This is a genomic window from Pseudomonas sp. IT-P100 (assembly GCF_949767185.1).
In the GTDB taxonomy this organism is placed as follows: Bacteria; Pseudomonadota; Gammaproteobacteria; order Pseudomonadales; family Pseudomonadaceae; genus Aquipseudomonas; species Aquipseudomonas fluorescens_B.
Map to the genome: position 1 here is coordinate 114,926 of NZ_CATKQK010000003.1, position 96,492 is coordinate 211,417.

A 96,492-nucleotide genomic window follows, 5' to 3' on the forward strand; every position below is an offset into this window, starting at 1 on the left:
AGGGTGCTCGCGGATTGGATCATGACTGTACTGACTCAACTCATAAAGCCATTCTATTGCATAAAGGCGTTTGAGCAGATATGAATTCGAAAGCGGCTTAGTATTACACCCGCTCACCGTTAGGGCTTTGCAGAACTCTACATATGCAGCGCAGACAGCTGGAGTGATCCCGCTGAAGCTATGGATTTTGAAGGCCGTTAAATATTCGAGAAACGGCAAGGTAACTTTAAAATAGCCGCGGATCGTACTACCCTTTGGTCGTTTCTGTCCCTTTAGCCCTCTTCGCAAGTAGCGGTACATCAATTCCTTCATTACTGGACGCAACTCAAGAGGCACACGACGAAAATCGACGCACTCTTCGCTATCCGGCGTATTGCTGGTAAAACCGTCCAAGTTCCAGAGGTCATCACTATACCGACTTAAGATGAGCCAATGGCCATCGACCTTTAGGGCCTTCACGATCAGCGCGTCACGCTCGCGACACTCCAAATCGCGCACATCGGCCGGTTGCGCTGCGATACGTGCCGGCGACACAGTTGTCGCGATATACTCGTTCATGAAAATACCTCGAGCGTCTCTATGACATCGTAGGACCAAAACGGATGCGGCTCTTGCCGCGCACGTGTGCGAGCAGCATCGACGTCTCTTGCTTTGAAAACTCCACGGCGCAACCCCTCGGCAACGATATAGTCATCAATTAATCGAGGAATATGTGCATACTCCCGCGCCCAACGCGCCTTGCTCATGTGCGTACGCTCCGCAAATACGCGGTAGTAAAAGCTGAATAGTTTGTATAGGTCTTCCCCCGTCACGGCGTAATGTTTGCAACGTAGGCAGTTGAGAAATGACGTGCACACAGCCCCTTTCTGCTTCGGGGCAAACTCGCCATTTTCTGGATCGCCGCAGTGCCCCATTGGGCTGGAATGATATGTTGCGCCGATAGTGTGAGTTAGCAACTCCTGAACCAGGATTTCGCCCATGAACTGCCAGTTACGCATCGCCGTCTCGCCGGGAGCTAGATAGTTCCGACCAGCCACCTGTGGCGTATTACCCAGGGCAATGGCTGTACTAACTAGGTCCCCGCCCAACAACTCATAAATGCGATTAGCAAATGTTTTTCGCAAACGCGAGACGTTGACGCGCAACGGCATACCAACGCTATCCATGAGATTGTATTTTTTGACCAGCTTTTTGATCGCATTCCTTAGACTCCCATCCGTGAGCACCGTAACATCGCCAGTAGTTCGGCTAGCGCGCGAAATATATAACCACACACGCTCTTTTAGATCCTCCGGCGCAATGGCGCGCAAGGGTTCGCTAAGCTCCAGTACGCGCTTCATTATTCGCTCGACATTACCCCTGACAGTCGGCGTGGATTCCACCCCACGCACGCTGCCCTTCCGTAAGGCCACCTTGCTGGAGGTGTGCCCTCGGCGTTTCCACAAAACCAAGAACGAAGTACTGTCCTTGGGATGAGAAACTAAACAATTGCGCCCGAGTTCCAACAGCGGTGTGGTATTGCGACCGGTGTACAGTGCGACTATCAGCATTGCGCAGGCTAACAGGTCGGCAGTTAACTGCGCGTCTTCCCGCCAGATCGGCTGGACATCCTGTTTGAGGGCTTTGGAAAGGGCCTGTCTTTGCAACCGCGGTAACGACGTTTCCCCCTTGCTCTTACGATTGCTGTTCGGAAATGGGTTGGTGGGAAAAGTTGCGTCATCTCCCGTTCTCACTAAAATAATCAGCCCGCGTCGGCCCAACGCAGTCAGTACCGACTTCACCTCGGTGTAATACGCCTTCTGACTGACAGTAGTAATATCCTGTGCAGCAAGAAATCCAAGAAATCCGTCGATCAGTGCCCGATCAATGTCATTCAACGTCAGCTCACGCCCAAGCGCCGTCGCGCAAAGCACAAGGTAATCGAGCAAACGCTGTATGCCTCCATTGCAGTAGCCCACGATGGTACTCTGAGCAAGCTGACCGTCTTGGCCGGCCAGATAACGCTCGATCTGACGCTGACAGGCGTAGGTGATTGGATCAATGTCCAAACCGTACCATCGCGCGAAGTCGAAACTGCGAACACTTGAGGCATTGCGGCTAAAAGCAACGAGCGTGTTAGCTGGGGGGATTGCCTCCGGGAGAATAACGACACACCCTGCTGCGTCATGGCGATATTCGACTTGTGGGATAGAAAGGTCTGTTTTGTGGAAGAGCTTGCGCTTGCCCATCAGGCGGCTTCCAACTCATCGTTCAATTCATCCTCGTAGGCCAGTACTGCGTCGTCGGCCAACTCGTTAATCAAGTGCAGGTACACCATGGTCGTCTGGATCGAGCTATGACCCAACTGCCGCTGTATAAACACCAACGCCTTAATGCTTGCGCCACTCCGTTGAAGAGTCGAGAGAGTGTGTGTAGCGTATGTGTGGCGTAGCATGTGCGGATGAACTTTGATTGCCGCGCGCTTGCCGATTTTTCTAACGATGCGTTCGATACCTTTGCCGCTATCCGCAAAAGGCTCACCGAACTGGTTCAGAAACAGCGGCTTGTGCCTGTTGTCTGTTAACCAGGCTCGCTCACCGCGAACCTGCTCCACATAGCGGGACAACTCCGAAAAAAAGCGTGGACTGACGTGGATGGTGCGTCGCTTACTGCCCTTCGTGCGCATGCCACTGCCATCATAGGGATTGAGATGTATTTCAATGTTGCCCTCCCTTCGACTAGCCTTTTCCGAGTCGATGACGTAGGCAAGCGGAAACGTCGCAATTTCCTCTCGGCGCAAGCCGGTGTGCAGCCCGAATCGGATCATCATCCGGTGATGCGGGTTTTTTGCCGAGGCCAATAACACCCTGATCTGATCCATGCTGAGGAACTTCGGTAAAGTCCGGTGCGCGCGCGGCATGACGTCTTTAGTCTCAATCCCGCCACCGCGGGCAGCAATGTGAGCCAGAAACCCTGGCGCACGCTGGCCTACTCGCTCCTCATACTCGAATGGCAGCCGGGACACCCACCCCTGCAACAGTGCATAATCATAAAAACTGCAGACATAACTCAACCGTTGCCGCGTCGTCGATGGCGCCAACGCGCATTCCTCCTGGCAATAACCTCTGTAGCCCGCCACGAGAGTCTTGGCCTCGCCACGGTCTACATCGCGCCAGTCAAGGTCGTGCGCCTGGAGAAAACTGAAAAAGTCATACATTGCGCGCCCCGTGCTTGCCCACGATTTCCTGGATTCAATTTTTCCGTGCAACAGGTAGTGACGTATAAAGTCATTGACTGGGACGCAACTCTCCATCGTGTCCCATAGCAAGATCGGAAAGCCGGGATAGGGACGCCCGGCCATTAGCAAGTCTTCGGTAGCCCACACCAACTCCATTGGACTTCTCCAACTCTGAAGCAACTATTGGAACGGGCCAAGATGAACCGGGAAATGGATATTCCCAGAGTGCCGCCATTGCCAACATGGTTGAGTTTGGTTAGCGGTCTGCTCCGGGACTTAGCCCAGCAATTTCAGGTTGACACACGCGATTTGCGGCAGCCATGTATTCAGCAGCCGATGTGGGGCGGCTGCAAGCAATCGAGGTTAGCTTTATCGAAACGGTACATGAAAGTTGGATGCGCAAACAAGGCAGATCCGATGAATTGCATACATGCACTCGAACTGACTGTCGAAAATGTGCGATTGAATGTTACGCAAAACAAACAAACAAACAAACAAACAAACAAACAAACAAAAGACTGCTCGCAGCGCTGGTCTATCTCTAGCTTGGGTGCAGCCGCCACCCGGAAGTCATCCCTACAGGCTTATTCATTTTCGGCCTTAGCACGTACCGCAAAATGAAAGCAGTAATGTTTTGATATGCTTGGCCACTCGGACTGTTCGAAATGCGTGCTACCTCATCGATACGACGGTAGCCTCCGATCTATGCTTGCCAACCTGCCCTTTTGATTATTTTTAGGTTGCTCATCATACGTTCCCTTCAAAACATCAAGATGCCGTGTATAGGTAAGATGACACATGGCATATGCACACTTGGCTGTTACGAAGATGTATGGGGAATCATTAATCTTCAAAGACTGCCTAAGCACATTGACTTATCAAAAATAACTTCGCGAAATGTCCCATTGAACGGTTGCAAGCTGGCATCACCGACGAAGTAAGTCGTGCCATTTTCAACCTCGTACAAAAATCCTTCGAGGCCGTGCTGGGATAGCAATTCAATCTTACACAATGGTTCCATCCGTTGGCGACCAGACCGATTAATCTCTCCAGGGCTCACGAATTGGACGCTCCGAACCACCATCGCTTTAGTTTGCTGCGCGAGTAACGCACACAACGCACGTTCACCGACGACCATGAGCATGATTGGGAAACGTCGCCTTCCAGTTCGTTCCTCAATTAACACATTGAACCAGCGGAGATTCGCGTCGTACTCGACGCACATCCAGGTGCGAAAGGTCTCTCCCAGCAAAGGGACTAACGGTACTTCCGCCCACTCAAAGGTTCGAAACATCGATCGCCCTCCATAAATATCGCTATTGAGTATAGTTAATTTCTAGCGTGACGGGCTTCATCATTCCTTTTGCGAGTCGGGCAAATGGAACTGAAGGAAGCATTTGGAAAAGCCCTGCGCCAGACGCGTCTCACAAAGGGTTTGGCACAGGAAGCCCTTGCCCCGAGTCAGGCTTACGTCAGCGAGGTCGAAAATGGCCGTAAGAGCCCATCTATAGAGAAAGTTGATGAGTTAGCGACCGTTTTAGGAATCCACCCGGTCACGCTTTTCGCGCGCAGCTATCTTATTGACGACGGTGACCTTTCTAATTTATTAGAACGCGTAACTCGCGAGCTTCATGAACTCGAATGAACGAGTGTAAACGCCCTGTCGTCTTCATCACCAAGTCTCACCATACATCACCAGGTTATCCAATCCAGTTTCAATTCAGGAAAGGTTTGTAGAGCAAACCACTCAAATTATCAAAACGCCACGCACGGCCGTGATTCCTATGTCTGTCCGAGACAGTTGCACTCCGAAGCGTACATCCAGTTTGGCAATCTTCTCGGTCACGCGATTGGTAACACCCATACATTTAGCGCCGTTTGCAAAAATGGCGTCCCGTACCTGGACTACCTGCCGGGATGCCTGCTTATTCGGACTGTTTGGCAAGCACCAGTGCGGAGAGCGGGAGTCTGGCGCAGGCTTGACGATCATTGTGCAACCGGCTGCCAGTACCGCGTCTGCCTTGCGGGTATTCATCGCGCTTGGGAAGTTCCATGGCGTGATCGCAACCATCACCCTATAGACTGCAATTTCCTCAGCAACTGAGTGCCGGATAGACTGCCAGAAATGGTTACGCCGTAGCTGCGCCCGACGTCAGACGCGGATCATTTAAGAAATGCCAAGCCGGACGAAATCACACTCAATGACTCCGCCAGTGGCTTGCCCTGCTCCGCCATCATGATGACAGCCATGTTTTGAGCATGCACATGCATGAGCACAGGCCATTTACGCAAAATCAATCCACACTGAAGAGGCAGCAGTTGCCCCCAACCGGAAAGTGCCGCATGGCGGCGTCAACAACGCGATCGGCCCAGACAGGACCGCAATGGTAACGTGCGGAGCTCCAATAGATCTTGTCGGTTATGGCGGTCGTCTAGCGTTATGTCTATGGACAGAAGCTTAGGGCCGCGAACCTATTCGAAAACGTCAAAAAGTTAATCTTGTATACACACTTACTGCGTTACGCCAAGAAATACGCTCTTTTTATGCAATCGCTCTTCATTCATAAAATATGGGCAGCTCTCATGTTTTTCGATGCGCAGACAGAAGGGCAAGTAGCGAAGCTGCAGCCTCCGATAGAAGCTTCCGCACAACACATCACTACAATAAATATATTTATTTAAATGATATACTTTATCTGAGCTAATTCTCATATATATCAAGCTCGGCAAATTTATTCAACGACATTAAATTGATAATTGAAATTGTCAACAATGATGCATATTTATTAGTAATTTCGATTATTATCAACCGCGATGAAGAGTGCAGACTCCAGCAAATGTCCCATGCGAACATTCGTTGTGGTGAGCTCCACTTCATCATCCTTTGGTTTTGCCGCCTGTTTTCAGGCGGCTTTTTTTTGCACGAAGGAATTTGCTAATAAGTGGAGTAATAGCCTGGGCGACAGAAAATATGAATTGCACGCTCGGTCAAATTTCTGTTTCTTCAGGCTGGAGAAGTTGTGGTTGATCAGAGGTGTTCTGATAAAGAAGAGCACCAAGAAATGCGAAACACTTCAGTCACTACGCCCACTTACCAGCGTTACAGCTTTCTGGGTGGCGATACTGCTGAGCGTGGCAAGTTTACGTACTTCGTCGGCGACGACCGCAAATCCACGTCCAGCCTCTCCGGCGCGGGCAGCTTCAATTGCAGCGTTGAGTGCCAGCAGATTGGTTTGATTGGCGATGCTTCGGATTGTAGATACAACGCCCGTCAGCTCTGTCAGTTTGTCCTCCAGCTCCCGGCGCTGAACTTCTTGAGCCGCGCGCAGATGCTGCTGCTCATGTTGGATATGGACATCTTCCAACGACCCGACAATTCTCAGGGGGCTGCCATCAGGAGTCCTACGGGTCTCCCCCCGAGCCCGGAACCAACGGTACTGACCCGTTTTCATACGTAGACGATAGGTGGCATCCAGCCGGATTTTACCCGTTCGATCATTGAGGTGCGCCAAAAGCAAATCGACGTTACTGGCGATTTCCTCCGGATGCATCAGACTGGTCATGCTCTCCTGGCGGGAAGGAAAGTCTTCCTCGCCTTCGAAACCGAGAAGCGTACGAAACTGCTGCGACCACCACACTTTGTTGTTCGGATTGAATGGATCCCCCCCAACGATCTCCATGTCCCATATACCATCACTGAGCAGTTCGCGGGACAGCTCGAAGCGCGTCAATACTTTCGACAACTCCTCCTCTCGCTTGCGTTCGACCCGGATGTCACGCAACAGTCCAAACAAACGAGATTTGCTACCAGACTTCACAACACTGGCTACACAACTGAACCAAGCGTCACCACCATCAGCCTTGGTCATTCGTATGTCGCGCTGGCCGCTACCTTGTTGGCGCAACAACATGGACAGCCAGCCTAAGAAATCCGGACGACTATCAGCTTCAATTCGGGCGAACCAGTCACTTGCGATTGCTTGTTGATCCAGACCAAGCAACTCTCCGAAACGAGTGGAACACCAAAAGGTGTTGTTGTCGTCGGTCAACTCGCGCTTTTCAGTCTCGATCTCCCACAACCCTTCCTGGCTGAGGCTATTGAAATGCACGAGTCGCGAGCTATCACGCGAACCCTGTTGTTGGACAGTAGCAACCATATGCGTAAGATCATTGCAGCGTGCAGTTTGAAGATCTAACTGCTCAATATAACTTTGCTCGCGACGATGCAAATTCAGCAACGCTCTGGAGGCACGGCTTGCGAGTGGATGCTCAAATTTAGCGAGCAAATCCTCATCCAACACTTGTCTTTCCAGAATACTTACCAGCTGCTCCAATATTTTATTAATTAACGCAACCTTACTCCAACCAAACATATACTACGCCCCCGTTAATTCCGTCTTTTCAAACATCGGTTAGATGTGTAGCAACATTTGCGCTTTCCGGAGGCGAAGCGCTGACCCAAGACACACGTAGATGCCTCAAGCACGCTATATCGCCGTATCAAATATTCTATTGAACTCTTGAAATTACAAACACGTGAGAGGTTATTCTATATATCCAGAACAAGTCTCGCACTCTTGGCACGAGAACAGCATGGAGTAAACTGGTCGTTTCGTAAGTGTTCCTCTTGAGTCATAAACATGTCTCTATGATCAGGCGTTCCCTCAAGCACTTTAGTGACACAAGTGCCACAAACCCCCTGCTCGCAAGAAACAGGTATCTCAACCCCATTTTCAGCCAGAACTTCTACGACGCTTTTGTCCGCGGCAATAACATACGTTTCCCCCGTGCTAGCGAGCATCACCTCGAATGCATCAGTGTCGCCAATCACTTGAGGGGCGGAAAAATACTCTTTATGTAAACTGCCTGCAGGCCAACCTTTTCCTTCAGCAGTTCCAAGGATGAAATCCATGAAACCTGTAGGCCCACAGACATAGAGATCAGTTCCAGGAGGAGGTACGGCCAACACTTTATCAGCGTTTAGCTTTTGCTCTTGTTCACCGTCATCGAAGTGAAAAAATACTCGATCAGAAAAGCTGGATTGACGCAGCTCATCAACAAACGCTGCTCGATCAGAGGCGCGCGCACAGTAATGCAGTTCGAAGGCGGCACTGGTTTTCGCCAGCCTTTGCGCCATACACAGGATCGGCGTAATGCCTATACCGCCTGCAAAAAGCATGGTGTATCGTGACTCATGGGCAAGCGGGAACAGGTTTCTTGGAGAGCTGATAAATAGTGTGTCACCTACGTCAAGCTCGTGCATGGACTGCGAACCGCCACGAGAGGACGGATCCTTTAGCACGCCAATTCGATATTGATGCCTTTCATCGGGTGCGTTACACAGTGAATATTGACGCGTCAACCCAACTTTGGTGTGCACGTCAATATGCGATCCTGCGCTGAAGGGCGGGAGTTCTTTGCCATCGACGCTGACAAGCTCGAAGCTATCGATATCAACAGCTTCACTTCTGCGAGATACAACACGAACATTGATCATCCCTGCGCCCCCGAGACGCTTACCTTGCTATCCAGGTTCTGTTCATCTGCAATCATTTGGTCGAGTATTCGGCGTGCGCGAATTGCGCCAGCATCCCCGATGAGCAGGATTGGCTTCAGATCCCAGAACTCCTCATCCCCCATGCTTTTTTGTTGTGCTTCAAGCATCGGCAGATCTTCAGTTTCGAAAGGAACACGAAGACCCTGGATATACATTTTCGCCTTCAGCTCTCCCACATCCTCCAAGTATTTCGGGAAGCAAATCGAGAACCAGTAGTGCGTTGTCGTCTCTGTCTCCGGGGTAAAGAGGTGAACGGTTGGAACGGGACTTCCCTCTTCACGGCTTTTACCCGTAGGCGTCGCGCCGGTATTCAACAGAAGTGTCGCAGGTGCATCCCAACGCACTTCCAGCCACCGATCCATAACTGTACCAGCGGGAAAATCAAAAACGTCATAGAGAAAATCCGGCATGATTTCTCCTTCTATAAACCGTTTGGACCATACAGTATTACCGTCCTGCTCAACCGTTGTGGTTGCACGCTTCACCGAGTCACTGCCCAGGGTGCTGGGGTGTAAATATTCGATGTGACTCAAGTCCATGATGTTATCGGTTTCCAGAACATAGTTCGCTCTGGCGTGCAGGTAATCGCGGCCAATATAATAATCGTCGGTATTCAACTCTTCGAAAATAGGAATATCGTCTGGGTTAGCCCGTTCTTCTGCCCCCATCCATATCCAGACAATACCGTAACGTTCAACAAGCTTATAACCTTTTATTTTGGCTGCTTTCGGTATCTTTCCATCGCCATGTGGATTGTGTACACACTCGCCCTTACCATTAAATTCAAGACCGTGGTAAGCACACCGCACGGAATCTCCAACGAGATGCCCCATATGTAATGGCGCAAAACGATGCGGACAACGATCACTGACACCTTGGGCGATACCTTCTAAGTTGCGAAAAAACAAGATATTTTGATTCAAAAGTTTACGCGGAAAGAGCTTCTCTTTCTCAATTTCGTAATCCCAGGCTGCTGGATACCAGGCGTTAAGCAGAAAAGTCATGTGGCGGCTCCCAAATTTTATATAAGTTGACAATAAGCTTGCTGCTTTAATGTTATGGATAATAACGCCTGCAAAGACGTCACTTCGCCAAACACACTCAGATATAGATCAATGCCTTAATTTTGGGATGACAATACACGATGATGGGAGTGGCCAAACGACAAGTAATGAGTTGCATAAAACACCGCCTATTATTGTTTTTTCTAGCTTTGCTTCGCGACAACAGGTGAACACGTAACAACCTTATCAAACTGGAAAATACAAGCGATTATTGTATTGATCAAACAGCTTGTATGAATACTTCACATTGACAAGGTGAATACCTGAAAGCTCGCCAATGCCAGCATATTTGGAAAAAAGCCGAAAGGAGGACGACTTCCCACTCCTCCCCCCCAGTGCAATCCGGCGTGAGATCCTTATGTGTACTCACGCATTATCGAATTTTCCTGACTGTGTGATCTGACCTCGTCGACCTCCCTATCATAAGGGCCCGACACGGGCTCTGATTGTCGTTGAGTATCCGGGAGCAAAAAATGGGCCAGGGCCGGTAACAGTATCAACGCACCGAGCATATTCCATAAAAACATAAAGGCGAGCAGGACACCCATGTCTGCCTGAAATTTGATCGGCGAAAATACCCAAAGAAATACTGCACATGCCAAGGTAACCCCAGTCAGCATCACCACCTTACCGGTGAATAACAGAGCCTGAAAATAGGACTGCGACAGAGTATATCCTTCACGTCGATGGGCAATCATCACGCTCATCACATATAGCGCATAGTCGATCCCGATCCCAACACCCAAGGCAATTACCGGAAGGGTTGCGACTTTGATGCCCATACCTAGCGCAACCATTAGCGCTTCACATAAAACCGATGTGAGCATTAACGGCAGGATTGCACAAAGAGTAGCTCTCCAAGACCTGAATGTGATGAGGCAGAGGATCGTAACAGCAGCATAAACCCACAACAGCATTTCATGATTGGCGCGCTCCACAACCTGATTGGTAGCAGCCTCAAAGCCGGCACTTCCAGCCGCGAGCAGCGTTGTAGTTTGCGAATCGTTGGCAGAGTCCGCAAATGCCTCAACAACCCGCGTTACCGCCTTAAGAGTGCTAGCTTTATGATCACTTAGGTAAACAAAGATCGATAAAAGATTGCAATCCTGGTTGAAAACATCTCTGGGCATGTTGGTAGCGATTGCGTTCAACATACCCTGGTTATGACTTAGTTCGTACCATTTCGGATTGCCTTCGTTCATTCCAACGAGCGCAGTACGGCTTAAGCTTGCAAGGGAGCTCGTCGACTCAACACCAGGTATTTTATTCAGGCGCCATTCGAGCTCATCGACTTTTTTGAGTGCCTCATAACGAGTGCATTGGTTATTCGGCGTTTTGACCATAATCACCATGACATCGCTTGTAGCAGCATAGTGCTTGGTAATAAAGTCATTATCCAAATTGTAACGGGAATCGGGTCGCAATTCCGGCGCGCCGCGATCAAGATCTCCGATCTTTACATCCAGGCTAACCCAATAACCGGCACCCGCCAAAATAACCGAACAAATCAGCGTCGCACTGGCCCAGCGACGTTCTGTAAATCGATCAAGAAATACCCAAAGTGGATTTCGTGAAGCCGCAGTACCTTCGTCTTGCTGACAGCTGCGCAAAGCCGAGGATGAACTGACCCCGATGTAAGACAACAACACCGGAAGCAAAATTAGATTTGTGAAAATCAGCGTAGCGACACCGATACTCGCAACCATTGCAAGTTCACGGATGATCTGAATCTGAATGATGGTAAGCACACCGAAACCTACGGCATCACACAGCAATGCAGTGAGTCCGGTCAGAAACAATCTACGAAAGGTAAACCGTGCAGCAACCAGCCGATGAGTGCCACGGCCGATGTCCTGCATGATGCCATTCATTTTCTGGGCACCGTGACTGATACCAATCGCGAAGACCAAAAAGGGCACCAGCACTGAATACGGATCCAGTTGTAGCCCAATCAGCGGAAGAATTCCAAGTTGCCAAATGATTGCGACCATTGAGCAACCCAGGACCAACAGCGTGCTGCGTACGCAACGCGTATAGAGGAATAGCACGCCCCCTGTGATAACGATTGCCAGGATAAAGAAGAGTAAAATCTTCTGGAGCCCGTCGATCAGATCGCCGACGACTTTCGCAAAGCCGATAATGCGAATCTTTATATTATCGGTTTGATATTTACCACGTATCTGTTCAAGGCGACTGGATAGATGACGGTAATCGATTGCTTGTCCAGTTTGAGTATCCACCGCCAACAACGGAACATAGATAATGCTGGATTTTCCGTCCAGTCCGACCAGGCGTCCGATCTCACCCGAGTTATTGACGTTCGTATGCAGCTTGTTCAGGGAAGCGTTGGACCCATCATAGTCGTCAGGCATGACCGGTCCGCCGTCCAAGCCTTCTTCCGTGATGGCCATCCAGCGTGTAGAGGGCGTCCAGAGCGATTTCATGAATGGACGGTCAACCCCGGGAATCAGAAACACTTCATCACTGATCTGTTTCAACACTTCCAGATATTTCGCGTCATACACCGAACCGGAAGGATTCTCCACGGAAATGCGCAGTGAATTTCCTTGCCCGGCGAGCTCAGCCTTATTTTGCAGATAGTTGACAATATAAGGGTGGCCGCTGGGAATCATTTTCTCGAAGCTGGCATTAAGCCCAAGGTTTTTAAACTGGAAACCCAATATCACTGTCAGCAATACGCAAATCAGTATGACCACTGCACGGTTGTTGAAAATGGCCCGTTCTACGAAAGATCCTGATTTCGGATCAAATTGCTCGAGGGTGACCGGGTCATTCTCGATCTCTCCGGCAGCTGCATTATGTTGTTTCATTGGTTTACTTCCGTACTAGCACTGCCAGATAAGTTGAGAGACTTGGTCGAGATGCCACGAGGGCCCGCAGTAATAACGGTTCCGTTCGACAGGGTTTTGAAGCCACACAGTCCGTCATCCTGTGAAACCGATAGCGTTGAGAATTTATGCCCCGTAACGGACCGGAAAAAACCGCCGTTAGCGTTCGCTAAAATAACCGACCCATCTGGCATCGCTTCGCTAGCGACCCAACTTTGCTTCGTAGCCACTTCCACGGCGGCCCAAGTACTGCCGTTGTCGGTCGATCGGATGACCACGCCTTCAAGTCCGGCAACGTAGAGACTCTTGTCAGCAGCGGCGGCGATAGTAAAAAAGCTCCCTGAAAAATCGGTTTCCAGGCGGGAAAAATGATCGCCATCGTTGGTCGAACGAGCGATAAATCCTTGTTCCCCTACCAGGTAGATCCCGCCCTGCGCCTGCGCAATGGCATAGATGTGCAATTTTTGAGGGTTGTCCACGTGCCCCAACCAGGCCTTCCAGGTATGCCCTCCGTCATCGGTACGCAATACCACCCCATAAGCCCCTACGGCGTACCCGTGTAACTCATCTGTAAATAGCAGCGAAAACAACGGTTCACTTGATCCACTTTCGATCATTCGCTGAGCATTCGCTTGCAAATTCGCGGCGAGTTGGTGCTGTTCGTCGCTGACAGCTGTGTCTTTGATCCGCTGTGCCTCCGCCAGCGCGAGTTCGGAAACTTTCGAACCTTGAAGCACCGTCTTCCACGATCCACCAGCGTCCACACTGCTCAATAAGGTGCCCGCATGCCCAACAACCCAAACTTTATCAGCGTCGGTGAACACCACGTCAGTGAGCGTATCCTGCCCTGCATTCTCAGCAATGTGCCAGGTTGAACCACCGTCCTCGGATAGTGTGATAATCCCTCTTTCACCAACCCCGATAAGCTTCTTGCCATCAGAGCTTGCAACCGCCGTTAAATAATAACTTGGGGAGGCATTACTAATTGACGCAGCCTCTACAAGTCCGGCAACCGGAAATGTCCCGGCGAACGATAAAAAAAACGCAATAATACTGAAAAGTCTGCAGGTCACGATCAGCACCTAACGCGATCAGCACCACCGGCGCTGATCGCAAAATAATTAACGAACGCCTTCACTCGACAGCGAGTCAGCTGTAAAAAACGAGTTAGGCCAAGGAGCACGAAGTGTGATTTGATCCTGATGCCCACTCATGATGTTGTTCGCAAACCAACTGCCGCTTTGCAAATCGTAAACACCAAAGCTGCCGTTAATTGTCCCAGGAAGATCAGGGATGACTAAACTATGCATGTAGCCAGTCTTCCAGATTTTTCCATTCGCATCCCAGCTATCAGACAACACAGCCTGCCAGGTGTCTTCGTCGAGATAGAATCGACGCTTGGGCATGACGTGCCTCATACCAGGAGCGAGATCCGCTTCTACCACCCATACGCGGTGCAACTCCCACCGAACGTAATCCGGATTCAGGAAATTGGCGCCTAAAACATCAGCATCTTTGGTAGGCGACAGCCCCTTGTTGTTGTTATAAGGGACGAGCATTTCTTTCTTACCTACCAAATTCCACTTATAACGGGTCATCGGTCCTTCAAACATATAAACTTCGTCGAAATTCATCTGCCCGGAAGTAACAAACGATGGCGTATCGAACGCTGCGTTAGGTAACTTCCGTGTGCGGCGTTGCCCAGTCAGGTACTGCCATGTAGGACGGCCTTGAGCAACTTGATCGAGAGGATCCAGAGCCAGGATCGACTGCCCTGCTTGCAACGGTGGTGCAGTTGGTACGAGCTTCAGTTGGCGATAGATGCCATTAAAACTGTCTCGCCCGTCCTTCAGATAATAAGGAAACTGATAATAGCTACTGTTCGTGGAAGTCAACACGGTGCGGCCAGATGAAGTGCCGTTGTAAGCACTGAATTCAAAAGTCAAACTTTGGCCCTGCCACCGAAGCATGTGATTCCACATCGCCTCATTTCCGTTTTTCGGAATAGGAAACGGTATGCCACCATAAGCGCCTTCGACAGCGAAACCATCTTTAATCAGCTTCGCTTCAATGGCATTGCGCGCCGTATTGTCGTACACCCATTGAGGTGCTGCAGCTGTACGGTGAGTTGGATAAACATCGATTCGATAATCAGGATATTTAACAAACATCGCCTGCTGACCCTCGGTCAAGGTCGCCTTGTAATCCTGGTAGTTTTTCGCAGTTATGCTATATACAGGTTTTTCGTTCGCAAATGGATCGCTCCGTTTCCCACCTGATTTGTAATTGGCGTCTGGGGTTGTATAACCTCCAGTCCAGGCTGGAATTTTACCGTCCGGGCTCGCCGCACGTTCGCCGCCGAAGGGAGTTAACGTTGTATTCAGTTGAGCCGCTTCTTGTGGCGCAACGGCGGCATGTGCCGTGCCAATGAATGAGAAAATTAAACCGATAGCACCTACTGAACAGAGCTTCATTGAATATTCCTCAACTATTATTTTTGTGATTAATACTAGAATGCACGCTGTATAGAGAATGAAATGAAATCGCGATCCCGATAGGCATTATCGGAACTGTTGCCACTGCCGTAAAAGTGAGTGTAATTAAGCAAACCATTCCACGTATTGTCGTAAACGGCTCGCAGACCAATACTCATGTCGCCGCCACCGTCGGCATTATAATTGTTGAACGCAGGGTCGATTGGAGACTTACCGTGTGTGTAACCAACACCCATGGGTACAAACAAATCCAATCCAGGCGCAGCTTGGTAATAATTTGGCTCAAGAACAAACCTTGCACCCACAGCACTGTCGGTGAAATCCTTGGAGTCGAACTGTTCTTTATTATCTGTAACAGACAACAATCGGTGCCAAGCCAACTCGCCAACGAAGCTCGCCGACTCCCACAATGGGGTTCGAGGCACCAGGTAAATACTGGACAACTGTGCATGAACAGTACGGCCAAGCGCATGTGCATCACGGCTGTTGTCATCAACATCAACGAATACCGGCCCCAGCTTACGCAGAGGCATGTCGTAGCGAGTGGAAACTTCCCCGCCGAAGCTGGCGTCACCGACGCTGGTACTGAAGCTGGCGCCCAGCATTTTTACGCCTTCGGAGTAAACCTCGGAGAATTCGCCCACCTGCCCTGGCTGACCAAGGAAATTCTTTCCTTGATAGGCATAGATTTGAGGAAGTCGATTGTTGAAACGGATCGCATATAGCCCGTACTCGGTATTACCTTCAGCCGGGTTGAAGTTTAACGCTAAGCCGAACTGACCCGATTTACTGGCATCTTTCGACTTACCTCGATAGAGCGAAATGTTTCCATCAGCATCGCCAATGACCGGATTTTGGCCAACAATGATCCGTTTATTACCTTCCCCGACTACATCAGAGGTACTAAAAAATCCACCTGAAGGGGCTAAACGGGTTTTATCCCAATCCAGTTGATAAAACGCGGCCATGCTCACCGTATCGGAAAACTGAAATTGCATCGACAGTTGGTTGATCGGTTTGAACAGTTCAGCCGCTCTGGTGTTTGGAACCGAAAGCGCTTTCGCTGCGTCAATCGGCGCTTGTCCGTAAGCAATACCATTGGTTGGGAAAAACAGGCTTTGTCCCCACAAAAGTGTGTGCTTACCCAAGCGGAAAGATGTGTTATGACCGGCAATTTCTGAGCTGCCATATACGAAAGCGTCGAGCAATTCAGCTTTACGGCCAGCCAGCTCTTCTGTCTCATTGTCGAAATGGTCGCTCTGACCAAGATGATTGACCGTGGTGGAACTGTTGTCATTACTTTTGTTATAGACGCTGTCATACCAGGCAGCCCCGGTAACCCGGAAGCCGAACTGTTGATAGCTCATTCCTAACTCCGAGAAGAGGTCGAATCGATTGGACGCCAACCCTTTATTAAAATTTCTGTCCCCGTCATCCGCATTCACATCAGACGTCAATGAACTATCTTGCCCATGCAACCTGTAGGCACTGCTGTACTTTACGGTATTATCCCAATAACCTTTAACATCAGGGTTGTCGGTCGTAAATTGAAATGCCGATGCAACGGGAGCCATCAATGGCACAGAAATTAGCAATGATGAAAATTGGGCAGCACGAGCCAGGCTTTTATTATCAATACGCATGAGAAAATACCATTTTTATTTTATTTATTAGTACTGCATTACAGAGTGTTAGACGTAGGTCCTACATCTGCGATGTTGGCCTTCTAACTTCCTGTTAAACCTCTCCCCTCGCTACGACCCTTACGCTACAGTCATGCCATCCATTCGTTAAACGGTTTACATCAATGGAACGCATGGATGGCATGAATGCATCAGCCGCTGAATTCGCTGCCGCATTCAAGCCACAAGGAAGCGAAAACCTGGCTAGAAACCCACTTGATCCGCGCCTTTCAGGGCGAGCAGTGCCCGGGCTTCGTCAGGGGTTGCTACGTCTAGCGCCAGGCCTTCGATGATCTTCCTGACTCTGCGAACCTGATCTGCGTTTTCTCGAGCCAGTACGCCTTGTTGATCCCACAAGGAATCCTCCAGGCCAACCCTGACATTGCCTCCGTTAGCCGCAGCAATGGCCGCCGTAGGCATCTGCGCGCGCCCGGCACCCAGAACGGACCAAACGAAATCATCGCCAAACAAACGATCGGCGGTTCGTTTCATGTGAGCAACATCATCGGGATGCGGGCCGATGCCACCAAGAATGCCAAATACCGTCTGTACAAATAGCGGCGGAGTTACAAGCTTGCGGTCGAGAAAGTGCGCGAGATTATAGAGATGAGCAGTGTCATAGCACTCGAACTCAAAACGAGTGCCATTATCCGTACAGGATTGCAGGATATTTTCGATGTCTTTGAAAGTGTTCCGAAACACGGTATCGCGAGTGCTCTCCAAGTACTTCGCTTCCCAATCATGCTTGAACTCTTTGTAGCGTCCCAGCATTGGGAAAAGCCCAAAATTCATCGATCCCATATTCAAGGACGCCAATTCTGGTTTGAGTTGAAGCGCCGGCTGCAGTCGCTCATCGACGCCCATCGTCGGCGCGCCACCTGTAGTGATGTTGATAATGCCGTTGCACTGTTCTTTAATAGTGCCTACAAACTCGCGAAACAATGAAGTGTCTTGACTAGGTCGGCCGCTTAAAGGATCACGGGCATGAAGATGTACGATTGATGCGCCAGCCTGCACGGCGCCGATGGCAGCATTGGAGATTTGCCGCGCAGTGACAGGCAGGTGCTCGGACATGCTGGGTGTATGAACACCACCTGTAATAGCGCAGGTGATGATTACCTTACCCTTAATATTTTTCATAAGTTTTCCTATAGTGAAAGAGAACAGAAAAAAAAGACTTAATCATCCGTCTATTAACTTATATCTTTAGGAAACGTATTCTTTGAAAACATCACTAATCCAATCGACAATGTAATCTCGAGCGTTCGACATATTGTCGGCGCTACAATGTTCGACGCCACCTTCGCGCTCTGTGAAAATTTTCAGCTCACGCAAAGGGCTGTTTACAGCTTGTTCGTAAGATTGGTGGGCGTACTTGATATTTATTTGACGATCGTTACTGCCGTGTAGAACCAGGAATGGCACCGTAATCTTGTCCACGACGCCTTCCAACGTCACACGAGGCGCCATAGCCATGAAACTCTCCGTGCTCTCCTCTCCCCAGACCCACTTCACGTGCTCCCAATAGTGCGGTACAGGATTGGCGCCCTCGCGAGCCTGACGCTGTTTCTGTACTTCGCCCCAATTGTGGTTAGCCCCCCATGCAACACAAAGCTTGAAGCGCTTCTCAAAGGCAGCTGCACGGGGCGCGTAGTAACCGCCTAAAGACCATGCAGTAACGCCGATCTTTCCAGAGTCAACCTCGGGGCGGGTTTCCAAATAATCGACCACGGCACCGGCCCAATGCTCGCTTTCAACCACTGCAGTCAGCCCTTTGAGGCGAATAGCACCGCCCGCTCCAGGTTGATCAACAATAATGCTCGAAATGCCACGCTTTGCCAGTTGTTGGGCGATACCTGAGCCATAGATCATTTCCTTGAAGCTATCCAGCCCATTGAATAGCGCAACAACAGGGGCCTTACGCCCATCTACGCCTTCGGCCTTGACGAACAGTGCGGGCAAACTGGTCCCACGATAAGGAACCTCTACTGTTTCGCAGTTCTCATTGCCCAAGCTGATCTGCTTGACGAAATAATCGATACCACGCTTATAGGCTTCCTCACGCTGCGAGAAGTGTTGTGAGAGCATGCGTTCGGCGGTTAAATAGTAATTGGATGCACGCCCGTATTTCGCAGCGGCGCTTAATGTATGACCGGCGGCGAGGTCTTCAAGAGCGAGTTCAATCAAAGTGTTAGCCTGCTCACTCCAGGCTTCGTAGAAAGCGACACTGCTTTCATCATCACCCTGCTTCGAAACTTCAATGAGCCTGTGGCATATATTATGAACCTCGCCAAAATGGCCACCTGTGTTCAACGAAATATTCGTTGCCAAATTCCAGACATAATTGGTTGGGAAGTACTCTAACATCCTATCTCTCCAGAAATATTTGCGAGCAAACTGTCCGACGCTATGATCAAACTGCACACAAACCAACTCGCGCCACGGATCTGCTTGATAGGTGGCAGGAGCAGTTTGTGGTTTGGCATATGAATAAGAATGGCTAGCACCGGTTTAATCGACGCGCCATGGATTTCGATAACAATTGTGAATCATCACTTTTGTTCGAAAATTAATAAGGCCTCGCCAGATCTTGCAGGGCCCCAGCAAAAACCTGGCCAGGCTCGTGGCTAAGCGGCTCTCCAGCCCACTCTTGAAGTTCAGTCTTCACAAGTTTTGCGCAGGCATCCGAGACATTACGACACCGGGGCTGACGTCGCTCGTCGTAAACTTTTAGAGCCTCTTGGAGATCTTCGCTTTCATCCACCAGTTGCGCCAACAGAACCGCATCCTCAAGTGCCATCGACGCGCCTGCAGCAAGATGTGGGCTGGACGCATGGGCAGCATCCCCAATCAACACGACGCGTTCCCGGCACCAGGAACCTTCAACAAACAACTCTTCAATTGGCTTGTAAACGACCTGTGACGCGTCCTTCAACTCTTCAGCGAGTCGACCGACCAGGCCCGTATAATCGCTGAGTTGCTCACGCAATAATGTGTGTAATTGATCATTGGGTTTTCGTGGATTACCTGGTTCTGACGTCACCAGGAACAAATACATCAATTCTTCACTGAGCGGGACCAGTCCGACTTTATTATTTTTGCCGTAGTAGATGCCGCCCCAACGCATTTCCTTCGGACGAGCGGTGATAAACCGCCAAACCGCCTGGCCAACGAATTTAAGCTCAGTGTGTCCAAATACCAGATCGCGCACCTTGGAGTAAACCCCATCTGCGCCAACCACCAGATCGTAGGAGGCCTGTCGACCGTCGGCAAAAGTAACTAACGCAGATTCAACCGACTGATCAATGGACTCAACCGACGCTCCCAGCTGAATGGACACACCGAGATCAATGGCAGCCTCGGATAGCAAACTGTGGAGAATAGGTCGTGTAATCCCATTATTAGGAGGGCAATCAGAATTCTCAGCCTTCGGCGTTGGAACCTCGCCAAGAAGAACCCCATTGTTATCGAACAATTGCCAACCTTCAAAGGGCCATCCATTTTCGATGCATTGCTGCGCCAGGCCAATGTGAGAAAGGGCACGCAAAGCGTTGGAAGGCTGAATGATACCCACCCCTACAACGGTCCACTCTTTCTTGATTTCCACGAGGTCGACCTCGACCCCTTTTTGACGCATTGCAACTGCAGCCGCCAGACCACCGATGCCGCCACCGACGATAAGAGCTTTTTTGATACATCCCATGAGCCTGAACCCCTACATCAGGATGAGCCGAAGCGTGCCGGACCCATCGATTTTTGTATTTGTTCAGCCAAGTTATCGATGGCGATGGATCCTGATAAGTGGCTTTTATAAATGGCTCCGATGGATCTCATGAATACCTCGTGCGCAAGCCGGCGCACCTGCGGGGAGCGAGGAATGATGGGTAGCGAGTCAGGCATCCATCTCATCAATCCGATGTATTTATCAAACCCACTCCAACAACGTGACTTACCACGGTAATGTCTGGTGCTAACTGCATTTAGTTCAGAGTGATCGAGACGAACAAGACGTCAACACGACCACTCGCACCCGCCAAGTGCGATGCAAATGCAAAAAAACTGACAAAAACAACAATCATATGGATGATTATAATGCCAATTATTGGAATTGAGTCACTAGTGTATGGCGTAGAAAACTTAAAAGAGTCAACGCGTTTTTTTGACGATTTCGGTTTGCCGCTATACTCCCAGGATGAACACTCCTCTGTATTCAAGTTGGAGGAAGGCTCTCGGATAATTCTGCGTCATATTGAGGATCCGCGGCTTCCACAATCCAAACTTGTTGGGTGCGGGGTACAGGAAACTGTTTGGGGGGTAGACACTCAGGATTCGCTGAGTGTCCTTACCAAGGGACTAGCAAGGGATCGAGATCTAACCATCGATGTAGATGGAACAGTTCACTTTTTGACCGACTGTGGACTGGCGATGGCTTTACGGCTATACCAGAAGAAGACGGTATTGACTGCGCCTGATGCCTTGAACTCTCCAGGACGAATTAATCGTCTGAACCAACATCGCAAATGGCGCTTGCGAGCACGTCCAAAGGTCCTCCAGCATGTCGTATTCGCTGTGGCCGATTTCGAAAAAACTTTCGAATTCATGCGCGAGCGCCTTGGCTTCAGACTATCCGACTATCAACGTACATTCGGTATCTACGCACGCGCTGATGGTTGCAATAATCATCACAACATTTTCTTCTTGAATGCCAGTTTGCCATTCGCGGGTAACGACGGTGCCGTTAGTTTCCACCATGCCAACTTTGGCGTAGAAGATATTGATGAAATGATGATCGGTGCGAATTATATGGAGCGCAAGGGGTGGGAAAAATCCCATTTTGGCCTAGGTCGCCATCGTATTGATTCGGGCTTATTTTATTACCTGCCATGTCCTGCCGGTGGTGAAGCTGAATATGGTGCAGATGCTGATTACGTAGATGACAACTGGATTCCACGAGACTGGGAAGAACCTATTTTTGGCTTCGCACATTATGTCCACAACCTGCCTCCATTTTTACAAGAAGAACCAGGCTGGGTCGTGAAATTCTTGGAAGATAGCGTGCCAAAAGTAAAACCAAAAGGCTGATCCCCCAGTTCGCTCATTCTGCTAATGAGGCAAGAGAATGCAAGTAACTGACAAAGTAATCATTATCACTGGCGGTTGCCAGGGTTTAGGCCGTTCCATGGCCGAGTATTTCGCCGGTAAAGGCGCGAAGCTGGCGCTGGTGGACCTGAACCAGGAAAAGCTCGACGACACCGTCGCCGCTTGCAAGGCAAAGGGAATCGAAGCCCGCGCCTACCTGTGCAACGTCGCCAATGAAGAGCAAGTGACCCACATGGTCGCCCAGGTTGCCGAGGACTTCGGGGCGATCCATGGCCTGATCAACAACGCCGGGATTCTGCGCGACGGTCTGCTGATCAAGGTCAAGGATGGCGAGATGACTAAGATGAGCCTGGCCCAGTGGCAGTCGGTCATCGACGTCAACCTGACCGGCGTATTCCTGTGCACCCGTGAAGTCGCGGCCAAAATGATTGAGCTGAACAACAGCGGCGCGATCATTAATATCTCGTCGATCTCCCGTGCCGGCAACGCCGGCCAGACCAACTACTCCGCCGCCAAGGCCGGTGTCGCCGCTGCTACTGTGACCTGGGCCAAGGAATTGGCACGCTACGGTATTCGTGTGGCTGGCATTGCCCCGGGGTTCATCGAAACCGAGATGACCCTGGGTATGAAGCCCGAAGCGCTGGAGAAAATGACCGTGGGGATTCCGCTCAAGCGCATGGGTAAACCGGAAGAGATCGCCCATTCAGCGGCGTACATCTTCGGGAACGATTACTACACCGGGCGGATTCTGGAAATGGATGGCGGGTTGCGGATCTGACCCTCAACAACCCGCCTTTGTATCGAGGGAACTTGCTCCCGTTTGGTGACGAAGCCACCCAAACCAGCCGACGCGTTTTACTGCTGAAAACGCGTCATTCGGGCATTCGATTGCTGCGCTGTGAACGGGAGCAAGCTCCATCGCTACAAAAACAGCCTCCCGACATTTGCGATCAACCGTCGATGATGGTGATGTTCGGAAAAGTCGATATCGCCGCCAAATTAAATGCTCATTACCTTTCAGTTATAGTACTCGCGACTCTACGCAACAGGTCCCGAAACCATACCGAAACCTGATCACTCTCAAAAGACTTATGATACTGGATCAACTCTCGAAAAACGGGGGTTTCTACAGGAAGGTCATAAATCGCGATTGGGAATGTCGTTCGATATAGATGTGCCAACTGATAGTGCACGGTCGCAATACGATTCGTTCCGACAACCAAGCTTGGCAAAAGACTAAAATACGGGCAAACAATTTCTATTCTGCGTACATCTCCATGCTTTTCTAAAAACCAGTCCTCAAACAACGTAGTGCGCCCATCACCGATTTGCGTCACAACATGCCCAAGCTTCTGATAATCCTCAAAGGTGACTTTACCTTGCAGCTCTGTATTTTCGTTCCAAGCGACGCAGCAAAACCTGTCTTCAAAAAGCGGTTCAGTCGGGTGGGATTTATGGGAAAAGTGGTCAGGGACGATTAAAAAATCAACCTCTCCCCTGTCCAGTTTTTCAAGATAGGTGCCATTTAGTAGTGTCATTCTAATCTTAACGTGGGGCGCTTCGAGTGCAACAGCCTTAACCACAGCAGGCATAAATGTACTACAAATATAATCAGAGACGATGAGCGAGATTTCGATAGTTGAAGTATAAATATCGAAATTTTCGCGTAGCTGGGTAACCGCCTGAATCCTGATAAGGATTGATTGCACTTCCGGAGCGAGACGTTCTCCAAGAGATGTAATCACCATTTTTCTTCCAGCGGGAACCAAAAGCTCATCCTGGAAATACTCTCTAAGGCGCGTCAGTGAGTTACTCATAGCGGACTGACTTAAAAAAACATGCTCTGCCGCTTTAGAAACACTTTTTTCACGCAGCAATGCATCGAGCGCTACAAGTTGGTTCAAATCAAGTCGGTTAAATCGCATGCCTGTGCCTCTTTTTATATTTTTCGCATGAATTGCTGGTATTCACAGAATCCATTTATATCGATTCAGGTTGAAGGGTACGCTTGATCTTGCCAATTTTCAATTTCTTAAGCCCGCGGATCAGCAATTATTGATAGAAAGATAGCGACGAAAACTCAGCGTCAAATTATTGCTATAAATCCTAGTGATGAAATACCAAATCGACCTGTTGAATTGCGCTAAACCTCATAACAACCAAATAGGAGTTGCTCATGCGCCCATTAAACCCACTGGAAGGATTTAAAGTAGATCCATCTGCCATCAAATATATCGGTCACAACCTCCATAGACCTGAATGTATTTTGGCAGAGCGCGACGGATCATTATGGACTGCTGATGCTCGCGGCGGCGTCGTTCACATTCAACCTGACGGTAGGCAAGCGCTGATTTTGCCTAGCGAAGCAGCTACACAATCAATAGTGTCATCTGACGATGAAGAGTCCAGGTTAACCACGGGTAGTCTGCCAAACGGCTTGGCTTTCGCTCGTAACGGCGACATCATTATTTCGAATTTTGGGACTGATCGACTGGAACTAATGAGTCGCTCCGGAGCGTTCAGTTTACTCGCAGACTCGATAGACAGCCTACCGATAGGAAAGGTAAATTTCGTTCTAAGAGATAGTAAAGACCGGATCTGGATGACCATCTCCACACGCACAAAAAACTGGATGGAGGCGATGAGTCCCAATGTCTGCGACGGCTATATTGCCTTATACGAAAATGGAAAATTGAGAGTCGTTGCAGATGGATTTCATTTTACAAATGAGATCAGACTAGATGCAAATGAAGAGTGGTTATACGTTGCCGAGACCTGCGCAATGCGAGTTTCAAGGTTGCGTGTACTCGACGATGGCTCTCTGACCGATCGCCAAGTCTTTGGCCCTGATAACCATCGTGGTTTTATCGATGGAATAGCTTTCGATTCTTTCGGCAATCTGTGGGGCACTCACATTATGCTCGATAGAATTTTCGCAATTACTCCTGATGGCGAACTTAAAATAATTCTGGATGATGACAAAGGAAGCGAGGCAGGTAAAAAGCTGCTCGCAGCGTTTGATGAAGACAAGGCTAATGCTGAGTTGATGCTCGCGTGTGGCGGAAAAATTTCTCCTTGGTTCACGAGTATCACATTCGGTGGAGTTGACCTTTCTACAGTATATGTTGGCAGCCTGAGGCACGACCGCATAGCTTACTTTAAGTCGCCCGTCGCCGGACTTCCGATGGTACATTGGTAATCGCACTAATCGAATTAATGTCGTCTAAAAAGCAAAAGGAGGGTCTCCCCCTCCTTTCTTCGCATCAAACCTCTTAGTCCACTCTTCAAAACACTCATCACACCACCACATTATTCAATTTGGTGAATTGTGAATTCGCCCAGTCGCTATATATCAATCTTCCAAGCCTCGATAGTATTTCGACGTCAACTTTCTTCAAGTCGCTTTATGATATTGCATACAGCGTTTTAAACATTCTGAATGTCTCCGACCTAAGGAGTAATCGATGTCAGACAATTCTCATGAGAACCAGCCAGCAGGTTATATGCCAGCTAAGGTCTGGAGTCCGAAGTCCACCTACGGCGGCCAATTTGCCAGCATCAATCGTCCGGTATCAGGTTCCCGGTTCGTACAAGAGCTGCCGGTAGGTAAGCACCCCCTACAGCTTTACTCGCAGGGAACGCCCAATGGTCAGAAGATCACGATCATGCTGGAGGAACTACTTGCGGCAGGGCATTCAGGCGCTGAATACGATGCATGGCTGATAGATATTTTCGAGGGAGACCAGTTCGGCAGCGGCTTCGTCAATATCAACCCCAACTCCAAGATTCCAGCGCTTGTGGACCATACAACGGATCCCGTTACTCGGGTTTTCGAGAGCGGCTCGATCCTGGTCTACCTTGCGGAGCAGTTCGGCGCGTTCCTGCCCACTAACCCCAGAGCGCGAGCCGAGACTTTCAACTGGCTGATGTGGCAAATGGGATCCGCTCCCTTCGTTGGCGGCGGCCTGGGCCATTTCTATGCTTACGCGCCGATCAAGATCGAATACGCGATCGATCGTTATGCCATGGAAACCAAGCGACAGTTACATGTTCTGGATACCCACCTGGCATCGAATGAATTCCTAGCGGGGGACGAATATACGATCGCAGATATGGCTGTTTGGCCGTGGTACCCCGGCAGTCTTTACGGTGTTTACGCCACACACGAGTTCCTTGCTGTAGAGGAATACAAGCATCTGCTGCGCTGGTATCACGCGATTGCCGCTCGACCCGCAGTTGCGCGCGGCAAAGTCGTTAACCGCACCTCTGGAGCTCCGGGCGAGTTCTTGCGAGAGCGTCATGATGCACGTGATTTTGAATCGTTGATAAAATAGAAGGAAGGTACTGTGAAACTGTATTTTGCGCCTGGCTCTTGCGGTCTTGCTTCACAAATCGCATTGCGCGAGTCCGAGCAGAAGTTTGAACTTATCAAAGTCGACTTCGCCACCAAAACAACTGTTGAAGGTAATTACTACGAGGTAACGCCAAAAGGCTACGTGCCTGCCTTAAAATTGAAGAACGGTGACGTCCTCACTGAAGGGACGGTGATTTTGCAATGGATTGCAGATGGCAACCCTGAGCGTAGACTTTTACCTGAATTTGGTACCCGGGAGCGCTATAAGGCCCTGGAATGGTTAAACTTTGTGGCTTCTGATTTGCATAAAGGCATGGGCGTGATGTTTTCGTCGTTTGTGGATGGAGCGTCGAAGAGTCGCTTTGCGGAAGGCTATATGGGTCCTCATTTTGACTATATTGAAAAGCACCTGACTAACAACGATTATGTTTTAGGCGACACATTTTCAATCGCGGATGCCTACTTGTATAATGTTTTGACTTGGGCACCAAGAGTGAATATTGACCTATCCAAATACACCTCCATTCAGAAATTCATGGCACGAATGGGGACGCGGCCAAGTGTTCGCGATGCTTTGGCAGCCGAACAGCTTTAATTAGATAAGCGCCCCTGCAAAGCTCCATGGCAATTTGTAATGTGGAGTTTTGCAGGTCTTTATTCGCGCATCGTCGGATGATTGGAAAACAAATCTGCGATCCACTCTACAAACACGCGAACCTTGGCCGAAAGGTGACGGTTCTGTGGATATACGACATGAATCGGCAGGGGCTCATTGGTCCAGTCTTCCAGTATTGGAATTAATCGTCCGTCCTCGATAAAGGGTGTCATCAGAAAATTGGCCATTTGCACAATGCCCAGCCCTGACAGGCCCGCGGAGGTATAAGCATAACTGTCGCTAAGCGCAATGTGACTGGATAGCGCGACCTGAACACTTTCGTCGCCTCGCGTGAAATACCAATCAAATGGTTTACCCCCACGGGAGGAGAAGTAGTTCACACAACGATGATGCACAAGATCGTCGGGGTGCGTTGGTCGCCCGTGTTGCTCCAGATATGCGGGTGAGGCGCAAGTGACGTAATTCATTGTTCCAACCCGTCGCGCAATCAACCGTGAGTCAGCCAAACGGCGACCACCACGTATGGCACAATCCACGCCCTCTTCCACCAGGTCAACCGGACGATCGCTGCAACCCAGTTCCAATCGGATATCCGGGTACAACGCGAAGAAGTCAGGAAGAGCAGGAATGATCACGTCGCTGGCCAGGCCGGTAGGAGCATCGACGCGCAGACGCCCCGATGGATTCCGGCGGCTTTGTATTAAAGAATCCTCCGCATCGCGAACGTCTGAAAGTATCTGTAAGCACCGCTCATAGTAGACAGCACCATCGGAAGTCACACTGACGTGGCGCGTGGTCCGGTTCAACAACTTCACCGATAGAGAAGTTTCCAACGACTGTATCAGGGTGGTGACGGTTGCCTTGGGAAGCTTCAGGTTTTCAGCCGCACGATTGAATCCGCCGGTATCCACCACCTGGACGAACACCTCCATTGCTTGGAATTTGTTCATATTGTTCCTTGAGTGCGCGGAGCCAATAGCTTTTTACAGTTTGAATTTCGAAACCATCATATTGAATGAGGCCGCAAGGTGGGACAGTTCTCGACTGGATCCTGCCGTCTGGTTCGCTCCGGCAGTGGTTTGTTCAGACAGCTGTTGGATGTTGTGTAGATTTTTGTCGACTTCGCGAGCGACTTGCGCCTGTTGTTCGGAGGCGGAGGCAATCACCAGGTTACGTTCGTTGATCTGATAAACGTTGCGTGCGATTTGCTCGAGCGCGGTGCCTGCCTGGCGCGCTTTATTCTGGGTAGCCGTTGCCACCGCAAGACTCTTGCCCATCGCGGCGACCGCGCTGTCGGCATCGGTCTTCACCGCGCCAATCATGGTTTCAATCTCGACTGTTGACGCTTGCGTTCGATGAGCCAGCGCACGAACTTCATCGGCGACCACTGCAAATCCTCGCCCCTGCTCGCCAGCGCGCGCTGCCTCAATCGCGGCGTTCAACGCCAGTAAATTGGTCTGTTCAGAGATGCTGCGGATAACATCCAGAACCCCACTGATGTTGTGCACACGAGAAGCCAAATCAGTAACTGTCTCGGATGACCTCTGAATATCACTTAGCACGATATGAATGCCGTCGACTGTCCGCTCAACCTGGTTGCGCCCATCCTCCGCCTCGTCTGTAGCGTGTCGTGAGGCATCCGATGTGGAGACCGCATTTGTAGCCACGTGTTCTATAGCATTGGTCATCTCAGTGACAGCAGTCGCGGCTTGTTGAATCTCATCATTTTGCCGGATCAGGCTACGTGTACTCTCATCGGTGACCGCACTCAGTTCTTCTGAGGATGTAGCCAGTTGATCCGCTGCGCTCGCAATTTCCAGCAATGTATTCTTGAGACTGATCTGCATGTCGCTCAACGCGGCCAGGAGTCGGCCTGCCTCATCAGAGCGCTCAGTGCAGATCGGATGCGTGAGATCGCCACTGGCAATACGCTCGGCACTTGCCACAGCTTCGGCCAGAGGGCGGGTGATCATGCGCGTAATGATGACGCCAGTGCCCAAGGCAAATAAAAAGGCGGCAACGATGCCGATGATTAACTGAGAGAAAACAGTCTGACGCAGCTCCATGGCCCGTTTGGCGCCGTCCTGAATCCCTTTGTCATTGTGAGTCACCATTTCTCGCAAAGACTGTCGCAGCTCTCGAAATACTTGAAGGTTCCCGTTATCAAGCTGCTTCTGTGCAATCTCGATTTCACCATTATTGATATGCTCGAGTGCTTTGCGAGAGGTTGCGATATAGCTCGACCAGCGCTCGTCAATATTCTTGAAAACATCTTTATCTTTGCCCTGGAGAAGGTCGCGCGAAGCGCTCAACGTCCGTTCTACAGTGTCAAGGCTGTTCGTTATTTCGCTATGCAGTCTTTGGATATCGGCCTCGGGAGCATTCAGTGCCTTGGCGCTTATTAAGCGATAAACCCCCCGATTGTGTGCCGTCACCCCGCTCAAAATATTTCCCACGCTGGAGACCGCTATCAGATCCTCAGAATAGGTCTTCGACAGCGCATCTGCTAACCGTCCAACTCCCGTAATTCCAATTGATCCAACGAGCAGCGTGATACAGGCACATAAAAAAAAAGCACTCTGCAATTTCGTTGAGAATTTATACTTGGCAAACATGTTTATTTATTTTCCTGTCAGGCTGAAATTTCCAGCTTTCATCTGTTGTGTAGTCGGGCATACAGCTACTTTGTCTATCGCATCCTGAGTGATGAGCGCTTGCACGATGATCATCGCGGGTCCCAGCACTTCAGCGATCAGATCTGCCTTATGGGTCGGTCGCACCACTCGGCCACAAGGGATGAAGAGCGGATCGTTAAATCTTGCCCGTAGTTTGCTCAGCACATTGCTGACTGCAGGTTGCGTCACTTTCAGCGTTTTGGCCGCTTTGGATACACCTCTCTCCTGATAAACCACCAGAAACGTGACTAACGAATTGAGGTCAAACTTGTGGAAGATCGTTTGATCAATTGGCATCATGCTTCTCCGCCAGTGTGCGGAAAGTAGCTGGCAAATCGAACGCCCAGTGAACGCCTGCCAATCATCCAAATCAATGCGTTGAACTCTGAAGCGATAAAATGAGCTCGCATCGCTTCCTTGTTTTCCCAATAGCCACTAAGTAACCAAAGGTTAGGATACAACGCACTATTAGTTAACCCGTATGCTAAGCAGCCGGGCAACTTTTCAAATCTAGATATATAGTTGACAACGCAGCATCTGAACGCGCTTACATTGCCCTCCGTGATTTCGATTTCAAGAGTGCTGACAGCGTTGATTAACATGGCAGTGCCCCTATTTAATTACTTCAATCTGCGTCTCAGGACAAAACTGTAACGCCGAATATAAGTATGGAAGGTTTCACACTTCAAAAATCCATCAAATCTTGAATTGCTTGACCTGCATCCTTAGTCGCTCGCCGAGTTCCGTAAGTTTTTGTGCTGTGTTCGCACCGACCAACGCATCATCTGCTACAGAATCCACTGCGTGGGCAATAGCGGTCATGCTGCGATTGATTTCCTCGGCAACCGACGTCTGTTCTTCTGAAGCGCTGGCAATTTGCGCATTCATGTCATTGATGGTTTCGATCAATAGCGCAATCGAGTCCAATGACTCTCCGGCCTGATTGGCCAGCTTCCCAGTGATCTTGCCGGACTCACTGGAACGCTCCATGGCAACCACCGCTTCTTCGGCGCCGCGCTGCAATGAACTGATCATCTCGTTGATCTCTACGGTGCTTTGTTGGGTACGACTGGCAAGCGCTCGTACTTCATCTGCCACTACAGCAAATCCACGGCCAGCATCTCCGGCTCTCGCTGCCTCAATTGCAGCATTGAGCGCCAGTAGGTTCGTCTGTTCAGCAATTGATCGGATAACGTCCACAACGCTCGCGATCGAATGAACATCTGAACGGAGGTTATCGAGCGAAGCACTCGTTTGGTTAACATCCGAAATCAGTTCATGAATGCTGGCGATGCTCTTGTTCACTACAGACTTGGCTTCGCTGCTCACATCGGAGCCTTCGCGGGCAGCCTGCGAGGCACTTTGCGCGCTGGCAGAAACCTGATGAGCTGCCGCGGACATTTCGTGAATGGCAGTGGCAACCTGATCGGTCTCAAGTCGCTGCCCAGTCATTGCTTTTTCGGAACGAGAGGCCTGCACAGATACATTGTCGACCAACAGTGCCAATTGATCTGTCATCTCGGAGATCTGTCGGACCAGTCCACGAATTTTTTCGACAAATCGATTAAACGACTTCGACAGTGCTCCTAGTTCATCGTCGTTTCCGTCGGGTAGACGGCGTGTGAGATCTCCGTCTCCGGCCGCTATATCATCGAGATTCTGCTTGATTGCTAGGATAGGTTTAACCAGACCATTACCCAGGACAGCAGCTACGACTGCAACGATGAGCAGCAGCAACGCCACCACAGTTACGATCATTGCGGCAGAAGCACCCAATCGTGTCTGCATCGATGTCGCAATGACCTGTACACGTTCTTCTACGTCATCCAGATTGACTTGAGTGCCAAACGACAGGTCCCATTTAGGAAGGTAGTGGTAATAACCGATCTTTGGAACTGGCTTGTCACTGCCCGGCGTTGGCCAGTCGTAGCTAAAAAATGCTGGCCCTGATTTACTGGCTGCGACCAGGCCGCGAATCACATAGATCCCGTTGGCATCCTTGACGTCCGAAAAATCCTTCCCTATATCCTGGTCCTTATCAGACCAAAAAACACGCACGCTGCCGGACGTATACCCAGCGAAGTAGCTCGCTTTGTCGAATTGAAGAGTCTTGAGAATGGCAATGGCTTGTTTGCGAGCCTCCATATCCCCCTGCTCAGAGGCATCGTAAATTGGCTTGATAGCCGCCTCTGCGATTTGCTGATAATTCTTGAGGGCAAGTTTGCGCTCTTCCAGAAGCAATTCCCTAGCCTGCTCGACCTCTTCTGCAGCCAGACTTTGCAATACAAACCAAATTATTCCGCTGATGACCAGTGCCAAAGAAAGGCTTGGAATAACGGCAAGCAATATGACTTTACTGCGAAATTTTAGAAACACAGCGCCCTCCCCTTAATAGGATAAAAACCATCGTTTTTTTCTTATGTTAATATTTTTAGATGATAAAAACTGAATTACTCAACCAACCCTTAAAAGCGCTTATTGATCAATAGAGTGGACACCAGACATTTATCCAGTGCCCGTCGTTTAATTCCGAGCAACGTTGCTTACGCCCTGGATCTCACAAACTTCCACGTTGAACAAAGCTCTGCCATCCGCGCATATGATTGATGAATCGCTCGCTCAACCCACCCTTGCGCAAATAGTCAGCCGTCACTGGAAGTTTTGGACTGTCGTAGAAGGGGTCTGCCTCTACTTGAAGAGGGAAGTCGCGCTGAAGAATGCCGGCCCGACCAATCAACACAAAGTCGCATCCTTCATCCATTAATTGCCCGGCGCGTTGGGCGCTCATGATCTTGCCTGCTGTTCCTATCCTTACACCTCTGCGTGGAAGCTCTGTGAAAACACTCAGCATGCTCTGTCCTTTGAACGTACCGTCTTGCACGATCTGAGCGGAGTCCCAAAGGGCCAGGTCCAGATAGTCGATCAACTCTCGATCAAGTATGTCTGCAGTAATATCGCGCAATTCCTCCAGACGCAGCCCGTAGCGCTCGACCGACAAACGCCAGCCGATTTGAAATTCAGGGCCACATTCGCGCCGAATACCCTCGATGACCTCGAGCGTGAGGCGGGCGCGATTCTCGATACTACCGCCGTATTTATCGGTCCGGTCGTTGAATTGCGGGGACATGAACTCCGACAGGATCCACCCGAAAGCACCATGCACTGCAACACCATCAAACCCTGCCAGTTCTGCTCTTTTGGCGCCGGTAATAAAGCTATCGCGAATGCGTTCTACTTCTTCAGTCGGCAGCGCTCTGACACCCGGCACGGTGTAATCGGAAGCAGGCGCTGGAACGCCTCCCAACAACGGATTTGCACGATGTCCCGCATGGTGCAATTGCACCGCAGAGAGACCACCACCTTCGCGGATCGAAGTGGCCATCTGCGTCAAACCTGGCAAATGAGCGTCGCTGAAGATGCCCAACTGTCGGTCAAATCCAATACCCGTTTCCTCGACGTGCGTGGCGCAGGTTTGCATCAATGCGTAACCCCCTTGCGCAACCTGTCTGATCCATTCCTGATCGAATTCAGACGCGAAACCGTCACGCCCACTCTGTTGATTGGTAAGCGGGGCCAGCATGAAACGGTTTCGCATTGCTGGACCATGCAAGAGAGTGAGCGGTTTGAATAAATCTGAGACGGACATGTAAAAATCTCCAACTGCCAAGTGTGTCTTACCAAGATCGACCGGTAGGGTTGGGTAAAGGCCAGACAAGTTCGAATGGCCCTTCGCCCCCTTCCCTATCAGCCTTTCGTCCCGGACTTCTCAGCGTCGCCGACTTGCCAGCCGCCGCCGAGTGCGCGCACCAGATCTACGGTCGCTCGAGCACGCTCGCCTTCTGACTGGATAAGCGATTGCTGACTGCGCAGTAGGGTGCGCTGCGCATCAACCACCACGAGATAGTCGACATCGCCCTCATCGAATCTTTGCTGCGCAGACCGTGCGACACGCGACGATGCTTCTTCTCCACCGCGTTGATGGCCGATTCGCTCGTCGAGTGTCCTGATGGACACCAATGAGTCCTCAACCTCGCGGAAGGCTTGGAGTACCGTTTTGCGATATTCACCGACCCGCTCGTCATAAAGGGCGCGGGCGCGATCAATGTCGGCCTCGCGTCTTCCGCCATCAAAGATAGGTAGGCTCAAGGCCGTTCCTACCAAAGGACCTAGGAGGAATGTTCGCTGCGACCAATTGGTCAGGTTTCCCAGATCCGTCGACTCATAGCCCACAGCCCCGGTCAGCGAGAGCGAAGGAAAAAAGGCAGCCTTCGCCACGCCGATCCTGGCGTTCTCGGCGGCCATGGCTCGCTCTGCGGCTGCGATGTCCGGCCGACGCTCAAGCAACGTCGATGGGATACCTGGCGGAATCTGAACGGTGACGTATTCCAGGGGTTTTGGCTCAAGCGTAAACGACGCCGGAGGCTTGCCCAGCAACGTCGCCAACGCGTGCGCCGTCAGTGCGTACTGGCGTTCGACTGCTAATTGTTCAGCCCGGGCAGAGAACAGTTCTGTTTTTGCCTGATCGACAACATAGCTGGCCACGTCGCCGTCATTCAGCCTTCGCTGCAGCAGTGTCTCGGTGTCTTCGCGAAGCTTCACGGTTTCCCGTAGCAGGCGATGTTCGCCCTCCAGTTGACGGAGGCTGAAGTAGGTTCTGGCGACGTCGGCCTGAACAAGCAGCAACATCTGGTGGGCCAATGCTTGCTGCTGATCCGCATCAGCCTGAGCGGCTGCGACCCCAGCCGAGACACGACCAAAAAGGTCTACTTCGTAGGCAACGGTTGCCTGCGCCCGCCATAGTGTTTGAGTGGTTCCGGGTGCGCCATCCCCGTACCCGTCAGCTGCACCTGAAGTGCGCTGACGAGTTGGGCCGAAACCGAGGTCAACGTCCGGGAAACGGGCCGCCTGGCTTCGAGCAGTGAGGGCCCGGGATTGCTTGAGCCGCGCCATTGCGATGGTGACATCGGGATTGGCTACAAGGGCCTCCTCTTCCAGTTGCTCCAGCGTCGAGTCGCCCAGTACCTTCCACCACGGAGAAGGTTTTTGCTGGTCCGCAGGTTCAGCTGGCTGCCAGCGCCCAGGTTCTTCGGTGGACTTCAATGCTACAAATGCCCGGTGATCGTACTCCGCATAATTCGCTGGCACATCGATGTCCGGTCTGTTCTCGACGGGCGTCATCGAGCACGCCGACAGAAGCGACACACCGACTGCGAGTGCAATTGCACTTCTGTTTACCCGTGCCCCTGGCAGGCGTGCGTGGTTTCGGTTGCTCATACCAGACTCTCCGGCTGCTTCTGTTCAAGATGATGAGGGACGAGGGCCGGGGCTTCGTGATGCGCTGCAGAGCGCAAGGGTTTGCTGCCGCCAAGCGCCCGCACGACCACGTAAAACAGCGGTGTGAGGAACAGACCGAACAGCGTGACGCCAATCATTCCGAAGAACACCGAAATACCCATCGCCTGGCGCATCTCTGCACCTGCCCCTGTGGACAGAACGAGAGGAATGACGCCCATGATGAAGGCCATTGAAGTCATCAGGATCGGCCGCAGACGCAGACGACAGGCTTCGATCACTGCCTTCACCGTGGACATCCCGGCCATCTCCAGCTCACGGGCAAACTCGACAATCAGGATGGCGTTTTTCGACGCCAGACCCACCAGCACGATGAGACCGATTTGCGTGAAGATGTTGTTGTCGCCCTTTGTGAGCCACACCCCGAGCAATGCGGAGAAGATGCTCATCGGGATGATCAGGATGATGGCCAGCGGCAACGTCAGGCTTTCGTACTGGGCGGCCAAAACGAAGAACACAAGGAGCACGCAGAGCGGAAGAATCCAGATCGCGGTGTTACCTGCAATAATTTGTTGATACGTCAGGTCGGTCCATTCATAGGTCATGCCCGCTGGCAACGTTTCAGTGGCGATCCTTTGGATCGCGGCCATGGCCTGGTCCGATGAGTAGCCTGGAGCCGGACTTCCGCCAATGTCAGCAGCGGTAAAACCGTTGTATCGAACGACTTGATCCGGACCATAGGTCTGAGACACCTTCGCCACCGAGGCAAGCGGAATCATTTGCCCTGACTCGCTGCGTACGTGCAGTTGCCCAATGTCATCCGGTTTGGAGCGGAATTGATTGTCGGCCTGCATGCGTACTTGATAGACACGCCCCAGGAAGTTGAAGTCATTGACGTAGTACGAGCCAAGGAAGGCTTGCAACGTGTCGAATATCGCCGGCGTGTCCACGCCGAGCTGCAGCGCTTTCGCACGGTCGATGTCAATCTTCAGCTGAGGAACGTTTACCGTGTAGGTTGAAAACAGCGGACCGAGTTCTGGCGCTTCGGATGCTTTTTTTATGAAAGCCTGAGTCGCTTTGTAGAGCTCTTCATAGCCGAGGTCCGATCGATCTTCGATCTGTAGTTTGAAGCCCCCAAGTGTTCCCAGACCATAAACCGGCGGAGGTGGAAAAATGCCGGTGAAAGCGTTACCGATGGTGCTGAATTCACGGGCAAGATCGGCCGCCACCTGATTTGCGCTGATACCTTGGCGATCTTTGAACGGCTTGAGCAGGACGAAGCTCAGCGCAGTGCTGGAGCTTTTCGTCACGGCGTTGATCGAAAGGCCGCTGTAGGCCGACGTCCCCATGACCGCAGGATGCTTGAGCGCGATCTCGTTCATCAGGTTCATGGTTGCTTCGGTGCGATCCAGTGTCGATCCCTCCGGCAACTGAGCGAGGCTAACCAGGTATTCTTTGTCCTGTGCAGGCACAAAACCACCTGGAACATGACCGGTGAGCCACCAGGTAGCGCATAGCAGTCCCGCGTACACCACGAGCATTGCGCCCTTATGCTTGACCAGACCACCAATGCTGCCTCCGTATCCAACGGATGCACGATCAAACGTCCGATTGAAGCGTCCGAAGAAGCGGCCAAACAGCTTTTGCGTCACACGGGTCACGGCATCAGGAGCCTCGCCATGTCCCTTCAACAGCAAAGCCGAGAGTGCTGGAGACAATGTCAGCGAGTTGACGGCAGAGATCAGTGTGGAAATGGCGATGGTGACCGCGAACTGTTTGTAGAACTCCCCGGTCAAGCCACTGAGGAAGGCCAGCGGCAGGAAGACAGCGGACAGCGTAAGAGCGATGGCAATGATAGGGCCACTAACCTCCCGCATCGCCTGATACGTCGCCTCACGGGGATTCAGCCCGCGCGCGATGTTTCGCTCCACGTTCTCGACTACCACGATGGCATCGTCGACCACAATGCCGATCGCTACCACCAGGCCGAATAGCGAAAGCGTGTTGATGGAGTACCCTGCCAGCAGTAGGAAGGTAAACGTGCCGATGATCGAGATCGGTACCGCCAGCAAAGGGATAATCGACGCGCGCCATGTCTGCAGGAACAGAAATACGACCAGCACCACCAGCGCCACGGACTCCAAGAGCGTTTCGATAACAGCATCGATACCACTCTGAACCGCACGGCTCGGCTCATAGACAACTCGGTAGATGAGGTCTTGTGGAAAGTCCTTTTCGAGCTCCTTCATGACCCGATGCACTTCGCGAGAAATTTCTAGCGAGTTGGCTCCGGGAGCTTCTTGCACGGTCACCGCGACCGCAGGTGCGTTGTCCAGTGTTGCGCGGATGCCGTAATCCTCGGCGCCGAGCTCTACGCGGGCAACATCTCCCAGTCGAGTAATTGCCCCTCGAGCATCGGACTTGATGACAATGCTTTTGAACTCTTCAGGGGTTTTGAGTCGCCCATCGGCGTTGACGTTAAGCTGGAATGCAGTGTCCGAAGGCGTAGGTGCGCTGCCGATGGTACCGACTGCAGCCTGAATGTTTTGACGACGAATAGCGTCGGCAACATCGTTGGCGCTAAGACCACGCTCAGCCAGCGCGGCCGGGTTCAGCCACACACGCATGGCATAACCACCAGGCCCCCAGATCGACACTTCACCAACGCCTGCAATTCTTGCCAAACGATCCTTCACGTGGAGGATGGCGTAGTTGCTCACGTAGTTATTGTCGTAGGTGCCATTCGGCGAAACCATGTGTACGGCAATGGTGATGATGGGCGAGTTCTTAATAGCTGTAACGCCCAGCCGTTGAACATCCTCTGGAAGTCGCGCTTGAGCCTGGGAGACACGCGTCTGCACGAACTGTTGAGCTTTATCGGGATCGGTTCCAAGCTTGAAAGTCACCGTCAGATACAGGTGCCCGTCACCGCTGGCTTTCGAATCCATGTACAGCATGTCTTGCACGCCGTTAATGGACTGCTCCAGTGGTGCCGCAACTGTTTCCGCGATGGTCTTGGCGTTCGCGCCCGGGTATTGAGCATGCACCACAACAGAGGGAGGAATGACCTGCGGGTATTCCGACACCGGCATATTGAACGCCGAGACGATCCCCGCAAGCAGGATAAGCGCCGATAGCACACACGCAAAGATCGGGCGATCGATGAAGAATTTGGAGATGTTCACGACCGGCCTCCGTTGGAGGCACTGGCAGGCTCCTTCTGAACGTCGGCGGCGACCGCAGACACCTCGGAACCCGGTGGAGCTCGGAATGCACCGTCCACAATGATTCTGGCACCCGCTTCAACTCCGCTGCGCAGAACCCGTTCTTTTCCCTGGAGAACGCCGAGCTCGACGAAACGCCGTTCGACCTTGTTCTGAGCGTTCACGATCAGCACGTACTTGCGGTCCTGGTCGGTGCCCACGACGGCATCGTCGACCATCACGGCGTTGTACGGCTTCCCACCCTGAAGACGAACTCTTGCCTGGAGACCCGGGAGCATTTCGGGGCTCACACGGTCAATCCTGGCGCGAACTCGCACTGTTCCCGAGCGAGTATCCATCTGGTTATCGATCGCCTCGATGATGGCCGCATAGGGGAAGGCGTTATCGTTAGCAAGACCAACTTTGATCACCGGTTGCGCACCGGCCTGCAGCGAGGGTGCGATGATTCGCAGGTAGCTCTGCTCGTCCACGTTGAAAGACGCGTAGAGCTTGTCGTCAGAAACAATTCGGGTGAGTGGTGTCGCATCCCCACCTGCCCGCACTACGTTGCCCGCCGTGATTTCCGCGCGCGAGATACGCCCTGCAATCGGCGCCTTCACTTGCGTGTAGCTGAGCTGTAACTGAGCCTCAGCCAATGCAGCCTGCGCGCCTTTCAAAGATGCCGCTGCCTCTCGGGCCGCATTGTCAAGCACGTCAAACTCTCTGCGCGCGATTGAGTTCGACTCCATCAGCCTTTTCCCACGAGCCTGCTCGAGTTCAGTAAGCCGTTTGCGCTCTTCAGTAACGGATAGGTTCGCCTGCGCCTGACGCACCTGGGTCTCAAGCGGCGCCGGGTCAATGGTGAAAAGAAGCTCGCCCTGACGAACATGCTGACCGGCCTTGAAATGCACGGTCAGCAAAGTTCCCGGCACTTTCGGTCGTACGTCTACGACGTCCACCGCTTCGAGGCGACCGGTGTAATCCTGCGAGTCCGACACCGCGCGTTGCAGTGCTGGTTGGTACTTCACGGTCGGCAGTGCCGCAGCTGCTTCTGCGCGTACCTGCGAACCATTATTCAAGAGGACACTCCCACCGCCAATCACTGCGATGGCAACCGTCAGGACCGCTAGATGATGTTTCTTAAAGGGATTCATGTGATGTGCCTAGCCAAGTTGGATAGCTTGGAGTCTGAGCACGCTTCGCATGGACATCTAGATCAAAACCTGGGTAAATTTATTGCCTTGTTTGGAATAATCACCCCCTTTCGCCAGCACCAAAATGGCGTAAGTAGGTAGAATTCAACAGTAATAAGTCATACTTATTGCTTGAATGAGAACAAATTCTGGTAAGGAGTGATGAAGTGAACCGCCTCCAATCAATGCAAATTTTCACTCGCGTCGTCGAAATGCACAGTTTCAGCCGGGCCGCCGATAGCCTTTCCCTACCGCCTTCGCGGGTAACGCGCGCGGTGAAGGATCTGGAGGCATTTCTCGGCGTATGCCTGTTACGACGGACCACTCGCCATATCAGCCTGACCCCGGATGGCACGTTCTATTACGACCACTGCAGGCGATTACTGGCCGACGTTGAAGCTGTCGAGTCAAGCTTCCCGGGATCTGCCGGAAAGCCTCGTGGCCGCTTGCGAGTAGACATGACACTGTCCCTAGCGCGCCTTGTTGTGCTGCCCTCGATCAAGGACTTCCAGTCTCGTTTTCCAGACGTCGAACTGACTTTGACAATGGCTGACCGAACCGTCGAATTGGTTCAGGAGGGTATTGATTGCGTCATCCGCACGGGAACCCCTGAAGACTCTTCGACGCTGGTTGCAAAGCGCATTGGCGGCTTTGACTGGATAACATGCGCCTCACCGGAGTACCTCGCCCTTCACGGAACGCCGAAATCCCTTGAGGATCTGGCCGGACATCAAGCCGTGGGCTACTTATCGAGTCGAACGGCACGTTCGATGGAATGGCACTACGTTGTGGATGGCGAGGACCGCTGTATCAGAATGCCGGAGCGCCTCATCGTCAACGATACGGATGCGTACGTAGCGTGCGCCCTCGAAGGCTTGGGGATCATTCGTGCAGGAAGCTATATGGTGATTCAGCACCTCATGAGTGGACGCCTTCAGCCCATACTGACCGACTACTCCGCTCCTTCAGTTCCACTATCTGTCATCTACCCAAAAAACCGTCACCTTTCACCTACCGTGCGAGCGTTCGTGGACTGGGTAGCCGATGTTGTTCGTGAGGCGGAACCTAGTTGGCGATTGGCATGAACAGCACATGTCGCTGCCCACCAACACGTTTTTTTCACACAGTGGAATTGTTTATTGCAAATCCGAGGGTTGTAACCAAGGAACAAACCATCAAGTATCCCGCCCATTAATCCGGTAGACAGGCTGATGCCTGCCGTTAGATGGAGAACGAGTGTGAAAAAGGTCTTGATGCTGCTCGCAAATGGCGTTGAGCCAATGGAAATGGCTGCGTTTACCGACATTCTTGGTTGGGCTGATTTACTGGGAGATGAAAAAATTGAACTGGTAATGGCGGGACTCAGGCCAGAAATCGTTTCTACTTTCGATATCACTATTCGGCCAAACCGAATGCTGGCAGATTTGGACCTCAATGATTTTGATGCACTGGCGCTACCCGGGGGGTTCGAACCCAGCGGATTCTACGAGGAAGCGTTGAGCGAACCGTATCTAGCCGCTATCAAGCACTTTATGAATGCCCAAAAAATTGTCGCTAGCGTTTGTGTTTCATCGCTGAGTCTGGGACGTGCCGGAGCGCTGCAAGACAGGAAGGCTACGATTTATCATCAAGTCGGTGGACGCAGGAAGCAGCAGCTTGTTGATACAGGGGCAGTGTTCATTGATCAGCCAATCGTCCGCGATAAAAATATCATTACCTCCAGCGGTCCCGGTACCGCATCGGAAGTTGCCTTTTTGTTAATTGAAATGCTGACGAACAAATCCAACGCCGACACTATTCGCAAAATCATGCGATTTCCTACACCAGATCGAAAATGGTACGAAACTGCCCAAGTTTAATTAAGTACAGCATTAAAAGCCTTCATTGTACGCGACCAATTTTTAACCGTCAGACGGAATTCGCCAACAATAAAGTTGAACAAGGCCGTGCTCGAGTTTTGCTTATTCGCACTGACAGAGCTTTCGCATGCGACAGCTTTGTAGTTTTGATTTCATCCACAATTCAAACAGGATTTAGATATGAGCAACTTCCTCAACGGTATCAATGTCCCTGCCCTGCAAGATTTTGCGCAAAGCATCAAGCAAGATGAATCCAAACGTCATGCGCGCTTCAACGTAAAGACTAAGTGGCAGCATCAAACCCGCAGCGTGGCGACTGTGAGCCGCTATCACCTGAGTGGTCAGGATCACCCTCGTCACTTTGAAATTGCGGCCGATGAACCACTGGAACTGTTGGGGGAAAACACAGCGCCAAACCCACAAGAACTACTGATGGCAGCGTTGAACGCCTGCCTATCCGTTGGTTATGCAGTGAACGCTTCGGTGATGGGAATCACTATTCACAGCCTCGAAATTGAAACCGATGGTGAACTGGATCTGCGTGGATTTCTGGGATTGGATGAGAACGTCAATCCAGGCTATGACGAGGTAAGCTTCGTCGTCCGCATTCATACCGATGCACCAACCGAGAAAGTGGAAGAGTTGCATCGCGTCGCCACTAAAACCTCGGTTAATCTGGCCAACTTCTCAAAGGCCATTCGTATGGTTCCCAAACTGGAAGTCATTTCCGGCTAATGGCTTTTAGTTGAGTCAGTGACTGCTATCGTTTTTAACCTCTGATTAATCCTCCTCAATTTGGAGCCGACCTTCGCTGTGTCGGCTCTGCTCTGTGCGCAAAACAATAATAGTAAATGGAGTGCTAAACATGTATCGATCCACCTTGTCCTTAGCGGTCGCCTCGGTCGTGCTCGCCCAGAACGCAAACGCCGCCGGTTTTATAGAAGACAGTAAGGCTACATTGGGGCTGCGTAACTTCTACATCAACCAAGACCTCCGTGATGGTACCGGGCCGAGTAAATATGAGGAGTGGGGGCAAGGCTTCGACCTGCGCTTTACCTCCGGTTATACCCAAGGCACGGTCGGTTTCGGTGTAGACGCAATAGGCCTGCTGGGCGTACGACTTGATTCGGGTGGAGGTACGAACGGTGCGAGCAACAACGCTTATGGCGGTATAGTTTTCCCAAGCAAGTCCAACGGCGAAGCGGTTGATAACTTTTCCAGCCTAGGCCTAACCGCCAAAGCCAAGATCTCGCAGACTGAATTGAGGCTAGGCACCCTGCAGCCGAAGCTGCCAGTCATCGTTACCAACGACGGTCGCCTGTTGCCGCAAACCTTCCAGGGCGGTCAGATCACTTCGAATGACATCAAAGACTTGACACTGGTCGGCGGTCAGATCGAGCACGTCAAGGGTCGTAACTCGAGCAACAACGAAGAATTGTCGATCGCGGGCGCTAATGGCCGCACAGCATCGGGGCGTGACAGCAACAAGTTTATTTACGGCGGCGGTGACTACAAAATCACAAAGGATCTGACTGCCCAGTACTATTACGGAAACCTGGACAATTTTTACAAGCAGCATTTCCTAGGGTTGATTCACAACTGGGAAATCGGTACGGGTGTTCTGAAATCCGACCTGCGTTACTTCAACAGCTCCGATGACGGCGCCAATGGTCACGACTCGACTTACTACACCACTGGCAACTACAACGCGCCCAGCGGAAAGGGGAAGGTCGATAACAATCTTTACAGTGGCCTGTTCCTGTACTCGGTAGCCGGTCATACCTTCGGTGGAGGCTACCAAGTCAGTAACGGCAGCAGTGACTTCCCTTGGCTTAACCAGGGCGACGGTTCTTCGGCATACATCATCAGTGACATGCAAATCCAGAAATTTGCCCGAGCCGGCGAGCGCTCCTGGCAAGCACGCTACTCCTATGATTTCGCTAAAGTTGGCGTGCCTGGTTTGACTGCTGGCGTAGTCTACGTACGCGGGAACAATATCGATACCGTGAATGCGGCAGGTCGTAAAGCGGCTGATGACGCCTCAGAGTGGGAACGGGATTTGACCGTTGGTTATGTTGTTCAGTCTGGCGCCTTGAAGAACTTGGGCCTGATGTGGAAAAACGCCACTTGGCGTACTGAGCTGCCGAATACCCGCTCCCAGGATGAAAACCGCCTGATCGTCAGTTACTCCATCCCGCTGCTATAACCTCAAAACACTCTGCCTTTCGAGATAGCTGGCAGCGCATTCATACCCTGAATGCGCTGTTTTTTTTCGCCGGCATCTGCTTGGACCTTCGCACCGATCAAAGAACGGTGCGAAGGTTTGCGCCGCAGCCATTTCCACAACATCTCCAAGTTACACAGCGCCCGGAATGCAATGGCTGAACGGCGCAATCGATTAAAGCAAGTCCAGCGGGTATTCGATAAAGGCCCGGACTTCATTCAGGTTGGGACCGACATCGCGGTCTGCCCGGTAGATCGAATTGCGCAACTTGAATGACATATCCTTCAACGTGCCGTCCTGCACCACGTATTTGACCTGATTGAAGAACTCACGCTCGGTGCCGTCCTGCTCGCCGCCCGCATCGATGTTGCTACCGCGAACATAAGCAGTCTTGTAGGTGAGTCCCGGTAGCCCGAACTCCGCGAAGTCCAACTCGTAGCTTAATTGCCAGGACCGCTCGTCCTTTAGGTTGAAGTCGGAGTAGTACGAGTTCGCCACATAAATAGTGCTGCCGCCGTCGCCATAGTCATAGGCATAACCCGCATCGCCGCTGTTACGCTGATGAGCGACGATGAAGGAATGCGCGCCGACGCTGTACTTGGCCGCCAAGCTCCAGATGGTATTGCTGTCGTTGACGCCATCGCCGCCAAAATCCAGCGCGGCTTGAGAGCCGTTGTCGTAGTCGGTGCGATAGATGTTGAAGTCCAGATTCAACGCCTGGGATTCGGAAAACGGCACCGTATAGTTCACGTTGCCATAGTACTTCTTGTAGGTGTCCTCCACGTCGGAGTGATAAGCCGCGACACTCAAAGCGTCGGTGACGCTGTAAGTGCCACCGATCACGTTGATGCTCTTGAGACGGTTCGGATCCCGCGCCGGATCGCCCATCGGGCTATCGGCGGTGAATCGACCTGCATTCAGTTCCAGGCCTTCGATTTCCTTGCTGGTGACCAGCGTACCGGTAAACGCCTCGGGTAATAGACGAGAGTCGTCATACGCCAGCACCGGCATCGATGGAAACTGGTTACCGTAGCGCAGCACAGTGTTGGAAATACGCAGTTTGAGAACAGCGCCAGCTTCCGACAGATCGTCCACCGGGCGCCCATTACTATCGGTATCAAAAAAAGCTTTGTAGTTTCGACCCCGACCACTGTCGAGTTTGACGCCAAGCAGACCGAAAGCGTCCACCCCCACCCCTACAGTGCCTTGGGTGAAGCCCGACTGAAACGTACTGATGAAGCCTTGACCCCATACTTTCGCGTCATTGGCGTGATTTTTATAATCGCGATTGAAGTAGGCGTTACGCAACAGCAATTTCAGGTCACTGTCCTCGACAAATCCTTTGGACTCGGACTGCTCACTGGCGAATGCAGTTGGTGTGTTGATCGAGAACAACGCACACGCCACCGCGATAGTTTTGCGATTAATCATAGATGCTCCAAGAAAACGTACTGGATTTATTATTGGCAGGACGCTTAAGTGATCGTTAACCAACAAATGGCGACTGGTTACGAATTCAGATCTTATTGGTATTAGAAAGCCAGCATATGCCGCGAGGCGATAAATACAACTAATGACAACTCAGGTACAGCAACCAATGTCGATTATTAATATTGATATAAATAATGGAAAAAAGCCTGACCTTGAGGTAATTTGATAAATGTGGCAACGAGATATTTCGCCAGCAAAGATATCGGTGAAGTTTTTAAGCGCCACCCTTTGGTTTACCGCCTGTTTCCAGGCGGTTTTTTTTGCGACTCATTATGCATATCACTTTAGATGATAGTTTATTCAACACTCCCTTATCTTCGGCAACAATGTCAAGCTTCAATCCCCGCTTGATCATTTATCACCAAACTTGATAATCAGAATTAAAATTCTACAGAAGTAACTAACGAAGCTTTTCCGGGGCTGAAACGATACGTTCCTGCCGAGGAGAAGCCAAAGACAGCGCAACTCCCCCTAGAACCGCTGTCGTAGCAATCACCAAGCGCAGAGAAATGGGCTCGCTCAAAAAGATGACGGCCCCCAGAGAAGCAATGATCGGAACACTCAACTGAAGTATGGCTGCATGCTGGGTTGAAATGCGTTTGACCACCCCATACCAGATTGTATATCCAGAACCGGATGCCAATACGCCCGATGCCACGGCGTACGTCGATCCGGCCGCACTTACATGCAGCCCATCTCCCAACAGTGCCACCCAAACCAGACACGTTATAAATGGAAGGCTTCTGAGGAAATTCCCAGAGGTGTCGGCAGTCGGATTGGCAGACCCGCGCCCAATTAGCGAATAGGCGCCCCATGCGATCCCGGAAATCATCATCAACATCGAGCTACCGAGTTCAGGCGCAGTCGCGCCCGGGAGAAGTAGAACGATCAGACCACCGAACGCCATCAGCATTCCCGCCAATACCCTGGTGCGGACCCGCTCACCCTTAAGCCAGGAATACGTGAACATGGTGATTTGCACAGCGCCAAACAGTATTAGTGCGCCTATGCCAGCACCGAGTTCGACGTAGGCGATCGAGAAGAACCAGGCGTATATAAACAAAGACGCGCCGCCCTTCCAGCTGCCGCCCGTTGCCTTGCCCGGCATCCTTATACTGACTAGCAGCAGGAGAAATGTTGCACCGCTTAGCAGTCGAATTGCAGTGAAGGACTCTGGGTCGATATCCCTGTCAATTAGCGCTAAGCGGCAGAACAGCGAGTTAGCGGCGAACGCGAACAGACTCAGTAACGCCGGTAGAATCCAGGACCTTTTTCTATCACCCACCATCGCGCCTTTTTTTTGTCGTCATTCATTCGTAAGCCGCTTCGAGTTGTTTAGGCTAGCGTTGCCTGGCTCTCTGTAAGCGTCGGGTAGTCGGTATAACCTTCTGCACCCTGGCTGTAGTAGGTCTCCATATCATCCTCGTTCAGCGGCGCGCCTTTGTGCAGGCGATCGACCAAATCGGGGTTGGCCAGGAAGGGACGCCCAAAGCTGATGGCATCGGCAAGACCGCTCAGGAGGTCAGCCTGGGCTCGAGTCACGTCATAGTCGCTGTTGAGGATGATCGGCCCCTTGAAATGCTTGCGGATCAGTGGAGAAAGCCGCGGTACGTCGGTTGCACCGAACGTGCCGTTAGGTGGCGGTTCTCGCAATTCCAGAAAGGCAATACCGATGTCATCCAGCATCTGAGCGGCTGCCGTAAACAGGGGGGCAGGATTGCTGTCGTCCACACCATAGCTTTCGCCATTGGGGGATAGCCTAACCGCCGTACGATTCGCACCAATGGCATCCGCCACCGCTCGCGTAACCTGTTCTAACAGGCGCACACGATTTTCAATACTGCCGCCATATTCATCGGCGCGCATATTGCTGTTGTCGCGCAAGAACTGATCCATCAATTGACCGTTCGCCGCGTGGATTTGAACGCCGTCAAAACCCGCAGCCATGGCATTCTTGGCAGCACGGACATAATCAGCGATGAGATCTGGAATCTCATCCACGGCCAGGGGGCGAGCCACCTCGAAAGGCTTCTTGCCGTCATAGGTGTGAGCGTCTCCCGGCATAGCGGTCGCGCTCGACGATATCGGTTGCTGACCAGTTACGGCAGAATGAGCCATACGCCCCATATGCCAAAGTTGCGCGATGATCAACCCACCTTTGTCATGCACCGCCCGTGTCACCAGCTTCCATGCCTTAACTTGCTCTTCGGACCAGATCCCTGGTGCGTAAGGCCATCCAACACCTTGACGGGAAATGCCGGTAGCTTCGCCGATAATGAGACCGGCCGAGGCGCGCTGCGCGTAATACTGGGCCATGATTTCGGTCGGGACATGGTCGCGAGTGGCGCGAGCACGAGTCAGAGGCGCCATGATGATTCGATTGGAGGCCTTCAACGCTCCAAGCACGATGTGTTCGAAAAGCGGCTTCATGCAATTTCCTTGATAGCGGTTACAAGTAGCTGTGAGCGACCAGTCACTTCGCAGGGGCTTCCAATTCATGTATCCGAAAACGGCGTTATCGCCTGGCAGACAGCTCATGGAAATACGCTGAGAAAGGTGCGCAACACTGGAAATATTTTCGTCAGCCCATTCACTGTGTCTGGGTGACTTGTGTGCAATATGAAGTCGATTCAAACGAACATACAGGTATGAACTTGGTTAACGGAATTGCCAAATCTGGAAGAGTGATCTGATGGGTCTTGGAGGTAAATAGCCGCCAATAACCCTTTCGCTTCGTCGGCTTCCCATTGAAACGCGCCCTGCTCTCTTCAACTCGCGACCACAAAATAACGGCTCGGCAGTCCGCATTTCGATCATCCAATGCCCTTGGTAGCCAAAGTACTGTGAAGCCTCATCTCGACATCAATTGGACTTGGCGACGGGCGATATCTGCTCGAGTAAACTCATGTCCTCAGAGGCAACACGCAATGTTGTCCCAGGGCTGAGCTCCGATAACGACTCGCTTGAAAAGCCTTGCCTGATTCCCCGAATGCACAGGCCGTAGATGCCCTCCCCCTTGGTTTTCAACTCTCTTGAAAGCCATGCTCCCAAACCGGGGCCCGAGGAGTCGACAGGGGTTACCAGGTGGAGCTCAGTGCCACCGAATCTGAATGTTCGTACGACTACGCCTTCCGATTCGAGCAATGAAAGCTCATCAGGGCCCTGCTCAGCCTTCGTTCCCAGCAGCCCACAATAAAATCGCGTGCTGGACTCCAGTTTGGCCACGCGAAACGCGATGGATTGAATGCCCAACGCAAGATTTGGATGATGACGGACGTGACCTTCCGTGACTCGCAGGGAGCGAGGCGTCACATCACTGCATAAAAAGGGTAATGCGTGGATGTCTGGCCAGCTCAAATGCCACTGCACTTGCTCGTCCGAGTACTTGATGCTCGCACCCGCAACAGGCCCGCTACAATGTATGCCGGCAAGCGCTGCTTGACTGATTGCACGGGTGATGTCTGATGGCAGAAGGGCAAAGCCAACATAGCCCTCTCCATACTGAGTCAGGCGGTCGTACCATTTCTCGCCAGGCGCCGGCGCCGTCCACTCAATGAGTTCGAGGTAAGACCCGTCGAAGAAAAACACCCGCGCATTTTTCGTGGGAGCATGCTCAGAACGGCCGCCAGACACCACGTTGAATCCCATTTGCCTATAGTTTTCAATTGCGCGCGGTAGGTCCTTCACGGCGATGACTAGGTGATCCAGTTGAAAATTTACGATCAAACTATTGTTCATCGAATTTTTCCGACCTGCCGTCGCTGCTTCTGGAAAACTAGGGGCCCTGGGTCTCGAATCGACACGCTGATCGCTGTTGCATTCAGGTCGCCGGCGGCCCCCACCTACTCTGTGAGTTGCCACCAGCTCCACCGCGGTTCACCCCTTCAGAATCAGCACCATGCGTCCCGTAATTGCCGACTTGGGCTCAAGGGAGATAGTCGAAGAGCTCATTGGTTGTCATCACATTGCAGTAGATCATGTTGAGGATCTCCAACTCTTTGTTGTGAAGCTCTATGCTGCCGGCCGCGCTGGCATCGTCGATCACAATGACATCGAAGCTCTCGTCGGCGAGGCTACGCACTGTGGATGAAACGCATTGGTCGGTAAACAGCCCCGCGCACACCACGTGGGTGATGCCCAAGTTGCGCAAGATCAGTCGCAGGTTGGTGCCAGTCAACGCGCTGTCTGTCGTCTTTAGAACGACGATCTCGTCCGAAGCAGGTGCGAGACGGTCGATCACCTGAGAGGCGTGCTCGTTCGCAGGTAGCAGCAGGTTGTTCCAGCCGGGCTTTTTCTGGCTCAGCGAACGATCGCTGCCATCCTCTTTCTGACAGGCGATGCGCGCGAATAGGACTTCGAGATCCGCTCGGCGGAAAGCACCAATCAATCGTTCCAGGTTCGGAATTACGGTTCCATGCATTCGCTGATGGAACGGTGTCCATGCGTCGAATCGGGCCCGCTCCATTTCGTCGAGCAATGCGGGGTCCGGGCGTTCCAGGTAGGTGTTTTGCACATCGATGACCAGTAGCGCCACCTTGCCTTTCTCAAGCACAGGATCATCAGGTTCTGGCGCCCCCGCGTAATACATCGATCGACGTGCAGTTTTCCAGTCTTTGGACATGAGTATTTCCTCGGATTGCGCAGAGTTGCCGTGGCCCGCTCCAAGCGGACCCGCGGCGGTTTCTTCGGTTTATGCCTTGGCTGTCAAAGCCGCTGACAGCTTCGCGGAAGCCACTGCGAAAGCTGTTCCTATAGACATCGAAACAATGACCACTATCAGCACGTTGTGAAACCCGGCGGACAGCAACGCTGGATAAGCGAAAGCGCCAGGTGTCTGGCTGATGTAAGCAAAGGTTGTGGCATAGCCCAAGGTCGCTGCCGGGACCGAGGAGAAGATGTATATGCGCGAGGCCATGATGTAGAGGAAGACGCTGAGAGCGACGAGCAAACCTACCCACACCGGTGCTGGGAGCGCGGGAAAGGGCTTGGCCAGTGCGAGCAACGCAACAATCCATGCGACCACGACGCCAAAGGCGTTTGACGTGAGGTTGAGTGAGATGGCGGGCCGATCACCGCCCAAGGCGAAATAGCACGCCCAGGCAACAAAAGCGGCCCATAGAAGCAGAGTTTCTATGCTTAGGAACATGAAGGTGGCTATGCCACCCATGACGCCGACGCCGATTGCGGTTGCGAGAACAGAGTTCATACGTTTTACCCTCTTATTATTTTCGTAAAGGAGAAAAACAGGACGCATAAGAAACATATCAGTAAAATTTTTCTCGCGCAAAAGAAAAATAGCTGTATGCTGGAACTGTCCCCCCCACATTCGAAGGGACGAAAACCGTAAAGCGCATTCGTCATAGCCAAGCTGCATCACAACAAAAATGAGGCCAGATATGTCTACCGAAAGAGCTCACTTCATCAAGCGTCACAACCTCTGGACTGAGGACATGGAACGCGCCGCGGCCGGTGTCCTCCAGCGTATCGAGGAAGAAGGATTACGCTTTATTCGTCTGGGATGGGGTGACCAACACGGTATCGTTCGCGGGAAAACGATAACCGTCGAAGAATTCAAGACCGCCCTGCACAGCGGTAAGGACTTCCAGCTCGTTACAGCGATCTTCGACACGACCAACCATCCGATCGTCCCTCCTTTCGGCGCTGAGAACGCGCTTGGCGTACCTGAGATGATCGGTCTGCCGGACGGCATCCTGGTACCGGATCCGACCACATTCCGTGTGCTCCCTTGGGTAAAAGACACTGGCTGGTGCCTGAGCGATGCGTACCTCTCGAACGGTGCGCCCTGCCCGTTCTCGACGCGGCAGATCCTGCGTGACCAGATCGCGAAATTGAAAGCCGACGGCTTGAACATGGTCGTGGGTCTGGAGTTCGAGTTCTACGTCTTCAAACTGCTGGATCCGAAGCTTTCGCCAGAATCTTGCGCCAACCCGGCAGCACCGCCTGAAGTCATGATGATCCAGCACGGCTATCAGTACCTGACGGAAAACCGGGGCGACGAAGTGGAAGGCTTGCTTTCGTTCATTCATGAGAATGTCCAGAAGCTCGGCTTGCCACTAGCAACCCTCGAAGACGAGTGGGGTCCTGGTCAATGCGAAGTTACTTTCCTGCCAATGGACGCCATGCAAGCGGCCGACGCTGCACTGCTGTTCCGCTCGGCGGTCAAACAGCTGTGCCGCCGCAATGGCCTGCACGCCAGCTTCATGGCAATTCCGAAGGTACAGAACGTGTTCCCGAGTGGCTGGCACATGCACCAGTCCGTCGTGGACAACAATGGCAACAACGTGTTCATGGCAGGAGAAGATCACGAAGGTCCATTGTCGCCACTGGGCATGCACTACATGGGCGGTCTGCTGAAAAACGCCGCGGGTACCGCACTGCTCACCACCCCGACCGTCAACGGCTACAAACGCCACCGGCCAGACGGTTTTGCCCCGAACAAGGCTTCCTGGGCCCACGAAAACCGCGGCTCCATGTTGCGTTCGATCGGCGGTCCTGGCGACAAGGCTTCGCGCATCGAAAACCGTGTGGGTGAACCGACGGCGAACCCGTACCTGTACATCGCCTCGCAGATCATTGCGGGCAGAAACGGCATCGCGAACAAGCTCAATCCAGGTGAAGCAGTCAAGGCTGCCTACCTGGCGGATCGTCCGCAACTGCCGATGAGCCTGATGGAAGCGATTGTCGCGTTCAAGAACAACGAAGTGCTCAAGGAAGAACTGGGGCCTGTTTTCCACAATTACATGGTGATGTTGAAGGAGTTTGAAGCCAACCGCTTCCTCTCCGCAGTCACCGATTGGGAACAGTCTGAATACTTCGAAATGTACTAATTGAGCGTTAGCTGCTCAGAAGCGTACTCATGAACTCAAGAACCAGGAGGTTAACTATGAAAATTGGCGCAGCTCAGTTGCGGCCTGCCTGGCTCAATCGAGCCAGGACATGCCAGATCGTCATCGACGCGATCAAGGAAGCGAGCGAACAGGGTATCGAACTCTTGGTGTTTTCGGAGTCGTTTCTGAGCGGCTACCCGTTCTGGATATGCCGCACCAATGGATCGGCCTTCGATGACCCTCTTCAGAAACGTGCGTACTCGCAGTTTCTCGAGGCAGCCGTCGAAGTGCCGGGCCACGAAATCAATTTGATCGTCGAGGCCAGTCGTGACTATGGCGTTGGCGTTTATCTGGGAATCAACGAGCGCGGCGTACGAGAAGGCCGCGGCTCAATCTACTGCACGCTCGTGGCCATTCACCCCGAGCGGGGTCTACTTGGGGTCCACAGAAAGCTGGTCCCGACGTTCGACGAACGTCTCTGCTGGGCACCGGGCGATGGTCACGGATTGCAGGCCCACGACTTTGGCGAGTTCAAGGTCGGCGGCCTCAACTGCTGGGAAAACTGGATGCCGCTGGCTCGCTTTGCGCTCTATGCGCAAGGCGAGGACATTCATGTCAGCGTGTGGCCAGGCAACGCGTCAGCGATCAAGAATGCCGGGCAACTGATTGCCACCGAAGGCAGAGTCTGGGTAGTCAGCTCCAGCGGCCTTCTCTCGCTGTCGGACGTGCCTGAGGATTTTGTGTTTTACGACGCACTCAAAGACGACGGCGTGGACGTCATATTCACAGGAGGCTCGTGCATCGTCGACCCTTCCGGGCAGGTTGTCGCGCAGGCTGAGGATGGCAAGGAACAGATCATTTCCTTCGATGCCGATCTAGGCCGTGTGCGCGAAGAGCGACACAACTTCGACCCCACTGGCCACTACTCCCGACAGGACGTATTCCGCGTCTCGATCGATCGAACGCGTCAACAAGCGATCCACAACCACGACTCGTTTGTAAAAAAATAAAAACTACTTTTATTCAACATCTTTGGACTGCCCAAATATGAAAGCCATTGTTCTTCAGCACTCCCCCGACACGGGGATTGGATTGGTTGGCCCAATCCTTCGTGATTTGCACGGTTTCGAACTGCAAACGATCGATGCCAGGACGGCCAATTTCGATGACATCGATCCAGAGTCGGCTGATCTTTTTGTTCTCCTGGGATCGCCAAATGGGGTTTACGACCTGCACATTCCCTGGATCGAGGCCGAGCTCGCGTTCACGAAACAACTGATCGCGCGCGGTCGCCCCATATTTGGTATCTGTTTCGGCGGGCAGATGCTCGCTGCCGCCCATGACGCCGAGGTCAAGCCGATGGGATACCGCGATTCGGGCTGGCTGCTGAATGATGTGGCCGTCGATACAACCTGGGCCGGTCCGTGGTTTCGCTGGCACGGCGACAATTTCACCCTCCCTGCAGGCGCCGAAAAGCTGGCCAGCTCGGGTGCGGTGTTACAGGGCTTCCAGAAGGGCAATACCGTCGGGATGCAGTTTCACCCAGAAGTTGATGAGGCGACGATCAGAACATGGGTTGAGATTAATCTCGAGTCACTGATCCGCAACGATGTTGACGTCGAACAATTTCTCTATACTGCCGTCGCCAAGGTAAAAGAGGTACAACCCAGGGTCGAATCGTTGGTTGCAGACGTATTGACCCGCTGCCTCGGTTGAAATTTACGGAGATGGAAGTTGAGTATTAACCCTATTAAACCCAGACCTGATCCCTTGCTCGGCACTGAGATCAAGGCCCAGCGCAATGCGCGCGGCTGGACGCTGGAGGAACTCAGCCAGCGCAGCGGGGTGTCGATAGCGGCGATCTCGAAAATCGAAAAAGGCCAGTCACGCCCCAGCTTTGATACGTTGTTGAGTATCGCTCGATGCCTGCAAATGAACTTTGTCGACATCATGGATGGGGCGTCGGCCAGCCAGCCTCAAACCGGCATGGCCCGACTGATCTCCACCAAGGCCGAGGAAGCGGAGCTGTTCAGCACGCCGTTCTACGATTACCGGGTACATTCGGCGGCGCTGAAATCCAAAGTCATGGTGCCGTTACGCATGACGATCAGGAACCACGAAGTTCCGCCGATTGAAGACTGGAGCCTGCACGACGGCGAGGAATTCGTCTTCGTGTTGTCAGGCGTGCTTATTTTCCACACTGATCACTATGCGCCGCTGACGTTGAATGTGGGCGACAGCTGCTACATCGACAGCACCATGCGACATGCCTTTGTCTCCGGTGCTGAAGGTGCTACGGAGATCCTTTCCGTTTGCCTGTCGATTCGGCCTTTCAAAGACAAGTAGATCGTCACGCTGTTTAGATAGCCGTCCCTCAAGCTCCACAAACATTTCCTGGGTGCCTGCCCCTGCAGGCACCCCATGAACCCTGGAACGCCACTCGATTTTGCCCCCCTCTCTGTCCGTGCAGACTCAAAAAACCGGTTGGTTTTTCAGATGTCAGCACCTGCTATGCCCGGCTTCCGCCCCTGATCCGCCGCTCGCGATAACCGCCTCATCATTTCAAAAAGCGAAATGATGAATTGAGCGGCGCGACGGTTCTGCCCCCCAGGCAGCTATGGGACGATTGACGCATTCATTCGCCGAAATCACCGCCGAGAGCACGCCCATGGAAGAGACAGAAAAATCCCCCTGGAACGAAGGCGAGTTGCAGTTGCAAAGAAGCGTCGGTGCGGTCGAGCAAATGGTTAAGGTCGGCAAAATGCAGATGTCGCGCAACTGGCTGCCCGACCAGCATCGGGAGTTTTACGCGCAGCTGCCGTTTGTGGTCCTGGGCAGCGTCGATCCGCAGGGTAACCCGTGGGCGACCTTGCGCACGGGGCAGCCGGGATTCGCCCAGTCGCCCGATCCACGGAGACTGATCCTTGATCTGCCGCGAGAGCCGGCGGACCCGGCAGACGTCGGCATGGAAGACGGCGACGGCATCGCCATGCTGGGCATAGAACTGCATACCCGACGACGCAACCGGCTCAACGGTTTTGTGCGGCGTGATGACAATACCGGTTTCGAAATCGATCCGACACAGACTTACGGTCATTGCCCCCGCTACATTCAGCTACGCCGTTATGTGTTCGATGACACGCCGCCAGGGGAACTCAGTCGGTCCGACACCCTGAACAGCCACGACATCGCGATGATCACCGCCGCGGACTCATTCTATGTCGCCTCCTACGTGGTGCGTGAAGAAAAACGTCAGGTCGACGTTTCCCATCGTGGCGGCAAGCCGGGTTTCGTGCGGGTCGATGAATATGGCGTGCTGACCGTGCCGGAATTCAACGGCAATCTGTTCTTCAACACGTTGGGTAACATGCTGCTCAATCCACGCGCAGGCCTGGTGTTCGTCGACATGCGTCGTGGCGATCTGCTTCAGTTGACCGGACGCGCCGAGGTAATTCTCGAATCGCCGGAAACCCAGGCGTTCACAGGCGCCGAGCGCCTGTGGCGCTTTTTCCCGGAGCGCGTCATCCGCCGTCCCGGCGGGCTCCCGCTGCGCTGGGTGGAGATAGAGGACGGCACCTCGCCCAACGTGCTGATGACCGGCAGTTGGGAAGACGCGGACAGGCGTCTGAAAGCGGCTGCACTGGCGCAGAGCTGGCGTCCGTACCGGGTGGCTGGCATCGTCGACGAGACTGAAACCATCCGTTCGTTCCAACTGTTGCCCGACGACGGCCTCGGCATGCCAACGTATCTGGCCGGGCAGCATTTGCCAATCCGCGTCACCCTCGCCGGACAGGACAAGTCGTTGGTGCGAACGTATACGCTTTCCAGCGGCCCGGCAGATGGCGCGCTGCGCATCAGCGTCAAGCGCGAAGGCACGGTGTCGACGCATCTGCACGACAACATTCGGGTTGGCGACCTGATTGATGCCCGCGCCCCGGCCGGTAGCTTCACGATCGACGCTTCCGTGCATCGCCCAGTGGTCCTGCTCGCGGCGGGCGTCGGCGTTACCCCGGCGTTAGCTATGGCGCGGCATCTGGTTCACGAGGGCACGCGCACCCTGCATCGCCGCCCCATCTGGGTTTTTCATTCCGCCTCCAACAAGGCTCAACTGGCCTTCCAGCAAGAGTTCGCCGACCTCGTCGCGGCCGCGGACGGCAAACTTCACTACCTGCGTGCTTTAAGCCACTTCACGGATGCCAAACCGGATGTTCATTTTGAGCACCCGGGTCGGCTGAGCATCGACCTACTGCGTCAACAGCTGCCGTTCGATGACTATGACTTTTACCTTTGTGGCCCCAAGGGGTTCATGCAGCAGATGTACGACGGTCTGCGCGCATTGGACGTCAACGACTCACGCATCCACGCCGAAACGTTCGGCCCGTCTAGCCTCCAGCGTACCGCCAGCGAGGATCAACCACGGGGGGAGCTTGGGCCGGTTGCAAGCGAACCGGTGCCTGTCACGTTCAAGGCGTCGAGCAAGGAGGCGTCCTGGGATCCGGAGAGTGGTTCGCTGCTGGATCTGGCCGAACAGAATGATTTAACGCCGCTCTTTGGCTGCCGTAACGGCTCCTGCGGCACCTGCCGTACCCCTCTTCTTCAGGGTACGGTGACCTATGCCGAACCTCCCGAGTTTCAACTGCCCTCAGGTGAAGCCCTGATCTGCTGCGCCGTCCCGGCAACTGGCACCGAGCCGTTGCAACTGGAAATGTAAGACGCCGCCCGCCTGGCCGAGGCCACGGCACTACTCAACTCTGTGACTTATCGCTCAAGCGCTAAAGGACACTTCACTCGCGGTGTAGGGGAATACCAGTGATTCGATTTCGGGAAATGGAAATTTTTCTCGCGGTGGTTGAGGAGGGAAGTTTTGCTGCCGCCGCTCGACGAGCGCGTATTTCTGCACCTAGCGTGACCCGCTCGGTCGCTTTACTGGAACAAAGAGTCGGGCAGGTTCTCTTCTTACGCAATACTCGGAGCGTGAGTTTAAGTGACGCCGGAAAAAGCTTTCTGGTGGACTGCCGACATATTATCGCCGAGATCCGCGAGGCCGAGGCGGCCGCCGTTGGTCACCACATCGAACCCTGCGGACTTTTGACCGTGGCGGCCCCTATCCAGTTCGGTCAGTCATTTATCGCCCCGCTCATCAGCGATTACTTGAACCAATTTCCCGAGGTCAGCCTGACGTGTTTATTCGTCGATCAGAAAATCGACATGGTCAACGAAAATGTGGACTTGTCGATACGGGTCGGCGAGCTGGAATCGGAAAGCATTCATGCGATAAAGATTGGCGAAGTGAGACAAATCGTCTGCGCCTCACCGTCTTTCCTTCAACGGTATGGTCGACCGGAAGAACCTGAGCAGTTGCGTCACAAAGTGATCGTCGACTCCACCACCATTGGGCCTGCACAGGTATGGCACTTTCAGAGTCAGGATCGGGAGCTGGAAATCATCCTGGACTCTCGAGTGACCGTCACCACCCATGCAGCCGCCATCAACATCGCTAGGGGAGGCTGGGGGATCACGCGTGCGCTTTTGTTTCAGGTCGCTAACGACGTACAGGAAGGTCGCCTGGAACTGCTGCTTGAAGACTACGAGCCTGCCCCGCTACCCGTTCATATCGTTTTCCGGGACCAGATAAAAACAACCTCGAAAACCTATTCGTTTGCCGATTTTCTGATTGGCCATATCGCCAGTGTCGGTCAAGTAAAGGGCATGGAGCCTGTGCTGTGTCCCTCCATCCGAAAGTGATGACTTCGCTGACCTCGCCTCTCACGGAAAACGCCGCGCGACTGCACATCGCAGAGCAGGTTTTCGCCGATCTGAACTTCAGTGCCCCACCCCAGCGCTCGCACATCTGGCTGCATCTTCCGCAACCCTGGTAGGTCCTCGTACGGCATCAAGCGGAACGCCAGCAGATCAAGATCCTTCCTGCCCGAGCTTTGCGCCTACGCCAAGTCACCGCTCCAGCTAGTCAGTTCGAATCTCGTTAGGTGCTGCCGCCGACCGCCAGATCTTGGAGGAAGGATTGCAGCTATTACGCGCCATCCTCGACCAGCCTCAGGCGTTCTATCAGGCGATAGTCTGAGTGGAGGTACGCCCCCGATTTTTTATAAGGCGGGAAAGACGCCCTCTTTCCCGCCTGTGCAGATTCACATCGCTTCCTCGCACATTACACCGCCCTGAGTTTGAAATGCTCCGAGTTACCGATGAATCGGGTGATGCGCTGATCGGACGATCGCATCATGTCGGCAGGTGCGGCGTCTTTGACCACCACGCCTTTCTCCATGAAAATCACGCGATTCGACACCTTGAACGCGAACTCCATCTCGTGAGTCACGATGACCATGGTCATCCCTTCGCTCGCCAGGTCTTCGATGCACCGCAACACATCCCCCACCAGTTCGGGATCGAGCGCAGAAGTGGGTTCGTCGAACAGGATCATGGAAGGCTGCATCGCCATCGCCCGTGCAATTGCGACCCGTTGCGCCTGGCCACCCGAGAGCTGATGGGGATACTTGTGCACATGTTCGCTCAGGCCAACTTTCTGCAGAATCGCGCGGGCCGACAGTTCGCATGCCAGCTTCGATCCTCGTTGGTGGTACTCCGGCGCCAGGGTCACGTTTTCCAGCACGGTCTTGTGCGGGAACAAATTAAAGTTCTGAAACACCATGCCGATATCGACTGCCTGATCCAGCGACGGGACGACTTTGCCCGCATCCGCATCCAGAAATGGTTTGCCGTCCAACAGCACCTTGCCCTTGTCCAGCGGTTCGAGCCCGTTCATGGCACGGATCAAGGAAGTCTTGCCGGAGCCGGACGGCCCGATGATCGACACCACCTGACCGCGCTTGATACTCAGGTCAATGCTCTTCAAGACCTCCAGATTGCCGTAGCTTTTCCTGGCCCCGACAATTTCCAAGGCGGTCTCGCCGGTGGCCGTTTCACGCACTGGCAAAATATCGCTGGAAGTCCCCGATGGTCCGGCAGTCGGATTGGTGTTCCTGGCCGCCGTGAAGTCCAGCCTGCGCTCTAGGTACGACAGCAGCCAGCCCACAACCGTAACGATGAACACGTAGTAGAACGCCACGCCCAGCATGGTTTCCAGAACCCGGAAGTTCTGCGTGTACAAGCGCTGACCGACCGCCAGAATTTCATACAGGGAAATGACCGAAACGAGCGACGTCAGCTTCACAATGTTGACGTATTCGTTGGCCAGGGCCGGGAGTGTCACCCTGATGGTCTGCGGAATGATGATCCGGCTTTGCAATGCCAGCCGTCCCAGCCCCAGCGATCTGCCCGCTTCTCCTTGGCCCTTGGGAATGGCAACCAGACCGCTCCGATGGATTTCAGCGATGTAGGCCGATTCGTTCAAGATCATGCCGATCAAGCCCGCCAGGAATGGATTCGAAAGTACCGCCCCTGTCTGGGGAAATACCTGCGGCAAGTTATAGATCAGTATCAGCAGTACCAACAGCGGCAAGCTTCGGAAGAACCAGATATAGCCACTGCACAATTGCTTCAGCCATATCCTGTTAGACGACTTGCCCAACGCGAGAAAAAAACCGAATACAATGCCTGACAGCCACGCCAGAATACTTAATTCAACGACCAGTAATGTGGCGCTCCAAAACTCGCGATTCCACAAAAGACTGATCGCATAGCGCACGTCGAATTCCACTTGAGCCACCTTTTATTGTAATTGCGGAAGTGTTAGTTGGTCTTGCCAAGAGCCGCTGCTATTTCTTCCTTAGAAGGCTCGGCCAAGTTGTACTCCTTCAACAATGCGGCATATTCACCAGAATCCTTGATGTCTTGAAGCGCCTTGGTCATCGCCGTCAGCAACACTTCGTTGTCCTTGCGCAGCCCATAACCACCCACGACGGGATAGAGAATTTCTTTGGAACTGATTTCAATGCGCCCGGCCGTATTCTTTACCGCGACCGCGGCAACCGCTGCGTCTTCAGTCTGGACATCCGCGGTTTTCGCGAACAGCGTCTGGACCGCCTCTGCCGAGGATGGGAACTCCGACAGCTTGATCGGCGCTTTACCCTTGTCCACACATCCGGTTTTCGAGAACTCTGTCAGTTTGGGAATCCACGCCGCACCCTGAATACTGCTGACCCGCAACCCGCACAGTTCCTCAGGCGTCAACGGCTGATTCGCACTGCCTTTCAAAACCACCAACGACACACCGGTTTTCATGTAAGGCAGGAAATTGATCTGTTGCGCGCGTTCCGGGGTGACGTACATACCGGCGGAAGCCAGATCGAAGCGGTTGGATTTAAGACCCAGCAGCAAGCTTGCAAAGCGAGTATCGGAGAACGTCAGTTCGACGTTCATTCTTTTTGCCAATAGCGCCAACAGCGATGGATCAAAGCCTGTTGGTTTGCCATCCACATAATAATCATAAGGCGGATAGTTTAAATCGGCGCCAATGGAAAGTTCCTTCTTAAGAGGCGAAACATCGTTGGCTGAATAAGCGTAAGTTGCAGCAATACTCGCGAAAAACGCGCACGCGCACGCGCACATCATGCTTGAAATAGTTTTCATGGCACTCTCCGCCGTTTAGCAGTTGAAGTGCGACTCTGGTATTAGAGCCGCCATTGATGATAGGTGTCAGCGATTAACGCTTGATATTAACGCTGCGAGGAAACCGGGTCAGACACTCATAACCTTGCGGCTGAACAACGATGGTTTCGGAGGTTTCCATCCCCCAACCTTTCATCCACATGCCCAGGATGATATGGAGCGTGGTGTTGCCTTCAATCGGCTCATGCTCCCCCGGACGTAAACTGATGACGTGCTCGCCCCAGTCTGGCGGCAGACCGATACCGATCGAGTAACCGATCCGACTGTCCTTGCGCAGTCCGTGCCGATTCAGGACTTGCTGCCAGGTGGCATGGACATCCGCCCCGCTGACCCCGGCTTTGACCATGGCCAGGACTTCATGCATGCCCTCCTCGACTGCAGCGGCGGTGTTGACCAACTCCGCAGGCGGGTTCGACCCCAGGTGAACCGTGCGCGCCAGGCCGGTGGTGTAATGCCGGCGAGCGCCGGCCAATTCAATGGCGACCGTCTGATTGTCGGTGAACTTCTCGTCGGTCCAGGCCGGATGCGCCGCGGACGCTTTTTCGCCAGCCAGGATGATCGGGCACAGCGCCGTGATATCACCGCCGAAAGGTGCATCCGGAGTAATCTGGGCCTTGTAGATTTCTGCAATGACGTCGGACTGGCGAACGCCTGGCCGGATCAGATCCTGAGCGACGCGCATCGCCCCTTGCACGATCACTGCGGCTTCGCGGTGGTACCGTATTTCGGTCTCGCTTTTTACGACCCGCACCCGGTTGACGAGTAAGTCGCAGTCCACGAACACAGCGTTGGGCAACTGCGCAATCAGGCAACTCAGGGAACGAGGCGAGAAGAAATAGCTGTCTGATTCGTAGCCGACCCGTCGTGCATTCGGCCAGCGGTTGGCAACGTACTCGCCGATGTATTGGCTGGGATGAATGTCCTTGCGCATGACGTAGTCTTCGGGATAGCCGATGACATGTTCTGCGCCCATCCAACTGGTCAGCGCGGCGCCGGGTGCATCCATGGCGCGGCCGATCCAGATCGGTTTGCTTTCCTGCAGACTGACGATCACGAACTGCGGCGTGTAGAACGACCAGTCTGCGGCACCTGTAAGCCAGAAGATATTGTTGGCATCTGCCACCAACAAGGTATCGACGGAAGCCTCCGCCATTCGATGTTTTACCTTTTGCAGACGGCTCTCGTATTCAGCGTCTGTGAAAAACGGGTCACTCATGATTCACCTCGTCTTATTTGAATTATGGGGGTGCCTAGCAACTCTAGTGGCAGGACGTGCCTGTCAGTTTTCCGGACTGGCAAACATCGCCAGAAAATCACCTTTCGTGATGTGGCCTCCGAAGTGACGGCCCAACAGAGTGCCCGTGACCGGTGCCAGGATTGCCTCAGGCTCTTTGTGCAAATTTTCGAAGTCATGGATGCGGGCAATCACCTGCCCGGCTTCCACCCCGTCACCCAGTTCGTGTGTGAACTCGATGAAGCCGCTGGTCTGCGCACTGACATAACCGTTGGCCTCGTTCTCCATGATTGAGACCGGTGTCGCAGGAGTCTTCATCGCAGCGTCATAGACGCCCGTGTGCACGAGGAAGTTGTGGGCGCCGTCTTGAGCCAGTTTGACGGTGGCCGCGGTGGTGGAACCGCCTCCGCCCAGTTCGGTAGACAGAAACAGTTTGCCCTTCTGCTCCACGGCGGTGTCCAGCATGCCTTCGTTGTCCAGCTCTTCCAGAATCAGACCGATCGGCGCACCGAAGGCGATCAACGCCTCGCGGGCACGCAATGTCTGAGCTTCGTCGGGCAACTGATGAGAGACCGCGAAGGGCTGGAAAAACATGGTCCGCCCACCCGCGTGTATATCCAGTACGGCGTCGGCGCGACTGATCAGCTCAGCTTCGACGAAGTGCGCAATCTGTTCGGTGATGGTCCCTTCTGCCCGACCCAGAAAGGCTCGGTTCATATTCAAACCATCGATGGGAGAAAGTCGGGTGCCGGATTTCAGCGCGGGATAGTTAAGGGCTGGAACGATGCAGATGGTTCCGGTGACACGTTGCACGTCAAGTGCCCGCGCCAGGTTGGACAAGGCGATCGGCCCCTCGTACTCATCACCGTGATTGCCCCCCGTCAGCAAAATGAACGGCCCTTTCCCATTCTTGATGACAATCACCGGAATTTGCAGACTGCCCCATGCAGACTCGTTCCTGGACCAAGGAAAGTTGAGACTTCCGTACTGACGACCTGTCAGTTCCCAGTCTATTGTCAGCCGACCCTTGCTCTTCTTATTCATATGCCCTCGCAACCAACTCAGTGTCTCTATGCAACTACTGCCCTGGACAAATAATAGCCATTCCCACAAACCATATCCGACGATAAACACTCTGCTGAAGAGTAAATTCGTACAATATCGGCGATTAACGAGGAAAAGCTGCGTGATCCGGTAGCAGTTGCCAGTGGCGAAGTGGCCCATGAAAGTGGCTAAAAAGAAGAAACTGGGAGCGGGTGCGCTGGAGAATTGCGGGAGGATTACAGAAAGCTTGGGCTGCCCCGTAGGCTGCCGGTGCCTCGCTTGCCAGAGGCGATCGGAGGCTTTCGGGATATGGACAAATCAATCGAGGTTGATGGGTAACTCGAATCCGGCCTTTACTCGATCCATGACCACCAGTGTCTTGAAACTTTTGATATCCGAGTTCTCATAGAAAAACCGGCGCGTGAACTGTTCATAATCTTCCATGTTCCTGGACGTGATCACCAGGACGAAGTCCGAGTCACCCGTGACGTAGTAACCCGTCATAACTTCCGGCGTATTGCGAATGGACTTCTTGAACCGGTCAATAATGTCGGAGCGTTCTCGTTCCAATGTAACGAGCACCAGCATGAACACATTTCGCCCAACGGCTTTCGGCGAGACAATCGACACATCGCCTTCAATCACGCCCTCTTTGCGCAACGTCTTCAAGCGACGCTGGCAGGCAGTGGCTGACAACCCCACCAGATTGCCCAGCTCTTCCGAGGTGATCCGGTTGTTCTTTTGCACGGCGTTTAATATGTTGGCGTCGATTCGATCAAGAACAAACATTTGGCTTCCCCTCAGAGCAACACGACGACAGTGACAAGATGACGAGATCGGGAGCCGGATCCTCTCATACGGCCCCCCTGCTCGGCAAAGCCCGAGGGACATCAACAGGCTGCCAATACCCGGCGCGTCTTGTCACTTGCCCAGAAAAAAGGCCGGTACGAAACCGGCCTTGATTCATGACAGCGTCTGCGTGGTTTAGCGCAGCGCGCCTTCTTTGGCCAATTCGTCGATGACCTTTTGCACGGAGCGATGGGCGATATCGACCATCTGGTCCACGTCCTGCCTTGTGGCCACCAGTGGCGGTGCGAAGCCCAGGATTTCTCCGTGCGGCATCGCCCGTGCAATCAGGTTCAGATCGCGTGCTGCTTTGGAGATCCGGGCGCCAACCTTCAGTGCTGGGTCAAAGCGTTTTTTAGTCGCCGGGTCTGCGACGAATTCAATGGCGGCCATGAGACCCACACCACGCACCTCACCCACGATCGGCAGATGCCCGAATACTTCTTTGAGGCTGGTTTGCAGGTACTCACCAACACGGCCAGCATTGCCTGGGATGTCCTCACGCTCAACGATGTCGAGCACCGAATTCGCAGCGGCAACACAGATGGGATGGCCGGAGTACGTAAACCCATGTGAGAACGCCCCCACGCGATCCGCGCCCTCTTCCATGACCTTGTAGACTTTCTCGCCAACGATCGCCGCCGAGAGCGGCATGTAGGCCGAAGTGAGGCCTTTGGCAACGGTAATCAGATCAGGCTCCATGTCGTATTTATCGCAACCGAACATCGCCCCCGTACGGCCAAAACCGGTGATCACTTCGTCAGCTATCAACAGAATGTCGTACTTTTTCAGGATCGGCTGAATCGCTGCCCAGTAACCTTCAGGCGGAGGCGTGATACCGCCGGTACCCAGTACCGGTTCCGCGATGAAAGCACCGATGGTATCCGGGTCTTCACGCAGGATCAGCGCTTCGAGTTCCTGTGCGCGTCGGGCGGAAAATTGCAGTTCGGTTTCGCCAGCCAGGGTGTCCCAATAGTGATGGGGAACGCCCGTGCGCAAGATGCCCGATACCGGCAGGTCCATGTGATCGTGGTAGAAGTTCATGCCAGTCATGGAACCTGCAATCACCGAGCAACCGTGATAGCCACGATCACGCGTGATGATTTTTTTCTTCTTCGGCAAGCCGCGCAGGTTGTTGTAATACCACACCAGTTTCGCCTGGGTTTCGTTCGCGTCAGAGCCCGAGGTACCGTAGAACACCTTGCTCATTTTGCCAGGCGACATTTTCACCAAGCGATCAGACAGCTTCGCCAGTTCATCCGTGGTATGCGCGGCGTAGCTGTGATAGTAAGCCAGCTTGTGCGCCTGACGAGAGATAGCGTCGGCCACTTCAGTACGGCCATAACCGATGTTCATGCAATACAGGCCGGCAAACCCGTCGATGTATTCGCGGCCGGTGGAGTCAGTGATGCGAATCCCTTTGCCCGTTTCGATGATGGTCGGATCGCCCATTTTGCCAGAGGCAAAATCCTTCAGATTAGTGAAGGGATGAAGCACTGAATTACGATCCTGGGCTGCGGTGATATCGTGTTGATTTTTGTTCATTTGAGTATCTCCTTAACTTTCACAGGTTGCCAAAACAGACATATTTGATTTCCATGTACTCTTCCAGGCCGTGCTTCGAGCCTTCCCTTCCCAATCCGGACTGCTTCCATCCACCGAATGGAATGGGTGCCCCGGTAAACTTCGGCGTGTTGATCGCGACCATGCCGTACTGCAGGCGATCGGAAAGGCGAAGTGCACGCCGCAAATCGTTGGTGTACACATAAGCTGCTAATGCGAATTCAGAGTTGTTAGCGCGCTGCAGCACTTCTTCTTCCGTGTCAAAGACAAACACCGCTGCAACCGGCCCGAATGTCTCGTCCTGCGCAATGTCCATCTCGTCCGTTGCATCGGCCAGCACGGTAGGCTGCACGAAATTGCCGTTGATCTCGGTCCCCCCCACAACAAGGGTCGCGCCCAAGGACACAGCATTGATGATCTGGGCCTGACACTTAGCAGCCACGGAACTGCGCGTCATAGGGCCGATATCGACATTGGGACTCAGTCCATGGCCCACTCTCAGCGTCCTGACCTGCGCAGCAAGCGCCGCCACGAAATTGTCGTAATAGCCGCGCTGAACGTAGATCCTGTTGGCCGCCAGGCAGTCCTGACCGGACGTGGTGAACTTTGCGTTGATGCAAGCGGCCACTGCCTCATCAATCGATGCGTCGTCAAAAACAATGAAAGGGGCGTGGCCACCGAGTTCAAGCGATACCCGCTTGACCGTATCACCGGATGCCTTGAGCAGGATTTTCCCGACTTCAGTCGAACCGGTAAAACTGAAGGCGCGCACTTCAGGAAATTGAAGCAATCTTGCAGACTGGGCGACCGCATCGCCGGTCAGCACTTGGAACACACCAGCGGGCATGCCTGCTTCTTCGGCCAGTTTGGCCAACGCTAGCGCCGATAGCGGTGTTTCTGGCGCCGGTTTGACAATCATTGTGCAACCCGCAGCCAGTGCTGCACCCGCTTTGCGAGTAATCATCGCGCTGGGGAAATTCCATGGTGTGATCGCAACCGTCACGCCAATCGGCTGCAACTTCGTCAGCAACTGACTACCCACCAGATGGCTAGGTATGGTTTCGCCATAGCAGCGCTCGCCTTCCGCCGCAAACCAGTCGAGGAACGCGGCGCCATACGAAATCTCACCCAACGATTCCGCCAACGGCTTGCCCTGTTCTGCCGTCATGATGACGGCCAGGTCTTGGGCATGCCCGCGCATGAGCACCGCCCATTTACGCAAAATCAACCCGCGCTGAAGCGGCAATAGCTGTCCCCAACCAGAGAGTGCCGCACTGGCGGCCTCAACAGCCCGGTCGGCCCAGACAGGGCTGCAATGGGCCACCTGCGCAATGCGCTCCCCCGTGGCCGGATCGACAACGGCGAGCTTTCCGTCGGTATCCACCCACTCGCCGTTGATATACGCCCGCAGCTCCAGCAGATCCTTGCGAGTGAGGTTATTCAGTGCGTCTCTAGCAATATTGGTCATGGCAGTCATCTAGCGTTATGTCTATGGACACAAGCTTAGGGCCGCCACTGACTCGAAAACGTCAAAACTTAAAGTCTCTACGCATACTTGCTGCGTTATCCCGAGAATTACGCTCATTTTATGCAATCGTTTTTTCTCTGCAAAAAACTGGAATTCCCAGCGTCGCGTATTGCTCGGAACCGGCGAGAAACTGAATGAGGTTTCAAGCTAACGCTCTCACCGGAGTGTGTTTGCGAGAATTAGTACTGAAGCACTTTTGCCCTGCTTTGGAATTCAAGACGTACTCTCGCAGAACATGCAAAAATGAGTTCGGTCCGGTAGTGGCTGTCCATTCCTCACACCTTGAAAGACCTGCAGGTTGAGAAAATGATGGTGTGGCGGTCGCGGGCGATACGTAACTGAAATCCAAATTCATCCTACCCCACCTGGTCGTTCGGGCTCACTTGAGCAACCGGTGATTTGATCACTCCAGAGGATGCGGCCATAGTCGCCAGTGGGCGGGATTGGACAAGCTCGCAAATCGGGTGAAGACGTATTGGCGAAATTTTCATTGTCCTTGATATGGTTTAACGCTGTTTGATTGTGTCGTTCGCCACACTACAAGACGTGCAGTAGTCACAATTCCAAAAGCTCTACTGTCGAACCTATGACACTGCACCGGAGCGAAGGCAATTAAGGGAATTTGACGAGGTATTCAGGCATGCCTTGCACAATGCTCATTTAACGATCAATAGGCGACAAGCCGTTTGCACTGCGGCTCTCAGACCATTATCCACAGTTATATGCACTCATTCTGTGGATAATTCGACATCGGCGGAACTTAAGGTAGTCCTGAACCACGACGAGATGACTGGCGCACCACCCGGTCCATGAAAGGTTCGTGAAGAACGGACATGCATCTTGGTGAGCGGCGCGATTGAGCGACTGTTGCTACAACGCATCATGAACCGTGGTTAAAAGGCATCCTCGGAGCATATGAATACCCTCCTTCATACGGAACGGGCGTTGGGCTGGAGCGCGTTCGAAAATTGCCGCCATTCTCTGACCATCACCGATGCGGGATCGGCGCCATCAGGTTGGGCATGGCGCGAAAGAATGATTACCGGCTGAAGGAAGTTGATCGCGCTACTGTGAGCTCAAGACATCTGTCCACTGATCGATAAAAGCAGCGCATTCGTTTCGTGAGTGGCGCCGCTTTTTCGACATCCGCATCGACGCTAACGCAATCAACATCCAACTATAAATCACTGGGAGCCGATTATTATTCCTTCTTGTAGGAAAAAAACAAATCTGGAGCCCTGCACCATCGTCCTGATCATGGCAATCGGATGCCTTGCACCTGTTGATCCGCATGATATGAAGAACGAACCAACGGACCCGACGCGACATTGCTGAACCCCATGCGCAAACCTTCCTCTGCCAGCCAGGCGAATACATCCGGGTGGACGAAACGCTGAACCGGCAAATGGCTGCGTGAAGGTTGCAGGTACTGCCCCAAGGTCAACATTTCAATACCGTGTTCACGCATGTGCTGCATGACTTCAATCACCTCGTCATCCGTCTCACCCAGCCCGAGCATCAAGCCGGACTTGGTGGGAACACCAGGCACGCGTTTCTTGAATTTTTCCAGCAGGTCCAACGACCAATCGAAATCCGAACCCGGGCGGGCCGCCTTGTACAGCCGCGGCACTGTTTCCAAATTGTGGTTGAACACATCTGGCGGCTCCTGCTCGGTGATGGCCAGGGCCACGTCCATACGCCCGCGGTAATCGGGAACCAAGGTTTCTAACTGCACGCCCGGTGAAAGCTTTCGAATCTCGCGAAGGCATTCAACAAAATGCCCTGCTCCGCCGTCTCGCAGATCGTCGCGATCCACCGAAGTGATTACGACGTACTTCAACCGCAAATCCGCAATGGCAGTCGCCAGGTTGCGTGGTTCATCGGCATCCAGCGGTTTCGGGCGCCCGTGCCCCACATCGCAGAACGGACAGCGGCGGGTACAGATGTCCCCCATGATCATGAAGGTGGCAGTGCCTCCACTGAAGCACTCGCCGAGGTTTGGACAAGAAGCCTCTTCACAGACGCTGTGCAATTTGTGCTTGCGCAACAATGCCTTGATCCTCGCGACTTCGGGCGACGTGGAGATCGGTACGCGAATCCAGTCCGGTTTGCGCGGGATGTCTTCGGTGGGAAGAATTTTTACCGGAATACGCGCGACCTTCTCCGCGCCCCGCAGCTTGACACCAGCCTGCAACGGCTCCGGCCGAAGATCAGCCTTTTGCATGTCTGTCATTGCCCAGCTCCCAGGAAAATAGCACCAGTGTTAACCACGGTAGTAACGCTGCGCCACAAACGGCGTTTTGACGACTTCCATGGCCACAGGCTTGCCCCGCACCAGCGCGAACACCTCCGTGCCGAGGACGGCATAGGCACTCTCTAAATAGCCCATCGCGACCGGCCCGTCGAAGCTGGGACCGAAACCACCGCTGGTGATTTGACCGATCAATTCTTGCTGCGCGTTGATGATCTGCGTCCCCTCACGTACAGGTGTGCGATCTTTCGGCAGGAACCCGACGCGCTTGCTGGCCACGCCATCGAGTTGCTGGGCAAGGATACGTTCCGCACCCGGGAAGCCGCCGGCACGGACACCATCGGCGCGTCGTGCTTTGGAAATGGCCCAAGTCAGGCTGGCTTCGATGGGCGTCGTGTCCGGGTTCATATCATGGCCGTACAGGCACAGACCCGCTTCTAGTCGCAATGAATCCCGGGCACCCAGGCCGATCGCCTTCACTTCTGGTTCGGCCAGGAGTGAACGGGTCAACGTGGCCGCCTGCTCGACCGGTACGGAAATTTCGTACCCGTCCTCACCGGTGTAGCCGGAGCGACTGACGTAGCAATCGACGCCAAGCAAGCGCACCTGCGCAAATTGCATGAACGTCATGCTTTTCACTTCAGGTGCCAGGCGCGCCAGCACATCGGCAGCGCGGGGCCCCTGAAGTGCGAGCAATGCACGGCTCTCGAACAGCGACTCGACCTCGCAATGGCCCTGCAAGTGTTTGCTCAGATGCGCCAAGTCCTGATCCTTGCAGGCGGCGTTTACCACCAAGAACAAATGGTCACCGGCGTTCGCCACCATCAAGTCATCGATAATGCCGCCGTCCTCATTGGTGAACAGTGCATAACGTTGCATGCCCACCGGCAGGTCGACGATGTCCACAGGCACCAGGGCTTCCAGCGCCTGGGCGGCACCGGCGCCGTGCAGGCGTATCTGCCCCATGTGCGATACATCGAACAGGCCTGCCTGTGCGCGCGTGTGTTGATGTTCTTTCATGACACCCAGCGGGTATTGCACCGGCATCTCGTAGCCCGCGAAGGGCACCATGCGTGCACCCAGTTCTAGGTGCAACGCATGCAATGGAGTGCGCAACAGTTCGTTATTGGACATGGTTAACTCCTGGCATGAATTGAACGGCGGTCAACATTCGATGAAGTTCACGGCCCAGCGACGGCGGGCCGTGTGCCTTGGGTCATCGAATGTTGATATTGATCAGGCCCCGTACACTGGGAACAACGCGCACAGACCGGCCACTTGCCGCGCGACATGAGCCTCGACGTCGGCATCGCCGAGGTTGTCCAGAATGTCGCAGATCCAGTTAGCCAACCCTACGCACTCAACAACCTTCAAGCCACGCGTGGTGACGGCGGGCGTACCGATGCGCAGACCGGACGTCACAAATGGAGATTGCGGGTCGTTAGGCACGGCATTTTTGTTAACTGTGATACGAGCACGACCCAGCGCAGCATCGGCGTCTTTGCCGGTAATGCCCTGACGGATAAGGCTGACCAGGAACAGGTGATTGTCAGTGCCACCGGACACAACGTCGTAGCCCCGCTGCTTGAACACTTCAGCCATGGCTTGTGCGTTCCTGATGACCTGCAGCTGGTAATCCGTGAAACCCGGCTCCAACGCCTCCTTGAAGCACACCGCCTTGGCGGCAATCACATGCATCAACGGCCCGCCCTGCCCGCCCGGAAACACGGCCGAGTTGAGCTTCTTCTCCAGTTCCGCATCGGCCTTGGCCAAAATCAGCCCACCGCGTGGACCGCGCAGGGTCTTGTGCGTGGTGGTGGTGACCACATCAGCGTACGGCAGTGGGTTCGGGTAGAGGCCGGCAGCCACCAGACCGGCGACATGCGCCATGTCAACGAACAGGTACGCCCCGACCTTGTCGGCAATGGCACGGAAACGTGGAAAGTCGAGGGTTTTGGAATAGGCGGAGAAACCGGCGACGATCATTTTCGGTCTGTGCTCAACCGCCAGGCGCTCGACCTCGTCATAGTCGATCAGGCCATTGGCATCGATGCCGTATTGCACGGCGTTGTACAGCTTGCCGGACGAGCTGACCTTCGCCCCGTGCGTAAGATGCCCGCCATGGGCCAGGCTCATGCCCAGGATCGTATCGCCGGCTTGCAGCAAGGCCAAATAGACCGCAGCATTGGCCTGAGAACCGGAGTGCGGCTGCACGTTGGCGTAGCCGGCACCGAACAACGCCTTGGCGCGATCGATCGCCAGTTGCTCGACCACGTCGACATGTTCACAACCACCATAGTAGCGCTTGCCGGGATAGCCCTCGGCGTACTTGTTGGTCAGTTCGGTACCCTGGGCTTCCATCACCTGCGGGCTGGTGTAGTTCTCGGAGGCGATCAATTCGATGTGGTCTTCCTGGCGCTTCACTTCGCGATTAATGGCCTCAGCGAGCACAGGGTCGAAATCGGACAGAGTCAGACTTTTATGGAACATGGTGAGCTTTCCTTTTTTGTTTGAGTAGACACAACGCACTCGCGCGAAGGCCCGGGCGAGATCCGGGCACAGTCATCAAGCGTCTTGGTAAATCGACATCGGTGGGCAGGCACAGGACAGGTTGCGGTCGCCATAAACGTTGTCGACACGACCGACCGGTGGCCAGTATTTGCTGTCGCGTAGCGACTCGAGCGGGTACACCGCCAATTCCCGGCTGTAGCAATGCCCCCATTCACCGACCAGTTCGGCGGCAGTGTGCGGAGCGTTTTTCAGCGGGTTGTCGTGCGAATCGAGTTCGCCACTTTCCACGGCACGAATTTCTTCGCGGATGCAGATCATCGCGTCGCAGAAGCGGTCCAACTCTTCCATGGATTCACTCTCGGTCGGCTCGACCATCAGCGTGCCCGCCACCGGGAACGACATGGTCGGAGCATGGAAACCGAAGTCGATCAGACGCTTGGCCACGTCTTCCACGCTGATGCCGCTGGTCTCCTTGAGCGGGCGCAAATCGAGGATGCATTCGTGCGCGACCAAGCCGTTTTCGCCGGTGTATAGCACCGGGTAATGATCCTCTAGCCGCCGGGCAATGTAGTTGGCGCTGAGGATGGCCAGTTGCGACGCACGCTTGAGGCCTTCCCCGCCCATCATGCGCATGTACATCCAGGTGATCGGCAGGATGCTGGCGCTGCCGAAGGCCGCGGCGCTGACGGCGCCTTGCTTGCGCGCCATGGTTTCGTGCCCTGGCAGGAACGGCGCCAGGTGTGCCTTGACACCGATCGGTCCAACGCCTGGCCCGCCACCGCCGTGGGGAATGCAGAAGGTCTTGTGCAAATTCAGGTGCGAGACATCACCACCAAACTTGCCCGGTGCGCAGAGCCCCACCATGGCGTTCATGTTGGCACCATCGATATACACCTGGCCGCCGCGCTCATGCACGATAGCGCAGATTTGCCGGATGCCGTCTTCAAACACTCCATGGGTCGATGGGTAGGTAATCATCAATGCCGCCAAGCGCTCTTCGTGCAGTTGCGCCTTGTACTCAAGGTCGGCGATATCGACGTTGCCCCTGGCATCACAATCGACCACGACTACGCGCATACCGGCCATTTGTGCGGTGGCCGGGTTAGTGCCGTGGGCCGACGAAGGAATCAGACAGACGTCGCGATTGGCTTCGCCACGACTGGCGTGATACGCACGAATGGCGAGCAGCCCTGCGTACTCGCCCTGCGAGCCTGCATTGGGTTGCAACGACATGGCGTCGTAACCCGTAGCCGCGCACAGCATCTGCTCCAGCTCCTTGATCAGTTGCTGATAACCCCGGGTTTGCTCGCCAGGCGCGAACGGATGCAAGGCGCCAAACTCGGGCCAGGTGATCGGGATCATTTCGCTGGCGGCATTGAGCTTCATGGTGCAGGAGCCCAACGGAATCATGGTGCGATCGAGCGCCAGGTCCTTGTCCGCCAGTCTGCGCAGGTAGCGCATCAGCTCGGTTTCCGAGTGATAACGATTGAACACTTCGTGCTGCAAGATCGGTGTCTCACGCAACAACGACAGTGGCAGGCAATCGCCAGTGGTTTTCGCCAGGGCGAGGAAGTCCGGCAGCGACTGTCCTTTGACTGCAAACACGGCCCACAGCGCCTCTACGCTTTGTTGCTCGCAGGTTTCGTCCAGCGACAGACCGACGCGAGGTGGGTCGATGACACGTAGGTTGATTCCCGCCGACCTGGCCGCGTCATGCACGGCTTGCACCGGGATTGACGGCACGACACTGAGGGTGTCGAAGAAATGCTGTTGCTCAACCCGATGCCCCAGTTGTTCCAGGCCCTGGGCCAGGATCGACGTCAAGCGATGCACACGGCGGGCGATGTCTGTCAGGCCTTTGGGGCCATGGTAGACCGCGTACATGCTGGCGATATTGGCCAGTAGCACTTGCGCGGTGCAGATGTTGCTCGTGGCTTTCTCACGACGAATGTGTTGTTCACGGGTTTGCATCGCCAGGCGCAGCGCCGGGTTGCCATGGTGGTCGATGGAAATGCCTACCAGGCGCCCGGGCATGTCGCGCTTGAAGCCATCGCGTGTCGCAAAGTAAGCGGCGTGCGGGCCACCGAAACCCAAGGGCACGCCGAAGCGTTGGGCACTGCCCAACACCACATCGGCACCAAATTCACCTGGCGGTGTCAGCAGGGTCAATGCCAGCAGATCGGCCGCCACCGCCACCAATGCACCGGCCTGGTGGGCGCGCTCGACCAGCGAACGATGATCGACAATCTCGCCGGTACTGGCCGGGTATTGCAACAGCAGGCCAAAATACCCGTCGAGCCCTTCTTTCTCCAGTTCGGACTCGTCGCCGATCACAATCTCGATGTTTAACGGTTCGGAACGGGTGCGCAGAACGTCGAGGGTCTGCGGATGGCAGTGGCGCGAGACAAAAAAAGCCGGCGCTTTGTTTTTTGCCAGGCGCTTGCAGAAGGTCATGGCTTCGGCGGCGGCAGTCGCTTCATCGAGCAACGAGGCGTTGGCAATTTCCATCCCGGTTAAGTCGCTGATCAAAGTCTGGAAATTCAGCAGCGCTTCCAGTCGACCTTGGGAAATTTCCGGTTGATATGGTGTGTACGCGGTGTACCAACCCGGGTTCTCCAGCAGGTTGCGCAGGATCGGCGTCGGCGTATGGCAAGGGTAATAGCCTTGGCCGATGTGGGTGCGCAACAGCTGGTTCTTGCCGGCGACGGTCTTGATCGCGGCCAGGGCCTCGGCTTCGCCCTGCCCCGCCGATAACTCGAGCACACTGGTGCCCTTGATGCTCTGCGGAACGACGCTGTCGATCAGGGTTTCCAGCGAGTCATGACCGATCAGCGTCAACATGGCGCTAATGTCTTCGTCGCGAGGACCGATGTGGCGGGCAATGAATTCGTTGTCCGTGCCCAGGGGAATCTGTGGCTTGTTCATCTCTACCCCCGGCTCAGGCGTTTTCGGCCAGGAAACGGTCATAGCCTTCCTGATCCATCAGATCGTTGAAAGCATCAAGATTGTCGACACGGATACGGAAGAACCAGCCATCGTTCATCGGCGAGGCATTGACCTGCTCGGGGTCATCGGCCAGCGCCTGGTTGACCGCGACCACATCGCCGGTCAATGGCATGCTGATATTACTCGCGGCTTTCACCGACTCCAGCACCGCCACCTCATGTCCTTCGGCAAAGGGCCCCAGGTCTGGCAATTGCACGAAAACCACGTCGCCCAATGCCTCTTGAGCAAAGTTTGTAATGCCGACTGTCAATTCGCCGGAAGCTTCCAGACGTAACCATTCATGCTCGGAAGTGAAACGCAGCGTGCTCATGGATTTTCCTCTTGTTATCAATGTGTCCAATGTTAGGACGAACAGGCCGGCGAAAAGTCGGCTGGTTTGATAGAACAAGAGCAAAGACGATGCCATCTACATATTGCTATATATATCAGTGGGTTATTTTATTAATGAGAACAAATACAGGTTGTGCGGATCGAATTCGTTCCAGGCAGCAGACTGGCTTCATCTTGGCGGCGAGGCCAAATCCAAGGCACGCGGCGCTTAACCGCCATTGGAGCGAAAACGCTCCGGCGGAACGTTTTCGAACCGCGTAACCCCAACAGGCGAAAGCTACGATCGCGAGCCGATCCCGTATTTGCGTAGCCGCTGTCCAATCGCGGTGTGCGAGGTTTGCAGCCGATGTGCCAATTGACGGGTTGAGGGATACGCCAGATAAAATCTCTCCAACAACGATTTCTCGAAGTCCTGCACCGCCGCTTCCAGACTGACCACCGCTTCGGAATCTGCCTTCTGACTGATCAGCTCAGTACCGGCCAGCTCAAGCCCATCGCAGTCAATCACATCCCCTTCGCAGATTGCGGCCGCTCGAAAAATGACGTTCTGCAACTGGCGAACATTCCCTGACCATCGATTGTTCAGTAACAGCGGATAGGTCGATGGCGCCAGACAACAGGACGAACGTTGAATTTGTTCGCAAGCCTGGCGCAAGAAGTGTTCAGCCAACAGCAGGATATCCTGCCCACGCTCGCGAAGCGCCGGCACCGTCAGATTCAGGACGTTGAGTCGGTAAAAGAGATCTTCGCGGAAACTACCTTCTGCCACCATGCGTTCCAGATTGCGGTGGGTGGCGCACAGGACCCGCACGCTGACATGCACCTCGCGATCGCCACCGACACGGCGGAAGCAGCCATCACTAAGAAAACGCAGCAATTTGGCTTGCAAGTATGGCGACATTTCGCCAACTTCATCGAGAAACACCGTGCCTCGATCCGATAGCTCCAACAACCCCGGCTTACCACCGCGCTGTGCGCCTGTAAACGCACCCGCTGCATAGCCAAACAGTTCACTTTCGGCCAGGCTTTCCGGCAGCGCAGCGCAGTTCAGAGCCAAAAATGGCGCGTCGCGTCGAGCACTCATGGTATGACAAGCTCTCGCGACAAGCTCTTTACCCGTTCCCGTCTCACCCTGAATCAACAACGGTGCGTCGAGGCCGGCCACTTTATGCAGTCGCGTCTTGAGCTGTTCGAGCACAGGCGATTTTCCAAGCAAAGCTCCCAGACCTTCCGCATGATCGTGATGCAGCGAAGCTAGGCGCTCTCCGATACGGCTTGGGGGGTAAAGCGTCAACAAACCACCCGCGAGCAAACGTGCGCTTTGAGTTGTGCCTATGATTGGAGTGGCGTCAAGCAACAGGTCATGCCCCTTGAAATTTACCTCGCACATCGGCAACCGAAAGTTTTTTTCGACCAAGGATTTTGCCAAGTCCGGCGCCGCGAACAAATTTGAAAGGGGCTCACCCGTCGGATCGCTGCCATAAAGACTGACCAATTTGTGATTGGCCAACAGGACGTAACCACCCGGATCCACCGCCAATACCGGATCGCTCATGGCGGCCAACAGCGCATCAAGTTGAAGACGGCGACGTTGACCCGGGAGCATGTCGACAAGCTCCACAGCTTTGACTCCCTCTACCCGTAATAGCGCGTAATTTAGCTCGTCCAGCACCGTCTGGCTGAGGTCCGGCGCATCTATGTACACGTTAGGTGGGATCATCTCCACTGCGTCCAAGTTGAGGTTACGCGCACCGAGCAACGCCAGGACTTCCTGGGTAATACCGACGCGATCAGTGAACGTGACGTGAATTCGCATGATGCGCCTCGGGCAGAGGTGGAAAAGTTTGAAGCTTCGCGATCAGCGAAGATCCTTCCGGTAACAGCTTATTCAAACGCTATCCATTTTTGGGCGTAAGCGCCCGAAGTGACACGCAGTATGAAATGAACTGCCTGAGAGATTCCATTCACTTTACGGGTGACGCCTGCTTTTCGCTGACCCCAACCGTCTAGCCAGCGTTAGCGCTCTGACGACTCTATTTACCTATAAAACTGATGATCTTTCACTCATAGATAGAACCCTGAACAGATAAGCCGCAGAACGCTCAAGAAAGGAACTGCTGCCTGAGCGGTAGGATTTTTTATTATTTTCGAATGTCGATGCCGCGCGACTCAATTGTGGGATTAAGAGGCAGTCCCGATTTCGATGTCAAACTACCATCCAAAAAGCAGATGCCGAGCAGGTTTCTATGCTGAGGACATTATTGGTTTGAGGCGCTCATGCACAGGCAACCGGACACACGGTATAACCGCGTATTCCGGTTAATCGCGACGATCAGCTATACAAGAAAGTCTTATCGTTTTTTAATAGATAACGAGGCGCAACAGCCCATACGTCCAGAGCGATGGCGTGTGTTAAAAGGCGCGCACCATCGTCGTTAATGGTGGAGGCCTGAAGGTGATTTGCGGGACCTTTGCGGTTCCACTACGCCGAAATACTCCGCAGCCCTTGGTAGCAGATAACAAGAAGGGCCTCAAAAGGCCCTTTTGCATTCAAATTTACATTACTTACTCAGCCAAGATTCGACTTTGTCTGAGCCATATTTGGTTTTCCATTCTTTCAACGTCTTATGGTTCCCACCTTTGGTTTCCACAACCTCACCAGACTCTGGATTTTTGTAAATTTTCACTTGCCTAGGCTTACGGCTGCCGGATTTAGTTTCGGCCATTGGAGCGCGGCGACCAGCTTGTGGATCGAGCAAATTGATGACGTCCTTTAAGCTGTAGCCGTACTTGGCCAGAAGGTCACGCAGCTTCGATTCGAATTCGATTTCTTTCTTGAGACCAGCATCACCCTTGAGGGCTTCTAGCGCTTGAAGCTGTTCGGCGAGATGTTTTTCGAGCTGACGAAATTCTGCTAGTTTGGACATAGGAAATCTCTACGTGATTAGTTCCTAAACAATACACCAAAAACAAAACTTTGAAATCCATGCATTCAAACGTCACCTTTCATCAAACATTTGAATCAGGGAAATCGCCACGGGTGTTCTACTAAAAAACATGAGACAAGCAGAGTAGCTGACGAATATTTTAGCTGCCAGTGACCATGCTTTGGTGACGTCGTGGTTTGAGCTCTAACCGACGACTACGCTCCGTTGAGACAGTGCGACAACCATGTACGGACCGATAATCGGTCAAGAGAGCGTAAAAACAGTTCTATTAGCTATGCAAAAGAAATGGGAGCGACGTTATACCGCTCCCACATCAACTGTCGAGCCCGCTTAGCAGACTAACAGCACTTCGGCCCGGCCTTGCTTCCGTAGCGGGCTTCCTGCCGTTCCCGGAAGAACATCTCGTAGTCCATCACCGGTTTGTCCGGGTGTTTGGTTTGCATATGCTCGACGTAGTTGTCGTAGTCGGGCATCCCGACCATCAGGCGCGCGGCCTGACCGAGGTATTTACCGAGGCGACTCAGGTCATTGAACATGCTGCAATCCTCGATCAAGCGTTCGGCATTGCCTGGAATGGTGCTTCTTTATCCGTACGTTCCTTGCTGCCCCAGGCGGCGATACCGACCTTGAGTGCAAAGAACAGGATGCTGAAGACCACCAGCAAGAACAGCGCGGTCAGCGTTGCGTTGGTGTACGCGTTGTAGATCACGTGCTGCATCTGATCGATGCTCTTGGCCGGAGCGAGGATCTGACCGTTGGCCAGGGCATCGCTGTACTTCTTGGCCAGGGCCAGGAAACCGATCGCCGGGTTGGCGTCGAACAGCTTGATGAAGCCGGCGGTGGTTGTGCAGATCAGCAGCCACACGGCGGGCAGCATGGTGACCCAGACGTAGCGCTGGCGTTTCATTTTGATCAGCACAACGGTCGCCAACATCAGCGCGATACCGGCCAGCATCTGGTTGGAGATACCGAACAGCGGCCACAAGGTGTTGATGCCACCCAGCGGATCGATCACGCCCTGGTACAGCAGATAACCCCACATCGCCACACAACCGGCGGTCGCGATCAGGTTGGCGGTCCAGGATTCGGTGCGTTTCAGCGCCGGCACGAAGGAGCCGAGCAAGTCCTGCAGCATGAATCGGCCGGCCCGGGTACCGGCATCGACTGCCGTCAGGATGAACAGCGCTTCGAACAGGATCGCGAAGTGGTACCAGAATGCCATGGTGTTTTCACCCGGCAGAAGCTGGTGCAGGATCTGCGCGATACCTACCGCCAGGGTCGGCGCACCGCCGGCACGGGCCAGGATGGTGGTTTCACCGATGTCCCTGGCCACCGCTTGCAGCGCTTCCGGGGTGATTGCAAAACCCCAGCTGCTGACGGTCTGAGCCACTGAAACAGCATCGGAGCCGACAAGCGCCGCTGGGCTGTTCATGGCGAAGTACACGCCCGGCTCGATCACCGACGCGGCAACCATGGCCATGATGGCGACGAAGGATTCCATCAGCATGCCGCCGTAACCGATGTAACGGGCATGGCCTTCACTGGCCAGCAACTTCGGCGTGGTGCCGGAAGCAATCAGCGCGTGGAAACCGGAGACGGCACCACAGGCGATGGTGATGAACAGGAACGGGAACAACCCGCCCTTCCACACCGGCCCGGTGCCGTCGACAAACTGGGTGAGTGCCGGCATTTTCAGGTCGGGCATGGTGATCAGGATGCCGATCGCCAAGGCCACGATGGTGCCGATTTTGAGGAAGGTCGACAGGTAATCCCGCGGCGCCAGAATCAGCCACACCGGCAATACCGCGGCGACGAAACCGTAACCGATCAACATCCAGGTGATCTGGATCCCGGTGAAGGTAAAGGCCTTGGCCCAGACCGGATCAGCGGCAATCTGCCCGCCGAGCCAGATCGAACCCAGCAGCAACAGCACGCCGACAACGGAGATTTCACCGATGCGGCCCGGACGGATGTAGCGCATGTAAATGCCCATGAACATCGCGATCGGGATGGTCGCCATCACCGTGAAAATCCCCCAGGGGCTCTCGGCCAGGGCCTTGACCACGATCAGCGCCAGCACCGCGAGGATGATGATCATGATCAGGAAGCAGCCAAACAGCGCAATGGTTCCGGGGATGCGGCCCATCTCTTCACGGACCATGTCGCCGAGGGAACGGCCGTTGCGGCGGGTGGACATGAACAAGACCATGAAGTCCTGAACGGCACCGGCCAGCACCACGCCGGCAATCAGCCACAGCGTACCGGGCAGGTAACCCATCTGCGCCGCCAGGACCGGACCGACCAGCGGCCCCGCGCCAGCAATGGCGGCGAAGTGGTGACCGAAGAGTACGTGTTTGTTGGTCGGCACGTAGTCCAGACCGTCATTGTTAACGACAGCGGGCGTGGCACGATTGGGGTCGAGTTGCATCACTTTGGTAGCGATGAACAGGCTGTAGTAGCGGTATGCGACGAGATAGAGAGCGACTGCTGCGACTACGATCCAGAGGGCATTGATCGCTTCGCCGCGGCGCAGGGCCACGACACTCAGCGCAAACGCTCCCAGGACAGCCACGGCAAACCAGGCGAGGTGTTTAGCCAGACGGGGCATAGCGTGTCTCCTGCCGACAGCTCATGACTGCGGCGGTAATTTTTATAATTGTGTCCGCGGCGCGGAACCGAGCAAATATCCGCGCATGTACTATACAAATAAATCCGCGTTACTACGTACGCAACGCCTACGTGTTACTACGTAGACAGCATGCATCCCCCCTGCGCCACAACTAGAAGATGCTACTGATGACGGCGCTGCTGGAGCTATCCAATAAGACAAAATCTGTGTGTGTACACGTTCCAAGTTGAAGCAAATTAGATAAGTATTGATATAAGTGATACTAAGCACCCATATCAGATACGAGGGTATTTACCGTATCAGATCGTTTTGCAAAGAGTTCAGTCCAAACCAGTCAGCGAAGTTGAGAGTTTTGGCCATTGCGTCTTTTTTGGCTTGAACCTCATTATTTTCCAGTTATCACGCGGTTCCCAATAATAATATTAAGAGAAAGAATTCTGACTCGGCACACCACTTTGGTCGCAAACTCCTTCTTAATGCCTACCAGGCGTTGAGAATATGCTTTTTCGAACAAGTTGCTATCGCGCCGAACCTGTCAGGCCACACCCAACTCTGTTGTGGATTCTGGATCTAACTAATAAGAGAAGCCCTTGCCATGACCACAGTGCATTCAAGCATCGTGCAACCCGTACAATCGACACGTCCGTTGACACGCAATGATTACAAGACCCTATCTCTATCTGCCCTAGGCGGTGCGCTGGAATTTTACGATTTCATTATCTTTGTATTTTTCGCTGCTGTGGTCGGCAAGTTGTTCTTCCCGCCCGAAATGCCAGAATGGCTGCGTCTGATGCAGACCTTCGGCATCTTTGCCGCCGGCTATCTGTCACGGCCGTTGGGTGGCATCGTCATGGCGCACTTTGGCGACCTGCTGGGGCGCAAGAAGATGTTTACCCTAAGCATCTTCATGATGGCCGTGCCGACGCTGATCATGGGGTTGCTGCCGACCTATGCGCAGATTGGCATGTGGGCGCCGATTCTGTTGCTGCTGATGCGGATCATTCAAGGCGCGGCGATTGGCGGTGAAGTGCCGGGGGCGTGGGTGTTCGTTTCAGAACACGTGCCGCAACGCCATGTGGGTTATGCCTGCGGCACGCTGACCAGCGGCCTGACCGCCGGGATCCTGCTCGGCTCACTGGTCGCTACGGTAATCAACAGCATTTATACCCCGACTGAGGTCTCCGATTACGCCTGGCGACTCCCGTTCCTGCTCGGTGGTGTGTTCGGTCTGTTCTCGGTCTATCTTCGCCGCTGGCTGCATGAAACCCCAGTGTTCGCCGAGCTGCAGCTTCGCAAGGCACTGGCCGAAGAGGTGCCGTTGCGTGCGGTACTGCGTGACCATCGCGGGGCGATTGCGATCTCGATGCTGCTCACCTGGTTGCTTTCGGCCGGGATTATCGTGGTCATATTGATGACCCCGACCGTGCTGCAAACCATTTACCACTTCTCACCGACCACTGCGTTGCAAGCCAATAGTCTGGCGATCGTATTTCTCAGCGTCGGTTGCGTGTGCTCCGGCGCACTGGCGGACCGCTTCGGCGCTGGCCGGGTATTCGTATTCGGCAGCGCCGCGCTGCTGGTCGCCTCATGGACCTTCTATCACAGCCTGTTCGACCACCCCGACTGGTTGTTCCCGCTGTACGCACTGACCGGCCTGTTCGTCGGCACCATCGGAGCGGTGCCGTTCGTGATGGTTAAAGCCTTCCCGGCGGTTGTCCGTTTCAGCGGACTGTCGTTCTCCTACAACCTTGCCTACGCAATCTTCGGTGGCCTGACCCCGATGGCTGTCACCATGCTGCTCAAGGAAAGCCCTATGGGCCCGGCCTACTATGTGGCGATTATTTGCAGCATAGGCATCTTGTTGGGTGGCTATCTCTGGAAGAAAGGCCGCTGATGTGAGGGCAGGCGAGCGCCCTCCCCACCAATTTTGAGCTCCCCCCGCTATCTGGCCGAGTTCGAATATCGCTTCAATCGCTGCTTCGATCTCGGCTCGATGATAGAGCGTTTCAGCTATGTCGACCTGCGAACATCAGCCACGCCTAATCGACGGTTTGGTTTGGCTGGCTCAGGTTTATGAATAATCAGAAAAATAAGAAACAGCAATGACAATAATAATAGCAAGAGGAAAACTTTCCATGCGGTACGACTTGAAAACCTTAATTCATGTGGTCTGCACGGGTTCTATCCTGGGCGCTGCCGGATCAGCCAGTGCCGCTTTTGTGGGCGATAGTAAGGCCAGTCTCGATACGCGCAACTTCTACATGAACCGCGACTTCCGGCAGGACGGTGCGACGCAGAGCAAAGCAGAGGAATGGGCTCAGGGACTCACTTTACGATTGGAGTCAGGCTTTACAGAAGGCCCCATCGGCTTGGGTATTGATGTGAGCGGCCTGCTCGGTATCAAACTGGACTCCAGTCCTGATCGGGTCGGAACCGGTCTGCTCAAGACAAATAGCGAGGCGCCCAAGCGCGCCAAGGACGAATACGGTGAGGCTGGCCTCACGGCCAAAGTACGGGTATCCAAAAGCACTCTCAAGCTCGGCACCCTTCAGCCAGTGCTTCCGCCATTGATGCGTAACGACGGTCGTTTGTTGCCGCAAACCTTTCGGGGTGCCTGGGTGAACAGCAACGAGATCGATGGCCTAAGCCTCGACCTTGGCCGTATTGATCGCGTCAACCAGCGTGACTCTTCAAATAACGAGGTATTGACGGTATTCAATGGCGGCAAGCGAAACATCGTGCTGGGTCAGTCCAAGACTAGCAATGAGTTCCTATTTGGCGGTGGTCGCTACCAATGGAAGCCGGAGTTGACCACCAGTTATTACTACGGCGGCCTGGACGGCATCTACAAGCAACACTTGGTAAACCTGGTGCATCAACATTCGTTAGGGGAAGGCCATAGCCTCAAGTCCGACCTGCGTTTTGTCCACTCCAGCGGCGACGGTGGCAGTAACGTGGATAACAATGCCTTCGGCGCGCTGTTTACCTACAAGCTAGGCGGCCACGCTTTTAGCTCCGGTTACCAGCACCTGAGCGGCAACACCGGGTTCGCCAACATAAACGGTGCCGACGATGCACTGATCAACCAAGTGCAGATCAACGATTTTGGTAATCAGGACGAACACTCCTGGCAGGTGCGTTATGACTACGACTTTGCAGCGTTGGGTGTGCCCGGACTGAATCTGATGACCCGTTACCTGTCAGGTGACAACGTTGATCGTGGCCCAGGCCTAAGCGACGGTAAAACCTGGGAACGGAACACCGACCTAGGTTATGTCATTCAAAGCGGGCCGCTTAAGAATGTTGGGTTGAAGCTGCGTAACGCAACCACTCGCAGCAACTTCCTCAGCAACATTGACGAGAACCGCTTGATTGTCAGCTACAGCTTGGCGCTTTGGTAACTTCGTGTGCTTGCGGCCAGATGATATTTAGTCATCCTCTGGCCGCAAGCTTACGTCAAGTGAGAAGTGCCAACACAAGAGGTCTCGCCAGTGGCGTCGGGCGATGTATTGATGGTCGACGCCAGTCACGACTTGACTGAGCGTTTTCTTGATGATTGAAGTATCCACATTCCATGGATCGTGGACACGGGTAAAAAACCGAACGCGAAAAGTCAACGCTTCTGCTGGCCTGCGCCCAATGAACAGATCTATGTGATCGCCCCGCGCATAGGGTTTGAAATGCTCCAGATCACTAACCCGAGCGCAGACCTTGTGTGAGGGTTGAAACCCTTCGATCTAGTAGTGGCGCTTTGATGTCTCTGACATTATTCCCTAGGAGGCCCTTTCTACAATAATCTACCCAGATGGGGGCTTCGGCGTGACTAGGCCGCGGTTTTCGCATCCACCAGTCTGGGAGTTAGAGGACAAAAATGAGCACTATCACTTGCCCCAACTGCGGGAATGAAGCGAGCGCGTTTGGCAGTGTCACGGGTTGCTGGTGTGACAAGATGTATTGTGACCATACCAATGGAATGTTTGCGAGCTATCGCTGCGATTGTGGTGCTAGCGGAGAAACTCCGCAGGCCAAGCAGCACCGCGACCATCAGGAATCCAAATTCATGGCCGAAATGGCTGACGATGTTTCGGCTCTACTCGCCACTCTCCCGTCAAAAATCAAGGAGACTTTTCAGACTCAAAGCGTCCTTGCAACTTACACAGATGTCCAGGTGACTTTCGGTAATGGGCGCAGTGCTGTCATCACCGTTACTGGTGTGTATTCGACGCCTAAAGAGTTCAATGTTTTCAGTGGGGGGCAGATTTTTGCCGCTAAAGGAGGGCAAGAGCTCAAAACCGCCTTAGCGGGCATAGCTAATGCCTGACACCGACTCGAGAACTGGCAGGGTCTATTCGACCCGAAAATAAAGCATTACCGGATCAAAAATTGTAGGGAGGTTGTTGCGATTAAAGTCCGTCATAGCGAGGAATGCATTTAGTCGCAACAAACTTCGAAAGGCGTACTTATTTTTGGACACGTCATTGGAAGTTTTTTCACCCCTTGCGTACCCCTGGCGCTGATCGCCCGAGATTACCCCTAACCCACTTTCACGGAATATTGTGCGTTTTGATCAAGCTCAAGAAACTGGCAAATCCCAAGCCCCTAGAGATTTCTAACAAGAACACCCTGTTCATCCGTGAGATGGCCAGGCTCAAGGCTTACTTCAAGCTTGCAGCGACCGAACGGGCGCGCACCCGACCACCGTTCCACAAGGATTTACTGGATGCGGAATCCGTCGTTAAAGAGCTCTTTCGGATTCAAAACAACAAGTGCGCCTATTGCGAAACCTCTCTTGAGCACAACCCTAGTCGGTTTCTTTCTCACTATCGGCCATTGAGCAACGCGGTTGATACGTTTCGCGACACCGAGCATTTTGAGTGCTATGCCTGGTTCGCCTACGAATGGCAGAACCTGATGCTGATCTGCAAAGACTGCGACAGCCATAAGCTCAATTTTTTCCCGATATCGGGTAGGACCGCCGTTGCACTCTCTTCTTGGAGAGCGGCCCAGCTCCGGGAAATGCCGCTTCTGCTCAACCCGTTCGAGGACAATCCTTCAGATCACCTCATGTTCGATACCGATGGTGTCGCTCGTGCCATCTCTCCCGCCGGTAAGGCGACTATTGAGCTGCTTAATCTCAACCGGGCAGCGCTTCGCCTAAACCGCAAGGCTCAGATTGACACGGTGCTTAAGCTCATCCTGAAGAGCAACAATGAATTTGAACTGACCGAGGCACTTAACCATTACACCAACGGTGAGTTCGAGCACGGAGGGGCCGTCAGGAACTGCTTGGGACATGTCTGCCGGATCCTGCAAACCGAGATTCGCCATGGGAGGTACACTGGCCGTACTGATCTGATTAGGAAAATTATTCGGTTCAGGGGGGAGTTTTCAGCCCATGATTGGCAGGAGGCCATTTCGCTTTGCAAGGTCGATGACCTTGCCTTCGTTATCAAGAACACCGATCTAAACGAATTGAAGCGCCACCGGTATGCTTATATCACCCGAATAGAAATCGGCCGGTTCAAAGGCATCGAACACTTCACGCTAGATCTCGAATCGGACCAGAGTAGAAATGAAACGCCTTGTACCATGCTGCTGGGCGAAAATGCCACGGGCAAAAGCTCGATCCTGCAGGCAATTGCCTTGGCATTGATGCCCCTCGAAGAACGCCACCGCATCCGTCTAAACCAGAAAAGCATCATTCCCCATAGTATCGACGACACGTTATCGCCCACCCTGCAACCCGCAGTCACGGTGCATTTCAGCAATGACGAGACCGTCACCCTTAGCATGGACCTGCAAACGGGCCGGCTGAAAACCGTCGGCTCTCCGCAAAATCGGGTGTTCGGTTATGGTTCGCGAAGGTACTTCCTGTCTAACAGATCGACGAAAGATCAGACCTGCCCCAATAGAACGCTGTTCAATCAGGCTGCCAGCCTGCCGGACCCGACGAACTGGTTGCTAAATCTCAAGGAGGAGGAAAAATTCGACGCCGTGGCGCGTGCACTGGCCTCGCTGCTTGCCTTGCGCTCCGGTGAATTCGTTTCCCGAGACGACCACTCGATTTTCATCCAGCGGCACAACTCGTCCCTGCCAATCGAACATCTGAGCGATGGCTACAAATCATTGTTTGCCATGGCCGTCGATATCATGCGGGAAATGCTCAAGCACTGGGACAACCTAGAGTTCGCGCAGGGCATAGTCCTAGTCGATGAAATCGAAAACCACCTGCATCCTCGTTGGAAGATGCGTGTGATGAGTGCGCTGCGCGAATCGTTCCCTCGTGTACAGTTCATTACCTCCACCCATGATCCGCTGTGCTTGCGGGGGATGTTCGAGGGCGAGGTGCAAGTGCTGTATCGGGATCGCGACGGGCGTCTGCAGCGCGTCGAGCAATTGCCTAACGTAGCGAACCTGCGCATCGAGCAGATCCTAACGTCCGACTACTTCGGGCTGGCTACCACCGAAGACCCGATACGTCAACGCGCACTCGAGCAACTTGCCCAGTATGCGGCACGCGAAGACCGGGACCTCTCACAAAAGGACCTCTGGCATCGCGACGAACTGCTGGAACACTACGGCAGCCTCCCCATGATCGGCGATACCCTGGACCGGCAGATCATTGCTCAGGCCCTGACCCGGCACATCCGAGACACGGGCCTTGCCACCCCAATCGAACACGCCAACGCCAGGGAAGAGTCAGTGCGGGCGATCATTGAGGTGCTTGAGCGAAACCGGAGAGAATATGGTACCCGTTGACCGGAACCGGGTCGCCAGGCCGGCATCGTTGACCGCACCGAATGGTGCGGGCCATCGCGAACACTTGCGCGCGGAAATGTACTATCAGAATCCTAACACCAAGGCTTACGGGTTCGCCTATTACAAGGAACACGATGTAGTCACGGCGCTGAACACGCTTTTCCACAACAAATGCGCCTACTGCGAGGGCAAAATTACCAGCACCGGGCCCATCGATGTCGAACACTTTCGCCCCAAAGGCCGGATAGAGGGCGAGCTCAATCATCCGGGCTATTGGTGGCTGGCCACAGAGTGGACCAACCTGTTGGCCTCTTGCATCGACTGCAACCGCGGGCGAAACCAGACGCTGCTGGGTAGCGAAGACGGCCAGCAACTGACACAAGGTGAACGTCTGAGCGGTAAGCACGATCATTTCCCAGTGGCCGGGCAACGTGCCACCTGCGCTACCGACGACCACGCGCTGGAAGACCCGTTGTTGATCAATCCCACGTGTGTGGACCCCGGAGAGCATATCGGCTGGAAGGTCGTGGCCGAGCAACCGTTGGCTATCGGTTTCTCGCCGTACGGCCAGACTAGCATCGACCTGTTCGGACTCAATCGCTCGAAGCTTGCGGAGGCGAGACGGGAGTTCCAACTCAAGTTGGACGAAGAGTTTTTGTGTCTGAAGACAACGATCAGCAAAATCGCCAAAGAAACCACTGACGAGGGGGTCAGGGAATGGATGCCCGTGCTGCAGATGCACATCGATAAGTTCTTCAGGCACACCGAAGCGAAAAACGAGTACTCGGCCTTTGCACGGCATATCGTTATGTCCAGATACGACACAGTTGCGGAAATGGTGGGCGCGTTGCTCGCCAGGACTGTGGATCGCTGAGTCATACCGTTGCACAGTTGCTTCGCGAGGTCATCCCTCTGAAAAGACCTTGATAGTCTCGCGAAGAGGCTGAGACGTTAATCCCGTAGCGAGGGGACGCGTGTTAGTCAGTCGCGTTAATGTCCAAAACCGACATAATTCGGTGGAGAGATGCACGCGGTAAAGTAATGTAATGAAAAAGGTATTTTAGATTTGTTGTGGCAATTCATGCGAAGAAATTGGTTGCGCGATCTAAAAAACAAGCTTTATGCACAATTATGCAAAAATTCATAATTTGTCTGAAAGCATGTCTGGGCAACGAAAATCGAGGTGTGCAGGACGCTGGGAAAAGCTGGGTGTAACCGTCTCTCAATACCCTAGGCCTTTGGGTAGTTCTCTGCTGTCATTGTTAGGAGACGCGTTGGTCAAGTGGCAGCATGTGCGATTGCTGTGCCACTTTGCCCTTGTCACCCAGGACTGGATCACGATGCACCTACATCCTCAACGTAGTGTTCAAGAAGCAACTGTAAAACCGGCCTTGCCGCCTACCCAATAACCTCCAGACTCTGCATTGGCTAAAAGGCTGAAAAAGCGCTATGAACGATTCCAGGCGCCTTTTAAAAACGTTCAGTTCATCATTTGATCCCGACAGATATTTCGTCGGGCCTCGACTAACCGAAAATAGTCCGTCAACGAAAACAGTGGTTTCTCCGCTGTCTTAACCCCATATTTTACCAGCAACGGCAAAGCCGCTTCGGGCATGGGTAGAACCCTGCGATCGTCTTTGTAACTAACGCTGTATATTCCTAGCGGTAACGACCGGTAAAGCGTCAACTGATCCGCTTCGGGAAAGCTAACCTCAGTCACCAGGGCCTTCATTTGACGTCCGGCATTCTTAAAAAGCTCGACCCTATTCTTTCCCTCCAGTGCAACGTACAGGGGAAGTGCGCCGATTCTGCATACCCGGGGTGAGTTGGGATGGTATTTATTTTCCGGGGTGGCAAGTCTGTCAGACCTATCCATGACGTCACTGGGGGGGGCTGGGGTGAAATGGGCATTGGAAGAATAGTCATTGTACGTTCCACTCACGATTAACTGCGGGTCCAGATACTTGGGCTGCATTTTTTCGTAGTCGTAGTACGTCACAGAAAATGGCAATACTTGCATTACAAATTTTGCCGGGTGCACTGCAGTCCATCTCCTTGACGGCGGAGCAAACCCTTTTAGCCTTATGATCAGGCGCTCCCTCCAGTTGCCGGGGACATAATTTCGTCCTACCACATCGAACTGATCCTTGGTTTTGACTAACGCTGCTGCTGCATCTTGCATGGGCGGTACCTGATTTAATCTCAAGGCTAATACGGGATAAGCCGGCGTGAATTTCTCCTGCTCTATTTATAGATCGGCACATCTGGTTGGAGAAGAGTCGCTATCGCTAAATTCAGATCATCCAGAGACCAAGGCTTGTGTAGGTAAATGGTAGACGGTGGAATTGATGCAGGATCTATCAGATACCCGGAGGTCAGAATCGCCGCAATGGAAGGCCATTTTCCTCTAACCATCTCAATGAACTCTATGCCTTGAATTTGTCCTGGGACACCGTGATCGGCAATCACCGGTCGGCATTCGCTTTGCGCTTGCAAAAGATAGGTCAGCGCATCATCAGCGGTATCGAATGCTAATGCCTTAGCGCCTACGTCTTCGACGATATCTACCATCAGTTCGCGCAGTCTCAGATCGTTTTCGATGACGATGATCTCGCCGTGAACCGGTAGCAGACCTTCCTAATTAACGTTCACCTCGACTCCTTAACCAAGCAAAACGCCGATGCGTCCAAAACTACATTGCAGAGTGGATGCGGTAAATTTTATGGTGGAGAGCCGCGAATCCAGCGATCAGGGAGTCATGGTAGTCAACGATGCTGGCGAACGACCCTTTGCAGTCGTTCGTAAAAGGCAACAACCGGCCAAAAGCAGACATTCAAACTAGGGCCGCCAACGCCAATAAGGTGATAGTGGCGAACCTCGATTCATCTATTTAGCTCATTGCATCAACCTTTTTTATCGCATGTCTTTCCAATCAAACCGATTTGCAGAGCGCGGCGTCGATCATGTGACGCACGCCTCGCAGCACCTCGGCCGACACCTCCGGCCTAGCCTTCGCCGTGGCGCGCGCAACCGAAAGGGCGCCTACCATGGCCGCAACGATGCCCATGGCGGTGGCCAGTGCGTCGACGTCAGGGTTGTTAGCGGCGACCCTGCGCTCGAACGCCCGCACCAGCACCATGTAACCCTCGCTGAACTTCGCGCTGATCGCAACATCCTGACGACCGATTTCGCTGGCGGACGCGGCCATTGCGCAGTGCTCGGCGTAGTTGTCTAGGCTGTCCACCGCCAGATAGTCGGACAGGAAACGCTCCAGGTCCGGCTCGCCATCGACTGTGCCCGTATAAAGCTTGGCATTGCCCTGCTCCAGGCTCCACGCCAGTGCCTCGGCGGCGAGCGCTTCCTTGGAGGGGAAGTGCGCATACAGCGCGCCGTGGGTCAGGCCGGCCGACTTGCTGATTTCAGCGACACCCACACCATCGATCCCTTTCTCGCGAAACAGACGGCTGGCGGTCTCCACCAGCGCGGCGCGATTGGCTTCTGATTTTTCTTTCGAGATTTTCATGATGGGGCTCCTCTGCGCTCATCCTTGCACACTATGATTGCGATCACAATTAACCACAACCACCGCTTTACCATGCTTTATTACGTACAGAATATTTATGTTGACTTTAATAAATGCGACCACCATTATTAATTCAATGATTGCGATCGCAATCTTACAGGGCGATAAACGCTCATCCAACCGGAGTACATCTCATGAAAATAAAAAATTCCGTAGCCTTCGTTACCGGCGCCAACCGTGGTCTGGGCCTCGCGTTCGCAAAAGAGCTCGTGGCCCGCGGTGCGAGCAAGGTCTACGCCGGAGTGCGCAACCCTGAAGGTGTCAACATTCCGGGGGTGATCGCCATTCGCCTTGACGTCAGCGACCCGGCATCAGTAGCCGCGGCGGTGGCCCAGGCAGGTGATGTGACGTTGCTGGTGAACAATGCCGGCATTGCCCGCCTTCTGCCATCGATGCTCGATCCTGGCCTGGTGGAAGCCGCTCGTGAAATCTTCGAAACCAACTATTACGGCGTCATGCACGTCAGCCTGGCCTTCGCCCCTGTACTTAAAGCCAACGGCGGCGGCGCGATCGTCAACGTATTGTCGGATGCGGCTTGGGTTGCCGCGCCGTTCCTGTCCGCCTACGCGGCATCGAAAGCGGCTGAATGGAGCTTCACCAACTCGCTGCGCATTGAACTCCAAGGCCAGGGCACCAGCGTGCAAGGCCTGCACGTCGGCTTTATCGACACCGACCTGACCCACGGTTTTGACGTACCGAAAGTCCAGCCATCCGACGTCGTGATCCAGTCGCTGGACGGCGTGGAAGCCGGCGTGAAAGAAGTGCTCGCAGACACAGGCACACGCGCCATAAAGGCCAGCCTGTCGACTGAGCAAGCGGCTTACCTGAATCCCGAAACCGTCGCGTAAGGAGCCCACCATGCACCTCTTCCAGCGACTGGCCCTCGGGGCTGTCTTAGCCATCTCGGTCAGCGGCGCCATCGCCGCGCCGGCGGCCACCCATAACAGCGCACCCAATCAATTCGTTGAAGCTGACGGTGTGCGGTATGCCTATCGCCAGTTCGGCGCGCAGACGGGCGTGCCTGTCATCTTGCTCCAGCACTTTCGCGGCAACATGGATTACTGGGACCCGGCTGTGACTGATGGCCTGGCGCAGCAACGGCCCGTCTACCTGTTCGACAATGCCGGCGTGGGCCTCAGCAGCGGTGAAACACCCGATTCGTTCGAAGCCATGGCTGATCACGTCGCTGCCTTTGCTCGCGCCCGCGGGTTGACGCAGGTCGACGTGCTTGGCTTCTCAATCGGCGGCATGGTGGCGCAGGAAGTAGCGTTGCGTCATCCGCAACTGGTGCGCCGGCTGATCCTGGCGGGAACGTCGCCGCGTGGCGGGGTCTCGGGACATGATCCCCGGGTTCCGGGGATTGCGTTGCGCGAATCGATCGCCACGCAGGAAGAGACCGCTTATCTGTTCTTCGATCCGGCACCCGCAAGCCAGCAGGCCGCACGGGAATTCTGGGAAAGGCGTCACCAGCGCACGGAAGGCCTCGACAAGCTCAGTTCGATGAAGGTCATCGCGGCCCAAGGCGCGGCGCTGGGCAAATGGAGCGCTCCCGGTGACGGCACTTTTTCGCAATTGAGCCAGATTACCCAGCCGACTTTGGTGGTTAACGGCAGCAAGGACGTGATGGTGCCCACCGAGAACTCCTACACGCTGCAACAGCATATTCCGAACGCCAAGTTGCTGATCTATCCAAGTTCGGGGCACGGCGCATTGTTCCAGTACGCCAACGATTTCGTGCAGCAAACCAATGCCTTCCTGAACTAGGCCGAATCCCATCGCTTTCGAAAACCCTTTGAGCGACACGCCGTCGCCGTAAGGAAATCCAATGTAGTCCCTGTTTTATCGCCCCAATCCCCTGGAGTACGACCATGTCAGCACTATCGTTTGCGGCGTTTCGTCGCTGCCTGTTAGCTGTTTCAGTAACCGCTGGTGCCTTGGCACTGGTCGCCCTCGTCTCGCCCTCTTACGCCCGGGCCGCTACAACGCCCGAGGCCGCCGCCATCGTCGAGAAGGACAGCGCCATTCGTCCTTTCAAGGTCAACATTCCTGAGGACGCGTTGGCCGATCTGCGCAAACGCGTCCTGGCGACCCGTTGGCCCGACCGCGAAACGGTCAGCGACCAATCCCAGGGCGTGCAGCTTGAGAAACTGCAGGCACTCGTCGGTTACTGGGGGACGCAATACGACTGGCGCAAAGTTGAAGCCCAACTCAATGCCTTGCCGATGTTCGTAACCAACATTGACGGCCTCGACATCCAGTTCATCCACGTCAAATCGAAACATCCCAACGCCCTGCCGCTGCTGCTCACCCATGGCTGGCCCGGTTCGATTCTGGAGCTGACCAAGGCCATCGGCCCGCTAACCGACCCGACGGCCTACGGTGGTCGTGCCGAAGATGCCTTTGACGTGATCATTCCGTCGATGCCCGGCTACGGTTTCTCGCAGAGACCCATCGACGGCGGCTGGGGGCCTGACCGTATCGGCATGGCGTGGGATGTGTTGGTCAAGCGTCTGGGCTACCAGCGTTACGTGTCGCAAGGTGGCGACTGGGGCTCGGTGATCGCCGACGCCATGGGACGCCAGGCACCGCCCGGCTTGCTGGGGATTCACGTGAACATGCCCGCCACCGTGCCTGCCGATGTCGCCAAGGCCATCAACGACGGCACCCCGCCGCCCGCCGGTCTGTCGGCCAAGGAGACCGCAGCCTATGAGTCGCTGAAAACCTTCTTCGGCAAAAATGCGGCTTACGGCGCCATGATGAGCACCCGGCCACAAACCGTCGGCTACGGTTTGTCGGATTCACCCGCCGGCCTGGCCGCGTGGATGTTCGATAAATTCAACCAGTGGACCTACAGTGGCGGCGATGCGGAAAAATCCCTGACCAAAGACGAAATACTCGATGGCATTTCGCTCTATTGGCTGACCAACAGCGCCATCTCCTCCGCTCGCCTGTACTGGGAAAACAACACCAACAACTTCAATGCCGTGGAACAGAAGACCCGGGATATCAAGATCCCTGTCGCGGTGACCGTGTTCCCTGGCGAAATCTATCAGGCGCCGAAATCCTGGACCGAGCGCGCCTATCCCAACCTGATCTATTTCAACGAAGTGGATAAGGGCGGCCATTTCGCGGCCTGGGAACAGCCTGAATTGTTCGCCAAAGAACTGCGCGCAGCCTTCCGCACCTTGCGGTAAGCATTGCGTTGCATTGGTCTGCCCGTTGAACTACCGGGTAGGCCATACACCGATGTCCATCTGGCTGCTGACGCTGACCGGCTGCTTTGGGTCGTTTTCTGCCTCTCGCGACCGGCAGAGAACGGCCAAAAGCTGCCGGTCGCTAGCGATTCGTTTCTTCGCCGAGGATCAAATGAATTTAGGGCAGCCCGGTCTCGCTTTCGGCATACCTTTGCTAAAAAAGCGCTTACACTGGACCTTGATCCCTTGGGTAATCTGGATAAGGAATCCGACGTGAGAATAAATTGGGCTGAGCTAATGCCTAACACTGGACTCGTAATCGTCATTGAGTACGAACCGGTGCTACGGACGTTGTTGGAGGAAACGCTGGCTGATATTGGTTTTTCACCAGCGACTTTCGACAATGCTGCCTCGGCCCTGGCCTATCTCATTAGTATCAAAGGCGATTGCACCCTGATCATCGCGGATCAGGAACTTCCAGAAGGAATCCGAGGGTTTGAATTCATCCGTCTAGCAAATGAACAATGGCCATCAACTCCTTCAATCTTCACTGGTTATCGAATCGATGAGCAAGTGATGCCGCCTTCGACATTTTATCTGCATAAGCCTTATACAGTGGCTGAGTTAGAGACGGCCATCGCTACCGTTCTTAGATAGCAACTTCCACTTCTGCGCAACTGACGGTAGCTCCCACATCTGGCTCCATCCACTGGCTGCTTTCAAAAGTAGCCATTCAGCCGCCCTCTCAACAGCGCAGAAACGATCTAATTGGACTGGTTTGGGCTGCGACTGGCAAGATGCCTCCTGCCTTCGCCAACGGATGAGGCCAATGGGCTATGGAGCGCCCAATGCATTCGATTGCGTGCCTCGCGCTCTCGCTCAATGGCAGCGTCCCACCGCTCCCCGAAGGCCCTCCCGGCTCTAACGAGAGCCATAACGTCCGCAGTCGCAGCATCCAGCTCCGTACGAGCCAGAGCCAATTCTGCTTTGAATTTTTCAATAGTCATCTCTACTCTCGGGAGCTGTACTTAAAGGCTCCTAAGCAAAACTTTTGCGTCTGACTGCCATTTCACTACGTAACTCACCTATCAGCTCCGCTATCGCTCGGCTGGACGTCAGCTTCTCTGTTGTGACAGCAGTGACCAACAATTCAACCTGTCCGGACGATGGATCGAACACTTTGATCATCAACGATCCATCCGGATTTACCGTGCAAGTGCAGGACAACGGAAGAAAGCCGCATTCGATGATGTGGCGCAGCTCAAGCGTCGAGATCATGACTTATGTCCTCCAGTTCCATTGTATTGATCTACCGTAAATGAATTTTAGCCAGCCTTCGGCCATGCCGCAGGGCAGAACTGGTACCAACAACAGCCTTTCGTCGATTTCCGCTATGGGTCGATTGCTGCATGTTGCGAAGGGCAGCTTAGGGTCGACCTCTGCCGGTCATAAACTAGGGACGTACAGGTCAAATTCGGTCCAAAGGACCGTCAGATCGAGTCCAAATAGCTGGGTAGATCTGGGAAAGGCAACGGCGAGATGAGATGAGCTAGGCTTCCGGCATCATTACTCAAGGACGACCGTCATGCCCGATAACTCAAATTGCAAAATCGCCACAGCGGACGCTCTGACATTGCTCCTCCACAACCAGCACGCTCTATGTGCAGCGATAGAAGAAATAACCAAGTGGCTGTCAGAAAATGGGGTAGACAGTGTCGCCGCTAATGCGATATCGGCAATGGAAACGCTGGACACAAATGCTCAAGCCATCACAGATTCCATTATGAGGGTACGCCAGTCTTAGATCACTCAGAGAGATCCAGGACTGCCCTCTGATTTGAATGGCTCCCCGACCTTTTAGACACAATTGACTGGTAAAGGGACGGATAGCGACGGTCTGGCACGACCGTCGCAGTGAAGGGGCACACCTCCGTCTGCTCCGCCATTTCCAAGGCATCATCGATTTCGATTCCCAAGTACCTGACAGTGCTTTCAAGCTTCGTATGACCAAGCAGGAGTTGGACCGCTCTGAGGTTCTTCGTCCTGCGATAAATCAACGAAGCCTTGGTTCTCCGTAGCGTGTGAGTACCATACATGGTTGGGTCAAGGCCAATGATTGTCACCCACGCTTTGACTATTCGAGCGTATTGCCTGGTGGATAAATGCTCTGAAGCGTGCAACCGGCTCGGGAACAAGAAATCCTCACTGCGGAGACGCGCCTGGCGCATCCACGCTTCCAGAACCGTTCGGGTCTGTTCAGTGATCTCAAATTGCACTGGGTGTTGAGTTTTCTGCTGCATCACGATGGCCCGTGACGACACATGCTCCCCATGGGCAATGTCTCGGACCCGCAATTTGGTTAAGTCACAGGCACATAGCTTGCTATCGATGGCCAAGTTGAAGAGCGCCAAATCACGCGTCTTCTCAGCAAGCTGAAGTCTTACTCGGATAGCCCAGATATCTCTGACTCGGAGCGGGGCTTTCTGACCGACAAGCTTTCCCTTGTTCCAGGGCTGATGGCGGTATCTAGCAACAGTGTTCATGGCTCGTCCTCCACGTTGAGGGAAGACAAGGGTGGATCAGTCACAATGGTGGTGGTGGCTATCAGATCCATAGCTGCCTGTCAGCAAAGGCATAAATCGGCCATTTGCAGTCGCTCACATCCTCAGAGTTACCACCCGGTAGCTACCACTTGGCAACGCGGGAGCCTGCCACTCGCCTCTTGCTTCAAATAGGTCAGGCAATCGTTCGTCTATGGCCA

The 96,492-nt window shown here is 53.8% G+C and carries 75 protein-coding genes and 8 pseudogenes (1 of these 83 running past the window's edge); 28 read left to right on the top strand and 55 right to left on the bottom strand.

Translation table 11 applies throughout. The features are described from left to right. The 3 genes in view from ACM6IQ_RS02580 to ACM6IQ_RS02590 are tightly spaced (each overlapping or abutting the next) and all read right to left on the bottom strand, a layout consistent with a single transcriptional unit that may run on beyond the window. Positions 1-558, bottom strand: the start of a protein-coding gene (locus ACM6IQ_RS02580; RefSeq protein ID WP_414878018.1) for an integrase. Its footprint begins 1,338 nt before the window's first position; 558 of the gene's 1,896 nt are visible here — the first part of the coding sequence; it begins with the start codon at positions 556-558; its stop codon lies beyond the left edge, outside the window. Then, complete coding sequence (locus ACM6IQ_RS02585) at positions 555-2,228, bottom strand: hypothetical protein (RefSeq protein WP_192417986.1); 1,674 nt, start codon at positions 2,226-2,228, stop codon at positions 555-557. Before ACM6IQ_RS02585 ends, ACM6IQ_RS02580 begins: the two co-directional genes overlap by 4 nt. Next, positions 2,228-3,373: a tyrosine-type recombinase/integrase gene (locus ACM6IQ_RS02590; protein ID WP_192417987.1), complete on the bottom strand. Its 1,146-nt coding sequence runs from the start codon at positions 3,371-3,373 to the stop codon at positions 2,228-2,230. The genes ACM6IQ_RS02585 and ACM6IQ_RS02590 overlap by 1 nt, the downstream gene beginning before the upstream one ends. A 42-nt stretch (positions 3,374-3,415) precedes the next feature. Between ACM6IQ_RS02590 and ACM6IQ_RS02595 the strand changes: the two genes are divergently transcribed. Continuing rightward, positions 3,416-3,838, top strand: coding sequence for a hypothetical protein (locus ACM6IQ_RS02595; protein WP_414878019.1), 423 nt, complete (start codon positions 3,416-3,418; stop codon positions 3,836-3,838). A 229-nt stretch (positions 3,839-4,067) separates the two neighbouring features. Here ACM6IQ_RS02595 and ACM6IQ_RS02600 read toward each other — a convergent pair whose 3' ends face one another. After that, positions 4,068-4,511, bottom strand: coding sequence for a hypothetical protein (locus tag ACM6IQ_RS02600; RefSeq protein WP_192417988.1), 444 nt, complete (start codon positions 4,509-4,511; stop codon positions 4,068-4,070). A gap of 84 nt (positions 4,512-4,595) precedes the next feature. On the opposite strand from ACM6IQ_RS02600, the gene ACM6IQ_RS02605 reads away from it, so the two are divergent. Beyond that, positions 4,596-4,862 carry a helix-turn-helix domain-containing protein gene (locus ACM6IQ_RS02605; protein WP_192417989.1) on the top strand — a complete coding sequence of 89 codons (267 nt, stop codon included), beginning with the start codon at positions 4,596-4,598 and terminating at the stop codon, positions 4,860-4,862. Positions 4,863-5,154: 292 nt separating this feature from the next. Here ACM6IQ_RS02605 and ACM6IQ_RS02610 read toward each other — a convergent pair. From ACM6IQ_RS02610 to ACM6IQ_RS02665, 12 genes and pseudogenes are all read right to left on the bottom strand, one after another. Continuing rightward, positions 5,155-5,288 (bottom strand): annotated as a pseudogene (locus ACM6IQ_RS02610) (aldehyde dehydrogenase family protein); the annotation flags it as partial. Positions 5,289-6,309: 1,021 nt separating this feature from the next. Further along, positions 6,310-6,582 (bottom strand): annotated as a pseudogene (locus ACM6IQ_RS02615) (methyl-accepting chemotaxis protein); the annotation flags it as partial. 12 nt (positions 6,583-6,594) lie between these two features. Further along, positions 6,595-7,590, bottom strand: a pseudogene (locus ACM6IQ_RS02620) (PAS domain-containing protein); the annotation flags it as partial. Between the two features lie 176 nt (positions 7,591-7,766). Continuing rightward, positions 7,767-8,714 carry a PDR/VanB family oxidoreductase gene (locus ACM6IQ_RS02625; protein ID WP_414878020.1) on the bottom strand — a complete coding sequence of 316 codons (948 nt, stop codon included), beginning with the start codon at positions 8,712-8,714 and terminating at the stop codon, positions 7,767-7,769. Next, positions 8,711-9,778 (bottom strand): Rieske 2Fe-2S domain-containing protein, encoded by a 1,068-nt coding sequence (locus tag ACM6IQ_RS02630; RefSeq protein WP_414878021.1) that lies wholly within the window; start codon positions 9,776-9,778, stop codon positions 8,711-8,713. The genes ACM6IQ_RS02625 and ACM6IQ_RS02630 overlap by 4 nt, the downstream gene beginning before the upstream one ends. A gap of 416 nt (positions 9,779-10,194) precedes the next feature. After that, positions 10,195-12,669: an efflux RND transporter permease subunit gene (locus ACM6IQ_RS02635; protein WP_414878022.1), complete on the bottom strand. Its 2,475-nt coding sequence runs from the start codon at positions 12,667-12,669 to the stop codon at positions 10,195-10,197. Further along, the gene (locus ACM6IQ_RS02640; protein WP_414878023.1) at positions 12,666-13,769 is read right to left on the bottom strand and encodes a WD40/YVTN/BNR-like repeat-containing protein; all 1,104 of its coding nucleotides are present in this window, start codon (positions 13,767-13,769) and stop codon (positions 12,666-12,668) included. The genes ACM6IQ_RS02635 and ACM6IQ_RS02640 overlap by 4 nt, the downstream gene beginning before the upstream one ends. 39 nt (positions 13,770-13,808) lie before the next feature. After that, positions 13,809-15,161 (bottom strand): DUF1329 domain-containing protein, encoded by a 1,353-nt coding sequence (locus ACM6IQ_RS02645; protein WP_192417996.1) that lies wholly within the window; start codon positions 15,159-15,161, stop codon positions 13,809-13,811. Positions 15,162-15,196: 35 nt separating this feature from the next. After that, on the bottom strand, positions 15,197-16,825 hold the full coding sequence (locus tag ACM6IQ_RS02650; RefSeq protein ID WP_192417997.1) for a DUF1302 domain-containing protein: 1,629 nt from the start codon (positions 16,823-16,825) through the stop codon (positions 15,197-15,199). A 243-nt stretch (positions 16,826-17,068) separates the two neighbouring features. Beyond that, the gene (locus ACM6IQ_RS02655; protein WP_192417998.1) at positions 17,069-18,004 is read right to left on the bottom strand and encodes a 3-keto-5-aminohexanoate cleavage protein; all 936 of its coding nucleotides are present in this window, start codon (positions 18,002-18,004) and stop codon (positions 17,069-17,071) included. A 66-nt stretch (positions 18,005-18,070) separates the two neighbouring features. Then, positions 18,071-19,231, bottom strand: a complete 1,161-nt coding sequence (locus ACM6IQ_RS02660) for an alpha/beta hydrolase family protein (RefSeq protein WP_192417999.1) — start codon at positions 19,229-19,231, stop codon at positions 18,071-18,073. 202 nt (positions 19,232-19,433) lie between these two features. Further along, the gene (locus ACM6IQ_RS02665) at positions 19,434-20,567 is read right to left on the bottom strand and encodes an FAD-dependent monooxygenase (protein ID WP_414878024.1); all 1,134 of its coding nucleotides are present in this window, start codon (positions 20,565-20,567) and stop codon (positions 19,434-19,436) included. A gap of 389 nt (positions 20,568-20,956) precedes the next feature. Between ACM6IQ_RS02665 and ACM6IQ_RS02670 the strand changes: the two genes are divergently transcribed. Next, positions 20,957-21,946 carry a VOC family protein gene (locus ACM6IQ_RS02670; RefSeq protein ID WP_192418001.1) on the top strand — a complete coding sequence of 330 codons (990 nt, stop codon included), beginning with the start codon at positions 20,957-20,959 and terminating at the stop codon, positions 21,944-21,946. Between the two features lie 37 nt (positions 21,947-21,983). Then, positions 21,984-22,742, top strand: a complete 759-nt coding sequence (locus ACM6IQ_RS02675) for an SDR family oxidoreductase (RefSeq protein WP_192418002.1) — start codon at positions 21,984-21,986, stop codon at positions 22,740-22,742. A 232-nt stretch (positions 22,743-22,974) separates the two neighbouring features. Here ACM6IQ_RS02675 and ACM6IQ_RS02680 read toward each other — a convergent pair whose 3' ends face one another. Continuing rightward, a complete protein-coding gene (locus ACM6IQ_RS02680) occupies positions 22,975-23,889 on the bottom strand; it encodes a LysR family transcriptional regulator (RefSeq protein WP_192418003.1) in 915 nt (304 codons plus the stop codon). A 251-nt stretch (positions 23,890-24,140) separates the two neighbouring features. Between ACM6IQ_RS02680 and ACM6IQ_RS02685 the strand changes: the two genes are divergently transcribed. The 3 genes from ACM6IQ_RS02685 to gstA all read left to right on the top strand — a co-directional run bounded on the left by ACM6IQ_RS02685 (position 24,141) and on the right by gstA (position 26,913). Then, the gene (locus tag ACM6IQ_RS02685; RefSeq protein WP_192418004.1) at positions 24,141-25,163 is read left to right on the top strand and encodes an SMP-30/gluconolactonase/LRE family protein; all 1,023 of its coding nucleotides are present in this window, start codon (positions 24,141-24,143) and stop codon (positions 25,161-25,163) included. A 265-nt stretch (positions 25,164-25,428) separates the two neighbouring features. Then, entirely contained in the window at positions 25,429-26,298 is an 870-nt protein-coding gene (gene yghU / locus ACM6IQ_RS02690) for a glutathione-dependent disulfide-bond oxidoreductase (RefSeq protein WP_192418005.1), read from the top strand. 12 nt (positions 26,299-26,310) lie between these two features. Continuing rightward, on the top strand, positions 26,311-26,913 hold the full coding sequence (gstA, locus tag ACM6IQ_RS02695; protein WP_414878025.1) for a glutathione transferase GstA: 603 nt from the start codon (positions 26,311-26,313) through the stop codon (positions 26,911-26,913). Between the two features lie 59 nt (positions 26,914-26,972). Here gstA and ACM6IQ_RS02700 read toward each other — a convergent pair whose 3' ends face one another. From ACM6IQ_RS02700 to ACM6IQ_RS02750, 11 genes and pseudogenes are all read right to left on the bottom strand, one after another. Further along, positions 26,973-27,884 (bottom strand): LysR family transcriptional regulator, encoded by a 912-nt coding sequence (locus ACM6IQ_RS02700; RefSeq protein WP_192418007.1) that lies wholly within the window; start codon positions 27,882-27,884, stop codon positions 26,973-26,975. A gap of 33 nt (positions 27,885-27,917) precedes the next feature. Next, positions 27,918-28,673 (bottom strand): annotated as a pseudogene (locus ACM6IQ_RS02705) (methyl-accepting chemotaxis protein); the annotation flags it as partial. Positions 28,674-28,775: 102 nt separating this feature from the next. Then, a pseudogene (locus ACM6IQ_RS02710) lies at positions 28,776-29,549 on the bottom strand (MCP four helix bundle domain-containing protein); the annotation flags it as partial. A 6-nt stretch (positions 29,550-29,555) separates the two neighbouring features. Next, positions 29,556-29,909, bottom strand: coding sequence for a LysR family transcriptional regulator (locus ACM6IQ_RS02715; protein ID WP_414878026.1), 354 nt, complete (start codon positions 29,907-29,909; stop codon positions 29,556-29,558). Then, positions 29,906-30,211: an antibiotic biosynthesis monooxygenase family protein gene (locus tag ACM6IQ_RS02720; protein ID WP_192418009.1), complete on the bottom strand. Its 306-nt coding sequence runs from the start codon at positions 30,209-30,211 to the stop codon at positions 29,906-29,908. Before ACM6IQ_RS02720 ends, ACM6IQ_RS02715 begins: the two co-directional genes overlap by 4 nt. Positions 30,212-30,305: 94 nt before the next feature. After that, positions 30,306-31,127: a methyl-accepting chemotaxis protein gene (locus ACM6IQ_RS02725; RefSeq protein WP_412548224.1), complete on the bottom strand. Its 822-nt coding sequence runs from the start codon at positions 31,125-31,127 to the stop codon at positions 30,306-30,308. Between the two features lie 36 nt (positions 31,128-31,163). Further along, positions 31,164-31,985 (bottom strand): annotated as a pseudogene (locus tag ACM6IQ_RS02730) (cache domain-containing protein); the annotation flags it as partial. A 181-nt stretch (positions 31,986-32,166) separates the two neighbouring features. Beyond that, a complete protein-coding gene (locus tag ACM6IQ_RS02735; protein ID WP_192418011.1) occupies positions 32,167-33,255 on the bottom strand; it encodes an NADH:flavin oxidoreductase in 1,089 nt (362 codons plus the stop codon). 98 nt (positions 33,256-33,353) lie between these two features. After that, entirely contained in the window at positions 33,354-34,883 is a 1,530-nt protein-coding gene (locus ACM6IQ_RS02740) for an efflux transporter outer membrane subunit (protein ID WP_414878027.1), read from the bottom strand. After that, positions 34,880-38,086, bottom strand: coding sequence for an efflux RND transporter permease subunit (locus tag ACM6IQ_RS02745; RefSeq protein ID WP_192418013.1), 3,207 nt, complete (start codon positions 38,084-38,086; stop codon positions 34,880-34,882). The genes ACM6IQ_RS02740 and ACM6IQ_RS02745 overlap by 4 nt, the downstream gene beginning before the upstream one ends. After that, a complete protein-coding gene (locus ACM6IQ_RS02750; RefSeq protein ID WP_192418014.1) occupies positions 38,083-39,258 on the bottom strand; it encodes an efflux RND transporter periplasmic adaptor subunit in 1,176 nt (391 codons plus the stop codon). Before ACM6IQ_RS02750 ends, ACM6IQ_RS02745 begins: the two co-directional genes overlap by 4 nt. Before the next feature lie 206 nt (positions 39,259-39,464). On the opposite strand from ACM6IQ_RS02750, the gene ACM6IQ_RS02755 reads away from it, so the two are divergent. From ACM6IQ_RS02755 to ACM6IQ_RS02770, 4 genes are all read left to right on the top strand, one after another. Further along, complete coding sequence (locus ACM6IQ_RS02755; RefSeq protein WP_192418015.1) at positions 39,465-40,382, top strand: LysR family transcriptional regulator; 918 nt, start codon at positions 39,465-39,467, stop codon at positions 40,380-40,382. 153 nt (positions 40,383-40,535) lie between these two features. Then, positions 40,536-41,156, top strand: a complete 621-nt coding sequence (locus ACM6IQ_RS02760; RefSeq protein ID WP_192418016.1) for a DJ-1/PfpI family protein — start codon at positions 40,536-40,538, stop codon at positions 41,154-41,156. A gap of 180 nt (positions 41,157-41,336) precedes the next feature. Beyond that, complete coding sequence (locus ACM6IQ_RS02765; protein WP_192418017.1) at positions 41,337-41,891, top strand: OsmC family protein; 555 nt, start codon at positions 41,337-41,339, stop codon at positions 41,889-41,891. Between the two features lie 130 nt (positions 41,892-42,021). Further along, positions 42,022-43,362 carry an OprD family porin gene (locus ACM6IQ_RS02770; RefSeq protein ID WP_192418018.1) on the top strand — a complete coding sequence of 447 codons (1,341 nt, stop codon included), beginning with the start codon at positions 42,022-42,024 and terminating at the stop codon, positions 43,360-43,362. A gap of 192 nt (positions 43,363-43,554) precedes the next feature. On the opposite strand, the gene ACM6IQ_RS02775 is transcribed toward ACM6IQ_RS02770, so the two are convergent. The 6 genes from ACM6IQ_RS02775 to ACM6IQ_RS02800 all read right to left on the bottom strand — a co-directional run bounded on the left by ACM6IQ_RS02775 (position 43,555) and on the right by ACM6IQ_RS02800 (position 50,077). Beyond that, on the bottom strand, positions 43,555-44,811 hold the full coding sequence (locus ACM6IQ_RS02775) for an OprD family porin (protein ID WP_192418019.1): 1,257 nt from the start codon (positions 44,809-44,811) through the stop codon (positions 43,555-43,557). Positions 44,812-45,271: 460 nt separating this feature from the next. Further along, positions 45,272-46,159 (bottom strand): DMT family transporter, encoded by an 888-nt coding sequence (locus tag ACM6IQ_RS02780; RefSeq protein ID WP_192418020.1) that lies wholly within the window; start codon positions 46,157-46,159, stop codon positions 45,272-45,274. Between the two features lie 47 nt (positions 46,160-46,206). Continuing rightward, positions 46,207-47,301 carry an alkene reductase gene (locus ACM6IQ_RS02785; RefSeq protein ID WP_192418021.1) on the bottom strand — a complete coding sequence of 365 codons (1,095 nt, stop codon included), beginning with the start codon at positions 47,299-47,301 and terminating at the stop codon, positions 46,207-46,209. Positions 47,302-47,733: 432 nt separating this feature from the next. Then, the gene (locus ACM6IQ_RS02790; RefSeq protein WP_192418022.1) at positions 47,734-48,609 is read right to left on the bottom strand and encodes a VOC family protein; all 876 of its coding nucleotides are present in this window, start codon (positions 48,607-48,609) and stop codon (positions 47,734-47,736) included. Between the two features lie 187 nt (positions 48,610-48,796). Continuing rightward, entirely contained in the window at positions 48,797-49,492 is a 696-nt protein-coding gene (locus tag ACM6IQ_RS02795; protein WP_192418023.1) for a cysteine hydrolase family protein, read from the bottom strand. Positions 49,493-49,561: 69 nt separating this feature from the next. Beyond that, positions 49,562-50,077, bottom strand: coding sequence for a DUF1097 domain-containing protein (locus ACM6IQ_RS02800; RefSeq protein WP_139049937.1), 516 nt, complete (start codon positions 50,075-50,077; stop codon positions 49,562-49,564). A gap of 190 nt (positions 50,078-50,267) precedes the next feature. On the opposite strand from ACM6IQ_RS02800, the gene ACM6IQ_RS02805 reads away from it, so the two are divergent. The 6 genes from ACM6IQ_RS02805 to ACM6IQ_RS02830 all read left to right on the top strand — a co-directional run bounded on the left by ACM6IQ_RS02805 (position 50,268) and on the right by ACM6IQ_RS02830 (position 57,464). Further along, entirely contained in the window at positions 50,268-51,719 is a 1,452-nt protein-coding gene (locus ACM6IQ_RS02805) for a glutamine synthetase family protein (protein ID WP_192418024.1), read from the top strand. Positions 51,720-51,775: 56 nt separating this feature from the next. Then, on the top strand, positions 51,776-52,729 hold the full coding sequence (locus tag ACM6IQ_RS02810) for a carbon-nitrogen hydrolase family protein (protein WP_192418025.1): 954 nt from the start codon (positions 51,776-51,778) through the stop codon (positions 52,727-52,729). A 37-nt stretch (positions 52,730-52,766) separates the two neighbouring features. Further along, entirely contained in the window at positions 52,767-53,435 is a 669-nt protein-coding gene (locus ACM6IQ_RS02815; RefSeq protein ID WP_192418026.1) for a glutamine amidotransferase-related protein, read from the top strand. Between the two features lie 18 nt (positions 53,436-53,453). After that, positions 53,454-54,065, top strand: coding sequence for a helix-turn-helix domain-containing protein (locus ACM6IQ_RS02820; protein WP_192418027.1), 612 nt, complete (start codon positions 53,454-53,456; stop codon positions 54,063-54,065). Positions 54,066-54,387: 322 nt separating this feature from the next. Further along, positions 54,388-56,430 (top strand): pyridoxamine 5'-phosphate oxidase family protein, encoded by a 2,043-nt coding sequence (locus tag ACM6IQ_RS02825; RefSeq protein ID WP_192418028.1) that lies wholly within the window; start codon positions 54,388-54,390, stop codon positions 56,428-56,430. A gap of 116 nt (positions 56,431-56,546) precedes the next feature. After that, the gene (locus ACM6IQ_RS02830) at positions 56,547-57,464 is read left to right on the top strand and encodes a LysR family transcriptional regulator (RefSeq protein ID WP_225602373.1); all 918 of its coding nucleotides are present in this window, start codon (positions 56,547-56,549) and stop codon (positions 57,462-57,464) included. A 421-nt stretch (positions 57,465-57,885) separates the two neighbouring features. Here the strand turns inward: ACM6IQ_RS02830 and ACM6IQ_RS02835 are convergent, their stop codons facing one another. The 16 genes from ACM6IQ_RS02835 to ACM6IQ_RS02910 all read right to left on the bottom strand — a co-directional run bounded on the left by ACM6IQ_RS02835 (position 57,886) and on the right by ACM6IQ_RS02910 (position 80,174). Continuing rightward, positions 57,886-59,394: an amino acid ABC transporter permease/ATP-binding protein gene (locus ACM6IQ_RS02835; protein WP_192418030.1), complete on the bottom strand. Its 1,509-nt coding sequence runs from the start codon at positions 59,392-59,394 to the stop codon at positions 57,886-57,888. A gap of 32 nt (positions 59,395-59,426) precedes the next feature. Continuing rightward, the gene (locus ACM6IQ_RS02840) at positions 59,427-60,266 is read right to left on the bottom strand and encodes a transporter substrate-binding domain-containing protein (protein ID WP_192418031.1); all 840 of its coding nucleotides are present in this window, start codon (positions 60,264-60,266) and stop codon (positions 59,427-59,429) included. A 73-nt stretch (positions 60,267-60,339) separates the two neighbouring features. After that, entirely contained in the window at positions 60,340-61,521 is a 1,182-nt protein-coding gene (locus tag ACM6IQ_RS02845) for a M24 family metallopeptidase (RefSeq protein WP_225602374.1), read from the bottom strand. Between the two features lie 63 nt (positions 61,522-61,584). Further along, entirely contained in the window at positions 61,585-62,583 is a 999-nt protein-coding gene (locus ACM6IQ_RS02850) for a succinylglutamate desuccinylase/aspartoacylase domain-containing protein (protein ID WP_192418091.1), read from the bottom strand. A gap of 318 nt (positions 62,584-62,901) precedes the next feature. Next, complete coding sequence (locus ACM6IQ_RS02855; protein ID WP_192418032.1) at positions 62,902-63,372, bottom strand: Lrp/AsnC family transcriptional regulator; 471 nt, start codon at positions 63,370-63,372, stop codon at positions 62,902-62,904. A 195-nt stretch (positions 63,373-63,567) separates the two neighbouring features. Next, positions 63,568-64,974: an aminotransferase gene (locus ACM6IQ_RS02860; RefSeq protein WP_192418033.1), complete on the bottom strand. Its 1,407-nt coding sequence runs from the start codon at positions 64,972-64,974 to the stop codon at positions 63,568-63,570. Positions 64,975-64,993: 19 nt separating this feature from the next. Next, positions 64,994-66,460, bottom strand: a complete 1,467-nt coding sequence (locus ACM6IQ_RS02865) for an NAD-dependent succinate-semialdehyde dehydrogenase (RefSeq protein ID WP_192418034.1) — start codon at positions 66,458-66,460, stop codon at positions 64,994-64,996. A 1,315-nt stretch (positions 66,461-67,775) separates the two neighbouring features. Further along, positions 67,776-68,753: a lipoyl synthase gene (gene lipA / locus ACM6IQ_RS02870; protein WP_192418035.1), complete on the bottom strand. Its 978-nt coding sequence runs from the start codon at positions 68,751-68,753 to the stop codon at positions 67,776-67,778. Between the two features lie 30 nt (positions 68,754-68,783). After that, entirely contained in the window at positions 68,784-69,905 is a 1,122-nt protein-coding gene (gcvT, locus tag ACM6IQ_RS02875) for a glycine cleavage system aminomethyltransferase GcvT (RefSeq protein WP_192418036.1), read from the bottom strand. A gap of 102 nt (positions 69,906-70,007) precedes the next feature. Beyond that, positions 70,008-71,261: a serine hydroxymethyltransferase gene (gene glyA / locus ACM6IQ_RS02880; protein ID WP_192418037.1), complete on the bottom strand. Its 1,254-nt coding sequence runs from the start codon at positions 71,259-71,261 to the stop codon at positions 70,008-70,010. 75 nt (positions 71,262-71,336) lie between these two features. Then, a complete protein-coding gene (gene gcvP, locus ACM6IQ_RS02885; RefSeq protein WP_192418092.1) occupies positions 71,337-74,207 on the bottom strand; it encodes an aminomethyl-transferring glycine dehydrogenase in 2,871 nt (956 codons plus the stop codon). Positions 74,208-74,220: 13 nt separating this feature from the next. Further along, positions 74,221-74,598: a glycine cleavage system protein GcvH gene (gcvH, locus tag ACM6IQ_RS02890; protein ID WP_192418038.1), complete on the bottom strand. Its 378-nt coding sequence runs from the start codon at positions 74,596-74,598 to the stop codon at positions 74,221-74,223. A 297-nt stretch (positions 74,599-74,895) separates the two neighbouring features. Next, positions 74,896-76,434, bottom strand: coding sequence for a sigma-54-dependent transcriptional regulator (locus tag ACM6IQ_RS02895; protein ID WP_192418039.1), 1,539 nt, complete (start codon positions 76,432-76,434; stop codon positions 74,896-74,898). A 745-nt stretch (positions 76,435-77,179) separates the two neighbouring features. Beyond that, positions 77,180-77,545 carry a histone-like nucleoid-structuring protein, MvaT/MvaU family gene (locus ACM6IQ_RS02900; protein WP_192418040.1) on the bottom strand — a complete coding sequence of 122 codons (366 nt, stop codon included), beginning with the start codon at positions 77,543-77,545 and terminating at the stop codon, positions 77,180-77,182. A gap of 359 nt (positions 77,546-77,904) precedes the next feature. Continuing rightward, entirely contained in the window at positions 77,905-78,102 is a 198-nt protein-coding gene (locus ACM6IQ_RS02905; RefSeq protein WP_054050768.1) for a YbdD/YjiX family protein, read from the bottom strand. Positions 78,103-78,116: 14 nt separating this feature from the next. Beyond that, positions 78,117-80,174, bottom strand: coding sequence for a carbon starvation CstA family protein (locus ACM6IQ_RS02910; protein ID WP_414878028.1), 2,058 nt, complete (start codon positions 80,172-80,174; stop codon positions 78,117-78,119). 616 nt (positions 80,175-80,790) lie between these two features. On the opposite strand from ACM6IQ_RS02910, the gene ACM6IQ_RS02915 reads away from it, so the two are divergent. The 6 genes and pseudogenes from ACM6IQ_RS02915 (at position 80,791) to ACM6IQ_RS02940 (ending at position 87,828) form a co-directional block, all read left to right on the top strand. Next, positions 80,791-82,089, top strand: coding sequence for an MFS transporter (locus tag ACM6IQ_RS02915; protein ID WP_414878029.1), 1,299 nt, complete (start codon positions 80,791-80,793; stop codon positions 82,087-82,089). Between the two features lie 39 nt (positions 82,090-82,128). Next, a pseudogene (locus ACM6IQ_RS02920) lies at positions 82,129-82,272 on the top strand (IS1595 family transposase); the annotation flags it as partial. 58 nt (positions 82,273-82,330) lie between these two features. Further along, positions 82,331-83,596 (top strand): OprD family porin, encoded by a 1,266-nt coding sequence (locus tag ACM6IQ_RS02925; protein WP_414878030.1) that lies wholly within the window; start codon positions 82,331-82,333, stop codon positions 83,594-83,596. Between the two features lie 470 nt (positions 83,597-84,066). Then, positions 84,067-84,516 (top strand): hypothetical protein, encoded by a 450-nt coding sequence (locus ACM6IQ_RS02930; protein WP_414878031.1) that lies wholly within the window; start codon positions 84,067-84,069, stop codon positions 84,514-84,516. A 242-nt stretch (positions 84,517-84,758) separates the two neighbouring features. Next, positions 84,759-86,954 carry an AAA family ATPase gene (locus ACM6IQ_RS02935; RefSeq protein ID WP_414878032.1) on the top strand — a complete coding sequence of 732 codons (2,196 nt, stop codon included), beginning with the start codon at positions 84,759-84,761 and terminating at the stop codon, positions 86,952-86,954. Then, positions 86,941-87,828, top strand: a complete 888-nt coding sequence (locus tag ACM6IQ_RS02940; RefSeq protein ID WP_414878033.1) for a hypothetical protein — start codon at positions 86,941-86,943, stop codon at positions 87,826-87,828. Before ACM6IQ_RS02935 ends, ACM6IQ_RS02940 begins: the two co-directional genes overlap by 14 nt. A gap of 606 nt (positions 87,829-88,434) precedes the next feature. Here the strand turns inward: ACM6IQ_RS02940 and ACM6IQ_RS02945 are convergent. The 3 genes from ACM6IQ_RS02945 to ACM6IQ_RS02955 all read right to left on the bottom strand — a co-directional run bounded on the left by ACM6IQ_RS02945 (position 88,435) and on the right by ACM6IQ_RS02955 (position 90,477). Then, the gene (locus ACM6IQ_RS02945) at positions 88,435-89,136 is read right to left on the bottom strand and encodes a hypothetical protein (protein WP_414878034.1); all 702 of its coding nucleotides are present in this window, start codon (positions 89,134-89,136) and stop codon (positions 88,435-88,437) included. A 62-nt stretch (positions 89,137-89,198) separates the two neighbouring features. Beyond that, the gene (locus tag ACM6IQ_RS02950) at positions 89,199-89,525 is read right to left on the bottom strand and encodes a response regulator (protein ID WP_414878035.1); all 327 of its coding nucleotides are present in this window, start codon (positions 89,523-89,525) and stop codon (positions 89,199-89,201) included. Between the two features lie 361 nt (positions 89,526-89,886). Next, positions 89,887-90,477, bottom strand: coding sequence for a TetR/AcrR family transcriptional regulator (locus tag ACM6IQ_RS02955; protein ID WP_414878036.1), 591 nt, complete (start codon positions 90,475-90,477; stop codon positions 89,887-89,889). Positions 90,478-90,671: 194 nt separating this feature from the next. Here ACM6IQ_RS02955 and ACM6IQ_RS02960 point away from each other — a divergent pair, with 194 nt between their 5' ends. The 4 genes from ACM6IQ_RS02960 to ACM6IQ_RS02975 all read left to right on the top strand — a co-directional run bounded on the left by ACM6IQ_RS02960 (position 90,672) and on the right by ACM6IQ_RS02975 (position 94,388). After that, the gene (locus tag ACM6IQ_RS02960) at positions 90,672-91,385 is read left to right on the top strand and encodes an SDR family oxidoreductase (protein ID WP_414878037.1); all 714 of its coding nucleotides are present in this window, start codon (positions 90,672-90,674) and stop codon (positions 91,383-91,385) included. Positions 91,386-91,395: 10 nt separating this feature from the next. After that, on the top strand, positions 91,396-92,301 hold the full coding sequence (locus ACM6IQ_RS02965) for an alpha/beta fold hydrolase (protein ID WP_414878038.1): 906 nt from the start codon (positions 91,396-91,398) through the stop codon (positions 92,299-92,301). Positions 92,302-92,405: 104 nt separating this feature from the next. Then, positions 92,406-93,731, top strand: coding sequence for an epoxide hydrolase family protein (locus ACM6IQ_RS02970; protein WP_414878039.1), 1,326 nt, complete (start codon positions 92,406-92,408; stop codon positions 93,729-93,731). Between the two features lie 246 nt (positions 93,732-93,977). Next, complete coding sequence (locus tag ACM6IQ_RS02975) at positions 93,978-94,388, top strand: response regulator (RefSeq protein ID WP_414878040.1); 411 nt, start codon at positions 93,978-93,980, stop codon at positions 94,386-94,388. Between the two features lie 381 nt (positions 94,389-94,769). Here the strand turns inward: ACM6IQ_RS02975 and ACM6IQ_RS02980 are convergent, their stop codons facing one another. After that, positions 94,770-95,009 carry a DUF1652 domain-containing protein gene (locus ACM6IQ_RS02980; protein ID WP_414878041.1) on the bottom strand — a complete coding sequence of 80 codons (240 nt, stop codon included), beginning with the start codon at positions 95,007-95,009 and terminating at the stop codon, positions 94,770-94,772. A gap of 307 nt (positions 95,010-95,316) precedes the next feature. On the opposite strand from ACM6IQ_RS02980, the gene ACM6IQ_RS02985 reads away from it, so the two are divergent. After that, positions 95,317-95,535 carry a hypothetical protein gene (locus ACM6IQ_RS02985; protein ID WP_414878042.1) on the top strand — a complete coding sequence of 73 codons (219 nt, stop codon included), beginning with the start codon at positions 95,317-95,319 and terminating at the stop codon, positions 95,533-95,535. Positions 95,536-95,656: 121 nt separating this feature from the next. Here ACM6IQ_RS02985 and ACM6IQ_RS02990 read toward each other — a convergent pair. After that, positions 95,657-96,274, bottom strand: a pseudogene (locus ACM6IQ_RS02990) (tyrosine-type recombinase/integrase); the annotation flags it as partial. Positions 96,275-96,492 lie beyond the last annotated feature (218 nt).

What these genes read in the sequence shown, in the direction of transcription:
- ACM6IQ_RS02585 (WP_192417986.1), bottom strand. Translation starts at nt 2,228, where the DNA reads ATGGGCAAGCGCAAGCTCTTCCACAAAACAGACCTTTCTATCCCACAA.
- ACM6IQ_RS02590 (WP_192417987.1), bottom strand. Translation starts at nt 3,373, where the DNA reads ATGGAGTTGGTGTGGGCTACCGAAGACTTGCTAATGGCCGGGCGTCCC.
- ACM6IQ_RS02595 (WP_414878019.1), top strand. Translation starts at nt 3,416, where the DNA reads ATGAACCGGGAAATGGATATTCCCAGAGTGCCGCCATTGCCAACATGG.
- ACM6IQ_RS02600 (WP_192417988.1), bottom strand. Translation starts at nt 4,511, where the DNA reads ATGTTTCGAACCTTTGAGTGGGCGGAAGTACCGTTAGTCCCTTTGCTG.
- ACM6IQ_RS02605 (WP_192417989.1), top strand. Translation starts at nt 4,596, where the DNA reads ATGGAACTGAAGGAAGCATTTGGAAAAGCCCTGCGCCAGACGCGTCTC.
- ACM6IQ_RS02625 (WP_414878020.1), bottom strand. Translation starts at nt 8,714, where the DNA reads ATGATCAATGTTCGTGTTGTATCTCGCAGAAGTGAAGCTGTTGATATC.
- ACM6IQ_RS02630 (WP_414878021.1), bottom strand. Translation starts at nt 9,778, where the DNA reads ATGACTTTTCTGCTTAACGCCTGGTATCCAGCAGCCTGGGATTACGAA.
- ACM6IQ_RS02635 (WP_414878022.1), bottom strand. Translation starts at nt 12,669, where the DNA reads ATGAAACAACATAATGCAGCTGCCGGAGAGATCGAGAATGACCCGGTC.
- ACM6IQ_RS02645 (WP_192417996.1), bottom strand. Translation starts at nt 15,161, where the DNA reads ATGAAGCTCTGTTCAGTAGGTGCTATCGGTTTAATTTTCTCATTCATT.
- ACM6IQ_RS02650 (WP_192417997.1), bottom strand. Translation starts at nt 16,825, where the DNA reads ATGCGTATTGATAATAAAAGCCTGGCTCGTGCTGCCCAATTTTCATCA.
- ACM6IQ_RS02655 (WP_192417998.1), bottom strand. Translation starts at nt 18,004, where the DNA reads ATGAAAAATATTAAGGGTAAGGTAATCATCACCTGCGCTATTACAGGT.
- ACM6IQ_RS02660 (WP_192417999.1), bottom strand. Translation starts at nt 19,231, where the DNA reads ATGTTAGAGTACTTCCCAACCAATTATGTCTGGAATTTGGCAACGAAT.
- ACM6IQ_RS02665 (WP_414878024.1), bottom strand. Translation starts at nt 20,567, where the DNA reads ATGGGATGTATCAAAAAAGCTCTTATCGTCGGTGGCGGCATCGGTGGT.
- ACM6IQ_RS02670 (WP_192418001.1), top strand. Translation starts at nt 20,957, where the DNA reads ATGCCAATTATTGGAATTGAGTCACTAGTGTATGGCGTAGAAAACTTA.
- ACM6IQ_RS02675 (WP_192418002.1), top strand. Translation starts at nt 21,984, where the DNA reads ATGCAAGTAACTGACAAAGTAATCATTATCACTGGCGGTTGCCAGGGT.
- ACM6IQ_RS02680 (WP_192418003.1), bottom strand. Translation starts at nt 23,889, where the DNA reads ATGCGATTTAACCGACTTGATTTGAACCAACTTGTAGCGCTCGATGCA.
- ACM6IQ_RS02685 (WP_192418004.1), top strand. Translation starts at nt 24,141, where the DNA reads ATGCGCCCATTAAACCCACTGGAAGGATTTAAAGTAGATCCATCTGCC.
- yghU (WP_192418005.1), top strand. Translation starts at nt 25,429, where the DNA reads ATGTCAGACAATTCTCATGAGAACCAGCCAGCAGGTTATATGCCAGCT.
- ACM6IQ_RS02700 (WP_192418007.1), bottom strand. Translation starts at nt 27,884, where the DNA reads ATGAACAAATTCCAAGCAATGGAGGTGTTCGTCCAGGTGGTGGATACC.
- ACM6IQ_RS02715 (WP_414878026.1), bottom strand. Translation starts at nt 29,909, where the DNA reads ATGATGCCAATTGATCAAACGATCTTCCACAAGTTTGACCTCAATTCG.
- ACM6IQ_RS02720 (WP_192418009.1), bottom strand. Translation starts at nt 30,211, where the DNA reads ATGTTAATCAACGCTGTCAGCACTCTTGAAATCGAAATCACGGAGGGC.
- ACM6IQ_RS02725 (WP_412548224.1), bottom strand. Translation starts at nt 31,127, where the DNA reads ATGACAGATCAATTGGCACTGTTGGTCGACAATGTATCTGTGCAGGCC.
- ACM6IQ_RS02735 (WP_192418011.1), bottom strand. Translation starts at nt 33,255, where the DNA reads ATGTCCGTCTCAGATTTATTCAAACCGCTCACTCTCTTGCATGGTCCA.
- ACM6IQ_RS02740 (WP_414878027.1), bottom strand. Translation starts at nt 34,883, where the DNA reads ATGAGCAACCGAAACCACGCACGCCTGCCAGGGGCACGGGTAAACAGA.
- ACM6IQ_RS02750 (WP_192418014.1), bottom strand. Translation starts at nt 39,258, where the DNA reads ATGAATCCCTTTAAGAAACATCATCTAGCGGTCCTGACGGTTGCCATC.
- ACM6IQ_RS02765 (WP_192418017.1), top strand. Translation starts at nt 41,337, where the DNA reads ATGAGCAACTTCCTCAACGGTATCAATGTCCCTGCCCTGCAAGATTTT.
- ACM6IQ_RS02770 (WP_192418018.1), top strand. Translation starts at nt 42,022, where the DNA reads ATGTATCGATCCACCTTGTCCTTAGCGGTCGCCTCGGTCGTGCTCGCC.
- ACM6IQ_RS02775 (WP_192418019.1), bottom strand. Translation starts at nt 44,811, where the DNA reads ATGATTAATCGCAAAACTATCGCGGTGGCGTGTGCGTTGTTCTCGATC.
- ACM6IQ_RS02780 (WP_192418020.1), bottom strand. Translation starts at nt 46,159, where the DNA reads ATGGTGGGTGATAGAAAAAGGTCCTGGATTCTACCGGCGTTACTGAGT.
- ACM6IQ_RS02785 (WP_192418021.1), bottom strand. Translation starts at nt 47,301, where the DNA reads ATGAAGCCGCTTTTCGAACACATCGTGCTTGGAGCGTTGAAGGCCTCC.
- ACM6IQ_RS02790 (WP_192418022.1), bottom strand. Translation starts at nt 48,609, where the DNA reads ATGAACAATAGTTTGATCGTAAATTTTCAACTGGATCACCTAGTCATC.
- ACM6IQ_RS02795 (WP_192418023.1), bottom strand. Translation starts at nt 49,492, where the DNA reads ATGTCCAAAGACTGGAAAACTGCACGTCGATCGATGTATTACGCGGGG.
- ACM6IQ_RS02800 (WP_139049937.1), bottom strand. Translation starts at nt 50,077, where the DNA reads ATGAACTCTGTTCTCGCAACCGCAATCGGCGTCGGCGTCATGGGTGGC.
- ACM6IQ_RS02805 (WP_192418024.1), top strand. Translation starts at nt 50,268, where the DNA reads ATGTCTACCGAAAGAGCTCACTTCATCAAGCGTCACAACCTCTGGACT.
- ACM6IQ_RS02810 (WP_192418025.1), top strand. Translation starts at nt 51,776, where the DNA reads ATGAAAATTGGCGCAGCTCAGTTGCGGCCTGCCTGGCTCAATCGAGCC.
- ACM6IQ_RS02815 (WP_192418026.1), top strand. Translation starts at nt 52,767, where the DNA reads ATGAAAGCCATTGTTCTTCAGCACTCCCCCGACACGGGGATTGGATTG.
- ACM6IQ_RS02825 (WP_192418028.1), top strand. Translation starts at nt 54,388, where the DNA reads ATGGAAGAGACAGAAAAATCCCCCTGGAACGAAGGCGAGTTGCAGTTG.
- ACM6IQ_RS02830 (WP_225602373.1), top strand. Translation starts at nt 56,547, where the DNA reads ATGGAAATTTTTCTCGCGGTGGTTGAGGAGGGAAGTTTTGCTGCCGCC.
- ACM6IQ_RS02840 (WP_192418031.1), bottom strand. Translation starts at nt 60,266, where the DNA reads ATGAAAACTATTTCAAGCATGATGTGCGCGTGCGCGTGCGCGTTTTTC.
- ACM6IQ_RS02845 (WP_225602374.1), bottom strand. Translation starts at nt 61,521, where the DNA reads ATGAGTGACCCGTTTTTCACAGACGCTGAATACGAGAGCCGTCTGCAA.
- ACM6IQ_RS02850 (WP_192418091.1), bottom strand. Translation starts at nt 62,583, where the DNA reads ATGAATAAGAAGAGCAAGGGTCGGCTGACAATAGACTGGGAACTGACA.
- ACM6IQ_RS02855 (WP_192418032.1), bottom strand. Translation starts at nt 63,372, where the DNA reads ATGTTTGTTCTTGATCGAATCGACGCCAACATATTAAACGCCGTGCAA.
- ACM6IQ_RS02860 (WP_192418033.1), bottom strand. Translation starts at nt 64,974, where the DNA reads ATGAACAAAAATCAACACGATATCACCGCAGCCCAGGATCGTAATTCA.
- ACM6IQ_RS02865 (WP_192418034.1), bottom strand. Translation starts at nt 66,460, where the DNA reads ATGACCAATATTGCTAGAGACGCACTGAATAACCTCACTCGCAAGGAT.
- lipA (WP_192418035.1), bottom strand. Translation starts at nt 68,753, where the DNA reads ATGACAGACATGCAAAAGGCTGATCTTCGGCCGGAGCCGTTGCAGGCT.
- gcvT (WP_192418036.1), bottom strand. Translation starts at nt 69,905, where the DNA reads ATGTCCAATAACGAACTGTTGCGCACTCCATTGCATGCGTTGCACCTA.
- glyA (WP_192418037.1), bottom strand. Translation starts at nt 71,261, where the DNA reads ATGTTCCATAAAAGTCTGACTCTGTCCGATTTCGACCCTGTGCTCGCT.
- gcvP (WP_192418092.1), bottom strand. Translation starts at nt 74,207, where the DNA reads ATGAACAAGCCACAGATTCCCCTGGGCACGGACAACGAATTCATTGCC.
- gcvH (WP_192418038.1), bottom strand. Translation starts at nt 74,598, where the DNA reads ATGAGCACGCTGCGTTTCACTTCCGAGCATGAATGGTTACGTCTGGAA.
- ACM6IQ_RS02895 (WP_192418039.1), bottom strand. Translation starts at nt 76,434, where the DNA reads ATGCGAATTCACGTCACGTTCACTGATCGCGTCGGTATTACCCAGGAA.
- ACM6IQ_RS02900 (WP_192418040.1), bottom strand. Translation starts at nt 77,545, where the DNA reads ATGTCCAAACTAGCAGAATTTCGTCAGCTCGAAAAACATCTCGCCGAA.
- ACM6IQ_RS02905 (WP_054050768.1), bottom strand. Translation starts at nt 78,102, where the DNA reads ATGTTCAATGACCTGAGTCGCCTCGGTAAATACCTCGGTCAGGCCGCG.
- ACM6IQ_RS02910 (WP_414878028.1), bottom strand. Translation starts at nt 80,174, where the DNA reads ATGCCCCGTCTGGCTAAACACCTCGCCTGGTTTGCCGTGGCTGTCCTG.
- ACM6IQ_RS02915 (WP_414878029.1), top strand. Translation starts at nt 80,791, where the DNA reads ATGACCACAGTGCATTCAAGCATCGTGCAACCCGTACAATCGACACGT.
- ACM6IQ_RS02925 (WP_414878030.1), top strand. Translation starts at nt 82,331, where the DNA reads ATGCGGTACGACTTGAAAACCTTAATTCATGTGGTCTGCACGGGTTCT.
- ACM6IQ_RS02930 (WP_414878031.1), top strand. Translation starts at nt 84,067, where the DNA reads ATGAGCACTATCACTTGCCCCAACTGCGGGAATGAAGCGAGCGCGTTT.
- ACM6IQ_RS02940 (WP_414878033.1), top strand. Translation starts at nt 86,941, where the DNA reads ATGGTACCCGTTGACCGGAACCGGGTCGCCAGGCCGGCATCGTTGACC.
- ACM6IQ_RS02945 (WP_414878034.1), bottom strand. Translation starts at nt 89,136, where the DNA reads ATGCAAGATGCAGCAGCAGCGTTAGTCAAAACCAAGGATCAGTTCGAT.
- ACM6IQ_RS02950 (WP_414878035.1), bottom strand. Translation starts at nt 89,525, where the DNA reads ATGGTAGATATCGTCGAAGACGTAGGCGCTAAGGCATTAGCATTCGAT.
- ACM6IQ_RS02955 (WP_414878036.1), bottom strand. Translation starts at nt 90,477, where the DNA reads ATGAAAATCTCGAAAGAAAAATCAGAAGCCAATCGCGCCGCGCTGGTG.
- ACM6IQ_RS02960 (WP_414878037.1), top strand. Translation starts at nt 90,672, where the DNA reads ATGAAAATAAAAAATTCCGTAGCCTTCGTTACCGGCGCCAACCGTGGT.
- ACM6IQ_RS02965 (WP_414878038.1), top strand. Translation starts at nt 91,396, where the DNA reads ATGCACCTCTTCCAGCGACTGGCCCTCGGGGCTGTCTTAGCCATCTCG.
- ACM6IQ_RS02970 (WP_414878039.1), top strand. Translation starts at nt 92,406, where the DNA reads ATGTCAGCACTATCGTTTGCGGCGTTTCGTCGCTGCCTGTTAGCTGTT.
- ACM6IQ_RS02980 (WP_414878041.1), bottom strand. Translation starts at nt 95,009, where the DNA reads ATGATCTCGACGCTTGAGCTGCGCCACATCATCGAATGCGGCTTTCTT.
- ACM6IQ_RS02985 (WP_414878042.1), top strand. Translation starts at nt 95,317, where the DNA reads ATGCCCGATAACTCAAATTGCAAAATCGCCACAGCGGACGCTCTGACA.